Raw genomic sequence first — 91,559 nt, 5'->3', positions numbered from 1 at the left:
ATGGTAGCTCGTCGGGCTCATAACCCGAAGGTCGTCGGTTCAAATCCGGCTCCCGCAACCACTTCTCTTTATGAAAGAGAAGATAACCAGCTTATTAAGCTGGTTTTTTTATACCTGAAATTCGTAAAACTTTCTGTAAATCATCACCAGTGCACCACTGGTAACTCTTCGGGCTCAACTCTTTATAAACAACAGGCGAAGGTCGTCGGTTCAAATCCGGCTCCCGCAACCACTTCTCTTTATTAAAGAGAAAATGACCAGCACAAGCTGGTTTTTTTGTATCTAAAATTCGTAAAAGCTTCCGTAAATAATCACTCGTGCACCCGGTAACTCGTCGGGCTCAACTCTCTATGAACAACGGGCGAAGGTCGTCGGTTCAAATCCCGCTCTGTAAACAACTCTCTTTATAAAATAAAAATAATCAATAATCTAACCAATGCAGTTCACTTGAGGTGAACTGCATTAGTTAATTGAAACTGTTTATATTAATAGATACCGCAGACAAATCTACTTATTACGAAGCTAGCTTAGCACTTCTGCAAAATCACACTGCCGATGGAATATCCCGCGCCAAAAGAACTTAATAAGCCTAAATCACCCGCTTTAAAGTCGCTGGAATACTTGTGAAATGCAATAACAGAGCCCGCGGATGCGGTATTGGCGTACTCGTCTAACACGACGGGCGCTTGTTCCGCTGACACATCATCCCCAAGCAGCTTTCTCACCACGAACTGATTCATGTTGATGTTCGCTTGATGCAACCACAAACGTTTGAAGGACTGTGGCGTTAACGCTTGTTCGGCCAGATGTTCATCCAAATGTTGATAAATCATCGGCAACAGCTCTTTAAATACCTTGCGCCCTTGTTGGTGGAATAGCTTATCGGCTTGATGGGCCGCACTCGGATCGCAGCGGTTCAAGAAACCGAAATTACTGCGAATATTGTTCGAGTAATCGGTAAAACAGCGGCTTGAGATGATCTTAAACACATGGTCAGACTGGGTTAAGCTTTGTTCTTCCAGTACCAGAGCCGTCGCCACATCACCGAAGATAAAATGGCTGTCACGGTCGCGATAATTCACCTGTGCCGAGCAAATCTCAGGGTTGATCACTAACACTCTTGAGGCAGAACCCGTAGCAATGGCATTAGCCGCGGCGACAATTGCAAACGTCGCCGATGAACACGCTACCTGCATGTCGTAACCATAACCCCGCGTACCTAGTGCACGTTGAATTTCAATCGCCATAGCAGGATACGCACGCTGAGTATAAGCGCAGGCAACAATCACTAAGTCAATTTGCTCAGCCTTGAGATTGGCATTCTTTAGTGCCATCAAGGCAGCTTCAAGGCCAATCTCAGCCTGCATAGATAATTCGTCACTGCTGCGCTCAGGAATCAACGGCATCATGACTTCGGGATCCAGAATGCCCTCTTTCACCATCACATATCTGTGCTTGATGCCTGAGGCTTTTTCAATAAACTCGCTCGATGAATAGGACAAAGCCGCAACATGGCCTTGCTCAATTAAGCCTGCATTTTCAAGATTAAAAATATCCACATAAGCATTGAAGCTCTCAACTAAGGCTTCATTGGAAATACTGTGGGGCGGCGTAAATAGGCCACTCCCCGAAATGACGACCTGTTTCATAAATGCTCCAAACGGGTACTGGTTGTAAGGTGAGCAGAGGATGCATCATCACTCGTAAGCACAGGCGCTAACTCATTTTGCCCCTGCGCTTGTTGCTCTAATCGTTGCTTTTTATGCATTTGCACTAAGTCTATCACGACTGTTGAAGATATTTTATCTTGGATCCCCTGCCGATTGGCATCCCAAAATATTTGCATAAAACCAAGTAAGCCTGTGGTAAAGCCTGCGGCATAGCCACCATAACGGCCAAACGCGGCCCATAAACTGATGTTGGCACCATCGAGCTGGATCACCCGAATGCCCAGCATCTTCTTACCTAAGGTTTGACCATCAAATCGTGCAGTAAAGACGGTAAAGTAAAACGCTGCCCAACCAAAACCCAGCCCCATATCACTCAGAAAGCCTTTCACCCAAGCAACAACACTATGGCTTGTAGCTTCATCAACGGTTCTGAGGCGAGAATATTGCGAAGAGCTCACATTTACTGCATCAGCCACCGCGCTTTGCGGCTGTACATCCGGCGAAATAGCTTGAATAGGCTGAAGTGGCTCAGGTGGCGAATCTGTTGTCGCCAACTCAACAGGAAGCGTAATAACAGGCCATAGGCTGCCATTAAGCACCTCCGCCTGTAACTTTTCACTGTCTATGGCAGGCAAACTACTGTTGGCTATGGTTTCTAGCACTATTTCACGTTGATCATTTTCTGTCATCCCCTTTGATCCTGAAGCATTTTTTATCGCTTCATGTAGGGACTGAACTTGAGTTTTACCACAAGCATAATTATTGCACTGGCTCAACGACATCAATGCTGGTAGTGACGTAATGATTTGTTCACCTAATGCCAATTGTTGCTCTACTCCCTCACTGCTTTTAACGTCTGTTCCATTAAAATCAAACAGATTATTGGCGGTTGTCAGCAACATAAAAACCAACATCAAGGCATAAAGTCCCCACTTGAGTAAACGACCAAACTTACGACTGCGCTTTTCAACCCAGATAATACTAACCACCAGCAAGACAAACATCCAATCCATCTGCTCAGCTAACACAGTGATCAGCAAACCATCAATCAGTATGGCTAACATCCGCTTCAACGGTGTCGCCAATGGGGTATATAACACGGCTGCTGCAATGGTAAATGCCTTTGGTGTTACCATCGTTTTTGGATCTTTACCCAGATCCATTTGTTGCTGCTTCATCTTTGCGCTTGTCCGATACGAGTGATAGGCTAGTTTTACGATTGAGACATCAAGAAGTTATCCCTGTTAATGCCACAATCTTTTTTATGTTAGCAAGAGGTTAACACAGTTAAACTGGCTGCCAATCAGGGTTTGCAAATAACAGCACACCCTTTAATAACCAAATCGAATAAAGAAGAACAAACAATCACTTCTAAAAGCGCCACAGCAGATTATGATTCAGTAGTGCCAACATAGGAGCAAGCAATCCATGAGCAAAATTTTCGAAGATAATTCATATACTATTGGTAATACACCACTAGTACGTTTAAACCGTGTTAGCCAAGGTAAAGTGCTGGCCAAAGTCGAAGCCCGTAACCCAAGTTTCAGTGTTAAATGCCGTATCGGTGCCAATATGATTTGGGATGCCGAGAAGAAAGGTCTATTAACAAAAAATCACGAGCTGATTGAGCCGACATCAGGCAACACAGGTATTGCATTAGCGTATGTTGCCGCGGCCCGTGGCTATAAACTGACTCTGACCATGCCAAATACCATGAGTTTAGAGCGTCGTAAGCTACTCAAAGCCCTAGGCGCAACTCTCGTGCTGACTGAAGGCGCGAAAGGCATGAAAGGTGCGATTGATAAAGCGGAAGAAATTCGCCAATCGGCTCCTGAAAAATACATTTTATTGCAGCAGTTTAATAACCCTGCTAACCCAGAAATCCATGAAAAAACCACAGGTCCAGAAATCTGGAATGATACCGATGGTGAAGTGGATGTGTTTGTTGCCGGTGTAGGTACTGGCGGTACGATTACTGGTGTAAGCCGTTACTTGAAAAAAGTGGCTGGTAAAACCATCACCTCAGTGGCGGTTGAGCCAGCAGATTCTCCTGTTATAGCTCAAACCTTAGCTGGCTTACCTGTGCAACCAGGGCCGCATAAAATCCAAGGTATTGGTGCAGGCTTTATCCCAGGTAACTTAGATTTAGAATTGATTGACCGTGTTGAAGCTGTTACTAACGATGAAGCCATCGACATGGCCCGCCGCTTAATGCAAGAAGAAGGCATTTTAGTGGGTATTTCATCGGGTGCCGCCGTTGTCGCCGCCAACCGCATCGCTGAGTTGCCAGAGTTTGCAGGCAAAACCATTGTGGTGATTTTGCCATCGGCTGCCGAGCGTTATCTATCTTCAGTCTTGTTCCAAGGCCAATTCGGCGACGAAGAAAACGTTCAATAAACGACGTTTTATCGTCCTTAAAATACCCAGCTTTGGCTGGGTATTTTTATTTATGGCATTCCATTATTTAGATCTCGATTACAGAGCATAAACAAGTTACAGCTCAAGTTTGGATACAGCTCATAGTTCTTCGTATATCAACTGGCTTTCACGGCTAACTTGGTTATAAAGAACGGACCCGCTCGCCAATTCATTCCTTTTTATGTCTTTTTACCGAACATCAAGTAATATCAGCGCCTTCAATGCAAAGTTTGAAGCTCAAAAAATTGCCTTTGGCCCCATCAGCTTTCAAGTCGCCCACTGCCTACTCAAATTCGATGTGCTAGCGCAAATAGATAAAGCGGCCGAGCATGGGATCACTGCAGCCGAGTTAAGCCAATCGACACCACTGAGCGAGTACGCCCTTGGGGTATTGCTGGATATGGGACTTAGCATGGGGCTCGTTTGGCAAAATGAAAATGGCTATGTGCTCGATAAAACGGGGCACTTTTTACTCCATGACGACATGGCCGCCATCAACCTTAACTTTGTGCAGGATGTTTGCTATCAAGGCCTTTTTAACCTTGATACCGCGCTACTCGAAGGCAAGGCCGCAGGACTTAAGGTGTTCGGTGACTGGAATACCATCTACCCTGCCTTAAAAGATCTACCACCCAAAGCGAAACAGAGCTGGTTTGCCTTCGATCATTACTATTCGGATCATGCCTTTCCACAGCTTCTGCCATTAGTGTTTGCCCATAAGCCAAGCCATTTAGTGGATATAGGCGGCAATACGGGAAAATGGGCACTGAGCTGCTGTGATTATGACGCAAACGTTGAAGTCACGATTATGGATTTCCCGGGGCAACTAGAGGTAGCCACACAAAATGCACTCGCACGAGGTTTTGCAGCGCGCGTGCATACCTTTGCCACCGATCTGCTGGACGACTCCCTACCCTTTGTCGAAGGCGCCGATACTTACTGGATGAGTCAATTTTTGGATTGCTTTTCAAAAAGCCAAATCCTGAGCATTTTACAACGCACGGCAAAGGCAATGACCTCAAGCAGCCAACTCTTTATCGTCGAAACCTTTTGGGATAGACAGCCATCGGCCGCCTCCGCCTATTGCGTAAATGCCACTAGCCTCTATTTCAGCGCCATGGCCAATGGCAATAGCCGCATGTATCACTCTAAGGATTTATTGGCCCTGCTTCACCAAGCGGGACTGTATGTGGATGAAGACACAGACAATCTTGGCCTAGGGCACACGCTACTGCGTTGTAAACTCAAACCTTAAGTTTAATAGCAACATCAAAGTAAACAAAACTTATGCAATGAATAAAATTAATCAAATTTATTTATCATTGATACCCGCAGTACACTAAATACATCAAAACAGCGCCCCAAAAAAGCGATGTTAAGCATTGTCAGTATTGAGAGGTATTCAAAATGACTTCAAAACGCAAACGCTGGACATCCCACGCAGCTAAACTTCCCAGCCCTATGGCTGGGTTTGCACTGGCAATTGCCAGCTTAGGTTGGACATGGGAGAACATGACACCTTCACTTAATGGCGCAGGACAACTCACAGGTGCCATCATAGCCTCTGTGTTGCTGCTACTGCTCATGGGTAAATTCATGCTTCATCCTAATATTTTAAAGGACGAGCTAAGCCACCCTGTGATTGGTAGTGTGATCCCCACCTTCGCCATGGGCTTGATGGTGGTGTCTAAATCACTCGGCGATTATTTCCCCCATGCAGGCTTAACTCTGTGGCTAGTCGCCATTGGTATCCATGTGATCTTCCTAAGCGCGTTTATCTACTTTCGCGCCATCGATTTTAAACTCGAGCACATGGTTCCAAGCTGGTTTGTACCACCGATTGGCATTATCGTCGCGGCGGTGTCTTTCCCTGTGTCTGATTACCAATGGTTAGCAAACGCCATTTTGGTTTTTGGGATGTTGGCTTACTTAATCATGCTGCCTTTGATGCTCTATCGCCTCATTTTCTGTCAGGCGATACCCGATGCCGCTAAACCAACCATTGCCATTCTCGCGGCGCCCGCCAGTTTATCACTTGCAGGTTATCTGACCGTTTGCGAGCAGGCGTCGATTCCCTTAGTCGCCTTACTACTGAGCATCGCCATTCTGATGACCAGCATCATCTACTTGGCCTTCTTTCACCTACTAAAACTGCCCTTTAGCCCAGGCTACGCAGCCTTTACCTTCCCTATGGTGATCGGTGCAACCGCCCTCTTTAAAACCGCAGCTTGGTTAACGCAGTTCAATAACATGGGTGAGTTAGCGATATGGATAAAATACTTAGCAGAATTCGAGCTTGTGATCGCCACCTTAGTGGTTGTCTATGTCGCTCTACGCTATTTAGCACACTACTTTCCTGTGCAATTTAAAGCGATAGAACAAACAACCATGCTTGAGAGTAAATAAACAGAATTGCAGTTTGTAAAATGTATTCGTTTAACATGAGAGATTATTTTCAAACTAGAGCATAAATCAAAAGGAAGGTGAATATATATTCACCTTCCTTTTATATTTAAGCTATTCCACTTTTGGTATTCACTTCAACGAAAGGCTACTTACCAACCTTTACAGGATTGCACACTGTAATTATTGAGCCCATCACTACAAATCGTGAATAATAAAGTTACATTAAATTAAACCGTACAAAAAACCTTATATCACCTAACACTTAAAGTGTTTAATTCCGAATATATAGAATGGCAAACCATATATTAATCAGCTTTTATCTTTTTTACATGAAAATAATCACAAAATATTATTTTTACAACCCAACGCGCGAAACAAACTGAAAACGGAATCCAAACACATTTACAACCAAAGTATCGACAACAATAAACAACAAGGAGGTATAACAAACAAATTCATCAGTAAATAGACCCCGCACCCATGTTTATTGGCTCAAGACAAATCTACCTACAACCTTTAAATGATTTAAGTCAACAAATTAACAACAAAAGCCATTAAAGCTCAGTGTTGCACTTGTTATTTTCTTGTGGTTATATCCTGAGCTTAATTAAATGAGTGCTTATTGTTTACATAAGTAACCATTTAAGAAAAATAAAAATAAACATACAACATGTGTTAAGGGAGAATAAAATGCGCGCAAATTCTACATTAGCCAAAGCTGTTCGCTTTGCGTTAATAGGCGGTGCAGCCACAGCCGCTTTATCTACGTCAGCTGTATTTGCTGCTGAAGACGGTGCAAAAGTTGAACGTATTGAAGTAACGGGCTCACGTATTAAGCGTACCGATATGGAAGGCTCATCACCCGTTACAACTATCAGTGCCTCCGATATTGAGAAAACGGGTGAAATGTCTGTTGCTGACGTATTGCGTAGAAGTAATTTAAACAGCTTTGGATCTACTTCTGAAAAATCAGGTAGCAGTGCTCAGTCACAAGCGACAATTAACCTCCGTGGTGCGGGTTCAGATCGTACTTTAGTACTGTTAAATGGCAAGCGCATGCCAGGCTCGCCTACATTAGGTGGAACCGCTGTCAACCTCAATACTATCCCAACTGCTGCAATTGAAAGAATTGAGGTATTAACTGATGGCGCTTCCGCAGTATATGGCTCAGATGCCGTTGCAGGTGTAGTCAATATTATTCTTAAAAAAGGCTTTGAAGGCCTTGAAGTTTCAGCGACCAGCTCACAACCAGTGCAAGATGGTGGTGAAGAATGGAAGACACAAATTGTGGGTGGCGCTGTTGGTGAAAAAGGCAGTGTCACTTTCTCTTTTGAACACTTAAACCGCGAAATCATTTATCAACGTGATCGCTGGTTTTCAAGTTCCTCAAATGTCCTAGCACCAAAATTTGACGATACCACTGGCGTTTCAACTTACGCTCGTAATTTCCTTGATGGAAAAACAGGCCAATTCAAGCCCATGACGGCTTGTGATAATCCTAAGATGGTGGGTGGTGGGCATATCTATGATGCTGGCGATGGTGACTATGTTTGTGGTTACGATTTTACTGCAGAAGCTGCTGATCATGCTGCACGTTCTTACACTGCTGGCTATGTAAATGCAGAATATGAACTTTCTGATGAAATCGTTTTTCAAGGCTTAGGTCTATTCTCTCGCAATGAGACTTTTGGTCGCTATGCTCCAGCAGCAGGCTGGTTTAATGTCGCCCCTGGTCAAGTTGAAGTAAAAAATTACGATGCAAATGGCAAATACACTGGTAACAGTTTGAACGAAAATGCTGGGCGAGCTTATTATCGCTTCACAGATGTTGGTACTCGTGATGCGAAAACTGTCGATTACAGCACTGACATTCAATTGGGTTTAGTTGGTACGCATGACAGCTTCGGTTGGGATTTTACATACCATTATAATTTAGCTGAAAATAGTAACTATGGTACTGGATATGTACACAGACCTACAGTTGAAAAATATGTTAAAGATGGCATTTTCAACTTTGGTCCTGAAGGTAATAGTGCATCTGTTATAGCCGACATGGCTCACAAAACCCTTAAGCAAGATATAATGGAGTTTCAAAGTGTCAATGCTGGTGTAAACTTTGAAGCCATTGAATTACCCGCAGGTAACATTGGTTGGTACATAGGAACTGAAGCTCTACAATACAAGTATGAAGCTAACGTTGATGCGCAAACCGCTGCTGGTGACGTGATTGGTTCATCTGGTAATGGCGCTTCAGGTGATCGTGATGTCTATGCACTGTTCGCTGAATCCATTATCCCTGTAACCGAAGATTTAGAATTAAACTTAGCTTATCGCTACGATAACTACTCTGACTTTGGTTCTGCTACAACACCAAAAGTCGCCCTAAGATATCAACTCTTAGATGACGTTGTATTCAGAGCATCATGGGGTCAAGGTTTCCGCGCACCATCATTGTCAGATCTAATTGCTTCAGATTCGTTTAGCGCAGATACGGCAACTGATTACCATTACTGCGATGTTCTAGGCACTAATGTTGCTGACTGTAAAGCTAAGCAATATGATGTGACACGCACTGCAAATAAAGAGTTGCAACCAGAAACATCAAACTTCTACAACTTAGGACTTGTATGGGACATCACTGATAAACTAAGTACTAAAATTGAGTATTACAACTTAGATATCAAAGATGTTATTACTTTTGTCTCTTTAGACTCACTACTGAAAGAAGAACAGAAAGTTGGATACGGTAACTTAAGCCGCGGTGAAATTAAACGTGTAGGAGATAATCCGAATGGAAAATTGTTGTCAGCAACAACACCTAAAGCAAATGGCAACGGTTTCGATACTTCTGGTATTGACTTCAATCTAACATATAGTGGATTTGAAACAACTATTGGTGACTTTAGCAGTTCGTACGATCTAAGCTATATTCTTTCTTATAATGAAGAGGAATATTTTGATGGGCCTGTAAATGATAAAATTGGCCGTAATGGCATGCCTGAATTCAGATTCACTTGGGTTATCGACTGGAGCTATGGTGATCACTCAGCATCTATATTGACACAATATATTGACGGTCAATCAGAAAAAACAGATCCAAATACATACGCCCAAGTTGGAAGCTTGTCTTCGCAAACGACATTCGATATTAGCTATGGCTATGCTACACCGTGGGAAGGAAAAATTAGTTTAGGTATTCGAAACTTAACTAATGAAGACCCGGTTTTAGATTCTAATCTTAAATATGATGCTTCTCTATACAACTTATATGGCCGTACATTTACGGCAACATATACACAGAAATTCTAATATCGTCTTTATCAATTAGAACCTAACCCAAAAACGGCATCTTCGGATGCCGTTTTTATTTGCTTCATTTACGAAGCCCAGTAAATAAGCATAAAAATGCCCAACTATTTGCTGGGCATTTTCTTATCGTTCAACGGGTCATTTAAAACATTCTAGGAATGCTTCGTCAGCTTGATTTCACTCGCATGTTGAGGTTTTTCGGTATGTGAATGGGGCGCAGAAAAGTGCTCATGGTGAGCTTTGTGTGGATCGCTTGACGTCGTTTTCCCCTGCTCTATCCACCAATAACCTAAACCCACAATCACACCACCGCCGACAATATTGCCTAGGGTGACTGGGATTAAGTTGTTGAATATAAAGTTAGTCACGGTTAAATCGGCAAACTGCTCTTGAGTCACACCTAAAGATGCAAAGAATTCTGGGCTGGCGATAGATTGGATCATCATCCCCATAGGCACCATAAACAGATTAGCGATACTGTGTTCAAATCCGCTACTGACGAACATGGCCACAGGTAAGATCAATAGTAACGATTTAGTCAGCACATCGCGGCTGGCAAAGGTCATCCACACCCCCAAACACACTAACATGTTACATAAAATACCTAAGCTAAAGGCTTGGATCCAAGTGTGATGCAGTTTGTGTTGCGCCACTTTAAGGGCATTTAATCCCCAGTTACCGCCATCGAGTTCATACATGCCTGCTGCAGTGATCAAGCAAACCATCAGCATAGCGCCGACAAAATTGCCCGCATAAACCCTGCACCAACATTTGAGTAATTCAGCGCCAGAGACCTGTTTTTGTGCCCAGGCGACGGTACTCAGTACTGAGCTGGTGAACAGTTCTCCGCCGCAAACGACCACTAAAATCAGGCCTAAACTAAAGGCTATCCCACCAACGAAACGAACTAAACCCCAAGACGCATCGCCAGCACCTGTGGTCACTGTCAGATAAAATACAAAGGCTAAGGCGATGAAGGCGCCAGCAAACACAGCCAGGCCAAAGGATTGCCAAGGCGCTTTAACCACTTTGCTAGTACCGTAAATTTCCGCCTGATTGTAACAACTAAAGTGCGCTGAAACCTGTGGCGCTTCGTGGGCAGTGTTTGTCACCGTTGGGGTTGATGATGGATTTGGGCTTTTCATTGCATGACTCCAACTTCAGATAAACAGACTTGAATGCGTAGCATATATCTCTCCTGCAGCGCCGTTGCGCAGATAGCACGAATCAAAACCGAGATGTTGATTTGCTGAAAATGATGATTCACTAAAGTCTCGCTTTGTACCATACAACGCGCTAATGCTGTGAAGTAGATATTGCTAAAGCGTGATGTTATTCACACCAAAAATGTGAAAACTTTGAAGCCAAAAACACAAAAGGTTAATTGGTCTTACCATGGTGACACAATTTTCATCGCGAGAATGTGGCTTAATTAAGATGGTATACGATGCAAATCCTGCACGTTTCCATCTCATATTTAGTGAACTAACGCTTAAATTAATGCGCTATAGATTCAAGTTAACCTCAGCAATGACACATTAAATGACCAAGAGCTTGACGCGTGTCTCTCGGTATTCATTAAATTGAACCGATACTTTAGCATTTACAGTTTAGTCCAACAGCAAGTAACAAGTTGCCTGCATCATAGCAAACTACTGTATTTAGCCACTCTTTAACCCTTCCTGAATGATTTAAGCATTGCATGCTTTATTTGATGGCGTTATGACATGCCGTCTCCTAAATCGACACTAAGTTAGCAAAGAAAAATAAATTAATACAAATAGCTAACATCAAACTTATTTTTAATATCATAACCACTGCGCCTACTGTGACAGCTCCCATTATCGAGCCGTGACTTCCACCAATCAAAATCAGCCTATACGAGGATAGATTTATCCTCGCTAAAGGTGGACAGTAAATGGGAACAATATAGGCAGGCTGATTTAAGAGATAATGGGGTTCAGATGTCACACCAACTTAAAAAGCGTGCCGTATTCCCTATTGTGGTAAAAAAATGCTACCTAGCTAGCAAATTTGGGATTAACAGAGCATAAACCAAGCCGTTTAAGATGCGATAGCGACAGACCTATGTTAATATGCTTATGGACAATTGGTCTTACCAATTATAAAGATTTATCAGTAGCCGATAATCAAAGTAAGCGAATATTTGTCATCTTATCGGGTATCAATAGACAGACTTTTGGAGTGACGAGCGCTTCAAAATCCAGTTCCCATCATAGGGCGTCATCATGAAGGGAGCTTTATTTCAGGAATTAGCTATTGGCTTATACTCAGCATCGCTTCACGCTGATCGCCAATAACCTTTATCTCAACCAGAAGGTATTAGTACGATGACCGAAAAAACTGAACTGTTTGCCAACGCATGGGAAGGCTTTACCCCTGGCGATTGGAAATCTGAAGTCAATGTACGTGACTTTATCCAACAAAACTACGCGCCTTTTGAAGGCGACGAATCATTCCTTGCCGGTGCTACCGAAGCGACCACAACCCTGTGGGATAAAGTCATGGAAGGCATCAAACAGGAAAACCGTACCCACGCGCCTGTTGATTTCGATACTAAGATGGTCTCTACCATCACTTCCCACGACGCTGGCTACATCAACAAAGAATTAGAAACTATCGTTGGCTTACAAACAGATGCGCCGCTAAAACGCGCTATGTTGCCTAACGGTGGTATCCGTATGGTGGAAAGCTCATGCGCTGCCTACGACCGTGTGCTAGATGAAGACGTTAAATACATCTATTCAGAACTGCGTAAAACCCATAACCAAGGTGTGTTCGATGTTTACACCCCAGAAATTATGGCTTGCCGTAAATCAGGTATTTTAACGGGTTTACCTGATGCTTATGGCCGTGGCCGTATCATTGGTGACTATCGCCGTGTTGCACTTTACGGTATCGATTACCTGATGAAAGATAAGTTTGCCCAATTCACTTCACTGCAAGCGCAGTTCGAAGCGGGTGAAGAATTATCAAATGTTATCCAATTACGTGAAGAAATCGCAGAGCAACACCGTGCACTAGGTCAAATGAAGAAAATGGCTGCCAAATATGGCTGCGATATTTCTCGCCCAGCGACCACTGCACAAGAAGCAATTCAATGGACTTACTTCGGTTACTTAGCCGCAGTGAAAAGCCAAAACGGCGCGGCGATGTCATTAGGCCGTACCTCTTCATTCCTCGACATCTATATTGAACGCGATCTGAAAAATGGCACCTTAACTGAGCAACAAGCTCAGGAAATGATTGACCATTTCGTGATGAAACTGCGTATGGTACGTTTCCTACGTACTCCAGAATACGATGAATTGTTCTCTGGCGACCCAATTTGGGCGACTGAGTCAATCGGCGGTATGGGCTTAGATGGCCGTACGTTAGTGACTAAATCAAGCTTCCGTTTCTTGAACACCCTTTACACTATGGGTCCAAGTCCAGAGCCAAACATCACAGTATTGTGGTCAGAAAAACTGCCAATCGGTTTCAAAAAATATTGCGCCAAAGTGTCTATCGACACTAGCTCAATCCAATACGAAAACGATGACTTAATGCGTCCAGATTTCCAATCAGACGACTATGCAATCGCCTGTTGTGTGAGCCCTATGGTTGTGGGTAAACACATGCAGTTCTTCGGTGCTCGCGCTAACTTAGCGAAAACCATGCTGTATGCGATTAACGGCGGCGTAGACGAAAAACTGAAAATCCAGATTGCCCCTAAAGCAGACATGATCACAGACGAAGTGCTCAACTTTGATGATGTGATGAATCGCTTAGACGGTTTAATGGATTGGTTAGCGACTCAATATGTCACAGCACTGAACTCAATCCACTTCATGCACGACAAGTACTCTTATGAAGCGGCGCTAATGGCACTGCACGACAGAGACGTACGTCGCACTATGGCTTGTGGTATTGCGGGTCTGTCTATCGCAGCCGACTCACTGTCTGCCATTAAATTCGCCACAGTAAAACCTGTTCGTGATGAAAACGGCATTGCAGTTGATTTCGAAATTAGCGGTGACTATCCAAAATTTGGTAACAACGACCCACGTGTTGATGATATCGCCTGTGACTTAGTTGAACGTTTTATGGCGAAAATTCGCGACCGTAAAATGTATCGCAATGCGATCCCAACTCAGTCAATTCTGACCATCACCTCAAACGTGGTTTATGGTAAGAAAACCGGTAACACACCAGATGGTCGTCGTTCAGGTGCGCCATTTGCACCGGGTGCAAACCCTATGCATGGCCGTGATGAAAAAGGCGCAATCGCTTCTTTAACCTCAGTGGCAAAACTCCCATTTGCCCACGCTCAAGATGGTATCTCTTATACCTTCTCAATCGTGCCAAATGCACTGGGTAAAGATGATGATGCTCGCCGTACCAACTTAGCGGCATTGATGGACGGATACTTCGACCACAATGACAAAAAAGAAGGTGGCCAACACTTGAACGTCAACGTGATGAACCGCGAGATGCTCGAAGATGCCGTTAAGCATCCAGACAAGTATCCACAGCTGACCATCCGTGTTTCTGGCTACGCAGTGCGCTTCAACTCACTGACGCCAGAGCAGCAACAAGATGTGATCACGCGTACATTCACCAAAGGTCTGTAAGCTAAATTAGTCAAGGCTGTAGTACACTGTGCTACAGCCTCACTTATTTTAACAGGAGTCACAATGGCAGTTATCGGTCGGATCCACTCAGTGGAATCCTTTGGCACAGTCGATGGTCCAGGCATACGGTTTATCACCTTTATGCAAGGCTGTTTAATGCGCTGCCAGTATTGCCACAACCGTGACACTTGGGATCTTGATGGCGGAAAAGAAGTTCTGGTCGATGAGTTAATGAGTCAAATCATCAGCTATCGGCCTTTTCTCGATGCCAGCAATGGTGGTGTTACGGCCAGTGGTGGTGAAGCCATTTTACAGGCAGAATTCGTCGCCGAATTATTCACAGCCTGTCAGCAAGAAGGTATTCATACCTGTTTAGATACCAATGGTTTTGTACGTAAGTACACGCCAGTGATTGATGAGTTACTCGACCACACTGACTTGGTCCTGCTCGACATCAAGCACATGGACGATGAAAAACATATTGAGTTAACCAAAGTCAGCAACCATAGAACATTGCAATTTGCGCAGTATTTGGCAGAGCGTAATCAAGCAACTTGGATACGGTATGTGGTGGTGGGCGGATTTACCGACGATGAAGCATCGGCATTACAACTGGCCGAGTTCATTAAGCCCATGAAAAACATTGAAAAGGTAGAATTACTACCCTATCACGAATTAGGTAAACACAAGTGGGAAGCCATGGGCGAAAGCTATCAACTCGATGGTATATCACCACCGAGCCGAGAAACCATGGAAAAGATCAAAGCCGTATTTGTTGGGCAAGGGATTAACGCGATTTATTAATCCACAGTAATAGAAAAGCCAACACGGATAACAGCGGCAACGGCCTAAAGTTCTTCCCAATAACTGGCATCTAAACGCTCAAAGGCTATTTTTAAAATCAGGGCCATATCGAGATAACAGGCTTTAGCGCCTAAAGTTTGGCAATTGATACCCATGGACGACAACTTCGCACTCAACTGGTTACTCCAGTCGAACAGCGTTAATGGTAATGGATGGCGCGCTCGCCAACCTAACCACAGCAGCCCCTGTAACGGTAAGCTGATGAAAAATAAACCGAGAGTGACAGCTTGGGGTAGAAATGCCCAACCGTGAATATACAGCTGGCTCATACTCACAAAAAACGCCAACACTGGCATCACCAGTATGGCAAGCTGAGTAGCTCGGACGACCCGATACTCAGGGAAATAAAAACCCAGTTGTCTAACCATAGGCCAAGTCTTCATATATTGATGACCATCACCTAAGGTTTTGAGGATCTTAATGCTCAATTTTAGACACCAACTACAATGGAATACTGCTTTTACCATAGCACAATCTGGCGAATCGCCCCAAGACTGTTATGGTAAAAACACCGCAGATCCTCATTTTTTTGAATCGTTATATTAAACACAATGGCAAAGGGTTTACACATGTCAAATAATCTGGTTTTAGTTCTCAATTGCGGTAGCTCTTCTCTCAAATTTGCCGTCATTGACGCGCAAACAGGTGACGATCAAATTTCTGGCTTAGCCGAATGTTTTGGTTTAGAAGACTCGCGCATTAAATGGAAAATCAACGGCGAAAAACATGAAGCGGCCTTAGGCGCATTTACGGCTCACCGTGAAGCTGTTGAATACATAGTTAATAAAATTCTTGCGGAACAGCCTGAATTAGCAGCAAAAATTCAAGCCGTTGGCCACCGTATCGTTCACGGCGGTGAAAAGTTCACTCGCTCAGTGATCATCGATGAGAGCGTGATCAAAGGCATCGAAGACTGTGCTTCATTAGCCCCACTGCACAATCCTGCTCACCTTATCGGCATCCGCGCGGCAATGGCCTCTTTCCCTAAATTGCCACAGGTTGCTGTATTTGATACCGCTTTCCACCAAAGCATGCCAGACAGAGCTTATGTCTACGCCCTGCCTTACAAGCTATACCGTGAACACGGTATCCGTCGTTATGGCATGCATGGTACGAGTCATTTGTTCGTTAGCCGTGAAGCGGCAAAAATGCTTAACAAGCCCATTGAAGAAACTAACGTTATCTGTGCTCACCTGGGCAACGGCGCGTCAGTCACGGCAATCAAAGGCGGCAAAAGTGTCGACACGTCTATGGGCTTAACCCCATTAGAAGGTTTGGTCATGGGCACACGTTGTGGCGATATTGACCCTTCAATCATCTATCACTTAGTTCATCAACTGGGTTACACCTTAGAAGAAGTGAATAACCTGATGAACAAGCAAAGTGGTCTGCTGGGTATTTCTGAGCTGACTAACGATTGCCGTGGCATCGAAGAAGGTTACGCCGACGGCCATAAAGGCGCGACCTTAGCCTTAGAAATTTTCTGCTACCGTTTAGCCAAATACATCGCCTCTTACACTGTGCCACTGGGCCGTTTAGATGCAGTCGTCTTCACTGGCGGCATTGGTGAAAACTCAGACTTAATCCGTGAAAAAGTGCTCAACATGCTGGAAATCTTCAATTTCCATGTCGATAGCGAACGCAACAAAGCGGCGCGTTTCGGTAAAAAAGGCATCATCACTCAAGATAAAGGCACAACTGCCATGGTGATCCCAACGAACGAAGAATGGGTTATCGCCGAAGATTCAATTAAACTGATTAACAAATAAGAATGACCTAAGCCGTTTGCTCACCCAAACGGCTTTATGCTTTACATCGCCATACTCACAAGCAAATTTGCAGAAACTATTCTGCCAAAAACCATCGAAACTAGAGGTTTTTATGTCTCGTAATATTATGTTAATCCCCATAGGTACCGGAGTCGGCCTGACCTCCTTAAGCCTTGGGATGGTACGCGCACTGGAGCGCCACGGGGTTAAAGTTCAGTTCTTTAAGCCTATTTCTCAGCTTCGTCCAAACGATAATGGCCCAGAACGCTCGACCACTATTCTGAGCAAATCGCCAACAGTAAATCCCTTAGAGCCCTTCGACATGGCCCATGCCGAAGCCTTAATTCGCGCCGACCAAATCGACGTCTTAATGGAGCAAATCATTGCCCGTGCGGCCGATTGCGCTAGCAACACAGAGACCTTAATTGTCGAAGGTCTAGTGCCAACGCGTAATCATCCCTTCGCCGATGATGTGAACTATGCCATCGCTAAAGCTATGGATGCAGACGTGATTTTTATTGCCACACCAGGCAGTGATACGGCCACAGGGCTAATGAATCGCCTCGAAATCGCCTATAACTCTTGGGGCGGAAAAAAGAATAAACGCTTAATTGGTGCTGTGATCAACAAGATTGGAGCACCCGTGGACGACGAAGGTCGCGCGCGCCCTGATCTATCTGAAGTCTTTGATCACCAAGGTGTTCAACGCTCAGATGCGGCCAGCATGTTCCAACTGCCGGGTAAAAGCCCACTGCGTATTTTAGGCAGCGTGCCCTACAACCTTGATCTTGTTGCACCACGTGCTTCAGATCTGGCGAAGCATCTAAGCGCACGCATTCTTAATGCTGGCGAAATGCATACCCGCCGCCTGCGTAAAGTGACGTTCTGTGCCCGCAGCATCCCTAATATGGTGACCCATATTAAGACTGATTCACTACTTGTGACCTCCGGCGATCGCTCAGATGTCATCGTATCTGCCTGTCTTGCGGCCATGAACGGTGTGAAAATTGGTGCCCTGTTATTAACTGGTAGCTACGAGCCAGAGCCAGAAATCCTCAAGCTGTGTGAGCAGGCCTTTGAAACGGGTTTACCTGTGTTCTTAATCGACAGCAACACTTGGCAAACCTCGCTCAACATTCAACGTTTCGACCATGAAGTACCCGTCGATGACGCGGTTCGTATCGATCTGGTGCAGGATTATGTGGCGAGCCACATCGACCAAACGTGGATTGAAAGCGTCACTAAAAACTCACCCCGTGAGCATCGCCTGTCACCACCCGCTTTCCGTTACAAACTCACGGAATTGGCACGCGCCGCCCACAAGACTGTGGTGCTGCCAGAAGGTGATGAGCCGCGTACCATTAAAGCGGCGGCCATTTGCGCCGAACGCGGTATCGCTCGCTGTGTGCTTTTAGGTAAAAAAGAAGAAATTCTGCGTATCGCTGCACAGCAAGATGTGGTGCTTGGCGAAGGCGTGATCATTATCGATCCAGAAGAGGTCCGCGACCGTTACGTAGAACCTATGTTAGATCTACGTCGCAGCAAAGGCTTAACTGAAGTCGTTGCCCGTGAACAGTTAGAAGATAACATGGTGCTCGGCACTATGATGTTGGCGCAAAACGAAGTTGACGGTATCGTATCTGGCGCGGTTAACACCACGGCCAATACCATTCGTCCACCACTGCAATTGATCAAAACGGCACCGGGCTCAAGCTTAGTTTCGTCCATCTTCTTTATGTTGATGCCAGATCAAGTGCTTGTTTACGGTGACTGCGCAATTAACCCAGATCCAAATGCGGAGCAATTAGCCGATATCGCCATCCAATCAGCGGAATCAGCAAAAGCCTTCGGTATTGAGCCAAGAGTGGCAATGATCAGCTACTCAACCGGTAACTCAGGCACAGGTTCAGATGTGGATAAAGTGCGTGAAGCGACCCGTATCGCCAAAGAAAAACGCCCAGATCTGATTATTGATGGTCCATTGCAATACGATGCGGCGGTTATGCCAAATGTTGCTCGCTCTAAGGCACCTGATAGTCCTGTCGCTGGCCAAGCCACCGTTTTCGTGTTCCCAGACCTCAATACAGGCAACACGACTTACAAGGCTGTACAGCGAAGCGCGGACCTGATCAGTATCGGTCCTATGCTGCAAGGTATGCGCAAACCTGTGAACGACTTATCTCGCGGCGCGTTAGTCGATGATATCGTCTACACTATCGCCCTAACGGCAATTCAAGCAGCACAAAACGACGCAGCTAAAGGCTAACAGCATCAAATCTGCATAGTGTTCGCACAAAAAAGCACTGGTACTTACCGGTGCTTTTTTTATGCTCAAATTTAGCTTAAGCAAGGCTATCGCACTGCGACAATGGCTCAATAGCAAAGCCAATATGGCAAAATAAGCAGACTAAATACGAGGGAAAAACGAATTAAGCGGTGTGAATAAGGTGAGTAAACGGCGAAAAATATCCACAACTGAAAGTGGAACATGGCGGAAAACTGAAAAGCGTCACTTTTTAACCAGCAGATAAAGCAAGACAATATCAGTGACTTACAAAGTATCACTGAAGTATTCAACATAGTTTTCCACAGTTTCTGTGGATAACCTTTTTATATGCCTCCTAACTATATGCCACACTCAATAGGCTTGAGTCAACGCATTTCCCAATAGATTGCAAATAACGACAAAACTTGTGCATTAAGGCTAAAATCGCGATACTCAGAACAAATTCCAATAACTAAAACTTATGCGAACTCTATTTTTTATCTCCCTGCTGTTCCTCTTTGGTTGTGGCGATCCCTCGACGGAAGATCAACGCCAGTTATCACCCGAAGAAGTGAGCTTAGGCTTTTTTAAAGCGATTTATGTTGATCGTAATGTTGAACAAGCCAAGCAATTTGTCGACGATCCCATTAAACAAGTGCTCACCCATTACCATATTGCCGCAGCCGTACAGCGTAATATGCTCGGCCTGTCGATGACCAATGTTGAAATGGAAATTGATGATATCGATATCGACTTTTTCCGTAAATTTACCAAAGACGTCATTGTTGTGGTCAAAATGAAAGGGCTTAAAGGCGGCCAGCCGTGGATTGATGACAGGACCATACGCCTCCACAAGATTGGCAGTAAATGGACTATCGTCGAGCTGATGCCAGAAAAGCGCAAAGTAAACGGTTAATTTCCCTTCTCGCTCGCCTCTTTTATTGCGCATGCCTTGTCATGCGCTCAATCCAAGTACCGATTTCAACCAAAAAAATAGCAACCCTAAGGTTGCTATTTCAATGTGCTTGTTTTGTTACGTCGGACTCATAAGTACCGTCAGTTAATCGCTATCGATTAAGCTTGGATCACTTCTTCTTCGCTTTCAGCAGGTAAAGACGTCAGTACATCGTCTTTCACTTGATAATAAGCATTTTCGTATTCATGAACTTCCATAACAACTCCTGCTTGATTGGGTAAGGTCGCAGAGGCATGTCATTCTATGCTGACATTTTGCCTATGAGGAAAGGGATATATTCCGTGGGCAGGAGTATAACAAAGCCAAAATCATAATTACAGAAAACTTTCAGTTTTGTTCGAGCGCCGGTGCCACCTAAGGCGTATTATCACTTTTAAGGCTCAAAATCTGTCCTAAAAACTGAAAGCCTTTCATTTATGGCAATGATGATTCGCCGCCCATGACGCCATTTAATGCAGCCCTATATGCACAAACGCTATTAACAGAAATCGCTTACAAACAATGAATCTAGGGAAGTGTGACGCTAGCTGCTATCAATTAAGTAATGACGCGAGTAGGAGGTAAGATATGAACGCACTTATTGAGCTTGAAGCCACTACACTAACGACATTATTTAGCCACGGCGATGTATTAGGGATCCGCATGTTTATGGAACACATGAATATGCCATTAGATGTTCAGGACAGGCTTTATGATGAAATTTCCGCCCTCAAACACTTAAACCATCATCAAGTGAGCAAAGTGATTGAAACCTTTGGAGAATCGCAGCTCTCTGAACGATTAAGCTACTGACGAAACGTTTAAGCTATTGAGTAACCATTTACTCATCAACAAGTGACTGCGTAAAAAGCTCAACACTCAAGCTAGTCTGACTGCAAGCTTGGCTTGAGTTTGCACATCCATATTTGTTGCACTTTTAGAATCAGCAATTAAATTTTCCATTTAGCTTCATTAAAAACCGACAAAAAAGGCCAGTTAATACTGGCCTGTTAAGCTAAATCAAGACTAGGTTTGAGTCGATAAACGATAACGCAGCACCTTAAGTGACTTCTCTTCAGACACATCCATAAACGCTGGCGGATTGGCTAAGCGCTCTATGTATTCGAGTGCTGGCGCCGCATCTGCGACCTGCTGGCGTAGGAAAGTGGTATCGAGCTCGGGTGCATTGAGGCAGAGTAACACTTCACCATTATCGGCAAGTAACTCAGGTAAGCGCCTGATTAAACGTACATAATCCTTAGTCGCGACAAAACTGCCCTTTTGATTGCTCGGTGGATCGGCCACAATAATGTCGTAGGGACCGAGCTTTTTCAGTTTGCCCCAAGATTTAAAAATATCATGGCCTAAAAAACGTGCTCCCGCACTAAAGCCATTCAGCAAATGATTCTGTTTACCTATGCCTAATGCGCCTTTGCTCATGTCCATATTGACCACTTCATCGGCGCCGCCTTGCAATGCCGCTACCGAGAAACCACAGGTATAGGCAAACAAATTAAGCACTTTTTTATAGCGCACATTTGCTCTCACCCACTCACGGCCGTTGGCCATATCGAGGAATAAACCGTGGTTTTGTCCGCGCATTAAATGCACCTGAAAGCGTGCGCCATTTTCACTAACAATATGCGGCTCAGGCACTTCGCCTTGCAGCACTTGAGTAAAGGTCTCGCCCGCACTGCGGTATTGGTAGACTAAATTCAGTTGGCTATCGGGACGAATGGCCTGCCAACGCGCCGCAATAGCCTGCTGGCATGTGGCTAAATCGTCATCGGCTAAGGGAGTGAAACTGGTCAGCAACAGCACTGGCGCAAACCAATCTAAACATAGGTGTTCACAACCCACGTAGTGTCCACCGCGGCCGTGGAACAACCGCACTGCATCATCACCCAATTCAATTGTCGCTAGCGCTTGTATAAAACTTTGCATCTTCTATTACTTACTCTCTGTTGTACTTGTATCGGCTTCATCGCCATCGGAACTTGAGTTTTCCGTGTTGCTGGCCACGAACTTATCTTCAACATCGTCCGATAATAAAATGGCTAACCAGTTACCACTCTTACTCGATTCAAGGGCAATTTTAACCACCATAGTCAGCGGCACCGACAGCAACATGCCGACAGAACCTAGCAACCAGCCCCAAAAAATTAACGATAAAAACACCACTAAGGTCGATAAGCCTAAGCCACGGCCCATAAATTTAGGTTCAATCATATTGCCCATCACCATGTTGGCACCGACATATAAAAGTGCAGTACCGCCAGCAGCCGCAGGACCAAGCTGAATAAAGGCTAATAACACCGCAGGAATGGCAGCGATGATAGAACCGATATTGGGAATGTAATTAAATAGGAAGGCGATCACCGCCCATAGCATGGCGTAATCCACACCAATAATGGTTAAACCGACACCGACGATAACCCCGGTCGCTAAACTCACTAGCGTCTTGATCACCATGTACTGATTAACCGATTGCAAAAAGCGGTCAATCTGCTTGAGGCGCATATCGGGATCGTCCAGCGCCAGATGCAATTTCTTTGGTAGCGATTGGGCTTCAAACAGCATAAAGACGATGGTTAAGATGATCAAAAATAAATTCGCCATCACATTGCCAACACCCGACAGCATATTAGTGGTCATAGACAAGGCCATGCCAGGGTCAAAATACGCTAATACTTGATCCTTCGAAATCTGAATATTGAAGGAATGTAACTTATTTAATATCCAAGCAAATTGCTCGACTAACTGCACCCGATATTGGGGCAATTGTTTGGAGAACTCATTGACTGAACTGCCGACAACCGAGGCTAACCAGAGGCCCATCAACACAATAAAGCCCATCAAGAGGATCACCGCAAGCCATTTAGGCACACGGAATTTTGTCATTAAACCAATCGCGGGATTACAAATCACCGCCAGAAAACTGGATAGCACAAACGGCACCACAATCGGGCTCGCCGCCTTAATCCCTGCCAAAATAATCACTACAAAGGCCATAACCGCAAAGCCACGGTAAGCAGCGGAGGGCGCATTAGGTCGCGTCATTTATTAAAAATCCTTCTTGATCTTAGATAAAATTGTTAGGCTAACCCGAGAACACACTTAACCTCAGAAACCTTAGCTTAAGATAGCCATTTGCCATTATGAAACCAGAAACCGCGATTATACGCATTAAAAACTTAAGACTTCGTACTTTTATCGGCATTAAAGAAGATGAAATTCAAAATCGCCAAGACGTGATCATCAATGTCGTGATCCATTATTGTGCCGAGCGTGCCCGTAACAGTGATAATGTTGAGGATGCACTCAATTACCGCACTATCACCAAAAAGATCATTGAGCTGATCGAGAATAACCGTTTCTCATTACTCGAAAATCTCACCAGCCAAACGCTGGCCATCGCCAGTGAGCATCCTTGGGTTGAATTTGCCAGTGTCGAAATCGACAAACCCCATGCCCTGCGCTTTGCTGATTCAGTCTCTATGGAGTTGTGTTATCAGAAATAATCTCGCTAGAAATACCCAGACTAAGTGATCGTTGCACACCGTATTTCGGTATATATCCTCAGAGCTCAACCGATAAGAGAGGTTCCATGAATATACTGATCACTGGCGCAAGCGGCTTTATTGGCCGCCAATTAGTCGAACGATTGGCGGCCCATCATCAACTGACGTTATTAACGCGCTCAGTGCAACAAACGCAGAGAATACTCGGTAATCAGCACCATTACCTTGAGAGCCTCGATGCGCTGAGCGACTTAAATCATATCGACGCCATAGTGAATCTTGCGGGCGAGCCGATCGTCGCTAAGCGCTGGAGCAAAAACCAGAAGCAGCGGATTTGTGATAGCCGTTGGGATATCACGGCAAGATTAACTCAGCTAATACAGCAGAGTAGTAATCCGCCTAAGATCATGGTGAGTGGTTCGGCAGTGGGTTATTACGGTCGACATGATGATAAATTGCTCGATGAATCCAGTGGTGCCCATGTTGAGTTTAGCCATGACATCTGCCGAAAATGGGAGCAAGAAGCGCTTAATGCAAACACTGAGCAAACCCGCGTCTGCATTATCCGTATCGGGATTGTGTTAGGAAAAGGCGGCGCATTAGAGAAAATGCTACCGCCCTTTAAGCTCGGACTCGGTGGCCCAATTGGTCATGGACGTCAAGGCATGAGCTGGATCCATGTGCAAGATCTCATCTCCCTTATCGACTTTTTACTCAGCCAAGAACATTGCAAAGGCGTATTCAACGCCACAGCCCCCAACCCAGTCAGTAACGCTGTGTTTACCAAAGCACTTGGAAAAGCACTCAATCGCCCCGCCCTTATCACGACCCCACCGCTTGCATTACGCTTGGCTATGGGTGAAATGTCGGAGCTGTTGACCGAAGGACAGTTTGTTTATCCTAAACGCGCTCTCGAAGCCGGTTTTCAGTTTCAATTCAGTGACCTCGACAATGCCTTAACCGACGTGTTAGCCAAATAGGCTAGCACGCTGATGCTAACAATCCCGCGGAATCTTGCATTAAACATCGACATATTCGGGCGCTAATGCGCACGAATTTCGGTGCTAAGGCTTGCTAGATGTTGACGTAAGCACAAGCGCCACTTTAGCAACACTAGAAAAACAATATCATAACATCATGATTTGTAATGTGATTTAGCGACAGCGCGACACTTTTCTGCTAAACTCGCCTCCATTCGGTCATAGGAGGCACGCATTAATCGCCTCAACCTTGACCACAGATAGACTCAGCAACACCTCATAAATAGACAGTTATTTATGCTCAAGAACAGGCTATTTAATCTGCTGTTCTTGGCCTGTAAACCATAAAACGATACACACTCGCGCTCACTCATCCTTTAAATTTTTATCGGATTGACACTGATCTGTCCTCGACATCAAGCGCTTAACATCCAGCATTAGCAGGTACTTAATAACAAGATGGGTGACTCCTCAATGGGCATTGTGCTCACTGAAATGCCCACACTAAGACAGTTTGTAAGGAATTTTCATGCACACGACCTATACGATTGGCGAGCTAGAATCATTTTTAATTGCCATTTTCGTGCTGTTTATCGGCCACTCCATCAATCGCCATGTACGTGTCTTTAGGCAATATAATATCCCCGAACCCATAGTAGGTGGCCTCGTTGTCGCCGCGGGTGTTGCATTTCTTCACTTTCAAAATATCAGTCTCGACTTCAGCTTATCGCTGCAAAATACCTTAATGCTGATGTTTTTCAGCACGATTGGCCTCTCGGCAAACTACAAGCTGTTACTCAGCGGTGGTAAAAAAGTCTTTATCTTTCTGGGTGTTGCCTCGATTTATATTGTTATCCAAAACGCCGTCGGCGTCAGTTTAGCTAATCTGTTAGGGCTAGACCCGATTATGGGCCTTATCGCAGGGTCAATTACCCTGTCGGGTGGCCATGGAACGGGCGTCGCTTGGTCACAAACCTTTGCGGAAAACTACGGCATCAACACTTTAGAGTTTGCTATGGCCGCTGCGACCTTTGGCTTAATCATGGGCGGGATCATAGGTGGCCCCGTTGCGCAGCGATTAATCGGTAAACATAATCTCGTTTCTCGCTATGGGATTGGTCGCAAGCATCACAGTGAACATCCGCATTTAGTGACTTACGATCAGTTAGAAGAAGATCAAGTCACAGCCAAAACCATATTAGAAACCCTGTTTGTACTGCTGCTGTGTGTTGCAGGCTCAAAATGGCTCACGCTGTGGATCAGCCAATCGGGCATAGCTTGGCTCAAAATGCCCGACTTTGTTTATGCTCTCTTCCTTGGCGTTATCATCGCCAATATCACTGAACTCACCCGCGGCTATAAGCCCCATACTGAAAGTATCGATGTCATAGGCACAGTCGCTTTGTCACTGTTCCTTTCTATGGCTTTGATGACCTTAAAGTTATGGGAAATTTTTGATTTAGCCATCCCGCTGCTCGTCATCTTACTGGTGCAAACCGCAGTACTGGCGGTGTTCGCCTATTTTGTGACGTTCAAAGTGATGGGCAGTAATTACGATGCGGCAGTGATCACCGGTGGCCACTGTGGCTTTGGTATGGGTGCAACGCCAACGGCGGTAATGAACATGGGCGCGCTCGTCTCGCGCACAGGGCCGTCGCCCCAAGCCTTTATGGTTGTGCCTATCGTCGGGGCTTTCTTTATCGACATAGTTAATTTGATTGTCTTGCAGGGCTATCTGAGCTTTATGAAGTAGTCGCTTTTGAAGAAGTTGCTTAAAGTAAAGCATTTTGAATCAACCAGCTAACAAAAGGGCGCCTCATTCGGCGCCCTTCTTTATGGAGCAACATCACGAATACTAGAATCCGCGCATGCTAAAACTCGCGCATGAGACGCTCAGGTCGAGGCAAGTAATGATCATCATAATCGAGGGAGAAAACCACTGAGCTTGAACGGCCAACAATCTCATCCCGTGGCACAAAGCCAATGACCCGAGAATCAGCGCTGTTATCTCGATTATCACCCAGCGCTAGATAATGCGCGTCTGGCACAGTGACTGGTCCAAAGTTGGCGAGCCTTGAAGGGACAGGATTAAGGCGAATACTGTGGGCCATACCGAGTAAGTTCTCCTGCATTTCTGTGACATCAGCGGGAGCATAAGGACTCAATGCTTGGGATGCGTAGCCAAGAGGTTCGCCATTCAAATACAAACGATTATCCCGCATCATCACAGTATCGCCTGGCACAGCAATCACCCGCTTAATGAGTTTTTTATCGGCCTTTTTCGAATCGAACACCACGATATCACCGCGGGCGGGATCCGCCAGTTTGACTAAGGCGATATGGGTAAATGGCACCCTAAGATCGTAGGCCATCTTGTTCACCAGAATGCGATCACCTTCGACGATAGTCGGCAGCATAGAACCCGATGGCACGGTATTCCAATCAGCCACAGCGCTCCTGAACACTAACATTAAACTGATAAACAGAAAAAAGGAGCGGTTATCCTTAAGCAGTTTGGTTATTCCTTTGAACATATATTCCCTCTCTATGGCATGTATAAGCGAGTCGCATTTCTCAGTTAAATAGACCCATTGCGTTGCACTAAGTTCTGTTGCCAGCAACTTAAGTACTGGTCAATTTGTAAGCCAATGTAAACTCGCATATTTAAGTTCAAACTGAGCAGAATCAGCAGAACCAGTCAGCCAGACAATAAAAAGCACTGAGCTTTGGCTGCATCAGTGCTTTTTGTTGTTAACGCTGCCTACTTAAGTCATAAACTTATAGTGTTAGCCCATGCAAGCAACCATTAGCTGCCCGCCTTTAATAGTTCAGAGCAAGATTGGCTGAGCAATTGTCGGCAACGCCACACCCCAAGTAAGGCCACGATTAAGGCGCCAGAAACAGGGGCGATTCCCCACCAAGGCCAGTGCATATACACATTAAGCTCAAACACTTGCGTCTTAAGTAGATATAACGCAAATTCGGCCACTATGACGGCTAACACGCCCGCAATACCGCCAAGCAAGGCGAACTCTAAACCCGTTGCACTGCGCAATAACCATCCCGAAGCGCCAAAGGTACGCAGCACCGCCAGTTCGCGCTGCCGAGTTGCCATGCCCGCTTCAGTCTGTGCAATCAAGACTAAGGCACTTGCCAGTAACACTAAGGCCAGCACTAAGGTCAGCGATAGCGACACTTGCTCTATGATCTGCCGTAACTGCCCCACCATAGCGCCCACATCGATGATCGATATGGTCGGGAATTGCTGAATAAGCGCAAGGATCACTGCATCCTTAGGCGTGGCATTCAGTGCTTGCCCACTTGTTGCTGGGTCATTTGTTGACTGGTCATTCGTCGCTTGGCTATTAGTAGTTTGATCGTTCAGATAAAAACTCGCCATCGAGGTATAAGCAAAGGGCGCGAGAGCTTCTTGGGTGAAAATCATAAAGAAATTTGGCTGCAGTGTTTCCCAGTGCACGGCGCGAATGCTGGCAACTTTAACTATGAGTTCTTTATTATCAATGACATAAGTCAATTTATCGCCAATGCCGATACCCAAACGTTCCGCCACGCCAGATTCCACCGACACTTCATCGGCCGCTTGATTAAAATGCCCCTCTAACAATTCGTTATTGGCAGGCAGCGTATTGCGCCACGTTAGGTTTAACTCACGGGAAATACCCACTCTGCCTTTTTCACCCGCATCAGACTGTTCATTCGAAATCAGCGCTTCACCGTTAATTTGAGTTAAACGGCCACGGATCACAGGATAAATGTCCGTCGCGACTATGCCCTTAGACGTCATAAAATCATTCAAGGGCTTAGCATCGTCGGGGGCAATATTGACGAGGAAGTAGTTAGGTGCATTTTCGGGCAACTGTTTTTGCCACTCGTTGAGCAAGTCTTGTCTTAACGCTAGAATCGTCAATAACAATACCAGTGCGGCGCTAAATCCCACCAATTGCACCGCATTTTGCCGCGCACGACGTCTGAGCCCTGCCAGTGCCAACTGTAAGGGATTGGTGGTTTTCATACCAACACTGTGGCCTAAACGTATCATCACAAAGCCAAGCACACTTAACAGCACACCGAGCAGCAACACGGCCGCGACCACAGTCAGGGTCAAAGCCCAACTTTGGGAATACAAATAGCCCAGTAACGCCATCGCCCCTAAGCTCAAAAGTAGATGCAGCCACATCCCTAGCTGTAAGCCTTCTAACTGACGCTGTAGCACTCGTAGTGGCGGAATAGCCAGCAAGCGCATCAGTGGGTAAGCCGAAAACATAAAGGCGCTGATAAGCCCTGTGCTTACACCGAGCAATAAGGGCCGTGTGAGTGGCGGCGAATAGGCGGCAATTTCGGGCGGCAATAGATAACTGATCCCAAAATCGAGTAACACACCACCGATAAGGCCAAGCACAATCCCCATTAACGTCACTAACAATAAGTGAGTGCCGAACAACAACCGAATTTGCTTTGCTGAGGCGCCAAAGGTTTTCAGCATGGCCACCACATCGTAATGGCGCTGACAATAACGCTGGGCGGCAATGCCTATCGCGGCGCAGGCCAGTGCAATGCCCATCAAACTTGCTAGTAGTAGGAAGCGCTCAGCTCGCTTAACTGCTCCCGCTATCGGCGAATCACCGGATTGCACATCGACCCAGCGCTGGGTGCTATTGAGAAGCGGTTTAACACTTTGCTCAAAGGCCGTAAGCGAGGCTTCATCGCCAGCAAATTGATACAGATAGGTCACGCGGCTGCCCGGTTGAATCACTCCCGTTTTGGCGACATCTTCCATGCGCATCAATACCACGGGCGATGAAGCAAAAGGATTAAAGCCCGCGTCGGGCAAGCGATTGATCTCATTGCTGAGCACAAATTCGCTGTTACCTAGTTCGATGGTTTTAGGATAACCGAGGAGTCCACCTAAGCGAGTCTCAAACCAGATTTCACCCGCTTGAGGTAAAGCCTTGGTTTTACCGCTGGTGAGTTCAATGTCGCCCTTGAGTGGATAACCCGTTTCAACGGCGCGAACTGTGACTAACTGAAACTTATCACCCGAATAGACCATGGAATTAAATTGCATGTTCGTCACATGCTTAAGCCCAAGATTTTCGGCTTTGGTTAAAATCGCCGCATCAATTTTAACCGGCGAATCGATAATCCGATCGGCGGCAATAAACTGTGAAGCTTGGCCAGTGATCGCCACTTGCAGGCGCTCACTCACCCGCGCCAACCCACTCACAGACAGTACCGCGAGCGTAATAGCGAGGATAATCAATAACAATTGCCCTTGCTGTAACTCGCGCTTAAACAGGCGCCATGCCAGACTTAACTCCATTGTTAAGCCTCCTTAGCATCGGCGAGCGGTGCTGTATGCGCCGTATCTTCCTGTAAATGGCCGTTATCCATAACCAGCTGCCGCTCACAACGCTTGGCCAATAGTAAATCGTGGGTGACGAGGATAAGAGTGGTGTGGCTTTCTTGATTCAGCTCAAACAACATATCGGCAATTTTATGGCCGTTAACGCTGTCCAAGTTACCCGTGGGTTCATCGGCAAACAGCACTGTGGGCTCACAAATAAAAGCACGGGCAATCGCCACCCTTTGCTGTTCTCCGCCCGATAATTGTTTGGGTAAATGGGTCAAACGATGGGATAAACCGACCCGCACCAGCATGGCTTGGGCTTTTTCCTTAGCATTGCTCACGCCCGCAAGCTCGGCGGGTAACATGACGTTCTCCAGCGCAGTTAAGGTATCCACTAACATAAATGATTGAAAAATAAAGCTGACCTTCTGTTTACGCAGCGCGGCTTTTTGCTCTTCATTCAGTGGGGATAACGCCACGCCATCGAGCCAAATTTCGCCAGAGGTAGGCGTATCAAGCGCCGCAAGCAGCCCGAGCAGGGTAGACTTGCCCGAACCCGACGGGCCAAGAATAGCCACACTCTCACCTTGCTTGACATCTAAGTTAATGCCCTTGAGGATAGTGAGCGTTCCTTCCTGAGTAGTCACTGATTTTTCGAGGTTAACAACATTGATGGCACTGTTTTTTAAGATGACGTTAGACATAGGATCCTTCTTATATAAATCGTTCTGGTATCAATCGCTAAGATTAAAATCAATGGCGAAGACCCTGGGGGCATTCATCCTATTGAGTGTATTCATGGCCACGCCAGCGCACGCGGCAAAGGTGTTGATCCTCGGCGACAGCTTAGGCGCTAGCTATGGCATGGCAGAGCAGTCAGGCTGGGTGGCGCTGCTGCAAAAAAATCTGCCCGAACATCAATTTACTAATGGCTCAGTGAGTGGCGAAACCACAGCGGGCGGCTTACGCCGATTACCCGCCTTACTCGATTCCGTTGCCCCCGACCTTGTGGTCGTTGAACTGGGTGGTAATGATGGTTTACGTGGATTCCCCCCAACGCAACTTGAAAATAATCTAATCCAAATCATTACCCTAGCCAAAGATAGCGGCGCAAAAGTGCTGCTGACCGAGATCATGGTACCGCCTAACTATGGCCCTCGCTACACCCAAAAGTTCACCCAAGTGTATCAAGACATATCCAAAACACAGGATATCGTGTTGATCCCCTTCTTTATGCAGGATATCGCGCCCCATCCAGAATTAATGCAGCGGGATGGCATTCACCCCAACGAAAAGGCGCAGGCGCAGATAGCAACTTGGATGCAACCATGGATAGAAGATGCGTTAACCCAATAAAATAGCTGCAATTTTAAGCTGTCGAACCGCTTACTTAGCTAAACTCATGCTCAACGGATAAAAACGTGTTCTAACGCAAGATTAACCCTATAGATAAACAGTAAAATTCGTGTTAGCAAATGGTTAACTCAAACAAGGAGTCAATATGTCCCTTAGCCATCAGCAAAAAGTGTACATACCCAAGGAAGCCCGTACCAATCAATACATCACAGCCGAAATCAAGGTGACGGATGAACTACTGAGTCAATATCCTGATTATCAAAGCTGTTATCAAACCTTAAGCCGTTTGATATTTAATTTGGCAGAACAACACGATCTGCGTAATGTCCACGTGATCACTAACGATAAACTGCCTGTTGTCCGTTACCACACCGAAGCCTATTGCTTCCAAACCACTGAACAAATTCTATTTTTTTATAATCCAGCCTACCACGAAGCCCAAAATTTATTCTCGCAAGAAAACTATCGCGCCCGTAAACTGCGCATTGTCTTCCTTGCCACGGGTGAAGATATCCGCAGTAATTCTGCCAGTTTCCACATTAGAGTGCGCGAATTACTGACAAAATTGATGCCTTTAATGCCGATAAGCGATCTTAAAGTTAAGGTCCGCGACCATCAGCATTTATCCTATGATCTGTTCGCAAAAGCCAAGGGCTATAAAGAAACCTATGGCTATAAACTGCGTGCCATCGGCCCAAGATATAAAGCCAGAAAGTGCGAATTACCAGAGAACGTCAGCTCTCTCACTTATGTAACAGTAAGCTTGCCACTGAGTCGTAAACTTAAGCAGGGTTTATTACCTGACTCAGCAACCGACTTTACGCCTTTATATCAACACCTTGAAGATTGCTTCCTCAAAGCGGCAGCCAACAGACAATTGACGCGTCTTGCCATGATAGCAAACGGCTTAACCCCGCTGGTGCGTAACAGTAAGTTTGAAAAACTCGACAGCAAAGCCGAAGTACAAATGATAGGGTTCGATCCTAATGCGACTGAGCAACAAGTGATCCGTCGCTGGAATGCCGATAACTTAGTCGAAGCCGCGCACTTCACCATAGTCGCGGGCACCAAAGACTGTGATGATTCAGGCTTCGGACGCTTTATGAACAATGTAGAAACAGCCCTGAAGGCCTTCGCCGCAGATATCGGTATCGACCCGGAGCGTGAAGATCTCGTCGTACGCTTCCATCAACATATCAGCTATCAAATCTGATTAACGCGACATTCAATTCGCGAAAAACCAAAGGGCGCATTCAGCGCCCTTTTCTTTCTGAATGTATTTAAGCTGATATCGGTGATGGGTATAACTTAGCTTTTCAACCAATGCTTTATGATAGTCACCACTTTATCGTAATCATCATCAAAGCTATGGCCACCGTCTAACTCCATCACAGTCACATTCGGCTGTTTTACTACTGGGCACAAATGCTTAGGGGCATCATCGTCTTTGCCATATAAGCACAGCATAGGCACTGTCTTCTGTTTATTTACCTCGGGCAACGTCAGATAACTTGCGGACTCATTGCTAGACGTGACGATTTCACTCACATGCACTTCAAAATCCGACGTCTGTGAAGGTGACAATAACACCCCACCGAGGATCTTATGTCGATACTTGAGTGGCAGATCATTAAGCACAAAAGGTATGATTTCGGCGCCAAAAGAATAACCAACCAATACCACCTTTTGTGTGCCAAATTCGGCCTCGTACTTATCGATAATGGCCATAGTATCTTGAGTCACATCCTTGGGATCTTTTTGTTTCCAATAGTATTTTAGCGAACTCCACCCCACCACTGGCCAGCCCTGCTGTTGCAATAACTGGCTCACACCTTGATCTAAATTAGCCCAGCCACCATCGCCACTCATAAAGATGACTAAGGGCGGCTTTTTCGCACTCGCTTGATCATTCGCGCCGCTAGCAACTGGCAGAAGTGTCAGGCCGAGTGAGTCAGCAAAGTCATCGGCTAAGACACTAAAGCTACTACAAAACATCATCATAAGGCTGAGTATTTTCACAAAGGATTTATTCATCGTTCACCTACTTTTTAAATACACCGGTTGCACCACGACTCGTTAATGTCACTAAACTGCCCACTACAATTGGCAGAGATAATCCGCCATAACAAATCAAATACTTGGCCTCCCACGTTGGATTAAACTTATCCTTGTATCTTCTAAGCCCCTGAAAGTTATAAAACTTATTACCCTTCTTATACACAACCTTCGCCAACTTAGTCCAAAATGGCACCAACGCTCTGTTGGTCAAGCCTGACATCGGCGCCATCCCGAGATTAAACCTCTGATAGCCTTGCTGTTTTCCCCATAGCAATAGTTCAGTAAACAGAAAATCCATGATGTTACTGCTCGATAATTTAGGCTCGTAACGCATGAGATCGACAGAAAATTCAACCTGAGCGGCACTCGCCCAAATATTTGAAAACGCCACGAGTTCACCATTTGCATACACTAATGCCATAGGTGTCGAACACAGATAGGCTGCAGAGAAATAGCCGACAGAAAACCCCTTTTCGCGCCCTTGCTTCGCCTTCAGCCAAGTCGATGATATGGCTTCTAATTGCGGCAGTATGGCCCTCACTTGGCTCGCCTCAATCACTGCAAAACTTAAGCCTTCACGCTGCGCCTTGGCATGACTCTGGCGCAAACTCCGATAGCGACTCGACGGTAAGTCAAATTGGTCGAGCTGAACAATCGCCTCCTCGCCTAATTTATATAAACCTAATCCTTGCTCTAAAAAGCTCGGCAGGTATTTTTGCGTCACTTGATAAAACACCGGCCAACCATCGTAGGCATCGCATAACTCCCTAAACTGCCACAATAAATCATCAAATTTATGTTGATTACCAATTGGATCGCCCATTACCACCCAGCAATGTCCAGCCCTTGCATACATAAGAAAGGCGTCTTTATCCTCGTTAAATAGGATTGATTTATCTTGCACTAAGGCTAAATAGCCATGACTGCTCGGCGACTGCGCGACAATCTCCATCGCCTGCTTTAATGAAGGCGTATCCAGTTGTGGTGATTTAAGCTGAGTTCGTGACGAGAAATAGCGCACGACAAAGGCAAGCACGATAAAGATAGCAATCGCTCCTCCTCGCAATGCTCGTGATACATGGCTATCGGGGGAGAAGGTAAACCAGAGTGAATGATCATAATCAACATCTTGATAGGAGAAAAATAATACCCAAATCATCAAGAATAAGGCGGCAGAAAGTGATAACAGCCAACCAAAAGAGTATTTAATCCCAACGACTGAACCCTTTCGATAAAACAAATTATCACATGGCAACATCAATGCGTAAACTAATCCTATCGCAAGTGATATTTCCCATTCTGCGCCCTTAAGCATAATAAATAACACGCCTACCAACAGCAATTTTTTCGTCAATACAAAAGCGTTATGGTAGCGTTTAAATAATCCATGGGATAACAACAATAGCAAGACACCACTCACACTCAAAATGATGCTCGATATTTCGATGATCGGCAGCGGTACTAATTCGCCTAACCAGTGATATTTATGGATAATAGAAGGGTTAACCACTGACAAGAGTAATACCAAACCCGAGCTAAATACGCTGATACTCAGTAGCGGTGGTAATAGTTGGCGGATAAATGCAATTCGAGTATTTAATTTTACAATTTTATCTTTATTTGACAGCGCGATCGTAATAACAAAGTATGCCAAAGAAATTAAAAATGGAATAATGTAATAAATGATCCGATAGACAATAATGGCGCCGAGGATTTGCTCAACCGGTAAATATTGCGATAAGGCCACAGTCACGACGGACTCGAACACCCCAATACCACCCGGCACATGGGCAAGCACCCCTAGCGCATTCGCAACAAAGAAAATACTTAAGACCTGTATATAGCCCAAATTTTCTACCGCTGGCAGTAAGCTATAAAACAAGGTTCCTACGACAATCCAATCAAGTGAAGACACCAGCAACTGTCTTAAAGATACAGATAACAGAGGTGGCGTAATTTCAAAGCCACGAAAGTTAAATGGCTTTTTCCGCAGCACACTCATCAGTAAATAACCCAATACACTGAGCAGCATGCCAATACCGATCACTGTCGTTAATGAAAATAGCCATGTTGGCAAAGGTAAGGCTGATAATTGTTCAGAGGGAAAGCATACCAGTGCAATACCACAAATAAAAAAGAGTCCGAGGAAGAATGTCACTGAACATGAAATGACTATTTGAGTGATTTTATTACCACTTAAGCCGAGTTCGGAATAAAATTTATATCTTATCGACGTCCCCGTTAACAAAGAGAACCCAATGGTATTGGAGAAGGTAAAACCTAAAAAAGAAATAGGGACTATTTTACGATAAGGTATCTCCTTGTCGACATTTCGAACGGCAATAAAATCGTACAAGGTTAATAAAGAGTAACTGCCCACTGTGAGTAGTACTGCACATAACAACTCAACAAATGAAAATCCTTTAACCTCTTTAATAATGTCACTTAATTGATATTCTTGTTCTAAATTATAAAGCAAGAGTAATGAGACAGTGAATATTATAAGGCTAATAAACACCCGCACTCGTCTCCCCATGTTAATCTCCAGCACCTAAGATTGATTCAGCTAAGGTTATTTAACGTCAACATTGAAACAGCATTAAAAATTAATTAACTTTAGTTTAATTTTTAACACCACTTTATCGACGGGATTTTTAACATAGGGATTTTTCATTCGCAATGAATTTACGCATTTGCTGCATGACGTTTTATTAATGTGCTTAACAAACTGATAGCAATAGTGAGTTAATGATTTTAAATTGAGGGGGGAATAATATAAAAGCTAAAAAAATTTGCAATAGATACGCAGCTTTGGGCGTTAAGCCAAACAGAAAAGTGTGAATACTCAAAAAGTATCCACACTAGATTCAATTACATTGGACGGTTTTTCTCGATAAGACGATTAAAAATAGCATTCACAGATAAAGAGGCGCCATGGGCAATTTTAGCGGCAAGTTTCTTTCTCACCTGATAACGCATCTTATACACAGTGCGCTCTGCGGCAAGTGACATAATCACATCATCACTGGTCGAAATCGCATCAACCAACCCTAATTCAATGGCTTGCTGGCCGTACCAATGCTCGCCAGTAGCCACTTTCACTAAATCCAACTCAGGGCGATATTTACCGACAAACGCTTTGAATAAGACGTGGGTTTCTTCGAGTTCTTCTTGAAACTTCTGTCTTCCCTCATCGGAGTTTTCACCAAACACTGTCAAAGTGCGTTTAAAATTACCGGCGGTATGTTGCTCATAATCGATTTCATGCTTTTTCAGCAAACGATTAAAGTTCGGCAGTTGAGCAACAACACCAATTGAACCAACAATTGCAAAAGGCGCCGCATAAATTTTATTCGCAACACAGGCCATCATATAACCGCCACTGGCAGCCACTTTATCAACGCATACTGTTAGCGGAATATCGGCTTGGCGTAAACGGTCAAGCTGGCTGGAGGCTAAACCATAGCCGTGCACCATACCGCCGCCACTTTCGACATTAACAACCACTTCATCGCCTTTTTCCGCAATAGCTAAAATGGCACTGATTTCTTCACGCAGTGACGCAACCTCAGCGGCATCGATACTGCCCTTAAAATCGATCACGAACACTTTGCCCGTGCAGGCATCATCAGCAGCTTTGTCTTTCGCCTTTTCTTCTGCCTTTAATTGCTTTTCATAGGCTTTGAATTGCTTCTTTGAAAGGAGTTCTTCTTTTAAGCCATGCTTCAGTTCTTCTAACTCTTCAGACAGGTTAGTGATCCTCAGCTCGCCCTTATCTGACTTATGTTTAACAGTGGAAGCCAACACCACAATAATAACCGCAACGATTGCGACCACTATCGTGACGGCTTTCGCCAAAAACATTCCATACTCGTATAAAAATTCCAAAGTGCTCTCCGTTAGGGCGTTACATCAATCAGTCAATTGCGCGCTATTCTAACAGCCTAAAGGCCCATAAAAAAACCCAGCATTCGCTGGGTTTTTCCGATTAAGCGCAGATTAGTTAGGACAAGTCGCAATGACATCGCTGTTTGTCACTAAAATCGTCGCATCACCTTTACCTGCAGTCGCAGCATAGTTTGCCACTTGAGTCTGCATTTCAACGGTAGCAGCAGCAGCCATACCATCTGTAGCGTCCGTTTCACCTGGGCTCACAATCGAACTATGGTGACCTTTAGAGAAACGCACAACGCCATGACCTTTACTGGTACTATCGACACAAGGTAGGCCAATAGCAGATATCAACGGCTCAGTGCCCGATAACGGAAAGTTATCTACCCGGTTCGGTAACACTTGATCAGGTAAGTTACCATTGCCATCACCGGCGATTTCAATCAAATGAACAGGTAAGTCCGTCGCCTTTAACGTAGCGGCATGGTTAATTGGATCAGCAGAATCCACAGCCGTTTGAACCGCAAAGGCAAACGTAGGAATAAACTGGGCATATACTGCCTGCACCAGTGCCTCATATTCAGGACTCCCCACCTCATATCCTGCAGTATTAGCCTTATCGACCAGCGCTTGGAAAGTCGCAGATGCCTTGATATTGCTAAACAGCACTGGACCAAAGGTTGCAGAACCCGCAAATGATCCTGCTAATCCCCCTGCAGGCGCTGCTAGGGATAAGGCATTGATGCCATACGCATTTGGCAAGGCATCACCCGTTGCAGGGTTCTTCATGCCAGTGCTGGCATAGGTCGCAAAATCGGTGCCGACAATCGCGCCTAAACTCAGACCTTGAGCACTGATTTTAGACACGTCAAATACTTGTGGCTGACCTGCTTGTGCTAAGCCCTGTGCTAATCCTGTTAGAGCAAGACGAACACCTAAATGGTCCATCGTCGCTTGACGGAAATTATCACGAACCGACAAAGTGCTAGAGATATTCACGAACACCAGCGGATTACCATTTTTAAAGGCATCTGGTGTACCGACTACAGCCCCAAAAGAAGGATCGGTCGCAGAGACTTCATAAACCCCATCGCCGTTAGCATCGAATGAGCGCGCCCCATGCAGTGGCATATCGATAGCAATAGTTGCAACGCCCATGGCCGCATACGAACCCGCATAGGCCAGTGACATTTCTTTGCCGCCACCTAAACCGTGCAGTGCGATTGTGGTTGGCCAACCCGCTGTCGGCGGAGTAAAGGGAATACCTTGTTGCTGATAAAAGTCCGCTAATCTTGCCGCATTAGGCATAGAAATCAGTACAGGTACGGTTTCATATCCTTTAATCGCTGGAATTGGGTTGAACTTGGTCAGATGCTTAGTTTTATCTACCGCTGCACCATCGTCTAACAACCAAGTTTTACCCGCCATTAGAGACGGATTGGCTAACGCATCGGCAGGGTTCGCAATACCATTGGCCACGGCTTGCATACCAAAATTATTTTGGCTGAGTGTGCCCGCTTGCAAAGCTAATAGTACCGAGACTGGACTATCGCCTTGTGCTTTCCAATGACCATTAATTAATGGTTTACCTTCAGCTGATAAACAACTGACCGAAGAGCAGTCACCGTAAATCGGCAGTTTAATTTTGGCGGTATATACATCGGCTAAACTTGATACCACGTAGGCAGCTCCAGCAGCCGGTGTTAAGCCCGCAGCTTGTGCAACGGTATAACCCGCTGGCGTTGGCATCTGAGCAAAGCTGGGGGCATAAGGCGCGCCCTTTGCCATCAGCAGTTTAGTCGTTTCATAGACGTTAGCGACAGACTGAGTCGTAAACAGTCCAGAGTAGCTTATGGTAGAAGGATCGACATTATGGGCCGCAGCAATGCCTTTCTCATAGCTGTTCACTAAGGTTTGCAGCATCAATTGATCGGGTGTTTCTAATGGCAATGTCGTGATGTCCAGCTTCAACAAACCATAAGTAGTTGAAGGCGCAATGCCACGACCTTCAGAATCTTGAATAAGATTGGTTGTCGCATAAATATACGACTGCCCAGCTTTGAGTGGCTTAAGCGGCACGATCACCACTTTATTGCCTGATGCGGTGGATACAAAGTCAACGCCAAACTGAAGTTCTGCTCCGACTTTACACGCTGAAACTGACGGTTTAGCAGTACATTCAGCATCAGAAGACAATGGACCACCGACAGTGGCCTCAAACATTCTTACTGCGCCAGGTTGTGCAACCGATGCCGCCATTAAGGTCAGCGGTGTGCCGTCGTGTTTTTTCGCTAAATCAATATCAATGGAAATCGGTGATGTTGTCGACCAGCCATCTAACGCCCCAAGCGCGATTTGTGGATCAACATAATTGCCTGAGCTTTCACCCGGAATCGATAATGTGCCATCCTTGGTACCACTGAATAGCAAATCATTCGGTAATGGTACTTTTGAATTAGCAGGGTCGAACACCATGTGCGATTCAGGGACGAGTGGTTCTGTCTTATCCTTGAGATCGTTATAACTGTCCTCACCACATCCTGTGAGGCCCAGTGCAGATGCAATCGCAACACCCAAAATGAGTCTTTTCATCTTTTTTCCCCAAATCTTGTTGTAATAGTTTTGTTTTCCCCAAGAAATTAGTCACAATAGCTTTTAAATCTGTGACCAATAGGGCTTATGTTAGCCCCTAACTCATTTCAAGTTAACGTAAAAATATTGAGTTAGCCACAAGTTTGTCACAAACATTTTAGCTATTTATAACAAAGTTTCATTCATTTGTTTGAAACATGCGTTTATCACTTCGGCGACTCTAGAAGTGGCGGGCATTCTCGCCAAGAGGAAAAAGAGACTCATGTTGGAATATCAAGCAGCAAAAGATTTACTCAAAGGCAAAACAATTTTAGTGACAGGCGCTGGCGCAGGCATAGGTCGCACCGCTGCCATTGAGTTTGCAAAGCACGGCGCCACTGTGATTTTACTCGGTAAAACAGTGAAAAAACTAGAAGCGGTTTACGATGTTATCGAACAAGCCGGTTATCCAAAACCTGCCATAGTGCCATTAGATCTTAAGGGCGCGACGGAGCAAAATTATCGCGATATGGCCGATACCATAGCCGAGCAATTCGATCATTTAGACGGCTTATTACATAACGCGAGCCTGCTCGGTGCCCTAGGCCCGTTTGAACACATAGATATTCCATCACTCGAAGACGTACTCAAAGTGAACGTCACGGCCCAAGTTATGCTAACTAAAGCATTACTACCTGTGATGCGCCAAGCGCCCAGTGCATCGATTATCTTCACGTCGAGCAGTGTGGGTCGTCAAGGCCGCGCCTACTGGGGACCTTATGCCTTCTCTAAGTTTGCCACCGAAGGCATGATGCAAGTCCTCGCCCATGAGTGCGATGGCACCTCGGTTCGCGTCAACAGTATCAATCCAGGTGCTACCCGCACTGAGATGCGTGCTAAAGCCTACCCTGCTGAGAATCCATTGGATCTCAAAACCGCAGAAGAGATCATGCCGACCTATTTATATCTGATGGGTCAAGATGCTAGCACAGTGAACGGTCAGCAGTTCAACGCTCAGTAATCACATCGCTTATCGGTTTAGCAGTATGATTTAGCAATAATAAAGGGCCTATTGATGGCCCTTTATTATTTTAGATATTCGCAAGATGGAGCTCTGTATTAATCCATGGCAATAAGCAGCATAAAGACGCCGCACCGCTAATGTTAACTCAACTGAATTTTTGCAAAATAAATCATTGTTTTAGCTTTAGCGGCTCTGCTTGATTCATCAAGCGAATTTTGCGTATCCAGCTGTGAGTCAGCTAACTCATGGCTTGAGTAATAACTTACCCACAACTCATTTCCATCAATCACTACGCCCGCATAACTGGTATCGCCCTTCGATGGCAGTGTCAATAGTTCTTGAACCACGCCAGTATCTGGATGAATTTCAACTAAAGCCGTTCGAACTTGTTCATCATATAAGCGCACCACAGCCAACAGGCGGGATTGATACATCAACATCACAGGCCCACCAATGCGCTTATCGAGTTCTTGCCATTGCCAATCGGTAAATGGCGCTAGGCTGCGGCCGAGTAAACCAACAAATTCAGGGCCCTAAACGGGATCGCGCCTCAAGAGACAAAAGCCGCTGTCTTGATCAAAAACAATGGCTGTTTCATTGACATAACCTTGATTATTAAACAGCTTTAGCCAAGTCTTGAAGTGTACGCCATCATCGCTCTTATACAAACGAGTGTCACCATCAGGTCCTGGGCGATAGCCCACACCATAGAGTGTATTTTGATGTTCAGTTAAGCGCCATAACCAATAGCCCTTATCAGCTATCTTTAGCGCATCCGACCACGATCGCCCATCGGCTGAGCGCCAAAGATGTGATTGTATACCCGACTTATTATGTAAGGTCCCGCCACCGAGTAAAAGCAATTCCCCTTGATATTCAATCAGTTTGCCATCGCGTAAATCAGCCTCATCCGAACGAATAAGCGCCACGCTCTGCCACGTCTCACCGCCATCCACTGAACGTAGAATACGTAGCGCACCATCGGGTGACACATGGGCAGTCCCTTCACGGAAAACACAAAAAAGTGCTTCCTGAAACGCGATTAAATCGGTAAATGCATTATGGGCCGCTTGCTCCCAAATCCGTCGCACTGAAATTAGCTTCATCCATTCACTCCTCAATCCAACTGAGACTTGTTATAACATAGCTGCAAATAACAGAAAGCAAAAAGGCCGCTTAGCGGCCTTTTTCATTGGGATAAAACAACTTAGCTGCGCTGACGCGATGGCTTAGGTTTTCCCGAACCTGTCACTTTATGCTTACGTACTGCGCGGCGAATTTTAGCACTTTTCACCTGTGCACGAGCTACGCTGTGTTTATCGGCAGCAAGCATAGTGCGGGTTTCAGCTTCTAAACCTGCTAGTTTACGCAAGTAGTTAACTTGCTCCATTGGCAATTCAACCCAGCCACCCCGTGGCAGTGATTTTGGCAATTCAACCATACCGTAACGGATACGGATCAAACGGCTCACTTGCACTTCTTGGGATTCCCACAGACGGCGCACTTCGCGGTTACGACCTTCACGTAAACACACATGCCACCATTGGTTCATGCCTTCACCACCCGCTGGCTTGATGCTATCAAACTGCGCTGGGCCGTCTTCTAACATCACGCCGGTACGTAAACGTTGTACTGTGGCTTCAGGGATTTCACCAAAGGTACGCACTGCGTATTCGCGGTCGACTTCGTTCGATGGATGCATTAAGCGGTTTGCTAATTCACCATCTGAGGTAAACAGTAATAAACCAGAGGTGTTGATGTCTAAACGACCTACCGCAACCCAGCGTGAATCACGCACTTTAGGTAAGCGATCGAATACCGTTGGACGGCCTTCAGGATCTTTACGACTACAAATTTCGCCTTCAGGTTTATGGTATGCCAATACTCGACAGATCACGTCTTCGGCAGACTTTAACGAAATGGCTCTGCCATCGATACGCACTTTGGCATCGGCTTCAATCCGATCCCCAAGGCTAGCAATTTCACCATCAATACTAACTCGGCCTGCAGCAATCCATGCCTCCATCTCACGACGGGAGCCATGGCCTGCACGGGCCAAGACTTTCTGCAATTTTTCACTCATTAGTATTTTGCTCTTCTGACTGTTCCGGCGTTAATCTCACACTTGAAAAAACCGCCTGCAATGACTCAGTATCCGACAGCGGCGGTAAATCCGCTAAGGTGTCTAAGCCAAAATATGCTAAAAATTCTAAGGTAGTGGCATATAACGCGGGTCGCCCCGGTACTTCTTTATGGCCAACTACTTTAATCCAATGTCTATCTGACAAACTTTTTATGATGTGACTACTAATGGCCACACCGCGCACCTGTTCAATATCGCCGCGAGTCACAGGTTGACGATAAGCAATCACCGCCAAGGTTTCTAATGTCGCACGCGAATATTTAGGCGCCTTTTCTTGCCACAGGGGCTGCAAAAAAGGACTCAAGACTTCTAAGGTCTGGAAGCGATAACCCCCAGCGACTTTCACAAGTTGCACACCTCTGTCTTGATAATCCTGCTGCAGCTCATCCAATGCAGCTTTTATTTTGTCTCTGGAAACCGTGAAATCCACCAATACCGTGTCTTTCAACATTTTCGCCGACAAGGGTTTCCCCAATACAAACAAACTCGCTTCAATAAGCTGTTTTAATTGAGTCGGATTTATCTGCATCAATTAATAGGCCTTAACGTAAATAGTTGAAAACGGTTCTGTTTGGTACAATTCAACCAATAATTCTTTGACTAATTCCATCAGTGCTAAGAAGGTCACGACCACGCCTGCACGGCCTTCAGCTACGGTAAATAAACGTTCAAATGCCGTAAAATCTTCCGAGTTCAGCATGGCTAAAATCTGGCTCATGCGCTCACGCGTCGATAACTGTTCACGCTTAACGTGATGATCTTCATTGGCATCGATACGTTTGAGCACATCGCCAAAGGCGCGGGCAATTTCAAACAACGAGACTTCTGGCGGGATCATTAACGGCTTAATGTCAGGTGCTGCCACTGCTTTGGCTTGAAACACATCCCGCTCGAGCCGCGGCAAATCATCGAGTTTTTGCGACGCTTCTTTAATCACTTCATAGGCTTTCAACTGACGGATCAATTGCGCCCGAGGATCTTCCTCAACCTCATCTTCAGCCACCATACGCGGCAGCAGCAAACGGGATTTAATCTCGGCAAGCGTTGCCGCCATCACTAAGTAATCGGCAGCAAGTTCAATTCGAGCCTGAGTCAGCAACGTAATATATTCTAAATACTGCGCGGTGATTTGCTGAATGGGTAAATCGACAACGTCTAATTTTTGCTTACGGATCAAATATAAAAGTAAATCCAATGGGCCTTCAAAGGACTCAAGGAACACTTCTAATGCCTCCGGCGGAATAAACAAATCCAGTGGCATTTCGGTCATCGCCTGACCGCGAATAACGGCTAAGGGTAAACTCTGTTGCGTGCCCTGCATCCGCTATCTTGCTCCGTTAACGCTGCGCGAGCCAACTTAGGCTAACGCCAAACGCGCGATTATACCTGTAAATCTGCGGCGATAAAACTGCCAAATGTGCACAGCCGCTCGCCGCATCGCTCACTCGCATCCACTACAGATGCTGGATTTAGAGAAAAGGCGTGATATCACCCGCGCCTTCACGCAAAATTTCGGCGCCATCTTCAGACATATCAATCACTGTCGTCGGCTTTTCGCCTAAATAACCGCCATGGATAATCACATCCACTTGATGCTCGAGCAAATCGCGAATTTGTTCAGGATCAGACTCGGCAAATTCTGCATTTGGCATCACCAAACTGGTCGACATCAGCGGCGCATCTAAGGCTTCAAGCAACGCCAGTGCGATCACATTGTCGGGCACACGAATACCTATGGTCTTTTTCTTGTCATTTTGCAGACGACGCGGCACTTCTTTGGTCGCTTTAAAAATGAACGTATAAGGCCCAGGCGTGCAACTTTTTAGGATGCGATACGCCTGATTATCCACTTTGGCGTAGGTCGCAAGCTCAGATAAATCGCGGCACATCAATGAAAAGTTATGATCGTTCTCGATTTGACGAATTCTCGCCATCCGCGTCATCGCATCTTTCTCACCAATCAAGCAGCCTAAGGCATAACCCGAATCGGTAGGATAAACAATCACACCGCCCGCTTTTAAGGCGGCAACAGCTTGACTGATAAGGCGTGTTTGCGGATTTACTTCATGTACATAAAAAAACTGACTCATGGTCGTTTCACCCAAGATTCCGATTGCCAGACCCAATCAATACCTTGGGGCTGATACAGATTTTTTCCTAATTCGATCCAATTACTTGGAAAGTGAAAATCACTCCCTATCGATGCAAGCAATTGATTTTGTAAGCTCAAGGCCACAAGGTTGGCCCTGTCGTCTAATGTTTGCTGGCCAAGTACCACTTCCATGGCATCTCCACCCGCTTCTTTATATTCGCGCACTAAGCGCTTAAGCCATTTTGCCGATAACTTATAACCACTGGGATGCGCCAACACAGCTAATCCACCCGCGTTATGAATGATATCGATGGCGCTGGCCATATCACCCCAATTATTGGGGACATAACCGGTTTTACCGCGGGCAAGGTAGCGTTTAAATACGCTCGGCATATCCACAGCATGACCATTTTCAGCCATCCAACGGGCGTAATGTCCACGGCTCAATGCCGCTTCACCCGCCAACGCCTTGGCACCTTCGTAAGCGCCTTCAATACCGGCCTTGGCTAATCTATGGCCAATTTCTTGGGCGCGTAATTCACGTAACTCACGCTGGTTTTCTAAAAATGCTAATAACGCAGGATTATCCGCATCGAAGTTAAGCGCAACTATGTGGATATCATAACTGTTCCAGCGAGTAGAGATTTCTACGCCAGAGATCAATTTCAATGGTTCTGCTTGCGATAGATTAAAGGCACGGGCTTCGGGTAAACCTGCTACCGTGTCGTGGTCAGTAATCGCAAATAACTGCACGCCCTTTTCAAGGGCTCTAGCCACCAATTCAGACGGAGTTAACTGACCGTCGGATGCGGTCGTGTGGCTGTGCAGATCAGCCAATATGCTTTGAGTATTCATGGGGCTATTGTACGTGAATTTGTTAATAAATGCGCTGCTATCTCGCATTTTGTGGCTGTGTGACTTAAATTTTCTGCGTCATTAAAGTGAATAAATCGCAGAAAATGAAAAATATTCAATTGACATTCGACCCCAGCTAAGGTTTTCTATACACCAATTACTGAATTAGCGAGACCCTTTTGAATGACACATATTAACGCTTCATTAAACATCATTTGGTGGTGGCACTTCCCAACTTAGCGGGTGGTGTGAAGCTCTGTGCTCATTTGAAAGTGACCAGAATCAACAAGAAGCCCGCAGAAATGCGGGCTTTTTTGTTAGGTGCGAAAAATGTCGGCAGACTCGGGTAACAAGATTAAGAAAGCGAGATAACTCATGATGTTAAAGACATTTTATAAGGTAGCTGGAGTATGAACATGCCCAAACAGACATTCGCACGCTCAAGCACACTCAAGGCGGCATTAACCTACCACAGTGATCCACTGCGCTTGTATCAGCACATTACCCAAGATGCGCCCCATACTATGTTGTTGGAATCGGCCGAAATCGACAGTAAAGATCACTTAAAAAGCATGGTGATGACCCATGCCGCCATGATGATCCGCTGCGACGGTTATCAACTGACCTTTACCGCACTGACCGACAATGGCGCGAGCTTACTTGCCCCAATCGAAACCTTCTTCAGCGCGAGCGGCGATCGTGCTGATATGAGTGCCAATCTAGTCCGTGATAACTTGACCTTAGTGGTGACGCTGCAAAAAGACACTCAGCTGCAGGATGAAGATGCACGCCTAAAATCTACCTCGCCACTCGATGGCCTACGGATGTTTATCCAGCAGATTGATTGTGGCACTCATACTGACAGCCAAAGTAAACCCGCCTTTGAGGATCTATTTTTAGGTGGCGTGCTGGCCTACGACTTGATTGATACCGTCGAACCGCTGCCAGCCGTACCGAACCGCGATAATGATTGTCCAGACTACTTATTCTACCTCGCTGAAACCTTAATCCTGATTGACCATAAACTGAAACAAGCCGACATCATTACCCATAATTTCAGCCGTGATTCAGTCCAGTATGCCGCCATCACCGCAGCGCTGAGCGAGCGAGTACAGCTGTTAAGCACCCAATGTAAAACTCTGGGTAATTCACCTGCCGATGTGCCGACACTGGTCGCCATCGACGCTACTGAGCAAGTCAATATTTCCGATGAGGTGTTCAAACAAACCGTTATCGATTTGAAAGAACACATTATTGCGGGCGATATTTTCCAAGTGGTGCCATCGCGTAGCTTTAGTTTACCTTGCCCGAATACCTTAGGGGCTTATCGCGCCCTGCGTCTAACTAACCCAAGCCCTTATATGTTTTATTTCAGGGGCCAAGATTTCACCCTTTTTGGCGCCTCACCCGAAAGCGCACTCAAATACGAAGCCAGCAGTAATCAAGTCGAAGTCTACCCGATTGCCGGCACCCGTAAACGCGGCAAAACCGCCACGGGCGAGATTGATTTTGACTTAGACAGCCGCATTGAACTTGAACTGCGTTTAGATAAAAAAGAACTGTCAGAACACTTAATGCTGGTCGATTTAGCGCGCAACGATATCGCGCGTATCAGCCAAAGCGGCAGCCGTAAAGTCGCCGAATTATTGAAAGTTGATCGCTATTCCCACGTGATGCACCTCGTCAGCCGCGTAACGGGTCAACTGCGCCAAGACTTAGATGCGCTGCATGCTTATCAGGCCTGTATGAATATGGGTACTTTAGTTGGCGCGCCCAAAGTAAGCGCATCACAACTGGTTCGCCAAGCGGAAAAAGCCCGTCGCGGCAGCTACGGCGGCGCAGTGGGTTACCTTAATGCTCTGGGTGACATGGACACCTGTATTGTGATCCGCTCGGCCTTTGTTAAAAATGGCACCGCCTTTATTCAAGCGGGCGCGGGCGTCGTGTTTGATTCGGATCCCCAAAGTGAGGCTGACGAAACCCGTCAAAAAGCCCAAGCCGTGATTTCGGCCATCAAAATGGGCGCTGGGCTGCCAGTCAATGAATCATCAGCGAATGACGCGTCAGCGCAATCCACTTCAGTAGAATATAAATAGGAGCCAAACATGAAACTCTATCTACTCGATAACTTTGACTCCTTTACCTACAACCTAGTGGATCAATTTCGCAGCCTAGGCTGTGAAGTGGTGATTTACCGCAACGATGTTGCCGCCGACTTTATTGCTGAAAAACTGCTTAACGAACAAGAACCCGCAGCGCTGGTGTTATCACCCGGTCCTGGTGCGCCCCATGAAGCAGGCTCTATGATGGCGCTTATCGCCAAAGTCGCGGGCAAGGTGCCTATGCTGGGGATCTGCCTTGGACATCAAGCTATGGTGGAATATTACGGCGGCACAGTAGCGCGCGCACCTTTTGTAGTGCACGGCAAGGCAAGCCCAACTTTCCATGATGGCACTGGCGTATTTGCCGGTTTGCCCTCTCCCCTGCCCGTTGCCCGTTATCACAGTCTAGTCGCCACTCAGGTGCCTGATTGCTTACAAGTAATCGCAACGACTGATGCTATGCCGATGGCAATTTTGCACCCTGAGCACAGAGCCGTTGGCTTTCAGTTCCACCCAGAATCGATTCTAACGACGTTGGGCAGCACACTGCTCATTCAAACCTTGGCCTTTCTTACCCAAGAGATGACATTTCTACCCCAAGAGATGAAAACAGGAGTAAGCGCATGAGTACCAACCCTATTCAGCCTTTACTCGACATTTTATACCAAGGTAAAAGTTTAAGCCGCGAGCAAACCTTTGAGATTTTTAGCGCGTTAATTCGCGGAGAAATGAGTGAAGCTGCAATGGCGGGAATGTTAGTTGCGCTGAAAATGCGCGGCGAGACTATTGATGAGATCAGCGGCGCCGCCGATGCCATGCGCGCCGCTGCCAAGGCTTTTCCCTACTCGAATGGCGATAGCATTAACAATGGCATCGTTGACATAGTTGGCACGGGTGGCGATGGCTTTAATACCATTAACATTTCCACCACCGCAGCCTTTGTGGCCGCAGCGGCGGGCGCTAAGGTCGCCAAACACGGCAATCGTAGCGTATCGAGTAAATCGGGCTCATCGGATCTTTTGGCACAGTTTGGCATCGACTTAACCATGTCGCCAGACACCGCAAGTCGTTGCCTTAACGCATTGAATCTGTGCTTTTTGTTTGCGCCCCACTACCATGGCGGGGTAAAACATGCGGTGCCCGTAAGACAAGCATTGAAAACGCGCACTTTATTCAATGTGTTAGGGCCGCTAATTAACCCCGCACGACCTGAGTTTATGTTACTTGGCGTGTATAGCCCTGAGTTAGTCTTACCGATAGCGAAAGTATTAAAGGCGCTTGGCACAAAACGCGCTATGGTAGTGCACGGCAGCGGTTTAGATGAAGTTGCGCTACACGGCAACACCCAAGTTGCTGAGTTAAAAGACGGCGACATTATTGAGTATCAACTCACGCCCGCCGATTTAGGTGTGCCTTTAGCGCAGATAACAGACTTAGAAGGGGGCGAGCCCGCAAAGAATGCCTTAATTACCGAGGCAATTTTAAAAGGCCGTGGCACTGAAGCACACGCCAATGCGGTCGCCATCAATGCCGGTTGTGCTTTATATGTGTGTGGGATTGCTGATTCCGTCAAAGCGGGAACCATACTGGCACTCGCAACCATTCAAAGTGGCAAAGCCTTTGAATTGTTAAGCCAATTAGCTAAAGTCAGCAGTGAAACCAAGGAATAAGTGGCAATGACTCAAGAACTGATAACACCTAGCAAAGACGTGATAACTCAGCCACAGGCACAAACCAATCCTATGCCAAAAAGTAATGTGTTAACCCGTATAGTCGATACCAAATCGGCCCATATTGCCGCCCTGAAACTGCGTTTCCCTGAGGCCAGTCTGTCGCCAAAAATCTCTGACCGCAGTTTGTTTGCCGCACTCAAGGCGCCTAAGGCGGGTTACATTTTAGAATGTAAAAAAGCCAGCCCCTCGAAAGGGCTTATTCGCGATGTGTTTGATGTAGAAGCCATTGCCGATATTTACGGCAAATATGCGGCGGGCATTTCGGTATTAACCGACGAGCAGTTTTTCCAAGGGGATATGGACTATATCCCTAAGGTGCGCGCTCGGGTGAACCAACCGATTCTGTGCAAAGATTTTTTTGTGGACGAATACCAAATCAAACTCGCCGCCCACCAAGGCGCCGATGCGATTCTGTTAATGTTGTCCGTGCTCGATGATGCGCAATATCAAGGTTTAGCGAAAGAAGCGGCTAAGTATCAACTCGATGTGCTGACCGAAGTCAGTAACGAAGAGGAACTTAAGCGCGCCATCGCATTAGATGCGCCGATTATTGGCATTAATAACCGTAACTTAAGGGATTTGAGTACCGATCTCGCCACTACTGAAGCACTTGCGCCACACATTGGCAGCGACCGCGTGGTGGTAAGCGAATCAGGCATCTACACCAATGAGCAAGTACGCCGCCTGAGTCCACTGGTTGATGGCTTTCTCGTTGGCAGCTCGATAATGGCCGAAGCTGATATAGACCTCGCCTGCCGTAAATTGATCTTCGGTCACAATAAAGTCTGCGGCCTCACCCGCATGGAAGATATTGGCGCCGCGGCAACCGCAGGCGCTGTCTATGGTGGGCTGATTTTTGCTGAAAAATCCCCGCGCGCGTTAACCCTTGATGCCGCAGAACAACTGCTCAAAGAATATCGCGCCTCCGCTGCCCCCGCCATTGAATTTGTCGGCGTGTTTGTTAATGCCGCGCTAGAAACCATTTGTGATGTCGCCGCCCGTTTGCAGTTATCTGCGGTGCAGCTGCACGGCACGGAAACTGAACTTGAAATCGCACAACTCGCAGAGCGACTTCAGCAAGCGGGACTCACCACCCAAATTTGGAAAGCCGTCAGCGTCAATGCGCAAACGGGTGAGCTTGGCAACATACCTCAAGGAGCATCGCGATATCTCTTTGATAGTAAAACGGCAGGTCAATTTGGCGGCTCGGGCCAAGCCTTTAATTGGCAAAATATTGATGTGAAGTCCTTAGGCCAGCAAAAGGCCCATGCCATGTTGGCGGGCGGACTCAATCCAGGCAATGCGGCTAGTGCCAATGCCCAAGGATTTTACGGATTAGATTTTAATTCCGGCCTAGAAACCGCCGCAGGGATTAAATCGGCGCAACTGATCCAAACGGCTTTTGCTAATTTACGCTTCTAAATGGCGAGATAAAACATTCATATCTGTGGCTCAGCTAAAGCAATGCATTTAAACATGCTTGAGCGTAAAGCCACAGATAAACAGATTGATAAGATAAGGAACACGGTATGACCAAGCTAAAGCTTAACCCTTATTTCGGCGAATACGGCGGCATGTATGTGCCACAGATTTTAGTGCCAGCCCTTAAGCAATTAGAAACTGCCTTTGTGGAAGCGCAGGAAGATGACGACTTTAAAGCCGAATTTACCGATTTACTGAAAAACTACGCGGGTCGCCCTACAGCACTGACCTTAACCCGCAATTTAAGCCCCAATCCTATGGTAAAAATCTACCTCAAACGAGAAGATTTACTCCACGGCGGCGCACATAAAACTAACCAAGTGTTAGGCCAAGCTCTGCTGGCTAAACGCATGGGCAAAAAGGAAATCATTGCTGAAACTGGCGCAGGACAACACGGCGTTGCCACCGCCCTTGCCTGCGCGCTATTAGGCTTAAAATGTAAAGTCTATATGGGTGCTAAAGACGTTGCGCGCCAATCACCGAACGTATTTAGAATGCGTTTGATGGGCGCGGAAGTCATTCCTGTCACCTCAGGTTCTGCCACCTTAAAAGATGCCTGTAACGAAGCGATGCGCGACTGGTCTGGCAGCTACGAAAAAGCCCACTATTTACTCGGCACAGCCGCGGGGCCACATCCATTCCCAACAATCGTGCGTGAGTTCCAACGCATTATTGGCGAAGAAACCAAGAAGCAAATGCTGGAACGCGAAGGTCGCCTACCCGATGCGGTTATCGCCTGTGTGGGCGGCGGTTCCAACGCCATCGGCATGTTTGCTGACTTTATCGACGAGCCAAGTGTCGAACTGATTGGCGTCGAACCTGCGGGTAAAGGCATCGACACGCCAATGCACGGCGCGCCGCTTAAACACGGTAAGACAGGTATTTTCTTCGGTATGAAAGCGCCTTTGATGCAAGATAGCGAAGGCCAAATCGAAGAATCCTATTCAATTTCAGCTGGATTAGACTTCCCATCCGTTGGCCCGCAGCACGCGCATCTTAATGCCACAGGCCGCGCCCGTTATGAATCCGCCACCGACGATGAAGCGTTAGAAGCCTTCCAACAACTGGCTCGCTGTGAAGGGATTATCCCCGCATTGGAATCGGCACATGCTATCGCCTATGCTGTGAAAATGGCGCGCGAGTGCACCAAAGAAACCATTTTAGTGGTCAATCTTTCCGGTCGTGGCGACAAAGATATTTTCACCGTTTCTGACATTTTGAATGGTAAAGAGGAATAATAAACATGAGTGACACGTCTACCAACACTGGCCGTTACCAAGCCACCTTTGCCAAACTCAAAGCCGAAGGTCGTGGCGCTTTTGTCCCATTCGTCACCCTTGGCGATCCTAGCCCTGAGTTATCGCTGAAAATTATCGATACCTTAGTGCAAAACGGTGCCGATGCCTTAGAACTGGGCTTTCCGTTTTCCGATCCCTTGGCCGATGGCCCTGTGATCCAAGGTGCTAACCTGCGTTCTTTAGCGGCGGGCACGACTCCAACGGCGTGTTTTGAATTACTGGCGCAAGTGCGTGCTAAATATCCTGAACTGCCAATCGGTTTGCTGCTGTATGCGAACTTGGTGTTTGCTAATGGCATAGATGCGTTTTACGCCAAAGCGCAGCAAGCGGGTGTGGATTCAGTGCTTATTGCCGACGTACCCGTGGAAGAATCGGCGCCCTTTAGCGAAGCCGCTAAAGCCCATGGTATCGCACCCATTTTTATCGCGCCGCCCAATGCCGACAGTGAAACCCTTGCACTGGTTAGCGCCAGCGGCGAAGGTTACACCTATCTCTTATCCCGCGCAGGGGTGACAGGCACAGACACTAAAGCTGGCGTTCCGGTGGAAGAAATTCTATCCAAATTGAAAACTTTTAATGCGCCGCCACCGCTACTCGGCTTTGGCATTGCCGAACCCGCTCAAGTAACCGCCGCCATCAAAGCAGGCGCTGCAGGGGCAATTTCTGGCTCTGCCGTTGTGAAGATCATCGAAACCCACCAGCACGATGAAGCTAAGCTACTGGCGACACTTGGCGATTTTACTCGCGCCATGAAAGCGGCGACCTAAGTTAATCAAGATTTCAATCTCTGAGATAAATTACTGATTGAAATTGATAAACTAAGTCACTGATTTAAATTGATAGCCTAAATCGCTAGCCTGAATCGCTAGTGCTTAAGACGCGAAGAAAGAGAAAAATAAACAGAATAAGTGGGGCACATTCGCAGCCTCACTTATTTTGCTTTAGATTGACCGACTCCTATGTTTACCCTGCCTTGCTCACCTCATTGTTAGTGTTCTCTTACGGCTCTTATCTTTCTCAACAATCACGCCTCAAACACCACCCCTACCGTGACAAGAAATCAAACTGATAGCTTAGCGGTTATTTAGTCGCAGTTATTTAGTCACAGTTCCTCGGTAGCATGTCTGTATCGAAATGAAATGGACTTTATATGCAGTATCGGATCTATATACTCGAGCTAACTCCATGTGGCAATGGTGTTGAAGGTGAAGTCGCAGGCAAATGCGACAATGGCGCGCCGATTTGGTTTTATTACCAAGGCAGCGATCAACAGGCAAAAATGCGCTTTCCGGTTAACCAATGGGTGACGGTTGAATTACTCGGCCGACTAGCAAGTGTTCAAGTTGACATCATTGAGCAAGCTCCACGCCTACCAATTCAATTGAACTTTGAAACTTCAGGACAAATCGTCGACATCAGCCAAACACCCGAAGATACGATTTACCTGTCGCAATCAAACCTTGCACTCCCCTTTGATACTGAACTGGGCAAATCCCCTATTTCGCTCGGTCACTGGGTCAATGTAACGGGCGAGCTTTGGGTAACAAATGGAATGAATTAAGTGCTGATCCCTGCGCTAACTGTGAACGTACAGATAGGCGAGCTTGGGCTTTAATGATTGCGCTTTATCGGTGCAATACCTAGAATGTCGCCGCGCGGGCTAAACTTCATCAATCGCTTAAATACCTTGCTTCCGCTATTGAACCCGATGGGGAAAGCAAATGAAGTCGATAGTGGGATTGACAGTGTTAGCCTGTGACAAATCATTCGCCTGATGAATTTCCAATAGAGGATCCGATGACTATTTCTAAATCTTTGCCCGATGACAAACCTCGTACTTTTTTGGGCACGCCTAAATTACCAGCCAAGTATGCCACGGTTGTAATGCCATTTTTTCTTTCTATTCTAATGAGTTGTATCGTTTCTGGGATCAGTACTTTCAATGGCGTTGGCGCTTCACCGCAGTTTATCGAACTCTGGCTCGGTGCTTGGCTGATCTCATGGGTGGTTGCCTTCCCGACACTGCTGATGGTGTTGCCATTAGTGCGTAAAATTACCGGACACTTTGTCGATTTACGCTAGCTTTACGATTTAGCCTTTCGAACTCGCATTCTGAGTTAACAGCCACATTTCAAAGCCGTCTTAGGACGGCTTTAGCTTAAGTTCATGCCCTTAATAAACGCGCACTGCCGCTCTCAATGCCGAGATAACCGCCCTATTTACAGCTCCAGCCAATAGCAGCTTTAAGCGAATATATCTGGGGGCAATGCCTCTGAACTCATTCAGCAGAGCCAATCCATTTAAACTTAACCCACGCCCGACTCATTTTAACCAATGCCTTGAACGAAGCTCCAGCCTGCGCTTTACAATGGATTTACACTGACTGTTTAGCGGCACCTATCCCCATTGGACTCAGCCGACATTGCCGCAATCTAAATCAATTCCCCTCGATTAATAAACCAACACAAATATCGATATAACCACTTGTATTTATAGATATAAAAGTCAAATTACTCGTAATCAACTCGATTATACACCCCTTAAGTTTAGCCTTTTTGCCAGCCAATTAACTTGCCGTCACATACGTTATTAACCGTACTTAGCCCGCTTATCCGTAAGTTAAAAGTATTAACCCTCACCACCACCCAAATGAGAATGGTTTGCATTTGAATATTTTCACGTGCTAATTTACTCGCCGTTGTCGGGACAGAGGCAGCAGGAAAAATGGCCTAAGGACTGCGCTAAACATAGCGAATTAACCACAGCAAGATAGATAGCCAAACAGGCTATTTTGACTGCCGCATTAACTTGGTTTGCGTCCTTAGGTAACTGATTACTGGATCGGCAACACGCAACAGCATGCTGCCAAAGGAGGCGTAAGTGACTACTCAACAAAGGGAAATGGATCGCGAAATCTTTGATCTACTCGGCATAGGCATTGGCCCATTCAATCTTGGCCTCGCCGCCTTATCAGAACCTATCGACGGCTTTAACTGCTTATTTTTAGATGCTAAAACCAGCTTTGACTGGCATCCAGGCATGCTACTCAAATCCTCGAGACTGCAAACCCCCTTTATGTCAGATCTAGTGACTATGGCCGATCCCACCAGCCGTTACAGTTACCTTAATTTTGCCAAAAAGACGGGTAGACTTTATCCCTTTTACATTCGTGAGAATTTCTTTTTACCTCGCCACGAATACAACTTGTACTGCCAATGGGTAAGCCAACAACTCAGCAATCTAAAATTTGGTTTTAAGGTCACTCAAGTGGATTACAACGCCGGTGAAGGTATTTATCGAGTCACAGGTTTTGATAGACGCAGTGGCAAAACCCATACCTATCAATGCCGAAAGCTAGTGTTAGGCACAGGAACAGAGCCTTATCTGCCAAAGGATTGCCCCATTCAAGATGCGCGGGTCATGCATACAGCCAGCTATATGCAGCAAAAAACCTACCTGCAGAGTCAGAGTGCCATCACTGTAATTGGCAGTGGTCAAAGTGCGGCGGAAGTGTTTTACGATCTACTGCAAGACATTGATACCTATGGCTATCAACTCAATTGGATGACACGGTCAGCACGTTTCTATCCCTTGGAATACACTAAGCTGACGTTGGAGATGACCTCGCCAGATTATGTCGATTACTTCCACGAATTAGCACCGGAAAAACGCTGTGCTTTGATTGCCAGTCAAAAATCGCTCTACAAGGGCATTAATGCAGAGCTTATCAACGACATCTATGACTTGTTATATCAAAAGCGCTTGATTGCGGATTTCCAGTGCCAATTGATGACCAATGTGGCGTTAACCCGTATTCAAACTGACCCAGATGCACTCAAATTACATTTCCAGCATCAAGAGCAAGATACCCCTTTGAGCCAAACCACGGGCGCAGTGGTGTTAGGCACTGGCTATCACTACCGTTTACCTGAATTTATCAAAGAGATAAAGCAACAGATCGAGTTCGATGATGCGGGACAACTTAGCGTGCAACGCGACTACAGCATAGATATTCGCGGTGATATTTTTGTCCAAAATGTCGGTTTACATACCCATGGAATAAGCTCACCGGATCTTGGCATGGGCTGTTATCGCAACGGCATCATCTTAAAGGCCGTGCTCGGCTATGCGCCCTACCACATTGAAGAACACATCGCCTTTCAAACCTTCGATCCGGCCAAACTTGCCAATCATCAGCCCTGCGGCGCCAATGCGATTAACATACTGAATCTTAACCCTAAAAACTTCCCTAAGACGTCGCCGCACAACAATACCGCTGATGCATCGCCGCATCTCTACCCAACCCAAACGCCGACTTCGAGTATGAGCGCAGGCGCGGGAACCAAGATGTCGGTCTTGATGGCGCCAAACAAGGAGGCGCAATAATGGCGAGTCAATTTAGCAGCCATTGTTTAACGCAGCTATCAGCTATTACAAGCATCAATGGTTTCCAGTTCAGAGCGTTAGATCTCAAGCAAGACTTGCCAACACTGCAGTCTTGGTTTAACCAAGAGTACGCGCAGTTTTGGGGCATGCAGGGCTTGAATCTCGCCGCCATAGAGAACCTTATGGCAACCACGCAGCACAAGTTTACCTTGATGGGTGAGTGGCAGGGCAAAGCGCTCTTTATGGTGGAACTTTACGATCCCGCCCACGATGAAATCGGTCACCACTATCCTGTTGCGCCGGGGGATTGCGGTATGCATCTGATTATCGCGCCGCCCGATGGCAGCCCAATCAACGGCTTATCCTTCAAAGTGATGGATGCGATAGCGCAGCTCGTGCTTGAAAAATTGGCCTTTAACCGCCTAGTGGTTGAACCCGATCAACTCAATAGCAAAATTCATCACTTAAATAGCCGAGTGGGCATTCGCTATGAAAAAGCGATTCAATTAAGCACTAAAGCAGCTTACCTCGGATTTTGCACTGCGGCCGAACGCCAGCTGGCATCGAGCACACCCTCTTCGATGGGCTTCGCTCAGCCAAACCCAGCGCTGCCAACCTTAGCAAAACAAGACTTAGCAAGCCCAAGCCTAACAAAGCCAAGCTCGCTCGCGGCGCCCGTAACCTCTCCCATGACATTATCGACTCTTTAGGTGAACTAGATGAACTTACCCACAAAAGCCTTACTAATGGATCCATTGACAACGCAGGATCATCAAACTCACGCAGCGGCGACTCAACTCTCCCCTTCGCTGTCGACAACATCAACTTCTATGCCGGAGCATTTGACTCCCGCCTATTGGCAAGCGGCTAATCGTCATTTAGTGAAGAAAATCCTCTGCGAATTCACCCACGAGAAGCTCATTACGCCGACCCTATACGGGCAAAAAGCGGGGCTCAATCACTATGAACTGCGGCTCAAAGATAGCACTTATTATTTTAGTGCACGACATTATCAGCTAGATCATCTTGCGATTGATGCCGATACCATCCGCGTTTCACTTGCAGGACAAGAGCAAATCCTCGATGCGATGTCGCTGATCATTTCCCTTAAAAATGACTTAGGGATCAGCGAAACCTTACTACCAACTTATTTAGAAGAAATCACCAGCACCCTTTACAGCAAGGCATACAAGTTAGCGCATCAGGCGATTCCCGCAGCCACACTGGCGCGAGCCGATTATCAAAGCATAGAAGCGGGTATGACAGAAGGTCATCCGGTGTTTATTGCCAATAACGGTCGGATTGGTTTTGATATGCAGGATTACCGTCAATTTGCCCCAGAAAGTGCGATGCCGATGCAGTTAATCTGGCTAGGCGTGCGCAAGAGTAAGACCACATTTGCCGCCCTCGAAAACTTGAGTCACGACTCATTACTTAAGGAGGAGCTTGGCCAGCAGTTCACTGACTTCCAACAACGTCTTAAAACCCAGCAGCATGATCCGCAGGACTTCTACTTTATGCCTGTGCATCCTTGGCAATGGCGTGAAAAAATCGCCCGCGTCTTTGCCGGCGACATCGCCCGCGGCGATCTGGTTTACCTTGGCGAAGGCAGCGAACAGTACCAAGTACAGCAATCGATACGCACTTTCTTCAATCTTTCATCGCCACAAAAGTGCTATGTCAAAACCGCGCTTTCCATCTTAAACATGGGCTTTATGCGTGGTCTATCGCCTCTTTACATGAGCTGCACACCGCAAATTAATGCGTGGGTTGCAAACTTGGTTGAAAACGATCCTTACTTTGCCCAACAAGGCTTTGTGATCCTTAAGGAAATTGCCGCCATAGGTTACCACCACCATTATTACGAGCAGGCGCTTACCCAAGATAGCGCGTACAAAAAAATGCTCTCTGCCCTGTGGCGCGAAAGCCCACTGCCGCACATTGAGCCTAAGCAAAACCTGATAACCATGGCTGCCCTGCTGCACACGGATCATGAAGATAAAGCGCTGATTTCGGCCTTGATAACGGCCTCAGGCTTGCCAGCCAAAGACTGGTTGAGCCGTTACCTCAACTTGTATCTATCGCCCTTACTGCACGCGTTTTTTGCCTACGATCTGGTCTTTATGCCCCATGGTGAAAACCTGATCTTAGTGCTGGATGAATATGTGCCAGTCAAGATTTTGATGAAAGACATAGGCGAAGAAGTCGCGGTACTCAATGGCACCTCGCCGCTGCCTGATGATGTAAAACGCCTTGCGGTAAGCCTTGAAGAAGAGATGAAGCTTAACTACATCTTACTGGATATTTTTGACTGTATTTTCCGCTATTTAGCACCGCTGCTCGATGAGCAAACCAGCGTCAGTGAAAGCCAATTCTGGGAATTAGTGGCGGACAATGTACGTGATTACCAAGCTCAGCATCCGCATTTGGCCGCCAAGTTTGCCCAATACGATCTGTTTAAGGACAGCTTTGTACGCACCTGCCTTAATCGTATCCAATTGAATAACAACCAACAAATGATAGATCTCGCCGACAGGGAGAAAAACCTGCGTTTCGCCGGTGGCATCGACAATCCCTTGGCGGCCTTTAGACAAAGCCATGCCTTTAAGCGTCCCAAACTTGGCAGCGCTGAGCCGAAAACACGTTAACACGCAGCTCAGACCTGAAACTTTACGAAACGTTTGTGTGGGCTACTAACTGGCCCACTTTATTTAAACCCAACCTAAATGGAATTAAAGATCACCATTATGAAGACTTTTCCTCTCTCCAGCATCGCACTCGTCTGTCGGCAAGCCCTCGTTAACCCGAAGCTATTGCTGTGCTCAGCCATGTTAGCCACGGTTCCCCATGCCACAGCTGACACTGTCGATGCGGATAGTAAGACTAAAAAGCACCAGAAAGAAATTGAAGTCATCAATGTCATTGGCGCTAAGGACTTACACGACAATCGCTATAAGACACAAGCGATGAACACGGCAACTGGGCTCGATTTATCCTATCTAGAAACGCCGCAGTCGGTCACGTCTATCACCCGCCAAATGATGAATGATCAACAGCTTAATAGCGTGATTGATGCCATGACCAGCGTTGCGGGGATCAATGCCCGCCCAATGGATAACGACAGATACAGTATTAGTGCCCGCGGCATTGCCGTGACCAGCATTTTGTACGATGGCGTACCCACCACCTACGATACCCGCTTCAACTATGGGGATAATCTGATCGACACCGCCATCTACGAGCGAGTTGAAGTGGTACGCGGCGCGACGGGACTCATGACGGGAGCCGGTAATCCCTCGGCGGCGATTAATCTTATCCGTAAACGCCCGACCCAAGAGTTTATGGGCAGCACCTCGTTAAGTGTGGGCTCATGGAATAATGTGCGCGGTATGGTCGATGTTTCGAGCGGCTTAAATGATTCGGGTTCTGTGCGCGGTCGCGTAGTAGCCGCCTATCAGGATAAGGATTCGTTCCAAGACAGATACGAGCAACAGCGCACCACGTTATACGGCATAGTCGAAACCGATATTGGCGATAGCACCTTGTTCACCCTTGGTGTCGATTATCAAGATGCCACACCGAGCGGCACTATGTCGGGCGGTTTACCACTTTTTTACAGTGATGGCAGCCGCACTAACTATGATCGCGCCACTTCAACAGCGCCCGATTGGGGCTCGGCGCATACCCAAGGCCTCAACACCTTTGCCAGTCTAGAGCACAGATTTGATAATGGCTGGAACCTAAAAGGGACTTACACTTATGGCGACAACTCGTTGGAGTTCGATGTGCTATGGGCCACAGGCTATCCCGATCCTGTAACCAATATCGGCGCAACTGCAGGCTCTATCGCCTATGTCGACGGCAGTCGCACCCAACACAATGTGGATTTGCGCGCCGAAGGACAATTCCAACTCTTTGGTCAGGAACATCAATTGATGTTTGGCTGGAATGGCCAACGCCAAGAGTTCGCCAATCCCTACTATAATCCCACAGTAAAGGCGCCACCACTGGGAGATTTTCGCGATCCGAACTTCCAGTACCCTAAACCTCAATGGCAAGATACCTCAGACATTGGCTCATCTGGCGAAACCAAGCAGAGTGCCGCCTATGTGGCGACGCAGCTCAATCTCAGCGACGCTTTAGCTGTCCTCGTCGGATTACGCCTCAATGAGTGGGAAACCGACCAAGATAACTTTAAAAGCCTATACAATTTCAACATCAACAACGAACTCACTACTTACTTCGGCCTCACATACGCTCTGACCGAGCAATATTCGATTTATGCCAGCTATACCGACATTTTTGCGCCGCAAACTAAACAAAGAATCGATAAAAGCTATCTAGATCCGGTCAAAGGGAAAAACTACGAAGGTGGGATTAAGGCGAGCCTGTTCGATGAGGCTTTAGATATGTCGCTGTCGGTGTTTGAGATCAGGCAAGACAATCTTGGAATCAGCACTGGCGATGTGATCCCTGGTACCACAACACAAGTGTATGAAGGCGTAAACGGTACAAAAACTCAGGGATTCGAATTTGAATCTACGGGTAAAATCACTGATGACTGGAATCTTTACTTAGGTTACACCCAGTTCACTAGCGAAGATCCTGAAGGCAAACGTATCAGTACCACTTCACCACGCCAGCAATTAAAACTCTTCACCACTTATACCTTTGGCGGTGATTGGCATAAATTGCAAATAGGTGCGGGGGTTAACTGGCAGAGCCGCGTCTACCAAACAGTTAATTCGCCACTTGGCAAAGTCGAAGTAGAGCAAGGCTCTTACGCACTAGCGAGCCTAATGGCGAGTTACGCCTTCACAGAGCAACTTAAGCTCAGCGCCAACCTGCACAACGCCTTAGATAAAACCTATTACAGCCAAGTCGGTCAATACAGCCAGTTCCAATACGGTACACCACGCAGTGCCAGCTTAACCTTGGACTATCGCTTCTAAGTCAGACTTTTATTGAGATAGTTCGAAAACCCTTGTGAGCCTAAATCTTGGGCTCACAAGGTCCTCATCTATTGGACTTATCAATAATAGCGGGGCTTATCAATCACAGCGACAATCAAGCACAGCCATTAAGGAGTCATTATGGCAAGCCAACGGGGAGACACTAGGCTGCAACTATTACGCGAGATCTCGCCAAGCCACGACGCTTTGAATCACACCATATTGACACTCAATCAGCTGTTACATGAACGGGCGCCCTTCTATGGCGAGCACCTTAGCGCAACGACCTCACCCACGGGACTCAGCTTCGATGAATGGAGCTGCGCCGATACCTATCAAACACTGCTAGCGCGTTTTGCTATAGCGCACCCTAGCGCCGAAACTCAGAGTGAAATTGAAGCTGTAACTGAAGCTGTAACTGAAGCTAAAACCGAGACGGATAAAACAGCTGCAACCAGCCGAACGCCTGCTTTCGCCAGTAAAAGCGCTTTGGTCAGTAAAAACGCTTCGGCCAGTAGAAAAGACACTCGTAAAGCGCTGCATTCACTTTGGGGCCAATGGTATTTCGGCCTCTTAGTCCCGCCTATGATGGAATGGATTTTCAATGCCCCACAAACTGACTTAGAATCCATCCACTGGCAGCCACAGTCCATTTTTATGCAGCTACACCCCAGTGGCCGAGTGGCCAAATTTGAATGTAACATCGCAAAACACCAGCCAAATACCGCTTTGACCTTTAAAAAATACCACGGCATCGAGCCACTTTGCCAAACCAACACTAAGTCAAGTTTCAAGACAGACATTGAGGTACACTCGCCATTAACCTCATATAAGCCGCCAGTTGATAAAGAACTTGCCCTACAAGGCCTTATCTTAAACTTACTGCAACCGAGTGTTGAGCGCCTGCTCACTTTAAGCCCCGTGCCCGTTAAATTATATTGGAGTCATTTAGGCTATCTAATCCACTGGTATCTTGGGGAGCTGGGACTCACTGAGCAGCACAACCAGCAATTGAAACAAGCCCTGTTTCGCCGCACGACCTTTTTAGATGGCAGCACCAATCCGCTGTATAACAGCATTAACTTACTTATCGAACCTGTGCAAAGCAGTGCAGATTCGAGCAAAGACTCAAGCGTAAAAACGAGCGCAACATTGAGCTCAAAAACGAGCCCAAAAATCCACTGCATTCGCCGGACTTGCTGCTTGAGGTATCAACTCGCCAACACAGGCCAATGCAACGATTGCCCGCTGTTAAGTCGTGCAAAGGTTAACGTCAACACCGCCAAGCAAACGTGAAGCGAGCTTATAAGATTAAATCGGTTTAATGGGCAAGATCGCAATCCTAGGCCCATGATGCTTTTGCCCTTATGTTGCACATGCTACACTCAAGCCTATGTCTCTTTAACACGATGAATTATGAAACAACTGCTTGATTTCCTGCCCCTCGTCATCTTTTTTGCCGTCTATAAATTTTTCGATATTTATATCGCCAGCGGCGCATTGATCGCAGCCACCGCGCTTCAATTGATTGTGACCTATGCGCTATATAAGAAACTTGAAAAGATGCACTTAATCACCTTTGCTATGGTGACAGTGTTTGGCACACTCACTTTAGTGTTCCACGATGATGCTTTTATCAAGTGGAAAGTGACCATCATCTACAGCTTGTTTGCCATCGCCTTAGGTGTCAGCCAATTGCTCAATAAATCGATATTAAAGTCGATGTTAGGCAAAGAAATGCAAGTAGAAGACAAGATTTGGGCCCGCGTAACTTGGTATTGGGTCGTCTTCTTCGCCAGCTGCGGCCTAGTCAATATCTATGTCGCCTTTAGTTTGCCATTAGAAACTTGGGTCAATTTTAAAGTATTTGGTTTAACCGCTCTAACCTTAATTAATACTGTCCTGACCGTATTTTATCTTTATAAACACCTTCCCGAAGATCAACGCAAGGAACTCAAATAATGTGGTATATGATTTCAGCTCAAGATTCTGAGAACAGTTTAGAAAAACGTTTAGCCGCTCGCCCTGCCCATTTAGCTCGCCTGCAAGCCCTCGCAGATGAAGGTCGTTTACTGATCGCTGGCCCACATCCAGCCATTGATAGCGAAAACCCAGGTGATGCTGGCTTTAGTGGTTCACTGGTTGTCGCCGATTTTGAATCCTTAGTCGCAGCAAAACACTGGGCCGATGCCGATCCTTATATCGAAGCAGGCGTGTATCAAAGCGTGGTCGTTAAACCTTTCAAACGAGTCCTGCCCTAATGAAAATAGTGTCCTTTAACATCAATGGTCTGCGCGCGCGCTTGCATCAATTACAAGCCTTAATCGACAGCCACCAGCCCGACATTATCGGCCTGCAAGAAACCAAAGTACACGACGAAGCGTTTCCATTAGCCGACGTCGAAGCCATGGGATATCAAGTGCATTACCACGGCGGCAAGGCCCACTATGGCGTTGCCATGTTGTCTAAAGTCGCGCCAGAAAAGCTGCAAAAAGGTTTTCCAACCGATGACGAAGATGCCCAGCGCCGGATGATTATCGGCACCTTTGCCCAAGCGAATGGTCGTCCGTTAACCGTATTCAACGGCTATTTCCCCCAGGGCGAAAGCATAGACCACCCCACAAAATATCCTGCTAAACGTAAGTTTTATCAGGATTTAATGCACAACTTGCAGACAAACCACAGCAACGATGAAGATATCGCCATCATAGGTGACATCAATATTTCACCGACCGATTTAGACATAGGCATCGGCGAAGTCAATCGTAAGCGTTGGCTGAAAACCGGTAAATGTAGCTTCCAACCGGAAGAACGTGAGTGGCTAAAAACCTTGCAAGACTGGGGTTTAGTCGACACTTTCCGTCAATTACACCCAGAGCGCATCGAACGTTATTCTTGGTTCGATTACCGCAGCAAAGGGTTCGATGACAACCGCGGCCTACGTATCGATGTGATTTTAGCAACGCCTTCACTGGCAGCACGTTTAGTCGAATCCGATGTCGATTACGATCTGCGCGGCATAGATAAACCATCAGACCACGCGCCCATTTGGAGCACGTTCAAAGAGGCTTAATCCGCTAGAATTAACTATCTTTTAGACATAAAAAACATCGGCTTAAGCTTAATACCGATTAGTTTAGATAAATTGCTTGACTATCTCGCTGAAATCTAAAAATCCGATGACCTATGTCATCGGATTTTTATGTAAGTATTTGAAATATTAGCCCGCACCCGAATCACTCGTTTCTTCCCATTCACCAGCATAACTGGCGTCTTGATAACTCAATAACGTATTAGTTTTCTTATATAGACAGCTGGCTTACTTTGGGGCTGGCAAAGAAGCTATAACGCTTTCCTGCAACACTTGAACTCCTCCAAAGAATGCGGATATTGCAAAGCCAGTAAGCAAAGCAAACCTGTAAAAAAAGCCAGCAATCAAGGTGGTAAAACACTCATCCCAATTTATGCACTGACTCTCTGGTGTGTTGGAGTTGTTCTTGTTCAACAGTTTGGATCAAGTGGAGGGCCATTTATTCATATTTCACTCTCCGAGTGATAAGGTTTACTTCTGATATCAATGCGTTTTTTGGATCTCAAATTTCGCCATAAAAGTGTCGGATAATACAACTCCTGCCATAGCACCAAAGGAAACGGTGAAAATCATGATGAAAGGTAGAGGTTTTAAATAAGCGGAAGTGAGCATGCCTTGACCAAACCAGTGCAGTAATAAACCAAGGAACATGACACCAAAAGCGAGCTTATTCGCGGCAAAAAACATCGGAATTTCAAACGCCCATAGCTCCTTGTTTCCCTTAAATTGAGCGAAACCGAAATAGAGATAAAGCAGTAATGCGACCATAGCGATAGCACCAACACTGAGTGTATAGCTTAACTGGGATGTCCCTGCCAATACTTGATAACCTATACGAATGGCATAAATTCCAACACCCAACCAAAGTATCAGCAGCGGCAATAAAATGAGTCCCATTTTTATCCTTAAAAGTTGAGATAGACATACACTTTGCACCTAAAGCGGGCTTTGAAAATAGGCGCTTAATGCTACTTTATCCGCGCCATATAGTACACACTGACAAATTCACCATTTCTAAAGGCAAAATCCTTCGACTCACCTTCAATCACAAAACCAAACTTTTTATACAGACCAATGGCGGCATGATTGTCGGTATAAACCGTTAATTCAATTCGTTTTATATTCATCCACTTATCGGTAAGCTCAAGCATAGCGTTAATCAAAGCGCTACCAACACCGCGGCCTTGATAGCTATCTTTTACCCCCATTCCAAAGGAGGCTACATGCCTGCGACGGGGTTGCTCGTACACCTCAAAACCCAACTCGCCGACAACTTCACCTTCAATCTCTGCGACATAGCGATGAATATTATTCGATGTTGCAGCAAGGCGTGACTCCCATTTATCGGTCGATGGCCAAGGAAGTTGCAAGGTGCCTGCATAGGCATTCGGGCAGGCATATACGTCTTGAATGGCTGCGGCGTCACGCTTCTCTGCATGCCTAATCGTAATCTTTTCCAATAAATCCCTCCTTGATTTTCTTTCTCATAAAATACCTGTCCGGTCCCACGTACATAGAGCCAAGTACACGGAGCAAAGTTCACGGAGCTAAGCCTATCGAATTAACTAAAGCACATGCGCGAACATAATAGAAAATCGCAACTCTGCCCGCTTCTTATCTAACCGACTTTACGGATGAAGCTCGCATAAGACAAGTATGAAATTTAAAAAACTATTGATAAACCTAGTTTTTATATGGATAGATATCAATTGAGATGAACATTTAAAACCACGGTGCTATCTCCATTGCCCTACCACACCGCCTCGACAATCCTGCCTCGACATCTAGATTGAAACACTAAGCAAATAAAAAACCCGCTCAAGATAAGTTCTTGGCGGGTTTATGGGATATCGCGACACTTAAGTCGAGCCGAACAGTTCAGCATTAAAATTAAGCTAGTATAATCAATCACATTACACTAACTAAACTGAGTCACTGTGTTCTGTCAAAGCGGTAAACGACCATTAAATGACAAGGCTAACGTCGTGCTATCCACGTATTCAAGCTCTCCACCAACGGGTACGCCGTGGGCGATGCGACTGATCATCACCTTATGGCGTCTGGCCATATCAGCAATAAAATGCGCTGTGGCCTCGCCTTCTACCGTCGGATTGGTCGCTAAAATCAACTCGGCAACATCACCCGAAGCCAAGTGGCGCTCGAGTAACGCTAAACCTAGCTCTTCTGGCCCAACACCATCGAGTGGCGATAAATGACCTAAAAGCACAAAGTAGCGACCAGTGAAATGTCCACCCGCCTCAATGGCTAACACATCGGCCGGCGTTTCCACCACACAAATGGTGGAAGACGTGCCGCGTTTATGGCTAGCACAAATCGGACAGAGGGTTTCTTCAGTGTAGGTTCGGCAAGACTGACAATGACCGACGTCACTCATCGCACTGGACAGCGCACTGGCTAATTTAAGCCCTGCTTTTCTGTCACGCTCGAGTAACTGAAACGCCATACGTTGCGCCGATTTAGGCCCAACCCCAGGTAAACAACGCAGGGACTGAATTAACTCATCTAACAGTGGACTAAATTTCATCGGCTATCTCAATTAAAATGGCATCTTCATGCCTGGAGGTAATTGCATACCACCAGTGACTTCGGCCATTTTAGTTTTTTGATTTTCTTCAATTCGACGGGCTGCATCATTACAAGCTGCAGCAATCAAATCTTCCAGCATTTCTTTGTCGTCTTCCATCAGGCTTGGGTCGATTTCGACTTTACGTACTGTGTGCGCGCCTGTCATGGTGACTTTCACCAAACCTGCACCCGATTCACCCACCATTTCCATACGGGCGATTTCTTCCTGCATTTTGGCCATTTTTTCTTGCATCATCTGGGCCTGTTTCATCAGATTGCCCATACCGCCTTTTCCAAACATAGTTTTTTCTCTTCTATTAGGGTTAGTCGCAAGCATTAACGCGGCTAATCTTACTTAAATAAATGGGATTGGCAATCAATGCCGTTATCTTGTTAATAAACTTATGATCTCGATGCCGAGTTTCTCAGCAGCATTACTATAAATAGGCACTTTAAACTCAAATTTAAACCACGGCGTAACAAATTAACGACCAAACTTTGCCCCTAGGACTCGTCGATAATCGATAGTGGTTAACTCGCGGCCTCAGTTAGCTCAGGTAAAGCTTGTATTTGCTGACTGCGTAAATTCAACAACTCAGGTGGGTACACTAAACTGTCGGCATCGAGTTCGGCGCCCATACGTTGGATCAACCATTGCACATTATCATCATGGATCAATGATTGATGCGCCTGTTGCAGCAACTCTTGGTGGAAACGTTTACGTAACTCTAAAGGCGTTTCCCGCTGCGCATCGATTCCTATGACCACTTGTACCCGTCTTGGGTTCCCGAGCGCAGCACTTAAGGCTTGCTCAAGCTGAACTATGGCGACATCGGCCGCAAGATGTTTCTGATTTGGCTTAAGCAGCAGCGGCAAAGGATCGCTCTGGGTTTGGCAAACGGAATTAACCGCCAGTTGCCGCACTCGCCCGCCGACCTCTAAGCTCGCCATCAACTTGTACCAATGCAAATCTAATGGATGACCACTGATCGGAAGTGTACTAAGCGCGACTTCCCTCTCCTGCGTGCGCTCAACAGCGCTAGCCGTCTGAGTCAGTGCAGTCGTTCTAGCCGGCGTTAACGCGGTAGCTTGCACTTTATCTTGATGTCTTGCTTGAGTTTGAAGCGCTTGTGACTTCGAACCTGAACCCTGCTCAGCACTCTGAGAGTCATTGCCATCAGGCACGTTATTGGTAGTATTGCTAGTCTCTAAAGATCCTTGGCCACTGCTGGCAAAGTCATCATTTATATCAGAGCCTTGAGCCATCACAGCATCAGCGATATTAGTATTGCCGCTATCAACCTGAGTCGTTTCGATAAGCTCAGCTGTTGACGCTACTTCTGGCGCAGTCTCCCAAGGAGGACGGTCATATGCTGCCGGTTTGACTGGATCAGCTGGGACAGAACTAGTGGCTCTTGCAACCGAAGGCACTGATTGATGCTGAGCAATTGGCTCAAGATCTAAGTCAAAATCATCATCGAAATCTATTGTTAAATCGGGGTCTAAATCAGCGGCGGGATCGGCAGAGAATGACGTACGCCCCTGACTTGCATCACTTTTACTGGCAGGTTTTGATAAACTGATCCCATTGGCTTTACTGTTTGGTGTCTTTAATTTTGAGTCCAGTGACGACTTTTTTTCATCACCGTCCTTAACACTTAAGGCATCAAGATCCGATAACAGTGAATCCCGCGCCGCCAACACCGCTGAGAGAATATCGTCGTCGGCTAAGGATGCGGAGGCTAGTATTGGAATTGATGTCTGAGGAGACACTTGAGCCATTACTACTGACTGACTATCAACTGAGCCTTGCATTCCAACTGCACTTTGAATACCTGTGCTTTGAATATCAGCAGAATGTTGAACACTATCTGAGTGTTCAACTTCATCAGGTACCGCATGAGCGTCAAAGCTGTGATGAAAGTCGTCATCATTGTAAGAGCCAGAAGAAAATTCAACATAAGCATCTTGATAGGAATCGAGCGGCGCTGACTCTTGGGCATAAGCTTCCATCGCTGGATATGAATGCGCTGCTTCAATTCCATAGAGACTATGTTCATCAAGCCCCTTTTGCTCTAGCGTGTTGTTAGCGGTGAGATTGTTATCCAGTGTGTTCTCAACTGCGCTGTCGTTATCAGCAGGTGTTGAATCAACAAGCGTTTCAGCCATAGCTGGATTAACAATACTCGACTCAGCAGAAGCCCCGATTAATTCAGGAACTTCACTATTCTGAGCATCTAAACTCGCAACCGATGCCTCAATGTCAGCAGCAGCTTCAGTAACTTGAGAAGGCGCTTGAGCGGTTGATACTGTTTGAGTTTGTGGCTCTACCTCAGCATTCACTATGTCAGTGTTTAAGCTGTCAGCGTTAAATCCCTGACTCTGCGCCTGACTTAGAATCACCGCCTGTTCGGCAATTAATGCCGCATCCGCTTCGAGCTCAGCATCAAGCGCCAGCTCCGCGTTATCTGCTAGCTGAATTGTCGCTTCAGCCATATCAACAGCGGCCGCTTGCGCGGTTTCAACTTGCTGGTTACCGCTACTTTGCTCAATTAATACCGTTTTTTTTTCAGCAGGCACTGTTTCAGCTATATGTGGTTCAGCTGTATGTGTTTCAGCAAACTGTTGTTCATTTACATGGGGAGCTTGCGCTGCAGCAGTTGCCGCAACGGGCGTTTGCCCTTCGGGTAAACGGATCTCAGCGACCGCATCAGGCTGCCAACGCTTTACCGGCTTTTCAGGCACAAATGCGACAGCGCGTAACAGCGCCATCTCAAGACCCGATTTAGGATCCGGTGCATGGGGTAAGTCTTTGCGGCCGGTTAATAAAATCTGATAATAAAGCTGCACTTGTTCCGGCTTAAGCTGTTCGGCAAAGGCGCGAATTTGTGCGCTATACAAGGATTGCTGTGCGTAAGCGGGGGCAAATTGGGTCAAGGTAATTTGATGTAACAACTCAAGTAAACTGCGCAGCACTTCTTGGGCATCTGCGCCGTACGCGAGCACTTGGGCACAGGTATGCATTAACACGCCAATATCGGCATCGGTTAAGGCATTAAGCAAGGCAACTACATGCTGCTCATCAATACTGCCAAGCATGGTTTGCACTTGAGTGAGCATCACATTACCGCCACCAAAAGCAATGGCTTGATCTGTCAAACTCAAGGCATCACGCATACTGCCATTGGCAGCTTTAGCCAGCAATTTTAGGGCTTCTGCATCAAAGGGAAACTGCTCTTGGGTCAAGATATGATTGAGCTGAGTGCCAATTTCGCCTTGGGTCAGGCTTTTTAAATTAAATTGCAAACAACGGGATAACACAGTCACTGGCAGTTTCTGCGGATCGGTTGTCGCCAGAAGAAATTTAACGTGCTCGGGGGGTTCTTCTAAGGTTTTTAGCAGTGCGTTAAAACTGCTGCGCGACAGCATATGCACTTCGTCGATGAGATAAACCTTAAAGCGGCCACGGGTTGGACGATACTGCACATTGTCTAACAGCTCACGGGTATCATCGACCTTAGTGCGAGATGCGGCATCGACTTCAATCAAATCGACAAAACGGCCTTGGGCGATTTCCACACAACTGCCGCAAACACCACAGGGAGTCGCTGTCACACCTTGTTCGCAGTTTAAGCCTTTGGCAAAGAGTCGTGCTAAGCTGGTTTTACCAACACCGCGCGTTCCCGTAAACAGGTAAGCATGGTGTAAGCGCTGCTGGCTTAACGCATTGGTCAAGGCATGCAAAACATGGCTTTGGCCAACCATTTGATCAAATGTGGCAGGGCGCCATTTTCTGGCTAACACCTGATATGACATGGAACTCCCCAGAGTATGTGATACAAAAGCGGGAGCATGCGCCCCGAGAACTTTGAAAGATAACATGTCATGATTTGACATGCCATCAAACTATCCCAAGGCGCCTTTAGCTGCAGATTTATTCGCCTTCAAACTCACAAAGTTTAACCAACTCAAGCCCTAATGCGGTTAAACGGGCTTCACCACCTAAATCAGGTAATGAGATCACAAAGGCCGCATGTTTAACTTCACCGCCGAGTTGGCGGATCAGTTTAACGGTCGCTTCGATAGTACCGCCAGTGGCGAGTAAATCGTCAACAACGAGCACTTTGTCATTTGCGCTAATCGCATCAGTATGAATTTCTAGGCTATCGTGACCGTATTCCAGTTCATAGCTTTGGCTGATGGTTGCACGCGGCAATTTGCCGGGTTTACGCACAGGTACAAAACCGATACCCAATTCTAAAGCCAACGGTGCACCAAATAAGAAACCACGGGCTTCAGTGCCCACAATTTTGGTAAAGCCTTGACCACGATAATGTTCAACTAACAAGTCGATGGTCGCTTTATAGGCTGCTGCATTCTCAAGCAAACTGGTGACATCTCGAAATAAAATCCCTTCCTTAGGATAATTAGGAATCGTTTTAATGCTTTGCTTTATCAAGGATAAGGTTTCTGTATTCATAGCCATCATATTTGCTTAATAAGTTACTTAATCAATTCACCAACCTAGCGGTGGCGGTATAAAACAAAACGTCCACACTGGGTGGACGCATTGTCGAAAGTCGGACAAAGCTTATGCCGCTTTAGTTTTAGTTGCAACAATCACAATGCACAAGTGATGGAAAGGTTATCAATTTGTGCCTTAGATCAAACCCTGTTGGCACTCAGTTAAATCGCCTCAACAAGAACACGACTAAACTTTCAGTCACAGCACTTGAGCCCATTCAATCACTCAATCATCCCTCTATTTCAGGTATACCTTTAAGATACCAAAGTAGGATCAACGCCATGACAAACAGCAGACCTTTTACCCAAAGGATAGGGACCACAATAATACTGAGACTAAAACTGAGTGCGCTAACTATCATGGCTTTACGTTTCAATCCCTTACGCATTGCTCGCTGCTCTTGCCACTGGGTTAAAGCGTCGGCAAACCAGGGATGTGTCATCAACCAATGGTGTAAACGTTCACTCGAGCGGGCAAAGCAAAAGGCAGCAAGCAAGATAAAAGGCACGGTCGGCAATATCGGTAGCACGATACCGACTAAACCTAAGACTAAAGCGGTTAAGCCTAACAGTAAAAATAATCCACGCTTTAATACCATAGGTTTAAATGCCCTTTATCGGAAAAACAAAAGCCACTCGAAGAGTGGCCAATAGGCTACGCGCTAGAGATTAACGCTCGCTTAAATTAAACCTAAATGCTTTAACCAAGACAGACTTGCTGGCAGAGTCGGCAACAGTAAAACTAAAATAAAACCAATAAAATACAAAAAATTAAATGGGTCTTTGAACGGCTGACTACTCATTACAGCTCCTCTAGTATGTGCAAGTATAAGTGCGCAGGAATCGTACAGTGATTGAGATCACAAAACGGCCGACATTGTAGCGGTTTGTCAAATTAATAAAAACCCTCTAAATGTAGGGTTATTGCATTTATTTCGGCAATAAACCCAACCTTAAGACTGACGTCCGCGCACTATCCCTTTGGCCGCTAATTGCTCGAGTAACTGCATACAACCTTGCTCAATAATCTCTGGCGCCATTTGAGGGTAAGTGATTGTTAACCAATCAACTATCTCTTTAAAACCCGCTTGGCCTTGAGCTTGAAGAAATGCCAGCACCTGCGCGCTTAAGGGATTTAACTGTAGGAAACACACTTCACAATCGGCATCTTGATAGAGACAAAAAAACACTGGCGTATCGAGTTGTTGCTGCGGACGATAATCCTGACGAATGTGCTGCACCTCAAAATGATACTGCGCCACCCTCGCCGTCTGTGACAAACATAAAGCCTGCGTCGACATTTGCGCTAGGCTAAGTTGAGATTCATCCCCACTCGCCTGTGCAACCGCAACGGCCAACTCCAGCCATTCATAGTGCGCTAATTCGAGCATAAAAACAGGATCATTTGCCGTGGGCTGATATTCCTGCTGTAAAAAATCTAAAAACTCACCCGCGATATCGATAAAAATGGGCGATTGGCAATCATGTTGACTGAAAAAACGTTGCACCAAAGTCAGCCATTCCTCCTCAGAATACAAACTTTTAAGCACGGGAAAGCCGTTCGACACAAATCCCAGCACATTATTAAAAAATAACTCGCGGTAAACCTGCATACGCCGGACATCAGTATCCGCGGGCAATGGCGAAGAGGGATCGCGGATATAATCGATAAAGGATTGCTGCACTTGCTTAAAATCCATTAGGCGCTCCTCTTTACGGCATGAGCGCTATTTTGGGCATGGGAGCTGGACGCCGCCATTTGATAACCGTGAATTTGATTTATCTCGAGCAACAATTCAGCGGTTGTCGGCAAATTAAAGTCACGCTCAAGCAAAGTCGGTTTTACCCCATGCAAAGCATAACAGCGCTGTAATAATGTCCAGACGGGATCGTTAATGGCTGCGCCATGGGTATCAATGAGCAGATCTTCAGCTTGTTTGTAGTGCCCAGCAATATGCAGATAAGCGATGCGCTCCGTCGGCATGGCCTGTAAAAAGGCATCGGCATCGTATTGATGGTTTATCGAGTTCACATAGATGTTGTTCACATCCAGTAGCAGTTTACAATCGGTTTCTTGCAGCACGGCATTAACGAATTCAAGTTCTGTCATTTGCGCACCTGGAGCGGCATAAAAAGACACATTTTCTAAAATAAGCGGCCGCTCTAGAATATCTTCTACTTGCTTGACCCGCGCCGCCACATGCTTCACTGCAGCGTCGGTAAAAGGGATAGGCATTAAATCATATAAGTGACCTTGCCCTGAGCAATAACTTAAATGTTCGGAATAGACTTGGATTTGATGTAAATCCATAAAGGTTTTGATATTTTTTACAAACGCGAGATCTAAAGGTTCAGGGCTACCAATGGATAAACTCAAACCGTGGCAGTAGAAAGTATGTTGCTCAGTCAACTCACGAAATTGGCGGCCAAATTTACCACCTAAGGTCATCCAATTCTCAGGCGCCACTTCAAAAAAATTAATAGCATCAGGCACCTGTAAACAAAATTCACTGAGCATTTCTCGTCTTAATCCCAGCCCTACCTGTGCCGTATTTTTTTGATCATTCATAGAACCTCACGAACGCTAACCTGTAATCGCTTAAGAATAAAACACAAGAGACCAGCGCTGGCTGGCCTCTTTAGGCTCAATTATCCCAATAACTGCAGGGATAAAACAAACCCGCTTTACTTCACTTCTTTTTTAACGGCTTCGACTTTAGCATCCACTTTTTCGGCGGTTTTCTTCATATCAGCGCCACATTTCGCTTCACCACACTTACCTTCATGGGCCTTATCAGCGGCTTTCTTCATGTCAGCACCGCATTTCGCTTCGCCACATTTCCCCTCATGAGCTTTATCTGCAGCCGCTTTTTTCATCTCAGCACCGCATTTAGCCTCACCACACTTACCTTCTTTGGCTTTTTCAGCGGCGGCTTTCTTCATGTCTGCGCCGCATTTGGCTTCACCACATTTGCCTTCTGAACCGACAATTTGATAGCCCGCATCCATAGCTTCAAAACCAAATGGGTTAGTTTGTGCATTGACAGCAAAAGCCGAACTCATCACAACTGAACCTAACGCTACTGCAACTGCTGTTTTTTTAACTGAATTCATAAATAATCCCTTCTTGTTTATTGAGTAATAATGACCAACAACAGTTTAAGTAGCTGGCTTACAACAAAAGACCTGCCTTATTTCGATTTTATTGCAAAAAATATCATTAAGTCACAGAAATGGTCAAAATATCCTGCTAGGACAATCAGTTTAGCTTGGATTTTATTTATTGGCATACCTATTCATCCTCCTTCACAAGGCCACTTTGTAACTTAGGGCTGATAAGGTAGAATGCTCGCCCTTTGCAACAGATATGGGTTTACTGCAGTGCGTGTGATTTTGGCTCCAATGGAAGGCGTAGTAGACGCTTTGATGCGTGACATCCTATCGACCATCAATCCCTACGATTTGCTCGTCACCGAATTTGTGCGAGTGGTAGACCAACTGCTGCCTGAAAAGGTCTTTCTCAAACTGTGTCCTGAACTGCTCAACAACGGCAACACCCCTTCAGGTACGCCAGTACGAGTACAATTGCTTGGTCAAGAACCCCAATGCATGGGCGAAAATGCCCTGCGTGCCATTGAGCTAGGCTCACACGGTGTTGATGCAAACTTTGGCTGTCCAGCAAAAATTGTTAACCGCAGTAAAGGTGGCGCCGTATTATTGCAATATCCTGAGAGTGTGCACGATATTGTCAAAGCCATGCGTCAAGCAGTACCAAAAGAGCATGCCGTAACGGCCAAAATACGTTTGGGCTATGAAGATAAGTCACTGTTTATGGAAAACGCTATTGCTGTGTATGAAGCTGGTGCAACTGAACTTGCCATCCATGCGCGCAGTAAAGTCGACGGTTACAAACCACCCGCCTACTGGGAATACATCACCGAAGTGCGTAAACGTTTGCCAATCCCGGTGATCGCCAACGGTGAAATTTGGAACCGCGACGATGCTAAGCGTTGCATCGATGTCACGGGCTGCGACAGTATCATGATCGGCCGCGGGGCGATTTCATTGCCCAACTTGGCCGATACCATCAAGACAGGCGCAACCCCTTATACTTGGGCTCAAACCTTAGGGCTGATGCTCAGTTATACCCAAAGAGAGCTTAATGGTCGCAAAAGTGACTATTATCCCGCCCGGATCAAACAGTGGTTTACCTACCTCAATCGTCAATATCCCGAAGCCGATACCTTATTTAGGGAGCTACGCGTGTTTAAAACAACGGAAGAAATCGTCGCGGTATTAGAAGCTGCGCAGCGAAACTTAGCCGACTAACCATAGAGTGTGACCAACCACAAAACGGAAATCTATCTGATAAAGGTAAGAAATCGAGACTCAAACGCGGCAATGTGTGCAATGAAAGGGACTTAGTCATAGCACACATAATGCGATAGGAATGAAGTACTTTTTCGATTTTAACAGCGAAAATATTTAAAATATGGCAGATACTTGATCTTTATCATAGTCGTTGGTAGTGGAACTATTAGACTGGACGCCTAGAGTCAAATGAAATAGGCGATTTTACGTGAGCACCACCCATATCAGACATGAATTGTCAGAGCTTGAAGCTAATCTAAGGAAAGAACTCGGCGCGCTCCCTCCGTTCCTCGAAGTCATAGGGGAGCATTATGCTAGCCTGAGTCTGACAGAGTTAATTGATACATTGGCGCAAACGCCACTGGCCGATCACCCGCTATTTTGCCAGCTGAATAAACTTGATGCCGCCTTTTGTCAGCTCGACTTAGGCCTCTACGGTCTTTGCTCGGATTGTGAGGCAGAAATCGACACCGAACGCTTAAACCAAGATCCCACTGAACAACGCTGCGCCTCCTGCGCCGAGCATTATCAACACGAACATCGCCACGAGCTGCGCCTCACACATTGACAGCGCTGATCCGATATCCGATAAGCAACCTGAAAAGCAGGCAAAAAAATAAGCAAAAAAACCTCCGCAAGCGGAGGTTTGAGTTAGAGATTTAAGTCTAGCGAACTTTCTCTAATCAGAGTGATACTTTTTCTAAAGTAAATATACACTACCAAACCAGCGATTAACTTTCTTCGCAATAATGTCTACTTAGTAAATTAAATGTTCTTTAAACATAATAGAAACAGTCATATAAAAATACCACTCAATTGAGTGGCATTTATATTTAAATACTCAGTAATGATTAATTACTTAAAGTTGACAACCTTCAACATTCTTTGAGTTTTCATAAACAATATCACCTATCGGACTATAATCCGCAGCAACAATCGCTTGTTTCTCTTTCAAGAATGAATACAGTAAATCAGCATCCACAAAACCCGTTTGGATTGGGCTAGCAAGTTTAGGATAACCGTCACCACCAGCAGCGTTAAAGCTAGGTACAGTGAACTTGTAAGCACCAGTAGGGCTGAAGTCTTTGCCATTTATTTCACTAATATTGGCAGTCTTAGCTACGCAGTCAATGGTCATTTTCACGCCCGTGATTTGTGCATAACCACCTGAACCAATTTGAAGACTACCTACCGCGCCTAAATAAGCCGCAACTTCAGTACCTGTCATTTCGTTCAGAGTCACCATGTTACCGAATGGCTGAACAGTCAGCACGTCACGGTAAGTGATATTGCCAGGTTGAATAGAGGCACGTACACCGCCCGAGTTCATCACGCCAAAATCGGCTTTGACTTTATCACTTTGCGCCATCGCTAACATACGGCCTAAGTTAGTTTGCTTATTACGAACGTTTGCACGCTCGCCATCTAACAGAGCATCCGTAGTTGCTATGACTTCGTCTAACTTAGCTTGACCTTTCTCTTGGTAGTAAGATAGCAGCTCTTTTAACTCAGCATCAGGCTCAATCTTAGTGCCCGCTAAATCAGCAGTCTTCTTGCCCGCGTCATCCAATTTACGCATATTCACAGGCACAAGTTTATAGCTTGCTAAATGAAGCTCACCGTTAAAGTATTCAAAATCTGCACGACCAACATATTTACCCCATTCATGGGCTTGCATGATCCAAGTACCATTCTGTTTATCTGGAGCACATTCATCGCCTGGTTTAAAGTCAGCGTAGGCTTTGTTGTCAGTACCTGGTTCCATACACACTGGATTTTGTGAATGACCACCAATAACCACTTGCAAATCGCCTTCTTTCAATGCGCGAGCCATAGCCACATCACCAGGGGCGTTACTACCGTTATGGCCGTCAGCATAGTGACCCATGTGCGTGGTAGCGAAAATAATATCGGCCGCTTTGGCGTCTTTAATTTCTTTAATCACTTTAGCGACTTCAGTCTTTGGATCGGTGAACTCCAAGCCACTGATGAATTCTGGATTACCAATCTTAGCCGTATCTTCGGTAGTTAAACCTATTACAGCGACTTTAAGACCGTTTACGTCGAATACCTTATAAGCATCAAAGTAACGTTCCCCTAGATTGCCATCTGCATCTTTATGGTAAATATTCGCCGCTAACATAGGGAATTCCGCAAGGCGGCGCTGCATATCAACAACGGATAATGGATTATCAAACTCATGGTTACCAACAGCCATAGCGTCGTAACCAATTTTATTCATACCTGTGAAATCTGGGATCGCATCTTGTAGATCCGATTCTGGCACGCCAGTATTAATGTCGCCACCAGACAGCAATAATGTTTGACCACCATTCTTACTGACTTCTGCACGAATGCTGTCAATTAAGGTTTTACGCGCAGCCATACCGTATTCGCCGTCACTGTTTTCCCAGAAACGGCCGTGGTTATCATTGGTGTGTAAAACGGTAAATGTTGTGCAAGCGCTTCCCGCTTCAGCACATGTTGTTGGGACTTTATCGTCATCACTATTATTACAACCCGTAAGCGCAGCGACAACAGCAGTTGCAACTAGTCCTTTAATAAGCATATGTCTCATTACATCAACCCCTTGATTTTAATTATTTTATCATAGAAAGATTGCCGTGAACTCCATCAAGTTCAGCGTCACGGATAATAACAAATAATAAAGATAAATTGTGTCATTTTTATTAAAAACTTGACATTAATAGGGGAATTCGCAGGAGCTTTAAGACAGATTTGTTTCATATAAAAAATAAGCTGAATGACTGATTTCTATATATGTAGAGAATTAAATATAAAAGTGAAATAACTTAATTTAAATCCTTCAGTATAAATGACTTAGAAAGTGTTACAGAAAAAATTGATTGTTCCCATAAAAAAACAAGCATGGGCAATTTTCAATTTACCGCATGCTGTTTTATCAGCAATTAGACTTATCTACATTTCAAATCGCTGTAATAACCACTTAGAAATCTCTTTTAACTGCGCAGGGATCACTGAATGCGGCATAGGATAAGTCTGCCACACAACATTATAACCGCCCGTAATTAAAGCTTCTTTGGCTAATGTTCCAGCGGATAATGGCACTACATCATCCTGTAGACCATGTTGCTGTAATATGGGTGTATTACGATTCGCTGCGCTTAATTCAGCGGGTAATACATCGCCCGTCGGTAAATAGCAAGACAGTGCCATAATCCCTGCAAGTTGCTCGGGGAAACGCAGTCCAGAGAATAAACTCATGACTCCGCCCTGACTGAATCCTGCTAATACGATACGCTCGCTCGCAATACCCGCCGCGATTTGTTCGTTAATTAGTGCAGCAACCCTTTTCTCCGACTCAAGCACGCCTTGCATATCGGCTCTGTCGTGCAAATCCATGCTTTTAATATCGTACCAAGCGCGCATGACGTAGCCGCCATTAATGGTCACGGCTTGTTCTGGTGCATGGGGGAAAATAAACCGGATAGCATGATCGGCAGGCAAACCTAATGCAGGCACAACAGGGGCAAATCCGGCACCCGAATCCCCTAATCCATGTAACCAAATAACCACGGCTGTAGCTGGTGTCTTAGGCTCAACGACAATACGCTCAAGAGAAACTGACATACTAAAAAATCCCTAATTCGATATTAAACACTCATCAACTAAAAAGTGATGATAAATCTGTAAGTTAGACATGCTGTGCAGGCGTGCTTTATTCCGCATCCATGCCCAGTACATCTTGAATCGCACGCAACTGGGTATTTGAGTCCAATACTAAGCTCCAACGTACACCGCCACCATCGGCGATTAACATAGGTGGCTGACGTCGCAAACCGATATCCTCCGCACTCGCTTGCAGCACGATACTGGCAACATTGAGCCGCACTTGAACTTCGAACTCAGTGACGATTAACTTACCCTGCGAAAAATCTAACACCATTTTGATAACCGCCCTATGTGAAAACGCCGCCATCATAGCAAACTTGTGGTCTTTTACCGATGGCATTTCCTTCCCAACAGACGAGCCATTAAAGTTTGATTACATTTGAGCTAACAGTGAGATCACAAATCCACTGGATTATCAGGTAAACTTTTGCCCTAAATAGAATGGGTCGATAGAACACCAAGCAAATTGGTGCACTTATCGCCCAAAACTCGAGCAAAAATACTTCATCATTAGGCTGTTAAATAATGCTTTCACTTCGACGTACCGTCCTAAGCAGCGCCCTTTTGTTTGCGCTGCAACTCCTTGCTAGCACCTATGCCAATAGCGCTTCAAATACGTTAGCCGCTGAACCTAGTGCCACTGTTGTACAAGCACAGACGCAGCAGAACCTAGATGCACTGACCTATGCCAATTACACTGACGTCAGCGTGAGTCATGTTGAACTAGCCCTTGCCATCGATTTTAAACAAAGCCGCTTATCCGGCGAAGCCACCCTTGATTTGGCTTGGCATAAGGCGGGGAAAGAACTCATCTTAGATACTCGAGATCTAACGATTAACAACGTGAGTGCTTTGAATTCAAATGGGAAATGGCAAAGCGTGCCCTTCACCTTAGCCAAAGCGGACGCTGTAAAAGGTGCGGCGCTAACCATCAAACTTGCCGATGAAGCTACCCAAAAAGTTAAAATCAATTATCACACGTCGAATAATCCATCCGGTATTCAATGGTTAACTCCTGAGCAAACCCAAGGTAAACAGTTACCTTTTATGTTCAGTCAGAGTCAGGCGATTCATGCTCGCAGCTGGATCCCACTGCAAGATACCCCAGCCGTGCGCCAAACCTATAGCGCAACGATTACTACCGATAAAGCCATTACTGTGGTCATGAGTGCCGATCGTAAAACCCTGTCGAGCACGCAGACCCAGTTCACTATGCCGCAGGCGATCCCAGCTTACTTAATCGCCATCGCAGCCGGGCATTTAAAGTTCGCCCCTTTAGATAACATCTCGGGCATTTGGGCTGAGCCAGAAATCCTCGACAAAGCCAGCAAGGAATTTGCCGACACGCCGGAGATGATCAAAATCGCCGCTAAACGTTACGGCGATTACCGTTGGGGACGTTATGACTTGCTTATTTTACCGCCAAGCTTCCCCTTCGGCGGGATGGAAAATCCACGGCTTTCGTTTATTACGCCAACAGTGATCGCGGGTGATAAAAGTTTAGTGAGTCTAATTGCCCATGAACTTGCCCACTCGTGGTCGGGTAACTTGGTGACCAACGCCACTTGGCGCGATCTCTGGCTTAATGAAGGTTTTACGACCTATGTAGAGAATCGCATTATGGAAGATCTCTACGGCCGCGACCGAGCGCTGATGGAGCAAACCATCGGCTATTCAGAGCTGCTTGCCGAGCTTGCAGAACTCACGCCTGGCGATTCAGTGTTGCATGTGGCTCTTGGAAAGCGCTCACCCGACGAGGCCTTCAGCGGTGTCCCTTATGTTAAAGGCCAGTTGTTTTTAATCTTTTTAGAGCAGAAATTTGGCCGCGAGCGCTTCGATGCTTTTGTGAAAAGCTACTTCAATCATTTTGCATTTCAAAGCATTACCACGGCGCAGTTCCGTGAGTATTTATCTTTGAATCTATTAAACAAATATCCCAATGTTGTCAGTGAGGCCGAAGTGGATACTTGGATTGAAGGTCAAGGTTTGCCGCCATTTTTAGTGCAGCCCAATTCCCACGCCTTCGATGATATCGATGCCCAAAGACAAACTTGGCTCGACGGAAAACTTAGTGCAAGCGAGTTGAAAACCAGCACTTGGACAGTGCACCAGTGGTTAAGGTTTATCAATGAAATGCCAAGAGTCAATCTAGACCAAGCCAAACTTACCGAGCTGGATAAGGCGTTCCATTTTACGGGCACAGGTAACAGTGAAATCGCTTTTGCATGGTATTCACTCGCCCTAGACAACGGCTATTACACGGTACTACCCGCATTAAAACAGCACTTGACCCATATTGGTCGCATGCGCTTAATCGTGCCGTTATATCAAAAGCTTGCAAGCACAGATCAGTACGACTGGGCCAAGAGTGTCTATCTTAGGGCTCGCAGCGGCTACCATCCACAAACCCAAGCAAGTCTAGATATGATGTTTGCCGACAAACCACTCGAGCATGAACATAGCCATTAATGAGATAAAGAGCGATTAGTGTTAAGTGCCATTAGCAGTTGCGCTAACTATTAAGCCATTAGCACCATAAAAACAAAAAAGCCCAAACCTAGGTTTGGGCTTTTGCTATTCAATCTTCTGCCTCGATTCATTCAACTCATACTGAACTTATATTCATCTCACATTGAGTCAGATAAAAGCCAAGTTCGAAGCCGAGTCCGAAGCCTAAAGATTAGTGGTGATGACCACCAGCGCCATGGGCATGGCCATGGGCGATTTCTTCATCACTCGCGTCACGGGCACCAACGACTTCAATATCAAATGTCAGTTCGCGGCCCGCTAATGGATGGTTGACATCCACAGTCGCCATAAACTTACCCACTTTAACGATAGTCACTTGGCGTTGACCTTGGTCAGTATTGACCACAGCAGTCATACCCGGTTTCCACGCAGTCGCGCCCAATAAGTGCTTAACCGACACACGTTGGTGCGCATCCGCATCCGCTACGCGCTCACCGTATGTTTCGGCAGCAGGTAAAGTCACAGTGAATTTTTCACCGATGGCTTTACCATTAATGGCGTTTTCTACACCTGGCATCATATTGTCATGGCCGTGTAAATAGGCAATCGGATCGCGACCTTCGTTCGTCTCGATCACTTCGCCTTTCTCGTCACGCAGTGTGTAGTTAAACTGCACAACCATATCGTCTTTAATGCTCATCGAATATCCTTTGATTTTCTTCGATTTCAATTGTGGGCCGAGCTTAACAAAACTGAGCTTTTCACTCCACTTTTTTATCCGGCCTAAAAGCGCTCAAAACCCGCAGCGAGCGCTTTTTGGCTACAGTAACTACAGTGACAGTGGCTACAGTGATAGTCCTAAAGCGCTAAACACCTCAGAGCTTGGGAAGCCATCGGCAATCATCTGTTTGCTCCGTTGAAAGGCTTGCAGCCCTGCCACAGAGTTACGCCCTAAGACGCCATCTGGCTTGCCAACATCAAATCCGGCCTCATTCAGTTTTGCTTGCAATTGCTTAACTTGCTCGCGACTTAAGCGTGGCTGTTCTGGCGGGCTCACTGTCAAAGGTAACCCCCCATTAATGCGATCGGCTAGATGCCCAACTGTGATGGCATAATACTCAGAGCGATTCCAACGCATGATCACATTGAAGTTCTCATAACCTAAAAAGGCAGGCCCTGTATGCCCTGCTGGCAAATACAGCGCGGCTTGAATATCAACGGCAGGCAAAGGTTGACCATTCGCTTGCGTGACATTGAGCGCGGCCCATTCCGATAAGGCCAAGGGCTGCTTTGCCCCTAAATGGCTGTAACTAAAATCCTTTGGCAATAAGACTTCACGGCCCCAACGTTCATTTCGCTGCCAGCCTAAGTGCTGTAAAAAGTTCGCGGCGGAAGTCAGCGCGTCTGTGGTGCTATTCCATAAATCGGCTTTACCATCGCCGTCACCGTCGACGGCATATTTGGCATAGGCCGACGGCATAAATTGCGTGTGTCCCATGGCGCCAGCCCATGATCCCACCATAGTGTCATAATCAAACTGATACTTTTCTTTCAGCTTTAAAGCTTGCATCAATTCTATGGTGAAATAATTGCTACGGCGTGGCTCACAGGCCAAAGTCGCGAGCGAATTCAATACCGACATCTTGCCTTTATAGGAACCATAGTTAGTTTCAAGCCCCCAAAAAGACAAGATATATTGCGGCGGCACGCCATATTCTTTGGCTAATTGATTGAGTAATACGCTGTGTTTTTGCAGCAAACGACGGCCTTCGTTGACGCGCCATTCGGTGGCGCGCTTACTGAAATAATTATCGAATGTCTGGCTGAATTCAGGTTGTTGCTGATCGAGCTCAATCACCCGAGGCACAAATTTCAAATTTGCAATGGTCGAGTTAATCGTCGCCTCTGACAGCCCTTCAGTGCGCGCCCGCGCTTGTAGCCCAGTCACACAACTCGGAAATGCCTCGGCATTCGCTTGTACGCTAGCACTGATATCGGGCATTAGGTTGGCTTCAGCGACTATGCCACTTGCGTTGCTACTGCTCGCGTTAGTGCTTGCCTTAGTACTGGCACTCGCCGCAGGCACGCTGGAACAGGCACTCAGGCTGACACAGGCGGCAATACTCGCAAAGAGATAAGTTAACCCTTTAATTTTAATCAAATCAACAACTCCAATATTTGATTTCACAATAATGACACAGTCATCACACTGCTGTGGCTAAACACGACAATCTTCCTTCTTCGAGAGGGAATTGCCCTAGAGAGATATTCGCCTTGGCATAACGAGTTAACGGTTCTATTAAAAAAACCTTTAACGGCCAATGGTATAGAAGACATGTTTCTCCCCCATGGAAAGCCTCTATCTGAGCCACACTTGGTCAGCAAAGCACGCAGCATCAAGGCTTCTCATTGCCAATAATCCTGACCCATAGCGACACGTAACACAATCCTTATCGCCATAAATACCTTGTGGCATCGGCTTATTGCTCAGTTATCCAACACAAGAAAAATCTTAACAAAGAATCCCTTGGTATCGCAGCATGTTACCGTATAATGGATAAGTTAACAGCACACATCAAAGAGACCTATCATGACTGAAATCAATGCGGCTTTGGCTGGCTTTATCAAAAATGTAAAACAACATCAGACGCTTTGGGGTCTAATGGATGAAACTGGCGAAGGCTGGGTCGTTTGTGACTCTTCAGAATTTGAAGACACAGATGTGATGCCATTGTGGTCAAGTGAAGCCACTGCAAAATCCCATTGCAGCGACGAATGGCACGACTACCAACCCGTTGCTATTTCATTAGAAGAATTTTTGGAATATTGGGTGTCTGATCTCAACGACGATGGTGTATTGATCGGTGTGGATTGGCAGACTGATGAAGATTGCCTTGAACTTGATCCAATTGTTTTAGCAAAAGATTTGGTTGATGTTGAAGAAGTTTAATCCCTTCAATATGACATCAAGGACTGAGGTGCTCATTCCTTGATGTCTGCTATCCCGCTTATCGATATTCCCTTCGACCAACGTCATACCTGTTGGTTTTGCGGCGAACCGAGCAATCAACACTTCGAATATATTGCCCACACACATACGCCACATCCGTCATTAGCCGTGCCCGCCTGCAGCGAATGCTTACGATTAGCCAAACAACATCCTTTGAGCTCAATATGGGATTGTCGTATGGCCGTCAAAGATGCACTGATGCGCATTTATGCAAAACACCTCGCGATTGGGATTAATTGGACCGAAGAAGAACTTGCCGAGTCTGAATTTTCCTGCAAAGTGTTTGAAGGCTTTAAGAAAAGTGCTTGGATGATGTACCAGATTGCCCGCGACCGTATCAATGCACCCGGCTGGCCACTGGTATTAGAAGGCGAAGAAATTGACGACCAAGGTTATAACGCAGGTTTCGAATTTGATGGCGTGACCTTTAACTCAGTTAATGCTGCAATCCAGTACTACTCGACGCAATTCACCTTAGATCCTCAGTTTTTTGCCGAACTTGTTCGCCTCGTCGGCCGAACAAGATTCAACTATGCCCTACGACTCGCCCGCATCCATATTGCCGCCGCCAAAGAAATGAAACGCCAAATATTACAAGATGTAGAAGCCGAATTCGCCTCGTAATCGAACGTAAAATAAAAAGGTATTTGGTAGGATTTAAACAAGAGCGATGGAAAGGTGACGATTGAATGGCTGATATTAAAAGTCTGATATAAACAAGCCATATTTAAAACAGTTATTAAAAGCAATTATTAAAAGCGCTGAGCCTACCGATGACCAACACAAGGACAATCACCGATAGGTAGAATCTCAAGATGCTTAGTGATTGATCACTTGTCTTAATCTTTCTTGTACCACTTCCACGAGTAAATCCGGCTGGAATTTAGAAATAAACTTATCACAACCGACCTTCTCAACCATGGCATGGTTGAAACTGCCGCTCAGTGAAGTATTCAAGGTAATATATAGATCTGACATAGCTTTATCACCGCGAACTTCAGAGGTCAGTTTGTAGCCGTCCATCTCGGGCATTTCGGCATCGGTAATCATCATCAGTAATTCTTTAGATACTTGCTTACCTTCATCACGCCATTTCTGTAATAACGTCAGCGCCTGCAAGCCATCCGAGGCTTCAATGATTTCTATACCTAGTTGGCTTAAGGTTTCACGCACCTGACGCCTTGCGGTCGATGAATCGTCCACGATCAAGATTTTTCTGCCTGGCATTTCATGGACTAAGGTTTCATCGAGCACACCTTCAGAAAGCCTAATATCGTAGTGAATAATCTCAGCTAGCACTTTCTCTACATCGATAATCGACACTAGTTGCGATTTGCCTTGGTGCTCGATGCGGGTAATTGCCGTCAAATAATTATTGCGCCCTGCCGTTTTCGGCGGCGGCATGATATCGCTCCATGTCATGTTGATAATGTGCTCAACCTTGCCGACTAAGAAGCCCTGCACGCTGCGGTTATACTCTGTGATGATCATATTGGCATCATCATCCGGCGGTAAAGGTTTAAACCCAATCGCCGAACGTAAATCAATCACAGGGATAGAAATGCCGCGAATATTAGCAACACCATAAATATGAGGATGACTCCCAGGCATAGCATTAAGGGGAGGAAGCTTGACCACTTCTTTAACTTTAAAGACGTTGATGGCAAATAACTGCGTGGAATTAATACTAAAGAGCAACAACTCGAGGCGGTTCTCACCCACGAGTTTGGTACGCTGATCTACGGTTGCAAGTACGTTTGCCATAATGCTGCTTCTCTACTCTTGAGGAAAATCCTTTCCTCACATGCGACGGATTAGCTCAAATTATAGCGGTAAACTTCCATGAAGAACCATGCCGAGGTGCTATTTTATCTAAAAATTACAACCACTCTCGCAAAATTACGTCGCTAACTTGGTTTACTCCACCCCGAATATCAATGGCGCTGTCGGCTCATGTCTGTGCTCAAGCGGCGAAATAGCCAAAACATTTGGCTTTGGCATAAGTGTGAATATTAGCAAAAGCGCGAATATTCAACCCATTCAAAACGCATATTCAATTTAGGTCAGCGACACTGTCGCCTAACGCTGCACTTTCTGGGCAAGCACCATGCCCGCAAGATCCAAGGCATTTCTGTCGCAGATTATCTCAAACCCCGATTGACGCAGCACAAGTAACAACTCGCGGTGATTAAACCGATTTTGCTGTGGATGCTCAAATAAGCGTCGGCTTAATGGATTACAAATCGCCGCGCGATATAAATCCTCTATCACAAAGTAACCGTTTGGTTTCAGTACCCTTGCAACATCCTTAATGGCCGCCTGCCAATCTGGAATATGGTGGAATACGGCAAAATCAAACACCATATCAAACTCGCCATCGGCAAAGGGAAGACTAGAAGCATCGGCAACCGAGAAACTCAGCCCTTTTAAGCCCTGCGGCCGAGCTTGCCAACGGGACTGTGCCGCTGCAACCATTTCGGGGTCGATATCCACGGCCGTGATATGTCCTGCGCCAAAATGCTCGCGGATCAACTGAATACCATTACCAAACCCACAGCCGATTTCTAATGCACGCTCGCAGCGGGCCATAGGTTTAGGCATCATAGAAGTCAGTAAAGGCGCTTCGAGATGATTTTGTAGCCAAAAACGTATTGGATGCTGAACGAGCTTTTTTTCAAATGGATTTAATTTCATGCCATCCTCTAAATATGGGTAAACTATTGTTGAATAATTTTACTGATCGAACTGCCACTATGGTACGTAATGATAGGAACATAAGTTCACCAGAGGCCACGATGAAATTACCTCTTTTCCCACTACCCATTTGTTTATTGCCCGAAGGTTACACACAACTGCGGGTATTCGAACCTAGATATAAGCGTTTAGTCGCCGAATCGTTAAAGTCAGGCGAAGGATTCGGCTTATGTATGCTCGAAGAGGATGGTAAAACTATTCAGCCCATAGGCACCTTAGTGCATATTATTGATTTTGAAACCCTACCCGATGGCTTTTTAGGGATCAGTATTCAAGGTGCGCAGCGCTTTAAACTCAATGAAATCCGTGTCGAAGACGATGGATTAAAGCGCGGCGATGTTAGCTTTATCGACAATTGGCCTGCTGTACGTATTGCGACCGATGAGCGTTACTTGAGCCAAATGTTACAAAATATCATCAAGGAATATCCGCAACATCTCAAGCACTACCAAGCGGAACAGTTCGAGGATATTGCTTGGGTCTGCCAACGCTGGCTAGAAATATTACCCGTGCAAGCCTCCGAAAAGTACACCTGCATTAATGCCTTAGATCATATTATGACCCGAGACCTATTGAGAGCCGTGATAAAATAGCCCTGTGAATGATCCTTTATTTAAGCCAGTCCGTATTGATTGATAGTTTGACAGTAAAACTGGGCTCAGAAACGAATCAAGCCTCTCAATGTTGTCGTTACTGATGTCAACATCAGGACTAACGACTGTGATAAGAGCGAAAATAATGGAAAATATTCAATCACAAAGCAGGCAAAATCGGTATCATGGCCCTATCACGTCTCTGACTCATTCGGCTATGGATAACGACATTCCCGCTGTTAAAACCTGCGAGCCTCAAGCAGATGCTTTAATCACGTTCATGCTTCAAGTAGCAGATAAGCGTGATAGAGCCGCCTTTGGGCACTTATTCCAGCATTTTATGCCCAAGATCCGCGCCTTTGGTTTGCAAAGACTGAATCAACAAGGCTTAGCCATGGATTTAGTTCAAGAAACTATGACCAGCGTGTGGACTAAGGCCCACCTGTACAATGCTGAAAAAGGCTCAGTGACAACTTGGGTGTTTACCATAATGCGTAATCAGTGTTTCGATATGCTGAGACGAGTACAACACAATAAAGAAGATACCTTTGGCGATGATATTTGGCCATTGTGCGATGCAACCATGGCTCAAGACACACTCACTGATCATAAATTGACGGCGAAACTCCTCCAACATCTTGATGCCCTTCCCCTCGCGCAACGACAAGTCGTGCAAGGTATTTACATGCAAGAACTCACTCAACAAGAGTTAGCCGATGCCCTCAAGGTGCCAATAGGGACCATAAAGTCACGATTAAGACTCGGGCTAGAAAAGTTGAAAAGTTTCTTGGAGACACACAATGATTAAGCATCATCCCCAACAAGAATTACTCGTGAGCCATGCGAATGGGGACTTACCTTTGTCGATGGCCATCGCGGTATCAGCACATTGCGCGTTATGTGAGACGTGTCGTGAGCAACTTGCCCTATTAACAGAGCAAGCCGCCAATTTGGCTTTAAATCAAGATGATGCTCATGCTGTAAAGCATACTGATAAAGCGACGATTCACACTGCGATTCACACTGCACATATTGCTGAAAACACTCAAGCTACTAATGTACCAGTGATGGATATTGACGCTATGCTGGCGCAAATCATGGCTCAGCCTGCGGCAACGGATGTGCCTAATAATGCTCCTCTAAATATTCAAGTTAAACAACAGCATTACACAGTACCGTCGGTATTTCGCCAGCATTTGGCTCGTCCTTGGCAGATCCTAGGCAAAGTCAGTCGCATGCGTTTTGATGTCGATGAAATGAACACTCGCGCGAGCTTGTTACACATAGATGCCCAAGGTGAAATCCCGCAACATACCCACAAAGGTTATGAACTAACACTATTACTGGCTGGAGAGTTTTCGGATCTTAATGGTGACTATGTGCCAGGTGATTTTATTGTGCTCGATAGCCAACATCACCACTCACCAAAAACCGTTGACGGTTGTTTATGCTACACAGTGTTAGATGCGCCACTGCATTTTACCAAAGGCCTAAGCAAGCTGCTTAACCCCATAGGTGAACTGATTTATTAAGCCTACTGCCTGCGCTGTAGCGTGACTTATTTATTCAATTTTTTTAGATGAATCCGTTGCTAAATTATCAGTTACGAAATAAGCCATTAATCCCATTGAAATAACCTATTTCAGTGGGATTTTTGTTCTATTTTTGCGAGATTTTTTGTTCTATTTTGCGAGAATTTTTAATTCAATTTGCTAGTAGTAGCTGCATTCTATTTGCCTAAAAAGCCGCATTATGGACACACTGCATTACCGCTAAATACAAGATAAGAACATAACTTATGCCAAGCTTTATTCTTTAAATCAAATAAATAGCCAGAAACAATTCACGTTAACCCAACATTAATCAACAAATAATCACATTGAATAAAAATTAAACTTGCATAAGCTATTTATATTGATATACTGCACATCGTTTTGAGATACACCTTGTTGTTTACCTTTTTAAACCAGCCTGACTATTAGCAATCAGAGTTCGGTCCTCATAAAGAAAGCCTACTACAAGCAAAACCCCATAAGCTCAAGCATTCGATACCACTAAAATCATGTGGTTATGTCTGTGAACTTACTGTTCTCCACACTGTCATAGTATTGTCATTAAGCTATGGTCAACTGGCAGAATCAAGTTAGTCCATTGGCATAATCGACAGCATGTATTATTTATCGATTAAGCATCTCTTGATTAATGAATCAAAGATGGGGTAACCTCGATACTCAATAGAACGAATCTTTCGCAAATTGCTAAGGATATTTTATAGTTACAACTATCTCACCTATGGGTGAATTAACAAAAAGGAGTGTGGCATATGTCATACAAAATTAATGGACATGAAATTACAGTGAACTTCCCTGTAGATTCAATCTCAGTAAATAAAACCTCAATTGCT

General features: G+C 45.9%; 77 protein-coding genes, 1 pseudogene and 1 other annotated feature (1 of these 79 only partly in view). Of the genes and pseudogenes, 41 read left to right on the top strand and 37 right to left on the bottom strand.

Features of this window, described 5'->3' with window-relative positions:
- Positions 1 to 527: 527 nt before the first annotated feature.
- Both Q4Q46_RS12950 and Q4Q46_RS12945 read right to left on the bottom strand, forming a co-directional pair.
- On the bottom strand, positions 528 to 1,649 hold the full coding sequence (locus Q4Q46_RS12950) for a beta-ketoacyl-ACP synthase III (RefSeq protein ID WP_311906140.1): 1,122 nt from the start codon (positions 1,647 to 1,649) through the stop codon (positions 528 to 530).
- Positions 1,646 to 2,848 (bottom strand): RDD family protein, encoded by a 1,203-nt coding sequence (locus Q4Q46_RS12945; RefSeq protein ID WP_311906139.1) that lies wholly within the window; start codon positions 2,846 to 2,848, stop codon positions 1,646 to 1,648. Before Q4Q46_RS12945 ends, Q4Q46_RS12950 begins: the two co-directional genes overlap by 4 nt.
- A gap of 250 nt (positions 2,849 to 3,098) precedes the next feature.
- Here Q4Q46_RS12945 and cysK point away from each other — a divergent pair, with 250 nt between their 5' ends.
- The 4 genes from cysK (at position 3,099) to Q4Q46_RS12925 (ending at position 9,803) form a co-directional block, all read left to right on the top strand.
- The gene (gene cysK, locus Q4Q46_RS12940; RefSeq protein ID WP_113940761.1) at positions 3,099 to 4,067 is read left to right on the top strand and encodes a cysteine synthase A; all 969 of its coding nucleotides are present in this window, start codon (positions 3,099 to 3,101) and stop codon (positions 4,065 to 4,067) included.
- A 202-nt stretch (positions 4,068 to 4,269) separates the two neighbouring features.
- On the top strand, positions 4,270 to 5,343 hold the full coding sequence (locus tag Q4Q46_RS12935; RefSeq protein ID WP_311906138.1) for a methyltransferase: 1,074 nt from the start codon (positions 4,270 to 4,272) through the stop codon (positions 5,341 to 5,343).
- A 152-nt stretch (positions 5,344 to 5,495) separates the two neighbouring features.
- A complete protein-coding gene (locus Q4Q46_RS12930) occupies positions 5,496 to 6,494 on the top strand; it encodes a TDT family transporter (protein ID WP_311906137.1) in 999 nt (332 codons plus the stop codon).
- Positions 6,495 to 7,184: 690 nt separating this feature from the next.
- A complete protein-coding gene (locus Q4Q46_RS12925; protein WP_311906136.1) occupies positions 7,185 to 9,803 on the top strand; it encodes a TonB-dependent receptor plug domain-containing protein in 2,619 nt (872 codons plus the stop codon).
- Positions 9,804 to 9,955: 152 nt separating this feature from the next.
- Here the strand turns inward: Q4Q46_RS12925 and focA are convergent, their stop codons facing one another.
- Complete coding sequence (gene focA / locus Q4Q46_RS12920) at positions 9,956 to 10,948, bottom strand: formate transporter FocA (protein WP_311906135.1); 993 nt, start codon at positions 10,946 to 10,948, stop codon at positions 9,956 to 9,958.
- Positions 10,949 to 12,154: 1,206 nt separating this feature from the next.
- Here focA and pflB point away from each other — a divergent pair.
- Positions 12,155 to 14,437, top strand: a complete 2,283-nt coding sequence (gene pflB, locus Q4Q46_RS12915; protein ID WP_311906134.1) for a formate C-acetyltransferase — start codon at positions 12,155 to 12,157, stop codon at positions 14,435 to 14,437.
- A 63-nt stretch (positions 14,438 to 14,500) separates the two neighbouring features.
- The gene (gene pflA / locus Q4Q46_RS12910; protein ID WP_063884797.1) at positions 14,501 to 15,241 is read left to right on the top strand and encodes a pyruvate formate lyase 1-activating protein; all 741 of its coding nucleotides are present in this window, start codon (positions 14,501 to 14,503) and stop codon (positions 15,239 to 15,241) included.
- A 44-nt stretch (positions 15,242 to 15,285) separates the two neighbouring features.
- Here the strand turns inward: pflA and yfbV are convergent, their stop codons facing one another.
- Complete coding sequence (gene yfbV / locus Q4Q46_RS12905) at positions 15,286 to 15,729, bottom strand: terminus macrodomain insulation protein YfbV (protein ID WP_086010619.1); 444 nt, start codon at positions 15,727 to 15,729, stop codon at positions 15,286 to 15,288.
- Positions 15,730 to 15,870: 141 nt separating this feature from the next.
- Here yfbV and ackA point away from each other — a divergent pair, with 141 nt between their 5' ends.
- From ackA to Q4Q46_RS12885, 4 genes are all read left to right on the top strand, one after another.
- Positions 15,871 to 17,070 (top strand): acetate kinase, encoded by a 1,200-nt coding sequence (gene ackA / locus Q4Q46_RS12900; protein WP_311906133.1) that lies wholly within the window; start codon positions 15,871 to 15,873, stop codon positions 17,068 to 17,070.
- Positions 17,071 to 17,182: 112 nt separating this feature from the next.
- Entirely contained in the window at positions 17,183 to 19,336 is a 2,154-nt protein-coding gene (gene pta / locus Q4Q46_RS12895) for a phosphate acetyltransferase (RefSeq protein ID WP_311906132.1), read from the top strand.
- A 481-nt stretch (positions 19,337 to 19,817) separates the two neighbouring features.
- Positions 19,818 to 20,252 (top strand): nuclear transport factor 2 family protein, encoded by a 435-nt coding sequence (locus Q4Q46_RS12890; protein WP_106650890.1) that lies wholly within the window; start codon positions 19,818 to 19,820, stop codon positions 20,250 to 20,252.
- A 627-nt stretch (positions 20,253 to 20,879) separates the two neighbouring features.
- Positions 20,880 to 21,104, top strand: a complete 225-nt coding sequence (locus tag Q4Q46_RS12885; protein WP_311898254.1) for a hypothetical protein — start codon at positions 20,880 to 20,882, stop codon at positions 21,102 to 21,104.
- A gap of 213 nt (positions 21,105 to 21,317) precedes the next feature.
- On the opposite strand, the gene Q4Q46_RS12880 is transcribed toward Q4Q46_RS12885, so the two are convergent.
- Both Q4Q46_RS12880 and Q4Q46_RS12875 read right to left on the bottom strand, forming a co-directional pair.
- The gene (locus Q4Q46_RS12880) at positions 21,318 to 22,235 is read right to left on the bottom strand and encodes a class I SAM-dependent methyltransferase (RefSeq protein WP_311906131.1); all 918 of its coding nucleotides are present in this window, start codon (positions 22,233 to 22,235) and stop codon (positions 21,318 to 21,320) included.
- A gap of 6 nt (positions 22,236 to 22,241) precedes the next feature.
- Positions 22,242 to 23,351: an AI-2E family transporter gene (locus Q4Q46_RS12875; protein ID WP_107404293.1), complete on the bottom strand. Its 1,110-nt coding sequence runs from the start codon at positions 23,349 to 23,351 to the stop codon at positions 22,242 to 22,244.
- Between the two features lie 98 nt (positions 23,352 to 23,449).
- On the opposite strand from Q4Q46_RS12875, the gene folX reads away from it, so the two are divergent.
- The 3 genes from folX to gltS all read left to right on the top strand — a co-directional run bounded on the left by folX (position 23,450) and on the right by gltS (position 26,545).
- Positions 23,450 to 23,812, top strand: coding sequence for a dihydroneopterin triphosphate 2'-epimerase (gene folX, locus Q4Q46_RS12870; RefSeq protein ID WP_006082167.1), 363 nt, complete (start codon positions 23,450 to 23,452; stop codon positions 23,810 to 23,812).
- A gap of 86 nt (positions 23,813 to 23,898) precedes the next feature.
- Positions 23,899 to 24,792: a TIGR01777 family oxidoreductase gene (locus Q4Q46_RS12865; protein ID WP_311906130.1), complete on the top strand. Its 894-nt coding sequence runs from the start codon at positions 23,899 to 23,901 to the stop codon at positions 24,790 to 24,792.
- Positions 24,793 to 25,321: 529 nt separating this feature from the next.
- Positions 25,322 to 26,545, top strand: a complete 1,224-nt coding sequence (gene gltS / locus Q4Q46_RS12860; RefSeq protein WP_006082169.1) for a sodium/glutamate symporter — start codon at positions 25,322 to 25,324, stop codon at positions 26,543 to 26,545.
- Between the two features lie 118 nt (positions 26,546 to 26,663).
- On the opposite strand, the gene lepB is transcribed toward gltS, so the two are convergent.
- From lepB to Q4Q46_RS12845, 3 genes are all read right to left on the bottom strand, one after another.
- Positions 26,664 to 27,326, bottom strand: a complete 663-nt coding sequence (gene lepB, locus Q4Q46_RS12855; protein WP_259480561.1) for a signal peptidase I — start codon at positions 27,324 to 27,326, stop codon at positions 26,664 to 26,666.
- Between the two features lie 272 nt (positions 27,327 to 27,598).
- The gene (locus tag Q4Q46_RS12850; RefSeq protein ID WP_311906129.1) at positions 27,599 to 30,133 is read right to left on the bottom strand and encodes an ABC transporter permease; all 2,535 of its coding nucleotides are present in this window, start codon (positions 30,131 to 30,133) and stop codon (positions 27,599 to 27,601) included.
- 2 nt (positions 30,134 to 30,135) lie between these two features.
- Positions 30,136 to 30,864, bottom strand: a complete 729-nt coding sequence (locus tag Q4Q46_RS12845; RefSeq protein ID WP_006082172.1) for an ABC transporter ATP-binding protein — start codon at positions 30,862 to 30,864, stop codon at positions 30,136 to 30,138.
- 52 nt (positions 30,865 to 30,916) lie between these two features.
- Here Q4Q46_RS12845 and Q4Q46_RS12840 point away from each other — a divergent pair, with 52 nt between their 5' ends.
- Positions 30,917 to 31,516, top strand: coding sequence for an arylesterase (locus Q4Q46_RS12840; RefSeq protein WP_259560590.1), 600 nt, complete (start codon positions 30,917 to 30,919; stop codon positions 31,514 to 31,516).
- A 145-nt stretch (positions 31,517 to 31,661) separates the two neighbouring features.
- Positions 31,662 to 32,729 carry a DUF3083 family protein gene (locus Q4Q46_RS12835; protein WP_311906128.1) on the top strand — a complete coding sequence of 356 codons (1,068 nt, stop codon included), beginning with the start codon at positions 31,662 to 31,664 and terminating at the stop codon, positions 32,727 to 32,729.
- A 95-nt stretch (positions 32,730 to 32,824) separates the two neighbouring features.
- Here Q4Q46_RS12835 and Q4Q46_RS12830 read toward each other — a convergent pair whose 3' ends face one another.
- The 4 genes from Q4Q46_RS12830 to Q4Q46_RS12815 form a co-directional block, all read right to left on the bottom strand.
- A complete protein-coding gene (locus Q4Q46_RS12830; RefSeq protein WP_311906127.1) occupies positions 32,825 to 33,550 on the bottom strand; it encodes an AcvB/VirJ family lysyl-phosphatidylglycerol hydrolase in 726 nt (241 codons plus the stop codon).
- A 7-nt stretch (positions 33,551 to 33,557) separates the two neighbouring features.
- Positions 33,558 to 36,110 carry a bifunctional lysylphosphatidylglycerol flippase/synthetase MprF gene (gene mprF, locus Q4Q46_RS12825; RefSeq protein ID WP_311906126.1) on the bottom strand — a complete coding sequence of 851 codons (2,553 nt, stop codon included), beginning with the start codon at positions 36,108 to 36,110 and terminating at the stop codon, positions 33,558 to 33,560.
- 335 nt (positions 36,111 to 36,445) lie between these two features.
- Positions 36,446 to 37,462, bottom strand: a complete 1,017-nt coding sequence (gene sohB / locus Q4Q46_RS12820; RefSeq protein WP_311906125.1) for a protease SohB — start codon at positions 37,460 to 37,462, stop codon at positions 36,446 to 36,448.
- 111 nt (positions 37,463 to 37,573) lie between these two features.
- Positions 37,574 to 40,057, bottom strand: coding sequence for a VolA/Pla-1 family phospholipase (locus Q4Q46_RS12815; protein WP_311906124.1), 2,484 nt, complete (start codon positions 40,055 to 40,057; stop codon positions 37,574 to 37,576).
- Positions 40,058 to 40,319: 262 nt separating this feature from the next.
- Here Q4Q46_RS12815 and Q4Q46_RS12810 point away from each other — a divergent pair, with 262 nt between their 5' ends.
- Positions 40,320 to 41,057, top strand: a complete 738-nt coding sequence (locus Q4Q46_RS12810) for a YciK family oxidoreductase (RefSeq protein WP_261273251.1) — start codon at positions 40,320 to 40,322, stop codon at positions 41,055 to 41,057.
- Positions 41,058 to 41,200: 143 nt separating this feature from the next.
- On the opposite strand, the pseudogene Q4Q46_RS12805 reads toward Q4Q46_RS12810, so the two are convergent.
- From Q4Q46_RS12805 to rnm, 6 genes and pseudogenes are all read right to left on the bottom strand, one after another.
- Positions 41,201 to 42,166 (bottom strand): annotated as a pseudogene (locus tag Q4Q46_RS12805) (exo-alpha-sialidase).
- Between the two features lie 101 nt (positions 42,167 to 42,267).
- A complete protein-coding gene (rluB, locus tag Q4Q46_RS12800) occupies positions 42,268 to 43,143 on the bottom strand; it encodes a 23S rRNA pseudouridine(2605) synthase RluB (protein ID WP_106650906.1) in 876 nt (291 codons plus the stop codon).
- Positions 43,136 to 43,732: an SMC-Scp complex subunit ScpB gene (gene scpB, locus Q4Q46_RS12795; protein WP_006082182.1), complete on the bottom strand. Its 597-nt coding sequence runs from the start codon at positions 43,730 to 43,732 to the stop codon at positions 43,136 to 43,138. Before scpB ends, rluB begins: the two co-directional genes overlap by 8 nt.
- A gap of 3 nt (positions 43,733 to 43,735) precedes the next feature.
- Positions 43,736 to 44,524, bottom strand: coding sequence for a segregation and condensation protein A (locus Q4Q46_RS12790; RefSeq protein ID WP_011847143.1), 789 nt, complete (start codon positions 44,522 to 44,524; stop codon positions 43,736 to 43,738).
- A gap of 148 nt (positions 44,525 to 44,672) precedes the next feature.
- Positions 44,673 to 45,293, bottom strand: coding sequence for an L-threonylcarbamoyladenylate synthase (locus tag Q4Q46_RS12785; protein WP_006082184.1), 621 nt, complete (start codon positions 45,291 to 45,293; stop codon positions 44,673 to 44,675).
- Entirely contained in the window at positions 45,290 to 46,150 is an 861-nt protein-coding gene (rnm, locus tag Q4Q46_RS12780) for an RNase RNM (RefSeq protein ID WP_311898238.1), read from the bottom strand. Before rnm ends, Q4Q46_RS12785 begins: the two co-directional genes overlap by 4 nt.
- A gap of 210 nt (positions 46,151 to 46,360) precedes the next feature.
- Positions 46,361 to 46,468, top strand: a sequence feature (Trp leader region).
- 98 nt (positions 46,469 to 46,566) lie between these two features.
- Here rnm and Q4Q46_RS12775 point away from each other — a divergent pair.
- The 16 genes from Q4Q46_RS12775 (at position 46,567) to xthA (ending at position 65,176) form a co-directional block, all read left to right on the top strand.
- Positions 46,567 to 48,246: an anthranilate synthase component 1 gene (locus tag Q4Q46_RS12775; RefSeq protein WP_311906123.1), complete on the top strand. Its 1,680-nt coding sequence runs from the start codon at positions 46,567 to 46,569 to the stop codon at positions 48,244 to 48,246.
- A gap of 9 nt (positions 48,247 to 48,255) precedes the next feature.
- Positions 48,256 to 48,879, top strand: coding sequence for an aminodeoxychorismate/anthranilate synthase component II (locus Q4Q46_RS12770; protein WP_311906122.1), 624 nt, complete (start codon positions 48,256 to 48,258; stop codon positions 48,877 to 48,879).
- Entirely contained in the window at positions 48,876 to 49,922 is a 1,047-nt protein-coding gene (gene trpD, locus Q4Q46_RS12765; RefSeq protein WP_311906121.1) for an anthranilate phosphoribosyltransferase, read from the top strand. Before Q4Q46_RS12770 ends, trpD begins: the two co-directional genes overlap by 4 nt.
- A gap of 6 nt (positions 49,923 to 49,928) precedes the next feature.
- Entirely contained in the window at positions 49,929 to 51,407 is a 1,479-nt protein-coding gene (gene trpCF / locus Q4Q46_RS12760; RefSeq protein WP_311906120.1) for a bifunctional indole-3-glycerol-phosphate synthase TrpC/phosphoribosylanthranilate isomerase TrpF, read from the top strand.
- A 107-nt stretch (positions 51,408 to 51,514) separates the two neighbouring features.
- The gene (gene trpB / locus Q4Q46_RS12755) at positions 51,515 to 52,705 is read left to right on the top strand and encodes a tryptophan synthase subunit beta (protein ID WP_311906119.1); all 1,191 of its coding nucleotides are present in this window, start codon (positions 51,515 to 51,517) and stop codon (positions 52,703 to 52,705) included.
- 5 nt (positions 52,706 to 52,710) lie between these two features.
- Entirely contained in the window at positions 52,711 to 53,532 is an 822-nt protein-coding gene (gene trpA / locus Q4Q46_RS12750; RefSeq protein WP_226059971.1) for a tryptophan synthase subunit alpha, read from the top strand.
- Between the two features lie 383 nt (positions 53,533 to 53,915).
- Positions 53,916 to 54,326 carry a glycerate kinase gene (locus tag Q4Q46_RS12745; RefSeq protein WP_311906118.1) on the top strand — a complete coding sequence of 137 codons (411 nt, stop codon included), beginning with the start codon at positions 53,916 to 53,918 and terminating at the stop codon, positions 54,324 to 54,326.
- A 236-nt stretch (positions 54,327 to 54,562) separates the two neighbouring features.
- Positions 54,563 to 54,847 carry a DUF2798 domain-containing protein gene (locus Q4Q46_RS12740; protein ID WP_006082193.1) on the top strand — a complete coding sequence of 95 codons (285 nt, stop codon included), beginning with the start codon at positions 54,563 to 54,565 and terminating at the stop codon, positions 54,845 to 54,847.
- Between the two features lie 798 nt (positions 54,848 to 55,645).
- The gene (locus Q4Q46_RS12735; RefSeq protein ID WP_311906117.1) at positions 55,646 to 57,151 is read left to right on the top strand and encodes a lysine N(6)-hydroxylase/L-ornithine N(5)-oxygenase family protein; all 1,506 of its coding nucleotides are present in this window, start codon (positions 55,646 to 55,648) and stop codon (positions 57,149 to 57,151) included.
- On the top strand, positions 57,151 to 57,861 hold the full coding sequence (locus Q4Q46_RS12730) for a GNAT family N-acetyltransferase (protein ID WP_311906116.1): 711 nt from the start codon (positions 57,151 to 57,153) through the stop codon (positions 57,859 to 57,861). The genes Q4Q46_RS12735 and Q4Q46_RS12730 overlap by 1 nt, the downstream gene beginning before the upstream one ends.
- 9 nt (positions 57,862 to 57,870) lie before the next feature.
- Positions 57,871 to 59,799 (top strand): IucA/IucC family protein, encoded by a 1,929-nt coding sequence (locus tag Q4Q46_RS12725; RefSeq protein WP_311906115.1) that lies wholly within the window; start codon positions 57,871 to 57,873, stop codon positions 59,797 to 59,799.
- A gap of 78 nt (positions 59,800 to 59,877) precedes the next feature.
- Positions 59,878 to 62,103 (top strand): TonB-dependent siderophore receptor, encoded by a 2,226-nt coding sequence (locus Q4Q46_RS12720; RefSeq protein ID WP_311906114.1) that lies wholly within the window; start codon positions 59,878 to 59,880, stop codon positions 62,101 to 62,103.
- Between the two features lie 141 nt (positions 62,104 to 62,244).
- Entirely contained in the window at positions 62,245 to 63,399 is a 1,155-nt protein-coding gene (locus tag Q4Q46_RS12715; RefSeq protein WP_311906113.1) for an IucA/IucC family C-terminal-domain containing protein, read from the top strand.
- A gap of 120 nt (positions 63,400 to 63,519) precedes the next feature.
- The gene (locus Q4Q46_RS12710) at positions 63,520 to 64,065 is read left to right on the top strand and encodes a septation protein A (RefSeq protein ID WP_311906112.1); all 546 of its coding nucleotides are present in this window, start codon (positions 63,520 to 63,522) and stop codon (positions 64,063 to 64,065) included.
- Positions 64,065 to 64,364 (top strand): YciI family protein, encoded by a 300-nt coding sequence (locus tag Q4Q46_RS12705; RefSeq protein WP_311906111.1) that lies wholly within the window; start codon positions 64,065 to 64,067, stop codon positions 64,362 to 64,364. Before Q4Q46_RS12710 ends, Q4Q46_RS12705 begins: the two co-directional genes overlap by 1 nt.
- A complete protein-coding gene (gene xthA, locus Q4Q46_RS12700; protein WP_311906110.1) occupies positions 64,364 to 65,176 on the top strand; it encodes an exodeoxyribonuclease III in 813 nt (270 codons plus the stop codon). The genes Q4Q46_RS12705 and xthA overlap by 1 nt, the downstream gene beginning before the upstream one ends.
- A gap of 501 nt (positions 65,177 to 65,677) precedes the next feature.
- Here xthA and Q4Q46_RS12695 read toward each other — a convergent pair.
- The 11 genes from Q4Q46_RS12695 to Q4Q46_RS12645 all read right to left on the bottom strand — a co-directional run bounded on the left by Q4Q46_RS12695 (position 65,678) and on the right by Q4Q46_RS12645 (position 75,418).
- The gene (locus tag Q4Q46_RS12695) at positions 65,678 to 66,091 is read right to left on the bottom strand and encodes a hypothetical protein (RefSeq protein WP_311906109.1); all 414 of its coding nucleotides are present in this window, start codon (positions 66,089 to 66,091) and stop codon (positions 65,678 to 65,680) included.
- A 71-nt stretch (positions 66,092 to 66,162) separates the two neighbouring features.
- A complete protein-coding gene (locus Q4Q46_RS12690; RefSeq protein ID WP_311906108.1) occupies positions 66,163 to 66,654 on the bottom strand; it encodes a GNAT family N-acetyltransferase in 492 nt (163 codons plus the stop codon).
- A gap of 485 nt (positions 66,655 to 67,139) precedes the next feature.
- On the bottom strand, positions 67,140 to 67,739 hold the full coding sequence (gene recR / locus Q4Q46_RS12685) for a recombination mediator RecR (RefSeq protein WP_006082081.1): 600 nt from the start codon (positions 67,737 to 67,739) through the stop codon (positions 67,140 to 67,142).
- Between the two features lie 12 nt (positions 67,740 to 67,751).
- On the bottom strand, positions 67,752 to 68,081 hold the full coding sequence (locus tag Q4Q46_RS12680; protein WP_028759630.1) for a YbaB/EbfC family nucleoid-associated protein: 330 nt from the start codon (positions 68,079 to 68,081) through the stop codon (positions 67,752 to 67,754).
- 230 nt (positions 68,082 to 68,311) lie between these two features.
- Positions 68,312 to 71,677 carry a DNA polymerase III subunit gamma/tau gene (dnaX, locus tag Q4Q46_RS12675; RefSeq protein ID WP_311906107.1) on the bottom strand — a complete coding sequence of 1,122 codons (3,366 nt, stop codon included), beginning with the start codon at positions 71,675 to 71,677 and terminating at the stop codon, positions 68,312 to 68,314.
- Between the two features lie 37 nt (positions 71,678 to 71,714).
- Complete coding sequence (apt, locus tag Q4Q46_RS12670; protein ID WP_105252212.1) at positions 71,715 to 72,266, bottom strand: adenine phosphoribosyltransferase; 552 nt, start codon at positions 72,264 to 72,266, stop codon at positions 71,715 to 71,717.
- A 268-nt stretch (positions 72,267 to 72,534) separates the two neighbouring features.
- Positions 72,535 to 72,903, bottom strand: coding sequence for a YbaN family protein (locus Q4Q46_RS12665; protein ID WP_028759627.1), 369 nt, complete (start codon positions 72,901 to 72,903; stop codon positions 72,535 to 72,537).
- A gap of 81 nt (positions 72,904 to 72,984) precedes the next feature.
- Positions 72,985 to 73,107 (bottom strand): hypothetical protein, encoded by a 123-nt coding sequence (locus Q4Q46_RS12660; protein ID WP_006082086.1) that lies wholly within the window; start codon positions 73,105 to 73,107, stop codon positions 72,985 to 72,987.
- A 150-nt stretch (positions 73,108 to 73,257) separates the two neighbouring features.
- Positions 73,258 to 74,004 (bottom strand): HvfC family RiPP maturation protein, encoded by a 747-nt coding sequence (locus Q4Q46_RS12655; RefSeq protein ID WP_113940897.1) that lies wholly within the window; start codon positions 74,002 to 74,004, stop codon positions 73,258 to 73,260.
- Complete coding sequence (locus tag Q4Q46_RS12650; protein WP_311906106.1) at positions 74,004 to 74,873, bottom strand: HvfB family MNIO-type RiPP peptide maturase; 870 nt, start codon at positions 74,871 to 74,873, stop codon at positions 74,004 to 74,006. The genes Q4Q46_RS12655 and Q4Q46_RS12650 overlap by 1 nt, the downstream gene beginning before the upstream one ends.
- A gap of 116 nt (positions 74,874 to 74,989) precedes the next feature.
- Positions 74,990 to 75,418: an HvfA family oxazolone/thioamide-modified RiPP metallophore gene (locus Q4Q46_RS12645; protein ID WP_028759624.1), complete on the bottom strand. Its 429-nt coding sequence runs from the start codon at positions 75,416 to 75,418 to the stop codon at positions 74,990 to 74,992.
- Positions 75,419 to 75,685: 267 nt separating this feature from the next.
- Here Q4Q46_RS12645 and Q4Q46_RS12640 point away from each other — a divergent pair, with 267 nt between their 5' ends.
- Together Q4Q46_RS12640 and Q4Q46_RS12635 are read left to right on the top strand one after the other, a co-directional pair.
- Positions 75,686 to 76,633, top strand: a complete 948-nt coding sequence (locus tag Q4Q46_RS12640) for a tRNA-dihydrouridine synthase (RefSeq protein WP_311906105.1) — start codon at positions 75,686 to 75,688, stop codon at positions 76,631 to 76,633.
- 250 nt (positions 76,634 to 76,883) lie between these two features.
- Positions 76,884 to 77,243, top strand: coding sequence for a TraR/DksA C4-type zinc finger protein (locus tag Q4Q46_RS12635; protein WP_006086186.1), 360 nt, complete (start codon positions 76,884 to 76,886; stop codon positions 77,241 to 77,243).
- Between the two features lie 291 nt (positions 77,244 to 77,534).
- Here Q4Q46_RS12635 and ushA read toward each other — a convergent pair whose 3' ends face one another.
- The 3 genes from ushA to Q4Q46_RS12620 form a co-directional block, all read right to left on the bottom strand.
- Positions 77,535 to 79,253, bottom strand: a complete 1,719-nt coding sequence (gene ushA / locus Q4Q46_RS12630) for a bifunctional UDP-sugar hydrolase/5'-nucleotidase UshA (protein WP_311906104.1) — start codon at positions 79,251 to 79,253, stop codon at positions 77,535 to 77,537.
- Positions 79,254 to 79,615: 362 nt separating this feature from the next.
- Positions 79,616 to 80,287, bottom strand: coding sequence for an alpha/beta hydrolase (locus Q4Q46_RS12625; protein WP_006086183.1), 672 nt, complete (start codon positions 80,285 to 80,287; stop codon positions 79,616 to 79,618).
- An 88-nt stretch (positions 80,288 to 80,375) separates the two neighbouring features.
- Positions 80,376 to 80,603, bottom strand: a complete 228-nt coding sequence (locus Q4Q46_RS12620) for a DUF3389 family protein (RefSeq protein ID WP_106651841.1) — start codon at positions 80,601 to 80,603, stop codon at positions 80,376 to 80,378.
- 251 nt (positions 80,604 to 80,854) lie between these two features.
- On the opposite strand from Q4Q46_RS12620, the gene Q4Q46_RS12615 reads away from it, so the two are divergent.
- Positions 80,855 to 82,798, top strand: coding sequence for a M1 family metallopeptidase (locus Q4Q46_RS12615; RefSeq protein WP_311906103.1), 1,944 nt, complete (start codon positions 80,855 to 80,857; stop codon positions 82,796 to 82,798).
- A gap of 211 nt (positions 82,799 to 83,009) precedes the next feature.
- Here the strand turns inward: Q4Q46_RS12615 and Q4Q46_RS12610 are convergent, their stop codons facing one another.
- Positions 83,010 to 83,498 carry an FKBP-type peptidyl-prolyl cis-trans isomerase gene (locus tag Q4Q46_RS12610; RefSeq protein ID WP_006082096.1) on the bottom strand — a complete coding sequence of 163 codons (489 nt, stop codon included), beginning with the start codon at positions 83,496 to 83,498 and terminating at the stop codon, positions 83,010 to 83,012.
- A 144-nt stretch (positions 83,499 to 83,642) separates the two neighbouring features.
- Complete coding sequence (locus tag Q4Q46_RS12605) at positions 83,643 to 84,959, bottom strand: lytic murein transglycosylase (RefSeq protein WP_311906102.1); 1,317 nt, start codon at positions 84,957 to 84,959, stop codon at positions 83,643 to 83,645.
- A 429-nt stretch (positions 84,960 to 85,388) separates the two neighbouring features.
- Here Q4Q46_RS12605 and Q4Q46_RS12600 point away from each other — a divergent pair, with 429 nt between their 5' ends.
- A complete protein-coding gene (locus tag Q4Q46_RS12600) occupies positions 85,389 to 85,748 on the top strand; it encodes a DUF2750 domain-containing protein (RefSeq protein ID WP_006082098.1) in 360 nt (119 codons plus the stop codon).
- Positions 85,749 to 85,790: 42 nt separating this feature from the next.
- On the top strand, positions 85,791 to 86,432 hold the full coding sequence (locus Q4Q46_RS12595; protein ID WP_311906101.1) for a hypothetical protein: 642 nt from the start codon (positions 85,791 to 85,793) through the stop codon (positions 86,430 to 86,432).
- A gap of 195 nt (positions 86,433 to 86,627) precedes the next feature.
- On the opposite strand, the gene Q4Q46_RS12590 is transcribed toward Q4Q46_RS12595, so the two are convergent.
- Complete coding sequence (locus Q4Q46_RS12590; RefSeq protein ID WP_106650828.1) at positions 86,628 to 87,572, bottom strand: chemotaxis protein CheV; 945 nt, start codon at positions 87,570 to 87,572, stop codon at positions 86,628 to 86,630.
- A 315-nt stretch (positions 87,573 to 87,887) separates the two neighbouring features.
- Positions 87,888 to 88,502: a class I SAM-dependent methyltransferase gene (locus tag Q4Q46_RS12585; protein ID WP_311906100.1), complete on the bottom strand. Its 615-nt coding sequence runs from the start codon at positions 88,500 to 88,502 to the stop codon at positions 87,888 to 87,890.
- Between the two features lie 101 nt (positions 88,503 to 88,603).
- Here Q4Q46_RS12585 and Q4Q46_RS12580 point away from each other — a divergent pair, with 101 nt between their 5' ends.
- From Q4Q46_RS12580 to Q4Q46_RS12565, 4 genes are all read left to right on the top strand, one after another.
- Complete coding sequence (locus Q4Q46_RS12580; RefSeq protein ID WP_311900439.1) at positions 88,604 to 89,155, top strand: LON peptidase substrate-binding domain-containing protein; 552 nt, start codon at positions 88,604 to 88,606, stop codon at positions 89,153 to 89,155.
- A 145-nt stretch (positions 89,156 to 89,300) separates the two neighbouring features.
- On the top strand, positions 89,301 to 89,963 hold the full coding sequence (locus Q4Q46_RS12575; RefSeq protein WP_220777787.1) for a sigma-70 family RNA polymerase sigma factor: 663 nt from the start codon (positions 89,301 to 89,303) through the stop codon (positions 89,961 to 89,963).
- Positions 89,956 to 90,687, top strand: coding sequence for a ChrR family anti-sigma-E factor (locus Q4Q46_RS12570; protein ID WP_311906099.1), 732 nt, complete (start codon positions 89,956 to 89,958; stop codon positions 90,685 to 90,687). The genes Q4Q46_RS12575 and Q4Q46_RS12570 overlap by 8 nt, the downstream gene beginning before the upstream one ends.
- A 791-nt stretch (positions 90,688 to 91,478) precedes the next feature.
- On the top strand, positions 91,479 to 91,559 hold the start of the coding sequence (locus Q4Q46_RS12565; RefSeq protein ID WP_006082106.1) for a hypothetical protein. The gene runs 93 nt beyond the window's last position; the window shows 81 of its 174 coding nt (coding positions 1–81); the start codon lies at positions 91,479 to 91,481; its stop codon lies off the right edge, out of view.

Origin of the sequence: Shewanella vaxholmensis, assembly GCF_031932135.1 — a bacterium.
GTDB lineage: Bacteria > Pseudomonadota > Gammaproteobacteria > Enterobacterales > Shewanellaceae > Shewanella > Shewanella hafniensis.
Note: the sequence above shows the minus strand (reverse complement) of the source record. Positions and strands in the feature narration are given on the sequence as shown.

Coding starts and splice junctions, on each gene's coding strand:
- focA (WP_311906135.1), bottom strand. CDS start 10,948: ATGAAAAGCCCAAATCCATCATCAACCCCAACGGTGACAAACACTGCC.
- Q4Q46_RS12830 (WP_311906127.1), bottom strand. CDS start 33,550: ATGAATAAATCCTTTGTGAAAATACTCAGCCTTATGATGATGTTTTGT.
- Q4Q46_RS12705 (WP_311906111.1), top strand. CDS start 64,065: ATGTGGTATATGATTTCAGCTCAAGATTCTGAGAACAGTTTAGAAAAA.
- ushA (WP_311906104.1), bottom strand. CDS start 79,253: ATGAGACATATGCTTATTAAAGGACTAGTTGCAACTGCTGTTGTCGCT.
- Q4Q46_RS12610 (WP_006082096.1), bottom strand. CDS start 83,498: ATGAGCATTAAAGACGATATGGTTGTGCAGTTTAACTACACACTGCGT.
- Q4Q46_RS12660 (WP_006082086.1), bottom strand. CDS start 73,107: ATGAGTAGTCAGCCGTTCAAAGACCCATTTAATTTTTTGTATTTTATT.
- Q4Q46_RS12620 (WP_106651841.1), bottom strand. CDS start 80,603: ATGGTGTTAGATTTTTCGCAGGGTAAGTTAATCGTCACTGAGTTCGAA.
- Q4Q46_RS12695 (WP_311906109.1), bottom strand. CDS start 66,091: ATGGGACTCATTTTATTGCCGCTGCTGATACTTTGGTTGGGTGTTGGA.
- pflB (WP_311906134.1), top strand. CDS start 12,155: ATGACCGAAAAAACTGAACTGTTTGCCAACGCATGGGAAGGCTTTACC.
- Q4Q46_RS12785 (WP_006082184.1), bottom strand. CDS start 45,293: ATGAGTCAGTTTTTTTATGTACATGAAGTAAATCCGCAAACACGCCTT.
- Q4Q46_RS12875 (WP_107404293.1), bottom strand. CDS start 23,351: ATGACGCGACCTAATGCGCCCTCCGCTGCTTACCGTGGCTTTGCGGTT.
- Q4Q46_RS12770 (WP_311906122.1), top strand. CDS start 48,256: ATGAAACTCTATCTACTCGATAACTTTGACTCCTTTACCTACAACCTA.
- Q4Q46_RS12570 (WP_311906099.1), top strand. CDS start 89,956: ATGATTAAGCATCATCCCCAACAAGAATTACTCGTGAGCCATGCGAAT.
- cysK (WP_113940761.1), top strand. CDS start 3,099: ATGAGCAAAATTTTCGAAGATAATTCATATACTATTGGTAATACACCA.
- xthA (WP_311906110.1), top strand. CDS start 64,364: ATGAAAATAGTGTCCTTTAACATCAATGGTCTGCGCGCGCGCTTGCAT.
- Q4Q46_RS12625 (WP_006086183.1), bottom strand. CDS start 80,287: ATGTCAGTTTCTCTTGAGCGTATTGTCGTTGAGCCTAAGACACCAGCT.
- Q4Q46_RS12790 (WP_011847143.1), bottom strand. CDS start 44,524: ATGCAGGGCACGCAACAGAGTTTACCCTTAGCCGTTATTCGCGGTCAG.
- rnm (WP_311898238.1), bottom strand. CDS start 46,150: ATGAATACTCAAAGCATATTGGCTGATCTGCACAGCCACACGACCGCA.
- Q4Q46_RS12575 (WP_220777787.1), top strand. CDS start 89,301: ATGGAAAATATTCAATCACAAAGCAGGCAAAATCGGTATCATGGCCCT.
- trpA (WP_226059971.1), top strand. CDS start 52,711: ATGAGTGACACGTCTACCAACACTGGCCGTTACCAAGCCACCTTTGCC.
- Q4Q46_RS12655 (WP_113940897.1), bottom strand. CDS start 74,004: ATGGATTTTAAGCAAGTGCAGCAATCCTTTATCGATTATATCCGCGAT.
- Q4Q46_RS12585 (WP_311906100.1), bottom strand. CDS start 88,502: ATGAAATTAAATCCATTTGAAAAAAAGCTCGTTCAGCATCCAATACGT.
- lepB (WP_259480561.1), bottom strand. CDS start 27,326: ATGTTCAAAGGAATAACCAAACTGCTTAAGGATAACCGCTCCTTTTTT.
- Q4Q46_RS12720 (WP_311906114.1), top strand. CDS start 59,878: ATGGAATTAAAGATCACCATTATGAAGACTTTTCCTCTCTCCAGCATC.
- Q4Q46_RS12850 (WP_311906129.1), bottom strand. CDS start 30,133: ATGGAGTTAAGTCTGGCATGGCGCCTGTTTAAGCGCGAGTTACAGCAA.
- Q4Q46_RS12810 (WP_261273251.1), top strand. CDS start 40,320: ATGTTGGAATATCAAGCAGCAAAAGATTTACTCAAAGGCAAAACAATT.
- Q4Q46_RS12745 (WP_311906118.1), top strand. CDS start 53,916: ATGCAGTATCGGATCTATATACTCGAGCTAACTCCATGTGGCAATGGT.
- trpB (WP_311906119.1), top strand. CDS start 51,515: ATGACCAAGCTAAAGCTTAACCCTTATTTCGGCGAATACGGCGGCATG.
- pta (WP_311906132.1), top strand. CDS start 17,183: ATGTCTCGTAATATTATGTTAATCCCCATAGGTACCGGAGTCGGCCTG.
- Q4Q46_RS12580 (WP_311900439.1), top strand. CDS start 88,604: ATGAAATTACCTCTTTTCCCACTACCCATTTGTTTATTGCCCGAAGGT.
- Q4Q46_RS12935 (WP_311906138.1), top strand. CDS start 4,270: ATGTCTTTTTACCGAACATCAAGTAATATCAGCGCCTTCAATGCAAAG.
- folX (WP_006082167.1), top strand. CDS start 23,450: ATGAAACCAGAAACCGCGATTATACGCATTAAAAACTTAAGACTTCGT.
- Q4Q46_RS12600 (WP_006082098.1), top strand. CDS start 85,389: ATGACTGAAATCAATGCGGCTTTGGCTGGCTTTATCAAAAATGTAAAA.
- ackA (WP_311906133.1), top strand. CDS start 15,871: ATGTCAAATAATCTGGTTTTAGTTCTCAATTGCGGTAGCTCTTCTCTC.
- Q4Q46_RS12645 (WP_028759624.1), bottom strand. CDS start 75,418: ATGAATTCAGTTAAAAAAACAGCAGTTGCAGTAGCGTTAGGTTCAGTT.
- Q4Q46_RS12665 (WP_028759627.1), bottom strand. CDS start 72,903: ATGGTATTAAAGCGTGGATTATTTTTACTGTTAGGCTTAACCGCTTTA.
- Q4Q46_RS12775 (WP_311906123.1), top strand. CDS start 46,567: ATGCCCAAACAGACATTCGCACGCTCAAGCACACTCAAGGCGGCATTA.
- Q4Q46_RS12725 (WP_311906115.1), top strand. CDS start 57,871: ATGAACTTACCCACAAAAGCCTTACTAATGGATCCATTGACAACGCAG.
- Q4Q46_RS12950 (WP_311906140.1), bottom strand. CDS start 1,649: ATGAAACAGGTCGTCATTTCGGGGAGTGGCCTATTTACGCCGCCCCAC.
- pflA (WP_063884797.1), top strand. CDS start 14,501: ATGGCAGTTATCGGTCGGATCCACTCAGTGGAATCCTTTGGCACAGTC.
- Q4Q46_RS12835 (WP_311906128.1), top strand. CDS start 31,662: ATGTCCCTTAGCCATCAGCAAAAAGTGTACATACCCAAGGAAGCCCGT.
- Q4Q46_RS12650 (WP_311906106.1), bottom strand. CDS start 74,873: ATGAATGATCAAAAAAATACGGCACAGGTAGGGCTGGGATTAAGACGA.
- Q4Q46_RS12595 (WP_311906101.1), top strand. CDS start 85,791: ATGTCTGCTATCCCGCTTATCGATATTCCCTTCGACCAACGTCATACC.
- dnaX (WP_311906107.1), bottom strand. CDS start 71,677: ATGTCAAATCATGACATGTTATCTTTCAAAGTTCTCGGGGCGCATGCT.
- Q4Q46_RS12590 (WP_106650828.1), bottom strand. CDS start 87,572: ATGGCAAACGTACTTGCAACCGTAGATCAGCGTACCAAACTCGTGGGT.
- recR (WP_006082081.1), bottom strand. CDS start 67,739: ATGAAATTTAGTCCACTGTTAGATGAGTTAATTCAGTCCCTGCGTTGT.
- trpD (WP_311906121.1), top strand. CDS start 48,876: ATGAGTACCAACCCTATTCAGCCTTTACTCGACATTTTATACCAAGGT.
- Q4Q46_RS12715 (WP_311906113.1), top strand. CDS start 62,245: ATGGCAAGCCAACGGGGAGACACTAGGCTGCAACTATTACGCGAGATC.
- Q4Q46_RS12740 (WP_006082193.1), top strand. CDS start 54,563: ATGACTATTTCTAAATCTTTGCCCGATGACAAACCTCGTACTTTTTTG.
- Q4Q46_RS12680 (WP_028759630.1), bottom strand. CDS start 68,081: ATGTTTGGAAAAGGCGGTATGGGCAATCTGATGAAACAGGCCCAGATG.
- Q4Q46_RS12885 (WP_311898254.1), top strand. CDS start 20,880: ATGAACGCACTTATTGAGCTTGAAGCCACTACACTAACGACATTATTT.
- Q4Q46_RS12710 (WP_311906112.1), top strand. CDS start 63,520: ATGAAACAACTGCTTGATTTCCTGCCCCTCGTCATCTTTTTTGCCGTC.
- trpCF (WP_311906120.1), top strand. CDS start 49,929: ATGACTCAAGAACTGATAACACCTAGCAAAGACGTGATAACTCAGCCA.
- rluB (WP_106650906.1), bottom strand. CDS start 43,143: ATGAGTGAAAAATTGCAGAAAGTCTTGGCCCGTGCAGGCCATGGCTCC.
- apt (WP_105252212.1), bottom strand. CDS start 72,266: ATGGCTATGAATACAGAAACCTTATCCTTGATAAAGCAAAGCATTAAA.
- Q4Q46_RS12840 (WP_259560590.1), top strand. CDS start 30,917: ATGGCGAAGACCCTGGGGGCATTCATCCTATTGAGTGTATTCATGGCC.
- Q4Q46_RS12845 (WP_006082172.1), bottom strand. CDS start 30,864: ATGTCTAACGTCATCTTAAAAAACAGTGCCATCAATGTTGTTAACCTC.
- mprF (WP_311906126.1), bottom strand. CDS start 36,110: ATGGGGAGACGAGTGCGGGTGTTTATTAGCCTTATAATATTCACTGTC.
- Q4Q46_RS12890 (WP_106650890.1), top strand. CDS start 19,818: ATGCGAACTCTATTTTTTATCTCCCTGCTGTTCCTCTTTGGTTGTGGC.
- Q4Q46_RS12945 (WP_311906139.1), bottom strand. CDS start 2,848: ATGAAGCAGCAACAAATGGATCTGGGTAAAGATCCAAAAACGATGGTA.
- Q4Q46_RS12615 (WP_311906103.1), top strand. CDS start 80,855: ATGCTTTCACTTCGACGTACCGTCCTAAGCAGCGCCCTTTTGTTTGCG.
- gltS (WP_006082169.1), top strand. CDS start 25,322: ATGCACACGACCTATACGATTGGCGAGCTAGAATCATTTTTAATTGCC.
- Q4Q46_RS12925 (WP_311906136.1), top strand. CDS start 7,185: ATGCGCGCAAATTCTACATTAGCCAAAGCTGTTCGCTTTGCGTTAATA.
- Q4Q46_RS12880 (WP_311906131.1), bottom strand. CDS start 22,235: ATGCAAAGTTTTATACAAGCGCTAGCGACAATTGAATTGGGTGATGAT.
- Q4Q46_RS12865 (WP_311906130.1), top strand. CDS start 23,899: ATGAATATACTGATCACTGGCGCAAGCGGCTTTATTGGCCGCCAATTA.
- Q4Q46_RS12930 (WP_311906137.1), top strand. CDS start 5,496: ATGACTTCAAAACGCAAACGCTGGACATCCCACGCAGCTAAACTTCCC.
- Q4Q46_RS12815 (WP_311906124.1), bottom strand. CDS start 40,057: ATGAAAAGACTCATTTTGGGTGTTGCGATTGCATCTGCACTGGGCCTC.
- scpB (WP_006082182.1), bottom strand. CDS start 43,732: ATGCAGATAAATCCGACTCAATTAAAACAGCTTATTGAAGCGAGTTTG.
- Q4Q46_RS12730 (WP_311906116.1), top strand. CDS start 57,151: ATGGCGAGTCAATTTAGCAGCCATTGTTTAACGCAGCTATCAGCTATT.